Source organism: Kitasatospora sp. NPDC001119, assembly GCF_053598475.1.
This window is the reverse complement of the sequence record NZ_JBSFKI010000025.1, coordinates 1-115,343: the sequence shown is the minus strand read 5'-3', so window position 1 is coordinate 115,343 and position 115,343 is coordinate 1. Positions and strand designations below refer to the sequence as shown.

The 115,343-nt window shown below is 72.8% G+C and carries 99 protein-coding genes, 1 tRNA gene, 2 rRNA genes, 1 pseudogene and 1 CRISPR repeat array (1 of these 104 running past the window's edge); of the genes and pseudogenes, 50 read left to right on the top strand and 53 right to left on the bottom strand.

Annotation, left to right across the window (positions count from 1 at the left end):
• A protein-coding gene (locus ACWDD9_RS28525) for an MAB_1171c family putative transporter (RefSeq protein WP_449813121.1) crosses the window boundary here: on the top strand, positions 1 to 1,023 show its 3' portion. The gene continues 234 nt to the left of window position 1, outside the view; 1,023 of the gene's 1,257 nt are visible here — the last part of the coding sequence; its start codon lies beyond the left edge, outside the window; the stop codon is at positions 1,021 to 1,023.
• Between the two features lie 9 nt (positions 1,024 to 1,032).
• Positions 1,033 to 2,220: a cytochrome P450 family protein gene (locus ACWDD9_RS28520; protein WP_449813120.1), complete on the top strand. Its 1,188-nt coding sequence runs from the start codon at positions 1,033 to 1,035 to the stop codon at positions 2,218 to 2,220.
• 147 nt (positions 2,221 to 2,367) lie between these two features.
• Here ACWDD9_RS28520 and ACWDD9_RS28515 read toward each other — a convergent pair whose 3' ends face one another.
• From ACWDD9_RS28515 to ACWDD9_RS28470, 10 genes are all read right to left on the bottom strand, one after another.
• Entirely contained in the window at positions 2,368 to 3,267 is a 900-nt protein-coding gene (locus ACWDD9_RS28515) for a hypothetical protein (RefSeq protein WP_449813119.1), read from the bottom strand.
• Positions 3,268 to 3,458: 191 nt separating this feature from the next.
• Positions 3,459 to 4,010 carry an NUDIX domain-containing protein gene (locus ACWDD9_RS28510; protein WP_449813118.1) on the bottom strand — a complete coding sequence of 184 codons (552 nt, stop codon included), beginning with the start codon at positions 4,008 to 4,010 and terminating at the stop codon, positions 3,459 to 3,461.
• A complete protein-coding gene (locus tag ACWDD9_RS28505) occupies positions 4,007 to 4,954 on the bottom strand; it encodes a phosphotransferase family protein (protein ID WP_449813117.1) in 948 nt (315 codons plus the stop codon). The genes ACWDD9_RS28510 and ACWDD9_RS28505 overlap by 4 nt, the downstream gene beginning before the upstream one ends.
• Positions 4,951 to 5,709 carry a class I SAM-dependent methyltransferase gene (locus ACWDD9_RS28500; protein ID WP_449813116.1) on the bottom strand — a complete coding sequence of 253 codons (759 nt, stop codon included), beginning with the start codon at positions 5,707 to 5,709 and terminating at the stop codon, positions 4,951 to 4,953. Before ACWDD9_RS28500 ends, ACWDD9_RS28505 begins: the two co-directional genes overlap by 4 nt.
• A complete protein-coding gene (locus ACWDD9_RS28495) occupies positions 5,706 to 6,506 on the bottom strand; it encodes an inositol monophosphatase family protein (RefSeq protein ID WP_449813115.1) in 801 nt (266 codons plus the stop codon). Before ACWDD9_RS28495 ends, ACWDD9_RS28500 begins: the two co-directional genes overlap by 4 nt.
• Positions 6,503 to 7,600, bottom strand: coding sequence for a hypothetical protein (locus tag ACWDD9_RS28490; protein WP_449813114.1), 1,098 nt, complete (start codon positions 7,598 to 7,600; stop codon positions 6,503 to 6,505). The genes ACWDD9_RS28495 and ACWDD9_RS28490 overlap by 4 nt, the downstream gene beginning before the upstream one ends.
• Entirely contained in the window at positions 7,593 to 8,774 is a 1,182-nt protein-coding gene (locus ACWDD9_RS28485; RefSeq protein WP_449813113.1) for a glycosyltransferase family 4 protein, read from the bottom strand. The genes ACWDD9_RS28490 and ACWDD9_RS28485 overlap by 8 nt, the downstream gene beginning before the upstream one ends.
• A 25-nt stretch (positions 8,775 to 8,799) precedes the next feature.
• A complete protein-coding gene (locus ACWDD9_RS28480) occupies positions 8,800 to 9,474 on the bottom strand; it encodes an HAD family hydrolase (RefSeq protein WP_449813112.1) in 675 nt (224 codons plus the stop codon).
• Entirely contained in the window at positions 9,471 to 10,385 is a 915-nt protein-coding gene (locus ACWDD9_RS28475; RefSeq protein WP_449813111.1) for an aminotransferase class IV, read from the bottom strand. Before ACWDD9_RS28475 ends, ACWDD9_RS28480 begins: the two co-directional genes overlap by 4 nt.
• Positions 10,386 to 10,467: 82 nt before the next feature.
• A complete protein-coding gene (locus ACWDD9_RS28470; RefSeq protein ID WP_449813110.1) occupies positions 10,468 to 11,688 on the bottom strand; it encodes a hypothetical protein in 1,221 nt (406 codons plus the stop codon).
• 436 nt (positions 11,689 to 12,124) lie between these two features.
• Between ACWDD9_RS28470 and ACWDD9_RS28465 the strand changes: the two genes are divergently transcribed.
• Together ACWDD9_RS28465 and ACWDD9_RS28460 are read left to right on the top strand one after the other, a co-directional pair.
• Positions 12,125 to 12,982 (top strand): helix-turn-helix domain-containing protein, encoded by an 858-nt coding sequence (locus ACWDD9_RS28465; protein ID WP_449813109.1) that lies wholly within the window; start codon positions 12,125 to 12,127, stop codon positions 12,980 to 12,982.
• Entirely contained in the window at positions 12,979 to 13,488 is a 510-nt protein-coding gene (locus ACWDD9_RS28460) for a DUF397 domain-containing protein (protein ID WP_449813108.1), read from the top strand. Before ACWDD9_RS28465 ends, ACWDD9_RS28460 begins: the two co-directional genes overlap by 4 nt.
• Before the next feature lie 153 nt (positions 13,489 to 13,641).
• Here ACWDD9_RS28460 and ACWDD9_RS28455 read toward each other — a convergent pair whose 3' ends face one another.
• Positions 13,642 to 14,340 carry an HAD family hydrolase gene (locus tag ACWDD9_RS28455; RefSeq protein ID WP_449813107.1) on the bottom strand — a complete coding sequence of 233 codons (699 nt, stop codon included), beginning with the start codon at positions 14,338 to 14,340 and terminating at the stop codon, positions 13,642 to 13,644.
• 95 nt (positions 14,341 to 14,435) lie between these two features.
• On the opposite strand from ACWDD9_RS28455, the gene ACWDD9_RS28450 reads away from it, so the two are divergent.
• Positions 14,436 to 15,209 (top strand): helix-turn-helix domain-containing protein, encoded by a 774-nt coding sequence (locus ACWDD9_RS28450; protein WP_449813106.1) that lies wholly within the window; start codon positions 14,436 to 14,438, stop codon positions 15,207 to 15,209.
• On the top strand, positions 15,193 to 15,666 hold the full coding sequence (locus ACWDD9_RS28445) for an NUDIX hydrolase (protein ID WP_449813105.1): 474 nt from the start codon (positions 15,193 to 15,195) through the stop codon (positions 15,664 to 15,666). The genes ACWDD9_RS28450 and ACWDD9_RS28445 overlap by 17 nt, the downstream gene beginning before the upstream one ends.
• Here the strand turns inward: ACWDD9_RS28445 and ACWDD9_RS28440 are convergent.
• From ACWDD9_RS28440 to ACWDD9_RS28420, 5 genes are all read right to left on the bottom strand, one after another.
• Positions 15,654 to 16,223 (bottom strand): HD domain-containing protein, encoded by a 570-nt coding sequence (locus ACWDD9_RS28440; protein ID WP_449813104.1) that lies wholly within the window; start codon positions 16,221 to 16,223, stop codon positions 15,654 to 15,656. The two genes, ACWDD9_RS28445 and ACWDD9_RS28440, sit on opposite strands and share 13 nt — an antisense overlap.
• A gap of 126 nt (positions 16,224 to 16,349) precedes the next feature.
• Entirely contained in the window at positions 16,350 to 17,636 is a 1,287-nt protein-coding gene (serS, locus tag ACWDD9_RS28435; protein ID WP_449813103.1) for a serine--tRNA ligase, read from the bottom strand.
• Between the two features lie 495 nt (positions 17,637 to 18,131).
• On the bottom strand, positions 18,132 to 19,844 hold the full coding sequence (locus ACWDD9_RS28430; RefSeq protein WP_449813102.1) for a carbamoyltransferase family protein: 1,713 nt from the start codon (positions 19,842 to 19,844) through the stop codon (positions 18,132 to 18,134).
• Between the two features lie 79 nt (positions 19,845 to 19,923).
• Positions 19,924 to 20,739: a hypothetical protein gene (locus tag ACWDD9_RS28425; RefSeq protein WP_449813101.1), complete on the bottom strand. Its 816-nt coding sequence runs from the start codon at positions 20,737 to 20,739 to the stop codon at positions 19,924 to 19,926.
• Positions 20,736 to 21,806, bottom strand: a complete 1,071-nt coding sequence (locus ACWDD9_RS28420; RefSeq protein WP_449813100.1) for a radical SAM protein — start codon at positions 21,804 to 21,806, stop codon at positions 20,736 to 20,738. The genes ACWDD9_RS28425 and ACWDD9_RS28420 overlap by 4 nt, the downstream gene beginning before the upstream one ends.
• Before the next feature lie 578 nt (positions 21,807 to 22,384).
• Here ACWDD9_RS28420 and ACWDD9_RS28415 point away from each other — a divergent pair.
• The 3 genes from ACWDD9_RS28415 (at position 22,385) to ACWDD9_RS28405 (ending at position 24,612) form a co-directional block, all read left to right on the top strand.
• The gene (locus tag ACWDD9_RS28415) at positions 22,385 to 22,537 is read left to right on the top strand and encodes a hypothetical protein (RefSeq protein ID WP_359817051.1); all 153 of its coding nucleotides are present in this window, start codon (positions 22,385 to 22,387) and stop codon (positions 22,535 to 22,537) included.
• 81 nt (positions 22,538 to 22,618) lie between these two features.
• Positions 22,619 to 23,818 (top strand): JmjC domain-containing protein, encoded by a 1,200-nt coding sequence (locus tag ACWDD9_RS28410; protein WP_449813099.1) that lies wholly within the window; start codon positions 22,619 to 22,621, stop codon positions 23,816 to 23,818.
• Between the two features lie 20 nt (positions 23,819 to 23,838).
• Positions 23,839 to 24,612 (top strand): aldo/keto reductase, encoded by a 774-nt coding sequence (locus ACWDD9_RS28405; protein WP_449813098.1) that lies wholly within the window; start codon positions 23,839 to 23,841, stop codon positions 24,610 to 24,612.
• On the opposite strand, the gene ACWDD9_RS28400 is transcribed toward ACWDD9_RS28405, so the two are convergent.
• Genes ACWDD9_RS28400 through ACWDD9_RS28390 form a run of 3 tightly spaced genes read right to left on the bottom strand, consistent with a single transcriptional unit; the run spans position 24,600 to position 27,622 of the window.
• A complete protein-coding gene (locus ACWDD9_RS28400; protein ID WP_449813097.1) occupies positions 24,600 to 25,457 on the bottom strand; it encodes a hypothetical protein in 858 nt (285 codons plus the stop codon). The genes ACWDD9_RS28405 and ACWDD9_RS28400 overlap by 13 nt on opposite strands.
• 57 nt (positions 25,458 to 25,514) lie before the next feature.
• Entirely contained in the window at positions 25,515 to 26,237 is a 723-nt protein-coding gene (locus ACWDD9_RS28395) for an HAD family hydrolase (RefSeq protein WP_449813096.1), read from the bottom strand.
• Between the two features lie 2 nt (positions 26,238 to 26,239).
• Positions 26,240 to 27,622 carry a helix-turn-helix domain-containing protein gene (locus ACWDD9_RS28390; RefSeq protein ID WP_449813095.1) on the bottom strand — a complete coding sequence of 461 codons (1,383 nt, stop codon included), beginning with the start codon at positions 27,620 to 27,622 and terminating at the stop codon, positions 26,240 to 26,242.
• 528 nt (positions 27,623 to 28,150) lie between these two features.
• Here ACWDD9_RS28390 and ACWDD9_RS28385 point away from each other — a divergent pair.
• The 18 genes from ACWDD9_RS28385 to ACWDD9_RS28300 all read left to right on the top strand — a co-directional run bounded on the left by ACWDD9_RS28385 (position 28,151) and on the right by ACWDD9_RS28300 (position 47,162).
• Positions 28,151 to 29,125, top strand: coding sequence for a hypothetical protein (locus tag ACWDD9_RS28385; RefSeq protein WP_449813094.1), 975 nt, complete (start codon positions 28,151 to 28,153; stop codon positions 29,123 to 29,125).
• Between the two features lie 44 nt (positions 29,126 to 29,169).
• On the top strand, positions 29,170 to 30,669 hold the full coding sequence (locus tag ACWDD9_RS28380; RefSeq protein ID WP_449813093.1) for an amino acid permease: 1,500 nt from the start codon (positions 29,170 to 29,172) through the stop codon (positions 30,667 to 30,669).
• Between the two features lie 32 nt (positions 30,670 to 30,701).
• Entirely contained in the window at positions 30,702 to 32,102 is a 1,401-nt protein-coding gene (locus tag ACWDD9_RS28375; RefSeq protein ID WP_449813092.1) for a glutamine synthetase family protein, read from the top strand.
• An 85-nt stretch (positions 32,103 to 32,187) separates the two neighbouring features.
• On the top strand, positions 32,188 to 33,720 hold the full coding sequence (locus ACWDD9_RS28370; protein WP_449813091.1) for a Mur ligase domain-containing protein: 1,533 nt from the start codon (positions 32,188 to 32,190) through the stop codon (positions 33,718 to 33,720).
• A 29-nt stretch (positions 33,721 to 33,749) separates the two neighbouring features.
• Positions 33,750 to 34,271, top strand: a complete 522-nt coding sequence (locus ACWDD9_RS28365) for a hypothetical protein (protein WP_449813090.1) — start codon at positions 33,750 to 33,752, stop codon at positions 34,269 to 34,271.
• Entirely contained in the window at positions 34,268 to 34,519 is a 252-nt protein-coding gene (locus ACWDD9_RS28360) for a hypothetical protein (RefSeq protein WP_449813089.1), read from the top strand. The genes ACWDD9_RS28365 and ACWDD9_RS28360 overlap by 4 nt, the downstream gene beginning before the upstream one ends.
• Positions 34,520 to 34,582: 63 nt before the next feature.
• The gene (locus tag ACWDD9_RS28355; protein ID WP_449813088.1) at positions 34,583 to 34,918 is read left to right on the top strand and encodes a hypothetical protein; all 336 of its coding nucleotides are present in this window, start codon (positions 34,583 to 34,585) and stop codon (positions 34,916 to 34,918) included.
• On the top strand, positions 34,915 to 35,364 hold the full coding sequence (locus tag ACWDD9_RS28350) for a hypothetical protein (RefSeq protein ID WP_449813087.1): 450 nt from the start codon (positions 34,915 to 34,917) through the stop codon (positions 35,362 to 35,364). Before ACWDD9_RS28355 ends, ACWDD9_RS28350 begins: the two co-directional genes overlap by 4 nt.
• Positions 35,365 to 35,394: 30 nt before the next feature.
• Positions 35,395 to 37,344: a glycoside hydrolase family 15 protein gene (locus ACWDD9_RS28345; protein WP_449813086.1), complete on the top strand. Its 1,950-nt coding sequence runs from the start codon at positions 35,395 to 35,397 to the stop codon at positions 37,342 to 37,344.
• The gene (locus ACWDD9_RS28340) at positions 37,341 to 39,728 is read left to right on the top strand and encodes a Helicase associated domain protein (protein WP_449813085.1); all 2,388 of its coding nucleotides are present in this window, start codon (positions 37,341 to 37,343) and stop codon (positions 39,726 to 39,728) included. Before ACWDD9_RS28345 ends, ACWDD9_RS28340 begins: the two co-directional genes overlap by 4 nt.
• A 207-nt stretch (positions 39,729 to 39,935) precedes the next feature.
• Positions 39,936 to 40,205, top strand: a complete 270-nt coding sequence (locus ACWDD9_RS28335; protein WP_449813084.1) for a hypothetical protein — start codon at positions 39,936 to 39,938, stop codon at positions 40,203 to 40,205.
• A 349-nt stretch (positions 40,206 to 40,554) separates the two neighbouring features.
• A complete protein-coding gene (locus tag ACWDD9_RS28330) occupies positions 40,555 to 41,139 on the top strand; it encodes an AAA family ATPase (protein WP_449813083.1) in 585 nt (194 codons plus the stop codon).
• 52 nt (positions 41,140 to 41,191) lie between these two features.
• Positions 41,192 to 41,671, top strand: a complete 480-nt coding sequence (locus ACWDD9_RS28325) for an N-acetyltransferase family protein (protein WP_449813082.1) — start codon at positions 41,192 to 41,194, stop codon at positions 41,669 to 41,671.
• 44 nt (positions 41,672 to 41,715) lie between these two features.
• The gene (locus tag ACWDD9_RS28320) at positions 41,716 to 42,204 is read left to right on the top strand and encodes an NUDIX domain-containing protein (RefSeq protein ID WP_449813081.1); all 489 of its coding nucleotides are present in this window, start codon (positions 41,716 to 41,718) and stop codon (positions 42,202 to 42,204) included.
• A 119-nt stretch (positions 42,205 to 42,323) separates the two neighbouring features.
• Positions 42,324 to 44,315 (top strand): ABC transporter ATP-binding protein, encoded by a 1,992-nt coding sequence (locus ACWDD9_RS28315; RefSeq protein ID WP_449813080.1) that lies wholly within the window; start codon positions 42,324 to 42,326, stop codon positions 44,313 to 44,315.
• Between the two features lie 56 nt (positions 44,316 to 44,371).
• A complete protein-coding gene (locus ACWDD9_RS28310; RefSeq protein WP_449813079.1) occupies positions 44,372 to 45,295 on the top strand; it encodes a PP2C family serine/threonine-protein phosphatase in 924 nt (307 codons plus the stop codon).
• A 94-nt stretch (positions 45,296 to 45,389) separates the two neighbouring features.
• Complete coding sequence (locus tag ACWDD9_RS28305) at positions 45,390 to 46,148, top strand: hypothetical protein (RefSeq protein WP_449813078.1); 759 nt, start codon at positions 45,390 to 45,392, stop codon at positions 46,146 to 46,148.
• A 78-nt stretch (positions 46,149 to 46,226) separates the two neighbouring features.
• Positions 46,227 to 47,162, top strand: a complete 936-nt coding sequence (locus ACWDD9_RS28300) for an endonuclease/exonuclease/phosphatase family protein (protein ID WP_449813077.1) — start codon at positions 46,227 to 46,229, stop codon at positions 47,160 to 47,162.
• A 205-nt stretch (positions 47,163 to 47,367) separates the two neighbouring features.
• On the opposite strand, the gene ACWDD9_RS28295 is transcribed toward ACWDD9_RS28300, so the two are convergent.
• Positions 47,368 to 47,859 carry a hypothetical protein gene (locus tag ACWDD9_RS28295; RefSeq protein ID WP_449813076.1) on the bottom strand — a complete coding sequence of 164 codons (492 nt, stop codon included), beginning with the start codon at positions 47,857 to 47,859 and terminating at the stop codon, positions 47,368 to 47,370.
• 280 nt (positions 47,860 to 48,139) lie between these two features.
• On the opposite strand from ACWDD9_RS28295, the gene ACWDD9_RS28290 reads away from it, so the two are divergent.
• Both ACWDD9_RS28290 and ACWDD9_RS28285 read left to right on the top strand, forming a co-directional pair.
• Complete coding sequence (locus ACWDD9_RS28290) at positions 48,140 to 48,964, top strand: hypothetical protein (protein ID WP_449813075.1); 825 nt, start codon at positions 48,140 to 48,142, stop codon at positions 48,962 to 48,964.
• Positions 48,965 to 49,024: 60 nt separating this feature from the next.
• On the top strand, positions 49,025 to 49,789 hold the full coding sequence (locus ACWDD9_RS28285; protein WP_449813074.1) for a hypothetical protein: 765 nt from the start codon (positions 49,025 to 49,027) through the stop codon (positions 49,787 to 49,789).
• On the opposite strand, the gene ACWDD9_RS28280 is transcribed toward ACWDD9_RS28285, so the two are convergent.
• Complete coding sequence (locus ACWDD9_RS28280; protein ID WP_449813073.1) at positions 49,783 to 50,904, bottom strand: hypothetical protein; 1,122 nt, start codon at positions 50,902 to 50,904, stop codon at positions 49,783 to 49,785. The two genes, ACWDD9_RS28285 and ACWDD9_RS28280, sit on opposite strands and share 7 nt — an antisense overlap.
• Positions 50,905 to 51,060: 156 nt before the next feature.
• On the opposite strand from ACWDD9_RS28280, the gene ACWDD9_RS28275 reads away from it, so the two are divergent.
• From ACWDD9_RS28275 to ACWDD9_RS28220, 12 genes are all read left to right on the top strand, one after another.
• Positions 51,061 to 51,819 (top strand): phytanoyl-CoA dioxygenase family protein, encoded by a 759-nt coding sequence (locus tag ACWDD9_RS28275; protein WP_449813072.1) that lies wholly within the window; start codon positions 51,061 to 51,063, stop codon positions 51,817 to 51,819.
• A gap of 492 nt (positions 51,820 to 52,311) precedes the next feature.
• Positions 52,312 to 52,920: a helix-turn-helix transcriptional regulator gene (locus tag ACWDD9_RS28270; protein ID WP_449813071.1), complete on the top strand. Its 609-nt coding sequence runs from the start codon at positions 52,312 to 52,314 to the stop codon at positions 52,918 to 52,920.
• Between the two features lie 126 nt (positions 52,921 to 53,046).
• Entirely contained in the window at positions 53,047 to 53,346 is a 300-nt protein-coding gene (locus ACWDD9_RS28265) for a helix-turn-helix domain-containing protein (RefSeq protein WP_449813070.1), read from the top strand.
• Positions 53,346 to 54,590, top strand: a complete 1,245-nt coding sequence (locus ACWDD9_RS28260) for a tyrosine-type recombinase/integrase (RefSeq protein WP_449813069.1) — start codon at positions 53,346 to 53,348, stop codon at positions 54,588 to 54,590. Before ACWDD9_RS28265 ends, ACWDD9_RS28260 begins: the two co-directional genes overlap by 1 nt.
• Positions 54,591 to 55,050: 460 nt before the next feature.
• A complete protein-coding gene (locus ACWDD9_RS28255; RefSeq protein WP_449813068.1) occupies positions 55,051 to 56,121 on the top strand; it encodes a hypothetical protein in 1,071 nt (356 codons plus the stop codon).
• 233 nt (positions 56,122 to 56,354) lie between these two features.
• On the top strand, positions 56,355 to 57,215 hold the full coding sequence (locus ACWDD9_RS28250) for a CRISPR-associated endonuclease Cas3'' (RefSeq protein WP_449813067.1): 861 nt from the start codon (positions 56,355 to 56,357) through the stop codon (positions 57,213 to 57,215).
• Positions 57,212 to 59,110: a CRISPR-associated helicase Cas3' gene (cas3, locus tag ACWDD9_RS28245; RefSeq protein ID WP_449813066.1), complete on the top strand. Its 1,899-nt coding sequence runs from the start codon at positions 57,212 to 57,214 to the stop codon at positions 59,108 to 59,110. Before ACWDD9_RS28250 ends, cas3 begins: the two co-directional genes overlap by 4 nt.
• 3 nt (positions 59,111 to 59,113) lie before the next feature.
• Positions 59,114 to 60,682 (top strand): type I-E CRISPR-associated protein Cse1/CasA, encoded by a 1,569-nt coding sequence (casA, locus tag ACWDD9_RS28240; protein WP_449813065.1) that lies wholly within the window; start codon positions 59,114 to 59,116, stop codon positions 60,680 to 60,682.
• Positions 60,679 to 61,224 (top strand): type I-E CRISPR-associated protein Cse2/CasB, encoded by a 546-nt coding sequence (casB, locus tag ACWDD9_RS28235; RefSeq protein WP_449813064.1) that lies wholly within the window; start codon positions 60,679 to 60,681, stop codon positions 61,222 to 61,224. The genes casA and casB overlap by 4 nt, the downstream gene beginning before the upstream one ends.
• Positions 61,217 to 62,446 carry a type I-E CRISPR-associated protein Cas7/Cse4/CasC gene (gene cas7e / locus ACWDD9_RS28230; RefSeq protein ID WP_449813063.1) on the top strand — a complete coding sequence of 410 codons (1,230 nt, stop codon included), beginning with the start codon at positions 61,217 to 61,219 and terminating at the stop codon, positions 62,444 to 62,446. The genes casB and cas7e overlap by 8 nt, the downstream gene beginning before the upstream one ends.
• On the top strand, positions 62,443 to 63,207 hold the full coding sequence (cas5e, locus tag ACWDD9_RS28225; RefSeq protein WP_449813062.1) for a type I-E CRISPR-associated protein Cas5/CasD: 765 nt from the start codon (positions 62,443 to 62,445) through the stop codon (positions 63,205 to 63,207). Before cas7e ends, cas5e begins: the two co-directional genes overlap by 4 nt.
• Positions 63,204 to 63,869, top strand: coding sequence for a type I-E CRISPR-associated protein Cas6/Cse3/CasE (locus ACWDD9_RS28220; RefSeq protein WP_449813061.1), 666 nt, complete (start codon positions 63,204 to 63,206; stop codon positions 63,867 to 63,869). Before cas5e ends, ACWDD9_RS28220 begins: the two co-directional genes overlap by 4 nt.
• A gap of 72 nt (positions 63,870 to 63,941) precedes the next feature.
• Positions 63,942 to 64,761: a CRISPR direct-repeat array (repeat unit 28 nt; unit sequence ATCCGCCCCGCGCGGCCGGGGGTGTGCC).
• Positions 64,762 to 67,334: 2,573 nt separating this feature from the next.
• Here the strand turns inward: ACWDD9_RS28220 and ACWDD9_RS28215 are convergent.
• The 6 genes from ACWDD9_RS28215 to ACWDD9_RS28190 form a co-directional block, all read right to left on the bottom strand.
• Positions 67,335 to 67,408: transfer RNA gene (locus tag ACWDD9_RS28215), tRNA-Pro, on the bottom strand.
• Positions 67,409 to 67,545: 137 nt separating this feature from the next.
• Positions 67,546 to 68,907, bottom strand: coding sequence for an MFS transporter (locus ACWDD9_RS28210; protein ID WP_449813060.1), 1,362 nt, complete (start codon positions 68,905 to 68,907; stop codon positions 67,546 to 67,548).
• Between the two features lie 115 nt (positions 68,908 to 69,022).
• Entirely contained in the window at positions 69,023 to 69,814 is a 792-nt protein-coding gene (locus ACWDD9_RS28205; RefSeq protein WP_449813059.1) for a DUF1684 domain-containing protein, read from the bottom strand.
• 179 nt (positions 69,815 to 69,993) lie between these two features.
• Entirely contained in the window at positions 69,994 to 70,863 is an 870-nt protein-coding gene (locus tag ACWDD9_RS28200; protein ID WP_117490115.1) for an acyl-CoA thioesterase, read from the bottom strand.
• A gap of 187 nt (positions 70,864 to 71,050) precedes the next feature.
• On the bottom strand, positions 71,051 to 71,740 hold the full coding sequence (locus ACWDD9_RS28195; RefSeq protein WP_449813171.1) for an alpha-ketoglutarate-dependent dioxygenase AlkB family protein: 690 nt from the start codon (positions 71,738 to 71,740) through the stop codon (positions 71,051 to 71,053).
• A gap of 356 nt (positions 71,741 to 72,096) precedes the next feature.
• Positions 72,097 to 72,930 carry a transglycosylase family protein gene (locus ACWDD9_RS28190; protein WP_449813058.1) on the bottom strand — a complete coding sequence of 278 codons (834 nt, stop codon included), beginning with the start codon at positions 72,928 to 72,930 and terminating at the stop codon, positions 72,097 to 72,099.
• A gap of 591 nt (positions 72,931 to 73,521) precedes the next feature.
• Here ACWDD9_RS28190 and ACWDD9_RS28185 point away from each other — a divergent pair.
• A complete protein-coding gene (locus ACWDD9_RS28185) occupies positions 73,522 to 74,376 on the top strand; it encodes a hypothetical protein (RefSeq protein ID WP_449813057.1) in 855 nt (284 codons plus the stop codon).
• 280 nt (positions 74,377 to 74,656) lie between these two features.
• Positions 74,657 to 75,475 (top strand): hypothetical protein, encoded by an 819-nt coding sequence (locus ACWDD9_RS28180; RefSeq protein WP_449813056.1) that lies wholly within the window; start codon positions 74,657 to 74,659, stop codon positions 75,473 to 75,475.
• 138 nt (positions 75,476 to 75,613) lie between these two features.
• Here ACWDD9_RS28180 and der read toward each other — a convergent pair whose 3' ends face one another.
• The 3 genes from der to ACWDD9_RS28165 form a co-directional block, all read right to left on the bottom strand.
• Entirely contained in the window at positions 75,614 to 77,068 is a 1,455-nt protein-coding gene (der, locus tag ACWDD9_RS28175; protein WP_049658414.1) for a ribosome biogenesis GTPase Der, read from the bottom strand.
• Positions 77,069 to 77,299: 231 nt separating this feature from the next.
• A complete protein-coding gene (gene cmk, locus ACWDD9_RS28170) occupies positions 77,300 to 78,013 on the bottom strand; it encodes a (d)CMP kinase (RefSeq protein WP_049658412.1) in 714 nt (237 codons plus the stop codon).
• Positions 78,014 to 78,239: 226 nt separating this feature from the next.
• Positions 78,240 to 79,325, bottom strand: coding sequence for a prephenate dehydrogenase (locus tag ACWDD9_RS28165; protein ID WP_449813055.1), 1,086 nt, complete (start codon positions 79,323 to 79,325; stop codon positions 78,240 to 78,242).
• Between the two features lie 336 nt (positions 79,326 to 79,661).
• Here ACWDD9_RS28165 and ACWDD9_RS28160 point away from each other — a divergent pair, with 336 nt between their 5' ends.
• The 3 genes from ACWDD9_RS28160 to ACWDD9_RS28150 are packed head-to-tail and all read left to right on the top strand — an operon-like array spanning position 79,662 to position 83,898.
• Positions 79,662 to 81,911 (top strand): mucoidy inhibitor MuiA family protein, encoded by a 2,250-nt coding sequence (locus ACWDD9_RS28160; protein ID WP_449813054.1) that lies wholly within the window; start codon positions 79,662 to 79,664, stop codon positions 81,909 to 81,911.
• A 3-nt stretch (positions 81,912 to 81,914) separates the two neighbouring features.
• Positions 81,915 to 83,480 carry a mucoidy inhibitor MuiA family protein gene (locus ACWDD9_RS28155; RefSeq protein WP_449813053.1) on the top strand — a complete coding sequence of 522 codons (1,566 nt, stop codon included), beginning with the start codon at positions 81,915 to 81,917 and terminating at the stop codon, positions 83,478 to 83,480.
• A gap of 55 nt (positions 83,481 to 83,535) precedes the next feature.
• The gene (locus ACWDD9_RS28150; RefSeq protein ID WP_049659481.1) at positions 83,536 to 83,898 is read left to right on the top strand and encodes a DUF952 domain-containing protein; all 363 of its coding nucleotides are present in this window, start codon (positions 83,536 to 83,538) and stop codon (positions 83,896 to 83,898) included.
• 18 nt (positions 83,899 to 83,916) lie between these two features.
• Here the strand turns inward: ACWDD9_RS28150 and ACWDD9_RS28145 are convergent, their stop codons facing one another.
• From ACWDD9_RS28145 to ACWDD9_RS28100, 10 genes are all read right to left on the bottom strand, one after another.
• Positions 83,917 to 84,924, bottom strand: a complete 1,008-nt coding sequence (locus tag ACWDD9_RS28145; protein WP_049659479.1) for a helix-turn-helix domain-containing protein — start codon at positions 84,922 to 84,924, stop codon at positions 83,917 to 83,919.
• A gap of 335 nt (positions 84,925 to 85,259) precedes the next feature.
• Positions 85,260 to 86,537, bottom strand: a complete 1,278-nt coding sequence (locus tag ACWDD9_RS28140; RefSeq protein WP_449813052.1) for a pseudouridine synthase — start codon at positions 86,535 to 86,537, stop codon at positions 85,260 to 85,262.
• Between the two features lie 62 nt (positions 86,538 to 86,599).
• Positions 86,600 to 87,439, bottom strand: coding sequence for an SMC-Scp complex subunit ScpB (gene scpB / locus ACWDD9_RS28135; RefSeq protein ID WP_375875580.1), 840 nt, complete (start codon positions 87,437 to 87,439; stop codon positions 86,600 to 86,602).
• Entirely contained in the window at positions 87,436 to 88,353 is a 918-nt protein-coding gene (locus ACWDD9_RS28130; RefSeq protein ID WP_375875578.1) for a segregation and condensation protein A, read from the bottom strand. Before ACWDD9_RS28130 ends, scpB begins: the two co-directional genes overlap by 4 nt.
• Before the next feature lie 363 nt (positions 88,354 to 88,716).
• Complete coding sequence (locus ACWDD9_RS28125) at positions 88,717 to 89,280, bottom strand: hypothetical protein (RefSeq protein ID WP_074004691.1); 564 nt, start codon at positions 89,278 to 89,280, stop codon at positions 88,717 to 88,719.
• A gap of 41 nt (positions 89,281 to 89,321) precedes the next feature.
• Positions 89,322 to 90,389 carry a ParA family protein gene (locus ACWDD9_RS28120; RefSeq protein ID WP_369808367.1) on the bottom strand — a complete coding sequence of 356 codons (1,068 nt, stop codon included), beginning with the start codon at positions 90,387 to 90,389 and terminating at the stop codon, positions 89,322 to 89,324.
• Positions 90,390 to 90,814: 425 nt separating this feature from the next.
• A complete protein-coding gene (ald, locus tag ACWDD9_RS28115) occupies positions 90,815 to 91,930 on the bottom strand; it encodes an alanine dehydrogenase (protein WP_049659955.1) in 1,116 nt (371 codons plus the stop codon).
• Positions 91,931 to 92,191: 261 nt separating this feature from the next.
• Positions 92,192 to 94,387, bottom strand: coding sequence for a tetratricopeptide repeat protein (locus ACWDD9_RS28110; RefSeq protein ID WP_380781871.1), 2,196 nt, complete (start codon positions 94,385 to 94,387; stop codon positions 92,192 to 92,194).
• A 217-nt stretch (positions 94,388 to 94,604) separates the two neighbouring features.
• Complete coding sequence (locus ACWDD9_RS28105) at positions 94,605 to 95,252, bottom strand: NUDIX domain-containing protein (RefSeq protein WP_117490101.1); 648 nt, start codon at positions 95,250 to 95,252, stop codon at positions 94,605 to 94,607.
• Between the two features lie 95 nt (positions 95,253 to 95,347).
• Entirely contained in the window at positions 95,348 to 97,027 is a 1,680-nt protein-coding gene (locus tag ACWDD9_RS28100; protein WP_375875575.1) for a CTP synthase, read from the bottom strand.
• A gap of 716 nt (positions 97,028 to 97,743) precedes the next feature.
• Here ACWDD9_RS28100 and ACWDD9_RS28095 point away from each other — a divergent pair.
• Positions 97,744 to 99,741, top strand: a complete 1,998-nt coding sequence (locus ACWDD9_RS28095) for a glycoside hydrolase family 15 protein (RefSeq protein ID WP_449813051.1) — start codon at positions 97,744 to 97,746, stop codon at positions 99,739 to 99,741.
• A gap of 21 nt (positions 99,742 to 99,762) precedes the next feature.
• On the opposite strand, the gene ACWDD9_RS28090 is transcribed toward ACWDD9_RS28095, so the two are convergent.
• The 3 genes from ACWDD9_RS28090 to yczE form a co-directional block, all read right to left on the bottom strand.
• The gene (locus ACWDD9_RS28090) at positions 99,763 to 100,929 is read right to left on the bottom strand and encodes a glycosyltransferase family 4 protein (protein WP_449813050.1); all 1,167 of its coding nucleotides are present in this window, start codon (positions 100,927 to 100,929) and stop codon (positions 99,763 to 99,765) included.
• A 177-nt stretch (positions 100,930 to 101,106) separates the two neighbouring features.
• Positions 101,107 to 102,840, bottom strand: coding sequence for a DNA repair protein RecN (gene recN, locus ACWDD9_RS28085; protein WP_198959457.1), 1,734 nt, complete (start codon positions 102,838 to 102,840; stop codon positions 101,107 to 101,109).
• A gap of 88 nt (positions 102,841 to 102,928) precedes the next feature.
• Positions 102,929 to 103,627: a membrane protein YczE gene (gene yczE / locus ACWDD9_RS28080; protein ID WP_074004685.1), complete on the bottom strand. Its 699-nt coding sequence runs from the start codon at positions 103,625 to 103,627 to the stop codon at positions 102,929 to 102,931.
• Between the two features lie 131 nt (positions 103,628 to 103,758).
• Here yczE and yczR point away from each other — a divergent pair, with 131 nt between their 5' ends.
• Entirely contained in the window at positions 103,759 to 105,258 is a 1,500-nt protein-coding gene (gene yczR, locus ACWDD9_RS28075; protein WP_375875572.1) for a MocR-like transcription factor YczR, read from the top strand.
• 134 nt (positions 105,259 to 105,392) lie between these two features.
• Here the strand turns inward: yczR and ACWDD9_RS28070 are convergent, their stop codons facing one another.
• From ACWDD9_RS28070 to ACWDD9_RS28055, 4 genes are all read right to left on the bottom strand, one after another.
• Positions 105,393 to 106,298, bottom strand: a complete 906-nt coding sequence (locus ACWDD9_RS28070; protein WP_049654720.1) for an NAD kinase — start codon at positions 106,296 to 106,298, stop codon at positions 105,393 to 105,395.
• A 93-nt stretch (positions 106,299 to 106,391) separates the two neighbouring features.
• Positions 106,392 to 107,198 (bottom strand): TlyA family RNA methyltransferase, encoded by an 807-nt coding sequence (locus ACWDD9_RS28065; protein WP_074004683.1) that lies wholly within the window; start codon positions 107,196 to 107,198, stop codon positions 106,392 to 106,394.
• Between the two features lie 36 nt (positions 107,199 to 107,234).
• The gene (locus ACWDD9_RS28060; protein WP_074004682.1) at positions 107,235 to 107,477 is read right to left on the bottom strand and encodes a hypothetical protein; all 243 of its coding nucleotides are present in this window, start codon (positions 107,475 to 107,477) and stop codon (positions 107,235 to 107,237) included.
• Positions 107,461 to 108,342 (bottom strand): hypothetical protein, encoded by an 882-nt coding sequence (locus ACWDD9_RS28055; protein ID WP_449813049.1) that lies wholly within the window; start codon positions 108,340 to 108,342, stop codon positions 107,461 to 107,463. The genes ACWDD9_RS28060 and ACWDD9_RS28055 overlap by 17 nt, the downstream gene beginning before the upstream one ends.
• A gap of 179 nt (positions 108,343 to 108,521) precedes the next feature.
• On the opposite strand from ACWDD9_RS28055, the gene ACWDD9_RS28050 reads away from it, so the two are divergent.
• On the top strand, positions 108,522 to 108,869 hold the full coding sequence (locus ACWDD9_RS28050) for an SCP2 sterol-binding domain-containing protein (protein ID WP_049654726.1): 348 nt from the start codon (positions 108,522 to 108,524) through the stop codon (positions 108,867 to 108,869).
• Positions 108,870 to 108,905: 36 nt separating this feature from the next.
• On the opposite strand, the gene ACWDD9_RS28045 is transcribed toward ACWDD9_RS28050, so the two are convergent.
• Complete coding sequence (locus ACWDD9_RS28045; protein WP_449813048.1) at positions 108,906 to 109,943, bottom strand: HAD-IIA family hydrolase; 1,038 nt, start codon at positions 109,941 to 109,943, stop codon at positions 108,906 to 108,908.
• A gap of 143 nt (positions 109,944 to 110,086) precedes the next feature.
• On the bottom strand, positions 110,087 to 110,785 hold the full coding sequence (locus ACWDD9_RS28040) for a tetratricopeptide repeat protein (RefSeq protein ID WP_387831210.1): 699 nt from the start codon (positions 110,783 to 110,785) through the stop codon (positions 110,087 to 110,089).
• Positions 110,786 to 110,877: 92 nt separating this feature from the next.
• Between ACWDD9_RS28040 and ACWDD9_RS28035 the strand changes: the two genes are divergently transcribed.
• Entirely contained in the window at positions 110,878 to 112,248 is a 1,371-nt protein-coding gene (locus tag ACWDD9_RS28035) for a DUF1015 family protein (RefSeq protein ID WP_082345921.1), read from the top strand.
• A 119-nt stretch (positions 112,249 to 112,367) separates the two neighbouring features.
• Here ACWDD9_RS28035 and ACWDD9_RS28030 read toward each other — a convergent pair whose 3' ends face one another.
• The 4 genes and pseudogenes from ACWDD9_RS28030 to ACWDD9_RS28015 form a co-directional block, all read right to left on the bottom strand.
• Positions 112,368 to 113,252 carry a tetratricopeptide repeat protein gene (locus ACWDD9_RS28030; RefSeq protein ID WP_375877814.1) on the bottom strand — a complete coding sequence of 295 codons (885 nt, stop codon included), beginning with the start codon at positions 113,250 to 113,252 and terminating at the stop codon, positions 112,368 to 112,370.
• 396 nt (positions 113,253 to 113,648) lie between these two features.
• Positions 113,649 to 114,545: pseudogene (locus ACWDD9_RS28025) on the bottom strand (hypothetical protein); the annotation flags it as partial.
• Positions 114,546 to 115,025: 480 nt separating this feature from the next.
• A 5S ribosomal RNA gene (gene rrf, locus ACWDD9_RS28020) occupies positions 115,026 to 115,142 on the bottom strand.
• A gap of 108 nt (positions 115,143 to 115,250) precedes the next feature.
• Positions 115,251 to 115,343, bottom strand: a 23S ribosomal RNA gene (locus tag ACWDD9_RS28015); the annotation flags it as partial.

The window sequence follows — 115,343 nt, the reverse complement described above, 5'->3', positions numbered from 1 at the left end:
GCAGCGAGCGTCTCCGCGCTCCTCTGCTACCTCAACCACTCCGCCGCCGAGGCTCGTCGCCGAGTCCGCCTGCGGTTGTGGCTCCTGGCCGTGGCCGTCGGGATCATGGCCACCACCTTCGCGCTCACCCCTCCGAGTACGGTGTGGAGCGCCGTCGAGCACCAGGGCGGGCTCAGGACGCTGCCCACCTCTCTGCACCTCTACTCCATGGCGTACATCGCCTACCTCGGATACGCGGTGTACGACTGCCTCACCCAGACATGGACGCGCTCCAAGGCCTCGACCCGCACCAGCCAGCGGGTCGGCCTTCGCATGACGGCCCTGGGCTGCCTCTTCGCGCTGGCTTACACCGCTTACAAGACCGTCAACACCGTCGCGGCTCTGTTCGGCTGGAACGCCATCGCCGGCGGCGCCCGCTGCACGAGCCTGGTCACACCGGCCGACTGCGCCTTCAGCGTCACCGCGCCGGCCGTCAGCGTCCTGCTCATCACGATCGGCCTGACCCTCCCGGCCGTGCTGTGGCCGGTGACCCAGTTCCTTCGCCGCCGGTGGGAACGCCGGACGGCCGCCGACCTGCTGCCGCTGTGGCGCGACCTGACCGAGGTCTCCCCCAACATCGTCCTGAAGACGATCGGCGGGGCAGCCGAGTCCGAACCGGCCGCCCTCGTCCTGCACCGCAAGGTCGTCGAGGTCTGCGACGGCATCCTCGTTTTGGACGCCCACCGGTCCCGTGCGATCGAGCAGCTGGCCACCGACGCCGTCACCCGCCGAGGGCAGAGCGGCACCGAGACCGGTGCCGCCATCATCGAAGCCTCGATCCTCGCCGCGGCAATCGAGGCGGCCCGCGCCGACGCCCCGCCCCAGGACGACCCGGCTCCGCAGGCGACCGGCGAGTCCGTCCGTGCCGGCAGCCTTCGTGCCGAGGCGTTGTGGCTACGCTCGGTCTCCCAGCAGTACACCACCTCCGACATCGTCCGCACCGCCGTAGCCGCCCAGCGGCGGACGGCACTTGAAGCGGCATAGGGACCGGCCATGGCTTCCTCCCCCTTCACCGACCCGGCGTTCCTCGCTGACCGCTACCCCACCTACGCCGCCCTGCGCGCGACCTCCCCAGTAGTGCAGGTTCCACTGGACAGCGGCGCCACCACCGCGGCCGTCGTCACCGGCTACGACGCCGCGAAGCAGGCGTTCACCATCCCGGTGCTGTCGAAGGACACCGAGGCCTACTTTGCCGGCAGGCCGTCCGGCCGGTCCTTGCATCGGGCGGTCGCCCGCACCATGCTCAGCGTCGACCCGCCGGAGCACACCCGGCTCCGGCGGCTGGTGACCAGAGCGTTCACCCCGGCGAGAGCCACCGACCTACGCCCCTACATCCGCTCCCTCGCCGAGCAGCTCATCGGGCGGTGGCAACCCGGCAGCGAGGTCGACCTCGTCGAGGAGCTGGCCAGCCCATTGCCGGTCACCGTCATCTGCCAACTGCTCGGTGTGCCCCCGGCCAACCGGACCTCGGTACGCTCCTGGTCGACCGACCTGTTCGCCAGCGGCGACCGCCAGCGAATCGACGCCGCCTCCCACGCCCTGGCCGACTACATGACGGACCTGATCACCAGCAAGCGCACCCGCCCGGACCGCTCGCTGCTCTCCGACCTGATCGCGGTCCACGACGACGACACCGGCCGCCTCGACGAGGACGAGCTGCTCTCCCTCGCCGTGCTGCTGCTGGTCGCCGGCCACGAGACCACCACCGCGGCCATCGGCAACGCCGTGCTCGCGCTACTCCAGCACCCTGCCGAGCTGGAGCGCCTGCGCGCCAGCCCGCGCCGCATCCCGGGCGCCGTCGACGAGCTGCTCCGGTACGACTCCCCGGTCAGCATCGCGACGTGGCGGTGGGCGCCCGACGAGGTGGACCTCAACGGCACCGCCGTGCCCGCCGGCAGCCCGGTCTTCGTGTGTCCGGGGGCGGCCAACCGCGACCCTTCCCGATTCGCCGACCCCGACCGACTCGACCTCGACCGTGCGGATGCCTCCGCCCATCTCGCCTTCGGCCACGGGATCCATCGCTGCCTCGGCGCCCCGCTCGCCCGTACCGAGGTCGAGATCGTGCTCAGCGTCCTCCTGGAGCACGCCCCGAACCTTCAGCTGGCCATCCCCGCCGACCAACTCGTTTGGCAGCGGTCTCGGCTGGTCCGCGGCCTCGAAGCCCTGCCGGTGCAGCTGTAGGCACGGCCGGGTAAGTGCCCCGGCAACCGGCCGCACCCGGCTCCCGACAAGCCGCCCCTGCCCGACGACGGCCCATGTGCCCCGACAGCCGCCGAACACGCCCTGCCCTGTGTCTTGCCGACCGCGGCGGAGCGGCGCCGGCAGAGGTCAACGACCCATCGCTGCCCTGACCTTCGCCATCCCCCGAGCCGTCACCTCGGCACCACGAGTCGCGCTGTCCGGCCGAGGAGGCGCACCCCGGCACAGGCCGGGACGGGACACCAGGTCGCGGCACTCGTCGCACTCGTGCATCCGGCTAGCCGTTCTGGCGCGCTCTGCCGGCGCCGGACGCATCGGCAGCTTGCGCAGCAACCTGCTCCGGACTACACCGACCGGCGAGTGGATCGTCTCCGGCAGGCCGGACAGCAGCGCCGCTGCCAGCTCAGCCGGACCACTGCCTACCGCGAGCCACTCCGCCGCCAGCGGCGCCAGCTCCACCATCTCCGCCTCGCCCAGGCGCAGGCGCCGCTGGCCGTCCAGCGCCCGCTGCAGGGTGAACGCCGCCGCCCGCAGCGGGCCGTCCAGGTTCTCGACCGAGTTTCCCTCCTGCCCTCCCGCGGCCGCCGGCCGAGGCTCGGCCGACGTCTCCGGTGGGACTGCCACAGCGGGGAGGGAGGGTGCTTTGACCAGGTTCTTTACAAGATGGACGCCAGCATCACCGGAGCTCGAAGGACCGGACGCCGGATGGGGCACACTCGGCTCCACCTGCGCGTTTACCGCCTCCAGCAGCTCCCGGGCCTCCCGCAGGCCGGGTACCTGCGGGGTGTCGTAGACGTGGGCCTCGCTGCGGATCGTGCCGTCGGGCATCCGGTTCCTCTCGACCCGGTAGTACCCGGCCTCGATCAGCTCCCGGAGGGCCTTGCGCACCGCCGCACGGCTGTCGGTGCTGGAGTCTGCGATCTGCCGGGCGTCCTCGCGCCAACGCTCGGGACGGGACAGCAGATCGGCGAGAAGGCCGCGTGCGGCTAGGCTCAGCCGCCGGTCCTGCAGGACCGCGTTGGGCAGCACGGTGAAGTTTCGCGTGTGGGCGCTACGATGTACGAGCATCGGGAGTGATCGCTCCTGTTTGCCGGACCCCGGGGTGTTGGTAGCACCGCCGGGGTCACCTGTGTTCGATTGGACTACGGAACGTAGCACAGGGATTCGCTACTACCTACGGTCCGCTGCAAGCGATGTAGGTCACTCGAACCAGTCGCATTTCAGATGTAGTCGATGAAGTTGCTCCGGGTGTGCTCGATGTAGGTCGTCGTCCCGGAGCGGGCAGCGTCATCGACCTGGCGAAGGCGGTCCATGCTCCGCGGGTTGAGAACGTCGGTCCAGTCCTCGACTGGGCGGGCGGCCCATTCACTGTGTTCGGCGGGGTCGAGGTGGATCGCCGCGAGTTGCTCGAGGCTGAGCGTGTCGCCTTCGAAGATCAGGCCGAACTTGTTCGCGGGCCAGGTCGGTTCGGGCGGGAGGAAGTGGATGGCCAGCAGCCGGCCGCACGTCAACGTGAGGCCGATCTCCTGCCGGGTCTCGCGGACCGCAGCTTCGCGCGGGGTCTCGCCGGGGTCCATTTGGCCGCCGGGGAACTGCCAGATCTGGCCCTTGTCGGGCTTGTACACCGAGGAGTTGAGCAGCACCGGAAGCCCCTGCTGGTCGGTGATGTACAGCGAGGCGTACGCGGTCGCCCGGGGAAGGGTGGCGATGAACTCCGCAGGCGGGAGCCAGTTGCCGCGCTCCGGGTCGGGCTCGGGCAGGAAGCTGGTCATCGGCCCTTCCAGTCGGTCGAGGTGTTGAGGACGTCGGCGGCCCACTGGTAGTGGCCGGTATCGCGGATGTGCTTGTCCTGCTCGGGGTAGAGGTCGCAGCTGAGCAGCGCGATCGTGTGCAGGTGGGCGGCAAGGTCGTCGCGCCGGTCGGCGGGGAGGTCCTCGGCGGCGGCGGCCAGAAGGCGGTTGCGGACGTCGACGCGGTCTTCGTCGTACATCCGGTAGTAGGCACAGGCCCCGGCGAGGTCGTAGAGCGGGTCTCCGAGCAGCGTGAAGGTGCCGAGGTCGATGACGGCGGAGACCTTGCCGTCGGCGACGAGGATGTTGTCCGGGTAGAGGTCGCCGTGGATGACGCCTTCGGGCCCGGTGTAGGGGCGGGCGAGCCGCGCGGTGAGCTGGTCGGTGACGTGGTCGACGGCCGGGACGTCGCGGCGCAGGTCGGGGAGGACCTTCGGGAGCTTCTGCGCGAGGAGGCGGAGGAGGAAGGCGTGCCAGTCCTCGCCCTGGTGGGCCGGGTCGGGGTCGAGGAGCATCCTCCGGTCGAGCGGGGTGGTCAGGCGCAGGGCGGTGAAGTCGCGGACGGCGCCGAGGTAGGTGTGTTCGGTGGCCGGGTCGGTGAGGTCGAGGGCGTCGCCCATCGGGGTGCCGGGCAGGCGGGTCTCGGTGACGGCGAGCAGGGGGCCGTGCTGCTCGATGTTCTGGATCTCGGGCAGGGCGAAGGGGACGGTGCTGCGGTCGAAGCGCCGGTAGAGGTCGGCGATGGTCTCCAGTGCCTGGCGCTGGTCGGGGTCGGCGTAGACCTTGAGGACCTGGTCGTGGCCGAGGGCGTAGACGCGGGCCTCGGTGCCGGCGGCGATCAGGTCGGCGGGGGTGAGTCCGCGGGCGGCGATGAGCTGGTTCTCGGCTTCGGCGGTGATGCTGCTGGCGTCTCGGCGGGTGATCACGGCGTGCTCCGGGTGATGGCGGTGACGACGGTGCGGTTCTCGGGCCGGACGGGGCCGCCGGTGAAGTCCCCGGCGAAGGAGACGACGGCGAATCCGGCCTGGTGCAGGGCGTCTTCGAGTTCGGGTCGGGAGTACATGCGGGTGCGGCAGGTCGCGGACCAGCTGGGCCGGGTGTAGGTGACGTGGGCGTGCTTGGCCTCCCAGTCGTACCAGGCGCTCTCGGTGACCCCGTTGTTCGTGACGGTTTTGGTGCTGATGGGTTCCGTGCCGTGCCGGTTCTCGTGTTCGGCGCGCTCGCGGGTGGTCAGTTCCATGACGAGGTGGCCGCCGGGTTTGAGGGCGGTGGCCCAGGCGGTGAGGGCGGCGAGGTCGTCGGCGGGGGTGTTGAGGTAGCCGAAGCTGGTCCACAGGTTGAGGACGACGTCGAACTCCCCGGGCGGGGGGTTGCGCATGTCGGTCTGGTGGAAGTCGGCGCCGGGGTGGAGGGTGCGGGCGCGGGCGATCTGGTGGGGCGAGGCGTCGATGCCGGTGACGTGGAGTCCGCGGGCGGTGAGGGGGCCGGTGTGCCGGCCGAAGCCGCAGGGGACGTCGAGGACCCGGGTGCCAGGGGTCATGAAGTCCTTGGCACAGAGGGCGTTGAGGTCGGACTGGGTGCTGTCGTACTTGCCGAGGGCGCGGAAGGTCTCCTCGAAGCCGGGATCGAAGAAGCGGTCGGCCCAGTCGTCGGGGGCGGTCACGAGGGCGGTGTCGTTCACGGCGTGGGCTCCAGGGTGGTCAGCAGGAGGGAGTGCAGGTCGCGGGTGTCGGCGGCGACGAGGTAGCGGGCGGTGACGTCGGGGCCGTCGAAGCGGACCGGGTGGCCGTGCTCGTCGGTGATGCGGCGGCCGGTGGCGGTGAGGAGGTGGCACAGGGCGGCGATGTCCCAGGCCCGGTGACCGCACATTTCCGCGACGGCTCCGGCGGCGGTGCCCCGGGCCACTTCGATGAGCGCCCGGGTGGACTCGAAGGCGTCGACCCGCAGAGGTGTTCCGGCGGGCAGCCGCTCCCGCAGTCCGGCCGGCTCGAAGTAGCAGGCGTGGACGGGGCGCTGGTCGGGCGGTTGGGGGACGGGGCGAAACGTCGCCTGGTCGCGGTCGGCGACGGCGAGCACGCCCGCGGCGGGGAAGGAGGCGACGGAGAACTCGGGGGTGCTGCCGCGCCAGGCGCTGACGAGAACGGCGAAGTCCGTGGAGCCGTCGAGGTACTGGCGGGTTCCGTCGAGCGGGTCGATGTACCAGGTCAGCGCACGGCTGGTGGAGCGGGGGTGGTGGGTGTCGGGGTTTTCCTCGGTGACGATCAGGCCGGTGGGGTCGAAGCTGGTGATCGCCTTGACGAGGATCTGTTCGGCGTCGGTGTCGGCGGCGGAGACGAGCGTGCCGTCCGCCTTGTGGCGTACGTCCTCGGGGCCGGTCATGCCGGCGCCCGGCCAGGTGCTCAGCAGGCGGGTGGCGGCCTGGTCCACGGCGGCGACCAGGCTGCGCGACCAGTACGCGGGCTGGGTCAGGGTCGTCACCGCGGGCCCCCCGTCAGCGCGGCGACGATGTGCTCGCCCCACGCCTTCCAGGAGAACGCGGGGTCGTAGGCGGCCGGGTTGCGCGGCCGGTGGTACTGGGTGCGCATCGCGGCGATCAGGTCGGCGGTCTCGTGCTCGCCCTGGCCGACGAGGAGGTGGGTCTCCTCGGGGTGGCGGGGGTGCATGCCGGGGATGTCGCTGAGGATGGTCGGGCGCCGGTGGGCGATCAGGGCGCTGGCCGGTCCGGAGGTCTCGCCCAGCCAGGGGCCGCGCAGTTGGATGCCGCAGTCTACAGCGAGCAGCAGGGCGTTGAACTCGGCGTCGGGGAGGTAGCCGGTGTGGCGGATGGTGGGGTCGTCCGGGATGGTGAGGCCGTCGCGGGCCTCTCCGGCGAGCAGGAGCAGGGCGGCGGCGGGGCGGTCGATCCAGTTCCGCCAGGCGTCGAGCAGGGTGGGGATGCGCTTGTAGGCGCCGAGGAAGCCGAAGGTGGCGAAGATGAAGGACCGCTCGGGGAGGCCGTGGCGGGCCCGGGTGCCGACCGCGGGGGTGAGCGGTTCGACGGGGAAGGGCAGGTGCCGGATGTCGACCGACCTGTGGCGGTCGGCAAGGTGCTCGGCCAGTAGTGGGGAGTGGACGAGGACGCGGGTGGCCGCTTTGATCGCAAGGTCCTCGATGCGGGCGTTGAGGCTGTAGCGGTCGACGTGCGGGTGCTCGGCGAAGTACCGCTCCATGGTCGCCCGGGTGTCCAGGTGGGTGCCGACCGCGGCGGAGACGCGGGTCAGGACGGCTTGCTGCTCGGCGGGCGGGAGCTGGTCCCACGCCTCGTAGTAGTAGTCCAGGTTGTTGTACTCGTGGAGCAGGACCGTACCGGGCCGGGCGGCCAGCGCGCGGAACGCGCCGTGGTGGAGGGCATTGTTGCCCAGGTGGTAGAGGACGTGGTCGAAGGCGGCCGGGTCGATGCCGGGCCCGGCGATCCGGCGGGTGGTGAAGTGCTGGGCGAGGTGGGGCAGGGACTGGGTGATGTACGCGGCGACGCCGCTCTTGTCGCGCTCACCAGGGCCCCAGATGCCGAGGGTGGGCAGCTGCTCAGACACGGGCCGCTCCCACGGGGCGGGCGGCGTTGATCGCCTCGCTGTAGACGGAGGTGGTGTTGGCGACGCTGCGGGCCATGCCGAAGTACCGGGTGGCGCGGTCGGCGGCGGCCCGGCCCGCATGGGCCCGCAGGATGGCGGAGGCGGCGAGCTCGTCCAGCGCGGCGGCGTAGGCGGCGGGGTCGGCGGTGGCGACCAGGCGCCCGGTGTCGCGGGTGACCACCTCGTTGAGGCCGTCGGTGTCGCTGACGACGGCCGGGGCGCCGTGCTGCATGAATTCTATGCAGGCCAATCCGAGGCCCTCGGCGGTGCTGGGTTGGGTGACCAGGTCGGCGGCCTCGGCGAGCAGGTCACGCACCGCGTCCTCCTGGTCGGTCAGGAGCGTGACCCGGTCACCATGGCGAGCCGCCCGCTCAGCCACGTGGTGGAGGTAAGCGGTGTCGGAGCCGTTGGTGGAGCCGAGCAGGACGAGTCGGCTGTCGGTGCGGGTGGCCATCAGCTCGTAGGCGTCCAGCAGCCGGTGCTGGGCCTTGCGGGGGGTGTAGCGGCCGGTGAGGGCGATCAGCAGGCCGTCGCTGGGCACGCCCGTGGCCTGGGCGAGGAAGTGCCGGGCGGCACGGCGGTCGTGGACGCGCGGCCGGTGGGGTACGCCGAGGTGGACGGTGCGGATGCGCTCGGCCGGGTACCCGAAGCTCGCGGCCTGCCGGGCGAACGCCAGGCTGCCGGCCAGCACCAGCGTGGGCGGGCAGGTCCTGGCGACGAAGCGGGAACGCGGCCAGCCGCCGGGCTCAGTCTCCGGCCGTGTCTCGTGGAACGAGGCGACGACGGGCACCGTCTCGGCGAGCCCCGACATGTGCGTCAGCAGCAGCGCGGCCTGGGTGTGGGTGTGGATGACGTCCGGCTGCGCGTCGGCGAGCGGGGCGAAGTCGTCCAGAGCGGCGAACAGGCCACGCTCCCACGGCACCGCGTTGGGGTCCGGCGGCTGGAGCAGCGCGCCGCCGCGCAACACCCGCACCCCGCCCTCCCAGGTATCGGCGGGCTGGTCCGGGGAGTCGCGGTTGGTGAGGACGGTCACCTGGTGGCCGGCTCCGGCGAGGTGCTCGGCGAGGGTGGTGACGTGGGTCTCCAGGCCGCCACGGCGCGGGCGGTAGGTGGTGCTGACCAATCCGACGTGCATGCTGTTCCTCCGGTCTCGGAGTCGGTCAGGCGGTGGCGGGCAGGTGGTCCAGGAGCTGGGGCAGGGCGGTGATCACGGGCACCGGCAGTTCCCGGTAGACCCGGTGGCGGTCGTAGAGGACGGTGTCGGTGATGCCGGCGCGCAGCGCGCCGAAGATGTCGTTGATCAGGCCGTCCCCGACGAACAGCGCGTCCGCGGGCGCGCAGCCGAGCTGGCCGAGGGCGGAGGCGAAGATCTGTGGATCGGGCTTCTCGACTCCGGCGATGGTGGAGTCCACGACGACGTCGAAGAAGTCGGTCAGGCCGAAGCGGGACAGCTCCTCCACGAGGGTGCCGTCGGAGTTGGAGACCGCCGCCACCGCCAAGCCCCGGCTCCGGATCTCGCCGAGCACCGCGACGGCGTCCGGGTCGAGGTCGCGGTACAGGTCGGTGCGGTTGGTGCAGCGCTGCCAGGCGCGGCGGCCGGTCTCCGCTCCGACGCCCAGCAGTTGGCCCCACACTGCGCCGACCTTCTCGGGCCGGGTCAGGCCCTGGGGGAAGTCGAGGTGGTGGGCCTCGGCGGCGGTGGCGAGCGCGGCTTCGGCAGTCCTCGGGGCGACGCCGGTTGCGCCGACGGCGGCGAGTTCCTCGCCCATCACCTCCCCGCTGGGGTGGATGAAGGTCATCCCGATGTCGAACAGCACCGCCTTCCGGGGCCTCACGCGATCACCGCCAGGAAGGAGCTGTCGAGCGCGGGCCTGGTGCCGGCGCACATCGCCAGGTACTCCTCGCGCAGCGCGCTGCCGATCGGGTGGTCACCGTGGCGGGGGCGGTGGCCGTCGATGCGGCCGACGATGCGGACTTCGTCCAGCGTGCCGGTGACGAAGACCTCGTCGGCGCTGTGCAGGTCGCCGGGGGTCAGCGACTGCTCGGCGGCCGGGATGTTGAGGCGCTGCGCCAGGGCCAGCACGGTGGTGCGGGTGATGCTGGGCAGGATGCCGTCCGTGATCGGCGGCGTGGTGATCCGGCCGTGCCGCACGGTGAACACCGCGGCGCCGCCGGTCTCGGCGACGTTCCCGTGTTGGTTCAGCAGGATCGCCTCGTCCGCGCCGTTGTTCAGTGCCTCCAGGCGGGCCAGGCGGAACCCGGAGTACGCGGCGCCGGTCTTCGCGGCGGTCGGCAGTGCGTCGTCCGCGATCCGCCGCCGGCTGCTGACGATGCAGCGCATCGGCTCGACGGGCCGCACCGGCGCCGGGTAGCAGGTCACGATCGTGTCGGTGGTCATCTCCGTGCGCTCCGCGGTGTACCGGCCGGTGTCCACGTACACCGACGGGCGCACGTACACGTCGGTCTGCGGGTCGAGCGCGGTGAGCAACTGCTTGATGCCGTCGCGCAGTTCGACGGCGAGGCCGGGGTGGGGGATGTGCATCAGGGCGGCGGAGGACTCCAGGCGCTCCAGGTGGGCGTCCAGCCGCACGACGGCCAGGCGACCGTCCGGCTGCCGGTAGGCGCGCAGGCCCTCGAAGACGTTCACCGCCCGCATCGCGGTCTCACTGGTGACGTGGATCGTGGCTTCCGCCCACGGCCGCACCTTCCCGTTGTGCCAGATCAGTTCGGGGATGTTGGCGTTCATCGTCCTTCTCTCTTCCGGTCGGGGGCGGTGCCGGGTGGCCGACCGGCCTGGTCGGACACTCGGCACCGCGCGGGGAGCGCGGTCAGGCCGCGGCCGGCACCTTGACGTCGAGGTGGGCGGCGAGTTCGAGCAGCGCGGGGGTCGCCTCGCGGCGGCACATGAAGTCCTCGTCCCGCGCGCCCTCGACCAGGTACGGGCGGAACACCGAGCCCTCCTCGAAGCCCTCGCGGTCCAGGAAGAACACCTTCAGACCGCGCTCGCGGGCCCGCGCCTGCACCCGGCGGCGGTCGGCGTGGCTGCCGACCACCAGCAGCGACTTCGCCCCCGGAAGGAAGGGGACGTCCGGGATCTGCTCGTGGTAGCGGCGGACGTAGTGCTCGTCCAGGCCCGCCCGGGCCATCAGGCCGTCGAAGTTGTTGGTGATCACCGGCCCCACCAGGTGCCCGGCGTCCGCCAGACCGCGCAGGGTCCGGTGGCCGATGGTCGGCTCCGCCTGGAGGCACGCCCGGGTCATCTCGGTCAGTTCCGGCATCTTCGCCTCCGGTGCGCCGAGGATCTCCGGCAGGAACGTGTCCTCCCCGGGCGACAGCACGAACCGGTGGTCGGCCATGTCCGTCACCCGGTAGACCTCGTGCAACCGGTGCAGCGGCGGCACGCCCGCCTCCACCGACATGCCGCACCCGACCTCGACCTGGAACGGCAGGAAGTCCGCGATCATGGAAAGGTCCTGGATCAGCGTCGGGTTGCCTCGCTGTTCCTTGATCCGCATGCCGGCCGCCATCACCTTCCAGGGCATGTTCTGGTCGCGCAGCGCGGGCATGTGCCCCGCGGAGTTGATCGTCACGTCCAGGCTCTCGTACCCGGCCGGGAGCGTGCGCCCGGCGAGCTCGTCCTGCGGGTGCACGCGGTTCGGCACCACCGTGCACTCCAGGTCCCCGCGCCGCCACCGGCCTCGCTGTCCCGGCTGCCAGCCGCCGTCCGCGAGCGCCTTGCGGACCCGGTCGACGTGGTGGGCCAGCTCGGCCTCCGGGTAGGAGGCGCTGTGGAAGACGTACAGCTCGGGGACGGTGAGCACCGTCCCGCCGCCGACCTGCTTGGTGTCGTAGCGGTAGCGGTAGTGCAGGATGCGCCGGCGGCCGTCGTCGGGGCCGGTCCAGCCGGATTCCGCGGCGTTGCGGGGGTCCTGGGTGCGCCGCCACAGGCCCTCTTCCAGGTCGCGGGGCCGGTCGCGCCGGCTGACGTACTGCCCCCACCGCTTCGCCAGGGTCGGCGAGAGTTCTGCTGCCTCGTAGGGGAAGTGCATGGTGCTCTCCCTGCTGTAGATGTCCGCGCCGCGAGGGCGCCCAGCCGGTTCCGTGATCAAGTCCCCGCGCCGCGGCAGGAGCGTGCCGTAGCCGCTCGGGCGGGGGAATGCAGCAAGATCACGAGAATCGCGATCCGGAGGTGCGCCTCGGCGTGAAGGGAAGAGCGATACCTGACATTGAAGCCATCGCGGCCAACCAGCCTGTCGTTCGGGCGAGTTGCCGAGACTCGGCAGCCAGGGCGAGAGCATGCCGAAGAAGAGGCGCACTACCGGCCATTGCAGTCTGTGCCACACCGGACACTGACCGCACGCAAGATGATGACGCGCCGTCAGGGTGCTGGCAAGGGTTCGCGATAGGAAAAATTTTCCTGTAAGCCAAGCTGTATGGGCTCTGCTCGACCGACCCACTACGATCGATCTGACTTGGGAGGTGCCGATGCCTGGAGAACCCAACCCCCGACGCCGGAGGCTGGGCGCCGAGGTGCGCCACCGTCGCGTCGAACTCGGGTGGTCGCTGGAGGCATCGGCCAAGCAACTCGGGTACGGGTCGGCAAGCACCGCCCACAAGATCGAGTCCGGCCACCAGAAGATCACCCTCCAGCAGCTCCCCCACTTCCTCGGCGTCCTCGGAGTCACCGAGCCGGCCGCCCAGGAGTTCTGGCGGGAACTGGTGGTCAGCGCGAACAGCGACGACTGGACCGAACGCTTCCCCGGCGACGCGGACGACCCCTTCGGCAGCTACTACACCGACATCGAACTCGCCAGGTCGGCCTTCCTCTGGTCCCCGACCGCGCCGCACGGCCTCCTCCAGCACCCCCTCGTCGAACGAGAGATCATCGAGGCCGGGCGCGGCTGGAGCACCCCTGCCGACATCGACCGGTTCGTCACCATGCGCGCCGAACTCCGCGAACGCGTCCTCTCCCGGCAGCCACCGCCGACGATCACCTCCGTCCTCACCGAGGGCCAGCTCCGTCAGGAGATCGGAGGACCGACCGGAGCACGCCAGCAGGCCAGGCACCTCGCAGACCTGGCGAGGACCGTCCCCGGCATCAAGATCCTCGTGCTCCCCTTCGCCGCCGGCGCGCACGCGGGGATAGACGGGCCCTTCATGCTGATGGAGTTCCCTACGGGCCGCACGAGCGTCACCATCGAAGGCAGGCGGTCAGCTCTCCACATCCACGAGGCCGACGTCGTCGCCGAGTACAAGTCCGTCAGCGAGCACATGATGGACGACGCCCTCTCCCCCGAAGACTCCCTCACCTTCCTGGAACAACTCGCTGAGGAATACGCATGACCCTGCACCACGGCGCGCCCGTCCCCACCGTCCCGCGCACCGACGCCGACCCCGTCTGGCTGGCCCAGCAGCTTGCCCAGGCCCAGTGGCGGTCCGCCAGCACTGGCGGTACGAACTGTGCCGAGGTCGCCCTCCTGCCACGCGGGATCACCGCCGTACGCGACTCCCTCAACCCTGACCAGCAGCCCCTCGTTCTCTCCGACGCGGCCTTCGAGCAGTTCGCCGACGCGGTCATCGCCGACCTGTTCCGCAGGCCGCCCGGCCTCGACTCGAACCCCGTCACCGCGACCGGCAAGAACGACCTCGCCGCCGAGTGGCTGGCCACTCACCTCGACTCGGCCGCATGGCGGTTCGGGGGCAGCGGGAGCATCGGCGTAGCCTTCCTGCCCCGTGACGTCACCGCCTTCTGCAGCCCCCTCGGCCAGGACAGGCGCCTCCTCATCTTCGCGCAGCCCGAGATCACCGACTTCTTCGCAGGCATCAGAGCCGGGCTGTTCCGTCGGTGAGGTGGCAGTAGCTGTAGCGGCGAGCCTGAATTCGTGTCACGACGTTCCGTTGTGCAGCCTGCTGTCCAGGTACGCCCGCACCGGTCCGAGCAACCCGTGCGCCACGAACTCGGGGGCCGGGTGCCGGGTCGTGGGTGACCCACACTCCCCAGTTCAGTCCCGTTCGGCGGCAACTCGCGCAAGGTGCGCCAGCAAGGCAGCTGTGTCGGTCAGGTCCGACAACACCACCTCGGCGCCGGCCACACGAAGGTCAGAGGCGGAGTGGACCCCCGTGGCGACGGCCACGATATGAACCCCGTTGGTCAGCGCGGCCTCGACGTCCCGGGGAGTGTCACCGACCAGCACCACAGGAGCACCTGCGGGGAGAGCATGGGCGACGTGGACGCGGTCTCGGGCCACCGCGACGAGTGCCGCCCGATCCCGGTGGTCGGCACCATAGGCACCGACCTCCAGGTCCACCAGGCCGTCGAGCCCAAAGGCTGCCAGCTTCAACCGGGCGTTCGCCGCGATGTTCCCGGTCAGCACCGACGAGACGACCCCGGGCTCCTGCGCGACAGCGGTAAGGGCCTCCCGAGCACCGGGCAGCGCGCGGCCGCGCAGCCGCAGCTCCTCCGACCGCGCCCGGCCGGCCGCTTCGAGAGCGGCCTGGACGACGTTCCACCCCGGCTGGGCCAGACCGTCACGGTCGAACATCTCTCGCATGATCAGTCGATCGGTGCGCCCTTCTGTCACCGCAGGGCCAGACGGCCGACGCTGCGCCACGGCCTCGAAGGCCGCCGCATAGATTTCCTTGCTCACTCCCGCGTTGTCGATGAGCGTGTGGTCGATGTCCCACAGGACGAAGAGCGCCATCGGGCCAGCGTAGGCAACCCGTCTGGTGCGCGTCGGCCGCTACGCGTCCTAGGACGTCCTTGCGAGTCCTACCGTCGTCCGGTTGGATATCTGCTGTGAACGAGCGATTGCGCTCCGCACTCGCCCAGCGTGGCGTCTCCCCAGTGGAGCTCGCGGCGGCCTGCGAGGTGGACCCCAAAACGGTGACCCGCTGGTTAGGCGGTCGACTGCCGCATGCACGCCACCGGTGGAATGTTGCGCGCCACCTGAAGGTGGACGAGGACTTCCTCTGGCCCCAGGCCCGGCCCCAGACCGGACAGGCGTCCGGTCCCGGCACCGGCCTCGTGGCTACGTATCCCGACCGTGCCAGCGTCCCGCGGGAGATGTGGCTCTCTCTCCTGCTGGAAGCAGAGCAGGGCATCGACGTGCTGGTGTTCTCGGGGACGTTCTTCGCCCAGTCGAACCCGCGCATTGCCGCCATGCTGGCGCAGCGCGCGGCGGCTGGGGTGAAGGTCCGGCTGTGCTTCGGCGACCCGCAGGGCCGCGCGGTGGCGATCCGCGGACGCGAGGAGGGCATCGGCGACGCGCTCGCAGCGAAGATCGGCGCCTCGCTGACCTACTACCGGCCGCTGCTGGGCACGCCCGGATGCGAGATCCGTCTGCACGACACCACCCTCTACAACTCGGTGTTCCGTTACGACGACGACCTGCTGGTCAACCCGCACGTGTGGGGCCAGCCGGCGTCCGCCAACCCGGTGTTGCACCTCCAGAAGGGTGGCGGCCTCGGTTGGTTCGGCGGCTACGCTTCGAGCTTCGACGCGGTCTGGGACTTGGCCCGGCCGTGGACCGACAACGCGCAGGAAGGTCAGTCTCGTGGCCGGCAGGACTGAGTACTACGGCGATCCGGACGCACCGGCCGCGAACTCGCTGGTGCCCGCGAGCAACCTGCTCGTGCAGAACGAGGCCGGCGAGATCCTGTTGCAGCGCCGACGCGACACCGGGCAGTGGGCCCTGCCCGGCGGGAAGCAGGACATCGGCGAGTCCGCCGCCGACTGCGCGGTGCGCGAGTGCGAGGAGGAGACCGGGATCAAGGCGGAGATCACCGGACTCCTCGGCGTCTACTCCAACCCGGAGCACATCGTCGTGTACAGCAGCAACGGCGAAGCCCGCCAGCAGTTCGAGGTGGCGTACATCGGCCGCCCTATCGGCGGCACCCCGACGGTCAACGACGAGGCCGACGGTGTGCGCTGGGTGAAGCCGGGCGACCTGGACGAGTACGACATCCACCCGAGCATGCGCCAGCAGATCGGCCACTTCCTCAGTGGCAGGTACCCCTACCTCGGCTGAGCCGCGGCGGCGAGCCGGTGTTCGGTGCGGGCCACCGCTGCCTCGATCTCCGGCTGCGCGCGGTGGATGAACCGTCCCACCAGCGTGTCGGCTCCGTAGCGGGCGAGGATCTCCGCGACCCGCTGGCTGGCGCTGGTGGGCATGCCGTCGGGAGTGGTGGTCATGTCGCAGAAGATCAGGGCGTCCACCAGCACCTGGTCGTCGAGCAGCGGGAACTCCCGTTCCAGGGTCTCACGCAGCCCGCGTTCCTCAGCCTCCAGCAGGGCGAGCGAGTGGTTGGCCACCAGCCGCACGAGCCGCGTGTCCGCGCCCTGCTGGCCCTCCAGGAAGCGTGCGCCGTCCAGGGGGTGGAAACCGGTCGCGGCAAGCCGAGGTGCGTAGCCGACGTCATGGAGCACGGCGGCGGCTATCAGCAGGCCGCCGTCCGGCCCGGCGACCAGGGCCAGTTGCGCGGCCTGGCGTGCCACCCCCTGGGAGTGCGCCCACCGCCTCGGCAGGGTGGCCGACAGCTCTTCTTCGGCGATCCGCCACGCCCACTGGGGCAAAGTCTCCGTCATGCTGTCGGCCTTCCCGCCCGGCGGGCGCTCCATACGCTGTGTGCAAGGGCTGTCCGGGCCACCGCGGCCGTGGTGGCCCGGACAGGACGTCGCCGGACCGGACGTGGTGCGTCGGCGTCCGGTCGGCTATCCGGCTGTTGCCGGGGCCAAGGACTCGCGGCCGAGCCAGCGCCGCAGTACCTCCGGTACCGTGACGGTGCCGTCCGGTTTCTGGTGCTGCTCCAGCAGGGCCGGCACCAGGCGGCTGGTGGCCAGCCCGGAGCCGTTGAGGGTGTGCACGTAGGCGGCCTTGCCTGCTGCGGGGCGGTAGCGGATGTTGCCGCGCCGGGCCTGGTAGTCCCGGGCGTTGGACACCGAGCTCACTTCGACGTAGCCGTCGATGCTGGGCAGCCAGACCTCGACGTCGAAGGTCTTGGCCATCGAGGCGCTGGTGTCCTCGGCGGCGAGGCGGGTGATGCGGTGGTGCAGGCCGAGCGCCTCGACCAAGTCGGCTGCCTTGGCCAGGAGTTCCTGGTGGGCGGTGTCGGAGTGGTCGGGGTGTGCGAACTGGAACATCTCGACCTTGTTGAACTGGTGGCCGCGAAGGGTCCCGCGGTCGGCGGCGCGGTAGCTGCCGGCCTCGCGCCGGTAGCACGGCGAGTAGGCGACGTACTTGCGCGGCAGTTCGGACTCTGCCAGGACCTCGTCGCGGTGCAGGTTGACCAGGGCTGTCTCCGAGGTCGGCAGCAGGAACCGCTGCGGTCCGGCCGGACCCTGTTCGAGCGCGAAGACGTCCTCGGCGAACTTGGGGAACTGGCCCGCGGTGTAGCCGGCCTGGTAGGTCAGCAGGTGGGGCGGCAGGATCAGCTCGTAGCCGTCCTGAACGTGGGTCTCGATGAAGAAGTTGAGCAGCGCCCATTCGAGCAGGGCGCCGTTTCCGCGGTAGACCCAGTTGCCGGTGCCGCCGAGCTTGACGCCGCGCTCGTAGTCGATCAGGCCGAGTCGGCGAGCCAGGTCGACGTGGTTGTGCGGCTCGAAGTCGAAGGCGGGCCGGACGCCGTGCTCGCGGACGACCTGGTTCTGCTCCTTGCCTCCGGCCGGCACGTCCTCGTCTGGCAGGTTGGGCAGTTGGTCGAGGAATGCCTGACGCTCGCCGGCCAGGGCCGTGAGCTGCTCCTCCAGGGCGTCAAGACGGGTACCGAGTTCGGTTGCCTCGGTGCGCTTGGCGACGGCGGCCGGGTCCGCCCGGTTGAGCCGCGCGATCTCGCGAGAGAGCTGCTTGCGCTCGGCGCGCAGCGTCTCGACCTCTGTCATGCCGTGCCGGTACTTCTCGTCCAGGGCGAGGAAGTCGCCGAGGTCGATGTGAACGGCTCGCTTCGCCAGCGCGCGTTCGACGCGCCGGGGGTGCTCGCGGATGACGGTGATGTCCAACATTTCGGGTCCCATCGATCAGTCGGAGTCCGACGTGATCCCTTGGGAGCGTGGGCGAGAAGGGAACTCGCGGTGCCACCACGCCTTCGCCGCCCCAGGGGGACGGCCTCGACAGCTCGATAACGGGAGCGAACCGGCGGGGCATTGGGCCGAAGCCGACCGTTCCTCCCCGCACTCGGGAGGGGATTCGCCACAGGACGCGAGGCTGCCTTCCCAGCTGCCGGCAGCTCTCTCGGCTCGCGTGCCCTGCGGCTACTTGTCTCCGTCAGCGCGTTGCCCAGAGGATAGAACGCCCGGGCGCCGCGAGCAACGCCGAATCGCTGTCCAGATTCGGCCGATCACTCTGAGTGGCGGCCAGGTGATCGGCGCGGGCCGGTGCCGCGCCGGCTCCGCAGCCGCGTCGACGGGTCAGGGCGAGGGCGGCGCTGAGGCCGGGTGCACGGCCTTCCTGGGCGGGGCTCTCATTTCACCGCTCTGTACAAGGGAGGTCGGAGTGGTTCAACGGGTGCTCTCCTCGACGACGAACGGGCCGACCACGAGTGCGTCCAGGCCACACCTCAGGAAGGTCGCCACCGCATCGCTCGGGGTGCAGACGATCGGCTCGTCCGCGCCGTTGAACGAGGTGTTCAGCACGACGGGCAGGCCCGAGAGCTGGCTGTAGGCATCGATGACGTTCCACAGCAGAGGGTTTGTGTCCCGGTGCACCGTCTGAACGCGGGCAGAGCCGTCCACATGGACCACGGCTGGGAGGCGAGCTCGCTGGTGCCGGTGCACGGCGGCGGTCGCCAGCATGTACGGGTAGACGAGTGCGCCGGCCGACGGCAGGGCGAAGAAGTCGTCGGCGCGCTCCGCCAGTACGGCCGGCGCGAACGGGCGGAACGCCTCCCGCTGTTTGATCATGGAGTTGATCCGGGCGGCGGTCGTGGCGTGCTGGGGAGAGGCCAGGATGCTGCGGGCTCCCAGTGCCCGCGGTCCGAACTCCATGCGGCCCTGGAACCAGCCGATCACCTTCTCCGCTCTCAGCAGCCGCGCGGCGTCCCGGTGCGGCTCGGCCGTGCGCCGCACCCGGTACCGGCCGGCGGGAATGCCGCTCAGCGCCGAACGGATGGTCCCCTCGTCGTAGGACGGGCCGAGGAAGGCATGCCGAAGCGGGTGCCGGACCGGGCTGGCCGCTGCGGCCAGCGCCGCGCCGATGGAGGTGCCGGCGTCGCCTGCTGCGGGCTGGATGAAGATCCGGTCGAACCGGCCCGAGGCGATCACGGTGGCATTGGCGACGCAGTTGAGTGCGACGCCGCCGGCCAGGCAGAGCGATCGTTTCGGCACGAGGCATTGGGCGAAGGCGAGGTAGGAGCCGACCAACTGCTCCAGGAGGTGCTGGAGGGCGCGGGCGATGTCGCGGTGCCGATCGGTGATCTCGTCCTCGGCGCGCCGGGGCGGGCCGAGGAGTTCGACCAGGGCCGGGCCGAACAGGCTGCGGCGGGCGCTGGGCCGACGGTGGTGGTCGAAGTAGCGCAGGTCCAGGTGCAGTCGGCCGGTGCGCTGGTCGAACCGGGCAAGGCGCTGGATCCGGTCGAGGTACCGCGGGCCTCCGTAGGCCGCCAGGCCCATCACCTTGTACTCGTCACTCTGCGGCCGGAAGCCGAGATACCGGGTCAGGGCGCTGTACAGGTATCCGAACGAGTGCGGGTACAGGATGTGATGGCGCCGTGTCATCCGGCCGTTGCTGCCGTCGTAAATCGCAGCGGTCTCGTACTCGCCGCGGCCGTCGAGGGTGACGACCAGGGCGTCATCGAAGGGCGAGGGCAGGTAGGCGCTGGCGGCGTGCGCATGGTGGTGCGGCACGGGCATGAGCGGCAGACGATCCGGTAGCAGGCTGCTGCGGCGAACCGTGTCGTGCAGGCGGCGGCGCGTGCGGTACTTGTCCAGGTCCGACAGCAACGAACCGATCGACGCCGGTGTGCCGTAGCGCAGGTTCGACGGCGCCAGGAGAAGGTGGAGCTTCGGGTCGACGAACAACGCTGCCTGGTCGAGGTCCCGCGGGTGGGTGCCGGTCAGGCTCAGGCAGGCCCGGATCGCCTGCTCGGGGAACACCTTCGTGTTCTTGATCCGGTTCAGGCGTTCCTCTTCGACAGCGGCGACCACCGTCCCGTCGTGAACGATGGCCGCCGCCGCGTCGTGGGTCCCGAAGTTCAGCCCCAGGGTCAGAGTCAACAGCGCACGCCGATCCGTTCACGGCCTCCCGCGCACGGGCGCAGGCTCTCGGGGACCGTTCGTGGTAGGACGAGGTCGATCACGACGCGGCCTCCTTGAGCCCGGTGCCGGCGGTACGGGGACCCGGCAACCTTGATCGTGGCGAGTTCCGGAAGGTGTCGACCACCTCATGGACATGGTCCGGTGAGGACATGGTGATGGCGATGGTCTCCACCCGCGGCTCACGGAGCACCCAGGCAAGTGGGCGGAGCCTGCTACCGGCGCTGCCGGCACGCGGGTCGATCAGAGCCCCGCGGTTGAGAGGCGACATCCCGACGAAGCCTCGGCCGGCCTGCGAGATCTGAGCCAGATGGGAAATCGGCCAGGAGGACGCGAGGTGGTACTGGGCCGCGATGGCCGTGATCGGCCCCTCCCGCAGGGCGGCGCGGACGGAGGTGGGGCCGTGGCAGTAGGCGTAGACCGCGCCGACCCGACCTGAGGCGAACGCCACCTGAGCGCCGTACCGGTAGAACTCCCTCAACGCCCGCTGATCGTTCAGCAATTCAGGCTGCCCGGTGCGTTTGAGATCTACTTGGAGCACCACGGCATCGATCCGGCCGATACCCAGCTGGCCGGCGGACATCTCGATGGCCGTGTTGACGCGAGCCTCCAGATCACCCCGCAGCGGGCACTCCGCCTTGACCAGGTGACGGATCCCGACGACCGGGCCGACCTCGTCCAGTACCTCCCGCACCGCCCACTGCGTGCCGAGGTGCGGGTTGGAGTGGATCGTGCGCACCCCGGCGGCCAGCGCGGTGCGCAAAGCGTCCAGGCCGGGCTGCGAGTCCTTGCCAGGCCGCAGACGTCCGGCCACGAACGTCGAGGTGCCGAAGCACAGGCGTTCCAGGCCCGTCACATCTCACCCCGTGCTTCCAGCGTCTCGCGGGTCAAGATGGTGCGGAAGTGCGCGATCGACTTCTGCTTACCGACGACCTTGTCGAACCGCAGCTCGCCGAGCTGGTCGCGGTAGTGCTTGCGGTTCGGGTTGTCGATGTCGAACTGCTCGCTGTCGCGGTAGCCCGTCAGCCGCTTGAACGTCTCCCGCTTCTCATCCAGCGACATCCCCCACAGGACCGGCGGGTTCTTCTGGCTGATGCAGACCGTCGTCATCCCGTTCGGGCTGATCCGCAGCTTCCAGCAGCCGCCGCACGGGTAGTCCCAGGAGAACATCGCGAGCACCGCGACCTTCACGCCGGTGTCGCCGATCTCGTAGTAGTTGTAGCTCGGGTTGTCGCCCTCGATCGACTCGCGCCGCACCGGCCGCAGTTCACCCGCCCTTGCGAGCGCTTCGAGGATCGCCGACTCCTCCACGAACTGGTTCTTCCAGAACGCCTCGCCCTCGGCGCCGAGCTGGGCGGGGTTGGAGGGGAAGAACTGGTTCAGCTTGATCGCCAGTTGGCCCGCCCCTCCGCTGTTGTTCAGCTCACGGGCGTAGTCGATGAAGGCGGGCAGCTCGTGGAGGGTGTCGCGCATCGTCACGCACGAGATCTTCGTCAGGGTCGGCAGCAACTCGACCGACCGCTCGATGCTGCGCAGCGTGTCGCTGTGAAAGCCCCTCCGGGTGATCAGCAGGTTGCGCTGCTCGTCCAGGGTGTCGATGCTGACGATCGCCCGGGTCAGGCCGGCGTCGACCGCCTCCTCGATGAAGTGGTGCAGGCGGTAGCCGTTGGTCGTGACGATCTGCTGCTCGTAGCCGATCGCCTTGCCGGCGCGCAGCAGGTCCACGAAGTCCCTGCGTACCGTCGGCTCCCCGCCGGTGTAGTGGACCCTGCGGAAGCCGATGTCGTAGCCGGCCTGGAGGACCTCGATCGCCTCCTCCAGCGAAGGCTGGACGATGACCCCTTGCTTCCCCTCCGGCAGGCAGTACTGGCAGCGGATGTTGCAGCGGGACGTAATGCCGAACCGGAGGTTCCATTTGCGCATACCGGGCGAGTACCGGCTTCCCATGACCTTCAGGGAATTCTTCCTGATCTCGTTTTCCACGGGCATCTGCCTTTCAAGAGAAAGTGAAGTCCAGGAGGAGTGCTGCGCAGATTGAAATCAGCTCCAGAAGCTGGCGCCGTATCTCGGGTTTCGATTTCCTTACGCCATCAAAACCGAGAATCCCCCCGATTCTGGCGGGCCTTATGGGTGCCTTCCAACCACGTTCCGGGACGTTCCAGGGACGTCCCGAGACGTATCCGCTGGGGGCCGCCCCTGGCGTACCCACCTGTCCTATCCTTCGGAGGTGGCAGCGCAGGGCCGGGCCCTACTGCTGTGAGCAGCGGGGAGACTGGATCAAGGATCCTGGCGCGGAGATGCGTGCTGCCCAGCCTGACTAGCGGTTTGCGTAAGCAGGGCTCGATGACGCTATGCCTGGAGGTCGAAGTTCCGCATTCGCAGGGAAATATGACCCCAAGTAACGGCCGCTTGATGATGAGCAATCAGCGCGAGGCCGCCGGTAGGCGACGCCTTGTACGCCGTCCGCCTCCGCTAGCCCGGGGGCATGAGAGGAGCGAAAAATGGCAGGTCAACCGGATGAGGAACTGTTGCTCGCGGTCGATGAGCTGGGGGCGGTGCACGACCGGTACGACAGCCTCCGCTCGGACAACGCCGGCTCCGGCGGCGACGACCCGTGGCCCGGAGGCGACGGCAATCTGCACGACAGCGAGTGAGTGAGCCGGCTGGTGGGCGTACCGGTATCCGGACGCCCACCAGCCGGTACGGCCTGGTGATCGAGTTCAGGGGAGGTTCGCGTGGAACACAAGTTGATCAGGGCCGTGGAGTCGGCTCTGGGCTGGGCGGGACCGGAACGGGTCGGTGATCGGTTCGCGAGGGGACACACGGGGGTCGAAGACCTGTCGAGGCGGTTGCTCACCCCGCAACGGCTGCTCGACCTGGTGATGCGGCGCAGTCTCGCCCGCCCGCAGTTCCGGGTGTTCCAGGAAGGTGTGGAGGTCCATCCGGCGGTCTACTTCACGGACAGCGTCAGCCCCCGGGGCCAGAGCATCTCCTTGGTCAACATGAACGCCCTGGGGCGGCTGATCAGCGAGGGCGCGACGCTGATCCTCGACCAGGCGAACGTCGCCGATCCGACGCTGGAGGTAGCCTGCCGCGCGCTGCAGTGGTGGAGCCAGGAGCGGGTCCAGGTGAACGTCTACTGGACTACCGGCGAGGCGGAGGGGTTCCCGCTGCACTGGGATGACCACGACGTGATCGTCGTCCAACTGGCGGGCGAGAAGGGCTGGGAGGTCCGTGGTACTTCGCGAACCGCGCCGATGTACCGGGACGCCGACCCGAACTCCACGCCGAGCGAGGAGGTGATCTGGTCGGGACTGCTTCGCGCCGGCGAGGTGATGCACATCCCGCGGGGCCACTGGCACCGGGCCACTCGTGTCGGCCATGGGGACACCGGTCACTCGCTGCACGTCACCTTCGGCATCACCAGGCGGACCGGGGCCAGTTGGATGGCCTGGCTCGGCGACTGGTGCCGCGAGCACGAGGTCTTCCGGCACGATCTCGACCGCGCTCCGGGTGCCGACGCCAGCCAGTTGATCGCCGCCGCGCAGGAGCTGGTGGAGTCGCGGCCTCCGGCCGCGTTCCTCAGCGACTACCAGCGGACCGCCGCGCCGGCTCGGCAGGTGCCGCACCTGGACGTACTCGGCCCACTCACGGCGGCGGTCTGCACCACGAACTTCCGCCCGGAAATCCGTCCGGGTGACAGCGTGGTGGAGGTGACTGCGGCCGGTCGACGTCTCAGCTTTGCCGCGAAGGCGGAGCCCGCGCTGCGACTGCTGCTCAGCGGACACCCCGTGGTCCTGGCGGAGGCCGAGGCCGCTGTTGGCACCGAGGTACATGCGGTGGCTGGCCTGCTGGCGAAGGAGGGGTTGTGCGCGCCGCTGACCGACGAGTTGTTCTCGGGCTACACCGGTCTCGTCACGAACGCCACCTCCTGACGGAGGCGCTGGATCACGGGGTGACCGCGATCGACACCGCGTTCAACTACCTGGGCTTCACCTCGCACGCCACGCTCGCCGACGTGGGCGGGGACCTGCTGTCCGGCTTCACGGTCTCCACCAAGGTCGGCTACTTCCCGGCCGCCGGCGGCCGGGCGCGGCACAGCCTCGATCCGGTGGAGCTTCGCGCCGCGCTGGAGCAGACGATTCGGGACCTGGGGCGTGCACCGGACGTGGTGTTCCTGCACAACCCGGAAGCCTCGCTCACGGCCGGTGAACGAGGCGAGGAGCAGTTGGTCGCCGCCTGCGCTGTCCTGGCCGAAGCGGTGACGGCCGGGTCTTGTGGGGCGTGGGGGATCGCGACGTGGAATCCGCGCGCCGTCGCCACGCTCGGTGCCTCGCTTCCGGTCGCGCCGGACGTCCTGATGGTCCGATCCGGGCTGCTCGTCGGCCACGAGGTCCTGGCCACTGGTGAAGTCCTCGCCCGGGGATGGGGTATTCCGGCCGAACGCCGCTGGGGCATGAGCCCGTTCGGCGGGAACCTTGCCAGTCCGCCCTGGCGTCGGAGCGACCCGCGTCTCTTCCTGGCCGGTGCCGCGGGTGAGTCGACTCCGGTGCAGGCGGCCTTCCGGGTCGCCTTCGAGCTGCCGCTGGTGGGCGCGGTCGCGGTCGGCACCGACAGGCCGGATCATCTGCGCGAGCTGGTCGATGCCGCCGGGCTGGAGGTCAACGCCGGGTACATCGACGGGTACCGGCGTCTGCTGGCCGAGCGGGCCGCCCGTCAGAGTGGTTGAAGCGCGCGGATCAGCTGCTCGGCCTCCAATCGGGCCGGGGCTACCCGGGGGTCGTCCGGGCGGGCGTGAGGGCCGGCGATCTTCGCCAGCACGAAGAGGCGCATCACCATGCCGTCGCGACTCTCAAGGTCCGCCCGGCGCTCGCGGCGTACGCGGTCCGCGAGCGCCGGGACGGCGAGGGATGCAGCCAGCAGCGACGCGGAGTCCAGGCCGTGCGGCGCCATCCCCCAGTCCTCCCAGTCGAACAGGCAGAACTCGGGACCGGTGACGTTCGCCCAGTTCAGGTCGGCGTGCGCCGCAGACCACGAGAGCACCTGGGTGTTCACCGCCAGGGGGAAGGCGGTGCGGATTACCTGATCGACCAGCTGCTGGGTGATCGGCTCGGTGTCCGGCGTCGCCACCCTGGACGTGGGCTGGGCGGCGAGCGCGTCCAGGGAGGCGTTCAGGGCCTTCCACCAGCCGTCCGGAAGCTCGGGATCGGTGGCCAGGACGGCTGTGCCGACCGGACTGCCCGGAATGCGCGACGTCTCGTCCGCTCGCCAGATCGCCCCGTCACCTGCGTCGCGCCACGCCACCGAACTCACCCAGCGGGGCATCGCCACGCCGGTCAGCACGGCAGCGGTTTCGGTGCCGGCCCAGCCCTGCTCTCTGGCCCTCGTCCACGGACGACGCTCGATGCGGACCCAGGTGTCCCGATCGGTTCCCGCTCCGACCGACCGGCGCTTCCTGACGATGCTGGTCCGGTCGAGTGCTGTGCCGAGGCGCTGCTCGACCAGTTCGAGGATGCAGTCGACTGGTTCCTTCCGGAGGTCCAGCGCGCGGCCGTCTGCTACGGAGAGCGTCATGGTGGTGACGGTAGCAGGCCGACGAGGGGCGGCTGTGCGGGTGGCGCCGCTGCCGAACTACTGACGGCGGGCCGTGAGTTCTGCGATGGCGCGGAGTACGGCCTGTGGGTCGCGCAGGCTGTGGAGGACACGGTCCGCCCCGGCGCCTGTGAGCTGGCCGGCCGTGGTGGTGCCGGAGGCGACAGCGATCACGCCTGCTCCGCCTTCCGCTCCGGTCCGCACGTCTTCGAGCGAGTCCCCGATGATGACCGTGTTCGATCGGCCGAAGGTCTTCCCATGGCGGGCGGCGGCTCGGCGCTGGGCGACGCCGACCAAGGCCGGCCGGTGGGAGTCGTCGGAGGCGAAGCCGCCAACGGTGAGGTCGACGTACTGATCAAGGCCGAAGGCGCGGAGTTTGATCTCCGCGTTCTGCTGCAAGTTGCCGGTGACCACGGTGGGCACAAGGCCCGGGTGGGCATCGACTGCTGCGAGTGCGGCGGTGGCACCAGGCATGAGCTGGCCTCCCGCGCGCAGCTGCTCGGCTTTCGCGGCAAGGAGCCTGGGCAGGAGCTCGACGATCTGCTCTGCGAACAGCTCCAGGTCCCGGTGGTCGACGTCGTTGGCCGTGAGCAGTTCCCGTACCGCCAGCGGCATCGTGCGGCCGGTGCCGCGTTCGGGAAGCTTCGTCGCGTCGCGTCCGACGACCTGGCGGAACGCCTCGCGGTAAACGGCGCGGTCGGTCTCGCCGACGTACACCAGGGTGCGGTCGATGTCCCACAGAACGAGCACGGTGCTGGTCACGGTCACGACTCCTTCGTCGCCATCACTTGTCGTGACCGTTCTATCAGCTCGTTCGACCGCGGGCCGGGGATGGCCTGGAGGTGCTCCACGGTCTGCTCCAGGTGCTCGGTCAGCCTGGCCGACCGGACCTTCGACGCGAGGGTGAAAGCGGCGTCTGCGGCCATGAAGCCTCCGTCCCGATCGTCGGCGAGAAGGTGGGCGGAGGCAGCCCGCGATGCGAACAACGCCCGCGTCCGCAGGTCCGCGGGGTTCAGGGTGGAGGCGGCCTGCTCGAAGTGGTCTGCCGCGGTCTTGTGCTCGCCGAGTTGGAGGTAGCAGCTGCCGGTCTGGCCGAGGATCTCGCCCCAGTTCATCCAGTAGAGCCAGCCCGGGTCATGCTCGGCCGGGCCGAGCCGCTCCAGTTCGGCAGCCAGTCCGAGCGCCCGCAGACATGCCTGTCGCTCCCCGAGCTTGGCATGCCCCCGCGCCTGACGGGTCAGGAGCATGGCCTCAAGGTGCGAGGAGCCGAGGGTGCGGACCTTCTCTCTGGCGGCCTGCATCGCGGTCACGGCGTCGCGGGGGTCGCCGATCGAGTAGCTCTGGATGGCCAGGTAGGACAGAGCGCCGGCGCCGTACCGGGGATCCCCGGAGGCATGGGCAGGTCGGAGTGCTGCGAGGAGGGCTCGCTGGGCCAGTACGTGGTGTCCGGCGTCGAAGTGGAACCATCCGAGCTGGGTTGCGGTGTCGGCGGCGATGCCGGCTAGGCGCTGCCCGATCTCCTCGGTGTAGCTGGCCGACTTCAACGTCTCGTACAGGACGCTGAGATGGGCACGGGCAAGGCCCGCGACCAGGCCGCTGCCGGAGCTGGCGTCCATGGTGCGCAGGCTGTCGATCGTCCCCTGGAGGCTATCAACGAGCGCTTGGGTCACCTGCGCTCCACCGAGCGCGCGTTCAAGGGGCTCGGCGTCGGCGATTCCCCACTGGTGGATGTAGGCGGAGAGGGCGGTTTCGGCTAGGAGCAGGAAGTGGCGGCGATTCGGACGCATGGGCATGGCGGCAGGCTCCCCTCGCATCGCGTCGTGCAGTGCCGCCACCATACGGCGGGCCGTCCACGACCCGGCGGTGTCGCCATGAGCAGGGAGTGAACTGACGTTTCGTTCTGGGGCAGACGGGTCCGCAGTCGTGCGCAGCGGGAGCCTCACCAGATCGGCCGGAGCGCCAACCGCGTCGAGGAACTCGATGATCCGGTCGATGTGGGTCAACTGCACCCGTCCGGCCTCCAGCCGGGACAAGTAGCCCTGGGTCAGTCCGGTGATCCCCGCCAGATCGTCCTGGCGAAGCGGAACGATCTCCCGGATGCGCTTGCTCAGCTTGCCGAAGTCAAGTTCGGCGAGGCTGTCGCGCACCAGGGCGTCTCGCCACACCCACGCGGGAACGGGCTCGGCCGGTGTCTCGGCGGCCGTCCGCGCGCACGGGCCGCACGCACTGGCGCTGTCGTTGTACCGGCTGAGCGCGCACCCACAACGCTCGCATCGTCGCACCCCCATACCGCCCCTTCCGTCCGCAGGAGCCTTGGCCTCCCACAGGCGGCCCCGTGATCATATTTCAGCGCGAATATGACTACGCGAATGGTCGCCGTCGAACACTCTCAGGCACCTTACTGCGGCGAACAGTTGACCGTGGCGGAGTCTGCGTCCCAGGACGTCCCGCACGCGTCCCCCAGTGGGGTCGCGTCGTCCGGCGAACCGCCGCCACCATCTGACGCAGGGGAAACAGAAGACGCACCCGTCGCCACCAAGTAGGAGCCTCGCCAGTGGGGTTCTACGGCCAAGGCTCGTCGGGCCGATCGCGCTCTGCCCGCGGTGGGCGCGGCCGGGCACCGGTGCCCACGGCGGTCACGTCCACGCTCACGACATGTCTGGAAGGACGGTTCCATGAACGCCGTGCCGCCCACTCGGCCGGTGTACCACCCCGCCGGGCTCGATGCCGGACTTCGGACTGCGGTGGACGATTTGCGGCGCGGCCAGTGGCTGTCGACGCAGCGGCTGCTTGCCGACACCGAGCAGGCGGGTCTTCGGACGTCGCGTACGCAGGTCCTGGCGTTGGTCGCAGCCCGGTCGACGGTGCTCGCCGACTGGGGAGGCGAGGACCCGGTCAACCCGGGGCTGGCCATCCTGCGGACTCGGGTCGCGGTCGAGCACGCCCTGGCCGCGGCCGAGGCCGGTTCGTCGGATGCCGGGCGTCTGGAGCGGGCGGCGCGCGAGTCGTGCTGGGCCGCCGCCGAGGCAGTGCGCTCGGACCCCGTGCCGTGGGTGTGTCTCCTCGCCCTGGCCGTGCTGGACCGTTCCAGGGCGCGCCCCGAGCATCGACAGCGGTCGTCGGACCCGATGCTTCCGCAAGGGCCGTGGGGGCTGCTCGACGAAGCGCGGCGACGCGATCCCGGCAACCGGGAGGCCCACCATCGCATGCTCCGCTACTGGCACCAGGTCTACCGGCCAGCGGCGGCGGACTTCGTGAACGTCGTCATGCCGAGGGTGCCTGCCGGGTCGCCGCTCGCCGCCCTGCCGCTGTACTTGTCGGTCGAGCAGTACCGCGCCGAGCCCAGGCGGAACGCGGTGGTGCTCCGGCAGTGGCTACGGGAGCCGCACTTCTCCCGGGCTCTGCTCGCGTACGAGAGCTGGTCCGCGGCAGCTCCCGGGTCGTGGCCTGTCGCCGATCTCAGCTACCTCGCCCACGCGCTGTGGGCGTCGGCCCAGATGGACGCCGCCGCCGAGGTCTTCGCCGCGCTCGGACAGTTCGCTTCCGGGGCCCCGTGGAGCCTGGTCTCCGACTCGCCTGAGAAGGCGGAGGGCCTGCTGCTGATCGCGCGCCAGCAGGCCTTCGCCGGCCGGGCGACCGCCCTGGCCTGACTCCCCCGTCCTTGCCCACCTTCTCCCCACGGAGGTCGACTTCGATGTCTCCCGTCCACGCCGCTGAGCTGTCCGACGAGGATCGGCTGCGTCAGCTCGGCTACGAGCCCAGGCTGAGCAGGCGGATGGGCGAGTTCGGCAACTTCGCCAGCTCGTTCTCCGTCATCAGCATCCTGTCCGGGTGCATGACGATGTTCGCGTTCGGCCTGAACACCGGTGGTCCGGCGGTGATGTTCTGGGGCTGGATCGGCGTCGGCGCGATGGTCCTCTTCGTCGGCCTGGCGCTCGCCGAGGTGACCTCGGCCTACCCGACGAGCGGAGGCCTGTACTTCATGGCGCACCAGCTCGGCGGCCCGCGGTGGGGCTGGCTGGTCGGCTGGCTCAACCTGCTCGGTCTCCTGGGCGGGATCGCCGGCATCGACTACGGCGCCGCCAGTTTCATCGGAGCCTTCCTCAACCTCCAGTTCGGCTACGAGCCCACCCCGGCAGGCCTGTTCGGGATCTTCGCGGCCGTCCTGCTGCTCCACGCGTTGCTGAACGTGCCGAGCGTGCGCCGGGTCGCCTTCCTCAACAGCGTCTCGGTGTGGTGGCACATCGGCGGTGTCGTGCTGATCGTCGGCGCGCTCGCTATCGTGCCCAGCCACCACCAGGAGGCCGGCTGGGTCGTCGGGCACTTCGTCAACAACACCGGCTGGAGCAACCCGGTCTACGTGAGCGCGATCGGGCTGCTGTTGGCGCAGTACACCTTCTCGGGCTACGACGCGAGCGCGCACATGAGCGAGGAGACCACCAAGGCGGCGGTGTCGGCGCCGCGCGGGATCGTCCGTTCGATCTGGGTGAGCTGGATCGCCGGTGCTGTCCTCCTCGCCGGCATGCTCTTCGCCGTCCAGGACTACGCCGCGGTCCTCGGTACCGCCACCGGCGTGCCGCCGGCTCAGGTCTTCGCCGACGCGCTCGGGACGACCGGGGCGAAGACGCTCCTCGTGGTGGTGATCGTGGCGCAGTTGTTCTGTGGGAACGCGGAGACGGCGGCCAGCAGCCGGATGGTGTTCGCGTTCGCACGGGACGGTGCGCTGCCCGGTTCGGCGTTGTGGAGTCGGGTGTCGGAGCGTACTGGGTCGCCGGTGGCCGGGGTGTGGTTGTCGGTGGGGGCAGCCGCGGTGCTGGCGCTGCCGTCGCTGTACAGCGCGACGGCGTACGGGGCGGTGACCGCCGTGAACGTGGTGGGGATGACTCCGGCGTACGCGGTGCCGATCTACCTGCGGCTTCGCCGGGGCCGGAAGTTCCGGCCCGGGCCGTGGAACCTGGGCCGTCGCGGGCCGCTGATCGGGTGGATCGCGGTGGGCTGGGTGGCGGTGGTGAGCGTGCTGGTGTGCTTGCCGCAGTCGTTCCCGGTGACGGTGGACACGTTCAACTACGCCCCGGTCGCGCTCCTGGCGGTGATGGTGCTGGCGTGGGCGTGGTGGCTCAAGGCGGGGCGCTCGTACGCGCCGCCGGTGCAGCGGTCGGCCGAGCTGGTGGAGCTGACCGAGGAGGTCGTGTGACCAGCCGCCGCTCGGGTCGTCCGAAGGCGGCGATGCGGGCAACCCGTTACCGCGGGACCGGCAGCTCGCCGATCGCGGCTTCGCCCACCGGACTGCTGCACCGGCTGGTGGCCGACTTCGGGATTGAGACGGTGCTGCTGGCGGCCGTCGATGTGCAGGGCCGTCTCAAGGGCAAGGAGTACGACGCGGCCGCTCTGGTGGAGCGGCTGCGGTCGGGCCGGCTGGCTCCGGAGATGTGTGGGTACGTGATCGGCACCGACCTCGGGATGACCGCCCCGCGCACCGGGGCGTTCTCGTGGGAATCCGGCTTCGGCGACATCGCTCTGCTGCCCGACACCAGGGGTGCCCGCGTGCTGCCATGGCTGCCGTCCACGGCGGTGGTGCTCGCCGATCCGGTCAGCAAGGGGTGGCCGCACCCGCTGGCCCCGGTCACCGTGCTGGCCGAGCAGCAGGAGCGCCTGGCCGGTGTCGGCCTGACGGCGATGGTAGGGGTCGAGACGGAGTTCGTGCTCCACGAGGGGACCGCCCGGGATGCGGCGGCGGCTGGCTGGCGCGGGCTTCGCCCCGTCACCTGGGACAACCGCGACTATGCCCTCGACCAGCCGTCGGCGGTGCGGGAGTTCGGGCGCAGGCTCCGGCAGGTCCTGGCCGCCGCCGCCCTGCCGGTGGAGGCGGTCAAGGGCGAGGGCGCGTGTGGCCAGCTGGAGGTGACCTTCCCGTACGGCCCGGTCCGCGAGGCGTGCGAGCGGCACGTGCTGTTCAAGCACGCCGCGAAGACGGTCGCGGACGAGCAGGGCATGGTGGCGTCGTTCATGGCGGCTCCGGCCACCGGGGTCGGCAGCGGCCTGCACCTGCACGTCTCGCTGCACGATGTCGACGGCCGGCCGGTCCTGGCCGCCGACCCGCAGGACGGGACGGTGCTGTCGGAGCTGGGCGAGCAGGCGGTGGCAGGGCTGCTGACGGTGCTGCCGCAGACCGGCCCGCTGTGGGCGCCGTACGTGAACAGCTACAAGCGCCTCGGCGACCACTCCTTCGCGCCGGCCCGCTTCGCCTGGGGCCGGGACAACCGCTCGTGCGCGGTGCGGGTGGTCGGGCACGGCCCCAGCCTGCGGCTGGAGGTGCGGCTGCCTGGTGCGGACGCCAACCCGATGCTCGCGCTGGCGGCCGTCCTGGCCGGTGTACGGCACGGCGTCGAGGCTGACCTCAAACCCCCGCCCGCCACCCGCGGCGACGCCTACCTGAACCGTGAAGCGTCGCCCGTGCCGCAGTCCCTGGCCGAGGCGCTTGCTGTCTTCGAGGTCAGCGAGCCGGCCGGTGAGCTGCTCGGCGAGCCGGTGGTCGCGCACCTGGCCCGCGTCGCCCACCTGGAGCTGGAGTACCACGCCGCCCGCGTCACCGACGCGGAGCTGGAGCGCGGTCTCACCCAGGCCTGACGAGCCCCGGGCCGGTCACGGCGCCACACCCCCGGACCCGCGACCGGCCCGGTCCACCCCACCCCTCACCCTGCTGGAGGACTTCATGGAGAGCATGGACGCCGTTTCCGTCCGACCCCGCACGAAGCCCAGGGCGAAGCCCGCCCCCGACCTGCTGGCCAAGGCGCACCTGGTCGACATCGCCGCGCCCGGCATGGAGGGTCTGGCGGTGTGGCTGGCCTCCCGCGGCCTGGACGTCACCGGCAGCATCGGCCCCGCCGACCAGGACGGCCCGGCCGCCGCCCGGCTGCGCGAGGCCGGCGTGAGCGTGGCGGTCGGCCTCGACGCGGGCAACGTCCGGGAGGACCGGACCTGCGTGGTGTGGTCGGGGGTGGTGGCCGCCGCGCACCCCGAACTCGATCGCGCCCAGGAGCTGAAGCTGCCGGTGCTCGACCGCGTGCACGCGCTCGCCTCGCTGACGGCGGGCTTCGGCGGCCGGCTGGTGGCCGTCGGCGGCAGCCACGGCACCGCGACGGCGGCGGCGGTGCTCGCCGCCGCGCTGGACGACGGGCGCACCGGCTGGATCCTCAACGCCCCCGCCCAGGGCGGCCCGCCGGGGCACGGCGGCGACCGGCGGCTGGTGGTGGACCTGTGCCCGGACACCTCCACGCACGAGGCCGCTCCCCTTGGGCCCTGGAGCTACCACCCTGGCACCGCGCACCGGTACCGGCGGCCGCGACCCGCGGTCACGCTGATCACCAGCGCCACCCGGAACGCGCCGCACTTCGAGGACACCATCGAGGCGCTGAACGACGCCACCAGCCTCGCCCGTTCGTCGGGCACGGTGGTGCTGCCGCTGTGGGACAAGGGCGCCAAGATCGTGCACGAGAGACTCACGGACCGGCCCGACCCCAACGTGGCGGTGGTGACCGTCGGCCTCGCCGAGGACTGCGACGTGTGGGTCCTCACGCCCCGGTGGCTCGGCGGTGAACACCTCCTCACCCTCCACTGCCAGGGTACGAAGCACCAGTTCGTCGTGCCGGTCATCGGCCGCCACCATGCCCTGGCGGCCTGCGCCGCCATCGCCACCGCCCTCGTCGCCGGCGAGGACCCGCAGACGGTGGCGGAGCGCCTCGCCGTCTTCCGCGGCGTCGAGCGCTCGCTGGCCGTGCTCGGCACGCGGGACGGGATCACCGTCGTGGGCTCCCGCTCCCGGCACCCGCGCGAGGTCTCCCAGGACGTCACGGCCGCCCGGACGCTCGCCGAGGGGGACGTGCTCGTCGTCCTGGAGCCGGACGGCATCGCCCGCACCACCGTGCACGCGGACGAGCTCGGAGCCGCTCTCGGCGATGCCGATCGCGCGCTGCTCCTGCCGGTCAGCACTCCGCTGGCTGGACACGACGGGCCCGACCCGCTGGACGCCGTCGAGCGGGCCGCCGTCCGGGCCCTCGGCCCGGGCGCGGTCTACCGCGTCCGATCCGGCCCCTGCGAACCGGGCCCCGAGCACCGGGTCTTCGAGATGACCGCAGAGGGCGACGTCGTCCTGGTCGTCGGGACCGGCCCTCACGCCGAGCGGCTCGGCCCCCGCCTGCTGGACCGCCTCGCCCAGACCGATGCCCTGGGCGCCGACCGCCCGTGAACCCGCCGCCGACCACCGGAGACACCACCATGACCACCACCGCTCTTCCCGCCCACGCCCTGACCAGGCAGCAGGTGCGCCTGCTCGGGCACATCGCCGCCGAGTCCACCGTCCGCACGATCGCTGCCGACCCCGAACTCCCGTGGGGGCCCGGCGCGGTCGACGCCGCCGTCACGGAGCTGCTGACGGCCACCGGCACCCGCACCGCGCCCCACCTCGTCGCCTGGGGCACCGCGCACCGCCTGATCACCGACACCGCGCAGCCCTGTTCCGCCCTCTGCGCCGACATCCGGCTGCCCCGGCGCCTCGACCGTGTCCTGGTGGGCTGGGTCGGCGGGCGCACCACCCCGGAGCTCGAGGCCGACTTCGCCGTCACCGCCGCCACCGTGCGCGGCTACGGCAAGGACTTGCGTGCCTGGCTGGGCGTGGGCACCCAGATCCAGGCGAGCATCGCCGCCGTGCTGGCCGGCCTGGTCCTCTTGAGTGACATCGACCCCACGTGGCCCGCCGAGCCGCTGCACCACGCCGAGCCCCGCGGACAGGCCGCGTGAACTCCCGCCCCACCGGCGGCCGGGCCGCGGTCGGAGCCGTCTGCTTCCTCCTCGGCCTCCAGGTCGGCGCCGCCGTCCTCTACCTCGTCCAGCACCGCACCCGGCTCACCCAGCCGCTCTACCCGGCGATCTTCGCCCTCGCCGCCTTCGGCACCCTGGCCGTCACCGACCGCCTGATCGCCGCTCGTTCCACGCCGAAGCGCCGGACCAGTTCCTCCCAGCAGGACCCGCCTCGGCCAACCGGCTAAGCCGCACCACCCCATGGCGGCCGTTTCGGACCAGGGCCGCACCCCGACAACCCCAGACAGTAGATGAGCACCTTACGACCTGCCGACGGACTGGCGGCCCGCGATCTGGACCGCCGCCTGATCAACCGCACGGGCGTCCTCATCGACGCCAACGCCCTCGTCCAACTGCCCGCCGACCGCTTGTCCGGCGCCGACCCGTTCCTCCTGGCCACAGGCGCCCCCGTGTCGGCTACCACTCCCGCCCCGCTGCTGCGGCTGCTGATGCGCGCGGGCTCCATGGCCGTCCCCTGTGCCCTGGTCACCGAGACCCTCGGGACCAAGTCCCGCACTCACGCAGTCGTCATGGTCCTCCTGCATAACAGCCCCGGCCCGGCCACCGTCTCCGGCGGTGCCCGATGAGGCTGGTCGAGTACCCGGAGCCGTTCACCCCCGACGGTAGCCCGACGCTGTACCTGGCCCCTTCGGACGCTGGCCGTCCGGGCTGGCGGAGCGAGGCCATCGCCCTGCTGGAGGCGGCCGGTTTCACCGGCACCGTCCTCAACCCCCAGCCCGCCTCCACCGCGGAAGCGCCGTCCGGCTGGCAGGAGCACAACCTGCGGCGCTTCGGCGTCGTCCTCCTGTGGTGCCCGACCGGCGGGCAGCAGGTGCGCGACGTCCGGCAGCGGTTCCTGCGCCTCTCGCGCACCGCGCTGGTCGTCGGCTGCGACCACGCGGAGCGCGAGCAGCGGTTCGTCCACGCCGAACTCCAGGCCACGATGCCGCGGTTGGCCGTCCACGGCGACCTGGCCGCCACGGTGCGGGCGGCCCTCGACCACCTCAGCGCCCCGGCCGTCACCCAGATCTGAGCCTCACCAACCCACCCCGTCAGGAACACCATGTCCACCGCCGCCCTGCCCCGCCGTTCCCGGTTCCTCATCGAGGACCACGGCCTGATCGGCAGCACCGCCACCGGCGCCCTCGTCCGCCTCGACGGCACCGTCACCTGGGCGTGCCTGCCCCGGTTCGACTCCCCGGCCGTCTTCGCCGCCCTGCTCGGCACCGAGGAGCACGGCTTCTGGCGCCTCGCCCCCGGCGGCGAGCCCGCGGCGGCCGACCGGCGCCGCTACCGCGACGACACCATGTCCCTGGAACACGAATGGGACACCCCCACCGGAAGCGTCAGGGTCACCGACCTCATGCCCCTGGGCACCAGGACGCCCCGGATCATCCGCAGCGTCGAGGGCCTGAGCGGCACCGTGACGATGACCTCGAAGTTCCGGGCCCGCCCCGGCTACGGCGCCCACGCCCCCCTGTACACCCGCACCTCGCGAGGCGCCACCGCGCGCCTGTGCGCCACCGTCCACCCCGACTCCTACTGGCTCGACGGCTCCCACCACGTCCTCACCCGCGCCGGTGCGCGCTGCGACTTCACCATCACCGCCGGCGAGCGCATCGCCTTCACCCTCACCTGGTCCCCCTCCTCCCACCCGGCTCCCGACCTGCGCAGCCCCCGCTCGGCGCGCACCCTCACCGAGGTGTCCTGGCACGAGTGGGCGTCCCGCTGCGCCTACCAGGGCCCCTACCGGGAAGCGGTCGTACGCTCGGCCCTCGTCCTCAAGTCCCTGTGCCACCCGGGCGGCGGGATCGTCGCCGCCCCCACCACCTCCCTGCCCGAACAGATCGGCGGCGAACGCAACTGGGACTACCGGTACGTGTGGCTGCGCGACTCCGCCCTGACCATCACCACCCTCGCCCGCCTCGGCCACACCGAGGAAGCCGAAGCCTGGCGCGACTGGCTCCTCGCCGTCCTGGGCCCCGACGCCTCCACCTTCCAGATCCTGCACGGCCTCCACGGCGAACACCGCCTGACCGAGAACGAGTTGGACCACCTGCCCGGCTACGAGAACTCCCGGCCCGTACGCATCGGCAACGGCGCCGCCGACCAGCTCCAGCTCGACGTCCCCGGCGACGTCGCCGACGCACTCCTCACCGCCGAAGACGCCGGCCTTCCTCCCTCCCGCGACGCCGACGCGATGCTGCGCGCCCTCGCCCGCTGGACCGAAGACCGATGGGCCGAGCCGGACGAGGGCATCTGGGAGGTCCGCGGCCCCCGCCGGCACTTCGTCCACTCCAAGGTGATGGCCTGGGCCGCGATCGACCGCACCATCACCCTGCTGCGCCGACGCGCCTCCACCACCGCCGACGAACTCGCCCACTGGCAGCAGCTGCGCGACCGCATCCACGCCGACGTCTGCGAACGCGGCTACGACCCCGAACGCAACACCTTCACCCAGTACTACGGCAGCCGGGAGCTCGACGCCTCGCTGCTGCTGATCCCCCAGGTCGGCTTCCTGCCCCCGGACGACAAGCGCGTCATCGGCACCATCGAGGCCATCCAGCGCGAACTGTCCACCGAGGACGGCCTCGTACTGCGCTACCCCACCCACGACGAGTCCGGCAACAACGTCGACGGCCTCTCCGGCCACGAGGGCGCCTTCCTCGCCTGCTCGTTCTGGCTCGCCGACGACCTCGCCATGATCGGCCGCCTCCAGGAGGCCCGCGAACTGTTCGACCGGCTGCTCGCACTGCGCAACGACCTGGGCCTGCTCGCCGAGGAATGGGACCCCGGGCTCAAGCGCCAGGTCGGCAACTTCCCCCAGGCCTTCAGCCACCTCGCCCTGGTCGACACCGCCCTGCGGCTCACCGCCTGCGGCGCCGCATACTTCTCCGCCCAGCCGGACGGCCCGGCCGCGCTCACGATCCCGGACCAGCGGGCCACCGCCGGACCGGGCGTCGTACCCGCGCACCGTGTTGCCGTCGCCGACGGCATCGGAGACGCGCAGTGACTGGCCGCCACTTGTTCGCTCACCAAGTCGACGCGGTGGCAGCCGTACGCGGGGTGCTGTCGGGCGGTGCCCGGCGGGTCACCGCGGTGCTTGCGTGTGGCGGGGGCAAGACACGCATCGGCGCCGAGGTCGCCCACCAGGTGGCGAGCGCCGGCGGCGGTCGCAAGGCCGTGGTGGTTCCGACCCTGGAGCTGGTCACCCAGACCGTTGCCGAGTGGTCCCGGCACCTGGGCCCGCACGGACTCGGTCAGGTGATCGCCGTCTGCTCCGACAAGGAGGTACTCGCCTCCACCACCCTCCTGCCCGGGGACTGGACGGTGACCAGCTCCCCTGCCGACCTCGCCCGGTACACCTCCGTCCCCGGGCCGGTGACCATCGTCTGCACCTACCAGAGCCTGGGGGTGGTGAGCGCCGCCCAACTGGTCCACGACATGCCGGAGGTGGACATCGGTGTGATCGACGAAGCGCACCGTACGGCCGGTGCGGGAGGCAAGGCGTGGGCCGTCGTCCACGACCAGCACGCACTGCGCTTCACCCACCGGCTCTACCTGACCGCCACGCCCAAGATCGTCACCGGCGGGGACGACGTCGTGAGCATGTCGGACGAACGGGTATTCGGTCCGGTCGCGTACACGCTCAGTTTCGCGGACGCGATCCGCCTGGACATCCTGGCGCCCTACCGAGTCGTGGTCCCGGTCGTCGGCGACGACTCGATCGCCCAGCACCTGGAGGCCGAGGGCTCGGTGGTGCACCTGGGCGACGCGACCGTGCAGGCGCAGCAGGCCGCCCTGCAGCTCGCGGTCCTTCGCGCCGCCCGCGAGTTCCACATCAAACGGCTGATCACCTTCCACTCCCGGGTGGCAGCTGCCCGGTCCTTCGCCAACACCCTTGCCCGGGTGGGCGAGCTCCTGGGGCCGCACGAACGTCCCGCCGGGCTGTGGGCGCGGCATGTCGACGGCGCGCAGGACCCGGCGGTGCGCCGGCGCGTTCTGCAGGAGCTCGGGCGGGACGGTGATCTCCTGCGGGTGGTCGCCAACGCTCGGGTCCTGGGGGAGGGTGTGGACGTTCCGGCTGTGGACGCCGTGGCCATCCTTCACCCGATGGGGCCGATCGCGGCCGTGCAGGCGCTCGGCCGGGCCGGACGGCGGGGGGACCGCCGGATCGCCAAGGTCGCCACGTACATGATCCCGGCGTTGCTGAAGCCTGGCGAGGATCCGCACGAGGCACTGGCCGCCTCGAGCTTCGCCGGAGTCTGGCAGACGCTGCAGGCGCTCGCCGCGCTCGACGGCACCGTGGCCGACTCGATGGAGAGCGCCCGTCGCCGGCTGGGCCGAAGCGGCGGCCGGGACGCCGGGGAGGCCGTCCCCAGGGCCCTGATGCCGTGGCTGCACGTCACGGGGCTCCCGGCGCCGAAGCTGCCGGACTTCGCGCGGGCGATCACCCTGCAAGCGGTCCGGATGACCACCACGAGCTGGGAGGAGTACATCGGCGCGGCCGAGGCCTACCGCGCCGAGCACAAGGACCTCCTCGTCCAACTGGACCACCGCACCGACTCCGGTCTGCGCTTGGGACAGTGGATCGGGCACCAGCGCACCTTCTACGCGGCGGGCCAGCTCAGCCGCGACCGGATCGCGCAACTCGACGCGCTCGGGATGATCTGGAACGTCCCCGCCCATGAGCTGGAGGTCCTCCTCGCCCAGCTCCGGGCGCACCGGGAGAAGCACGGGCACCTGCGCATCGCCCGGGACTGCGTGCAGACCGGACCGCACGGACAGCCGTTCAAACTCGGCGAGATCGCCAAGACCCTGCGTGGCGCCTACGCCAAGGGAGCCGTGCCCGAGGCCAAGGTCAAGGCCCTCACCGCGGAGGGCTTCGTGTGGGATCCGGCCGCCGCCGAGTGGAAGCAGTTCCTCGCCGACCTCACCGCCTTCAAGCTGGCCAACAAGCACCTGGACGTACCGCAGAGGCACCAGGTGGACGGACGCAAGGTCGGGGGCAAGGTCTCCGAGTGCCGGAACCGCCCCGAGCGGCTGACGGCCGCGGAGGTGGCCGAGCTCGACCGCCTCGGCTTCATCTGGGACGCGCTCGAGTACCGCTGGAAGCAGATCATCAAGGCTCTTCGCCGCCTCAAGAGGGAGCACGGGGGGCTGCAGTTCCCCCGCGGTCTCTACATTGAGGACCCGGGATTTCGGCCCCAGGCGTGGCTGTACCAGCGCGGCAAGGAAGCGGCAGCCGGACAGCTCACCCCCAAGCGCCTGCAGGACCTGATCGACCTCGGCCTCGAGATCCCCGTCCAACGGCCGGCGCGCAGTCCAGAGCCTGTCGCAACCGGCCCCGGGCCCCGGCCGGCTAGTGCGGGGCCCAGCAGCAGCCCTCCTGTTTGACTCCCAGCCGCAGAGCCGCCCATGGCACGCACCGCCACCTGGCCCCGCTCGCGCCCGCCCGCTCGTCCACCACCCGGCCCTCGCCGCAACCGACTTGGAGAGCCCCGATGACCACCGCCCTCGCCGTCGCCTCACTGCCCGAGCCCGAGGCACGCGTGCTGCGGCTCGGTGCCCTGATTCCCGCCGCTGAACGCGGCCAGGGCGCGGGTGTTCCTGGGAGAAGCCCAGTCCCTCGCCGGCCGGCACGACCTCGCGAACTGGACGATCAGCGTCGCCGTGCAGGAATTCGCGCACCTCGGCAACCGCCACTGGTCGGCCCACGCCATCGAGTACCTCGGACAGGTCGCCGAACGCGCCGGGCAGACCGAAGCCGCCGCCAACTGGTACGCCGCCAGCCAGGACCAGTACCGGAACCTGGGGGCCACCCGCGACGTGGAACGTCTGAACGGCCGGCTCCTCGCCCTGCTGCACCAGTGACCAGCGCTCACCGACGCCACACCCCGCCGGGCCCGGGCACCGGTTGTCGCACTCCCCTGGCACAGTGTCCAAGACGGTCGACAACATCCCCATCAGTCATGTGAGTTGGGGTCGTTCACCGGATCGTGTGTCATCCGACGCGACACGCCGACACGGCCCCGCCCAGCCGCCTACGGTGGAACACCTGCCGACGCACTCACATACGACAAGCGATCACATGCCCGATCGCGGCTTCGCCGCGCCCTGCTTCGGCCGGGCGGCCCGCCACGTCCGATCTCCGCCGCTTCGAGAGGAGAAATCCGATGGTTCACAGGCTGGTTGCGGGAGTCCACCTGGTCGGATGGCCGGCATGAGCGCCCCGAGCCGCCCGGTACCTGCGGTCGGCCGCGTGATGGTGGGAAACGAGGAGACCCGCCTCGTTGTCGTGCGGGGGAACTCGGCCAGCGGCAAGTCGTCGGTGGCCTCCGGGATCCGGCAGCGGTTCGGTCGCGGCCTGGCCCTGGTCGCGCAGGACAACCTTCGCCGGATCGTACTGCGCGAGCGCGACCGGCCCGGCGGCGCGAACATCGGCCTGATCGACACCGTGGCACGCTACGCGCTCGATGCCGGCTACCACGTCGTCATCGAGGGCATCCTGTACGCCGATCACTACGGCGACATGCTCACCGGCCTGGTGGGCGACCACCGCGGTGTCTCCCGCTGCTACTACCTCGACGTCCCGTTCGGCGAGACCCTCGCGCGGCATGCCTCGAAGGCCGACGCCGAGTACCTCGCGCAGGTCACCGAGCGGGAGCTGCGGGACTGGTACCGCGAGCACGACCTCCTGCCCGGCGGCTTCGAGACCGTCATCGGCAGCGACAGCCGCCTCCACGACACGGTCGACCGCATGATGCGCGAGACCGGTCTCACCGGTCTGCCCGCGCTGGACGACTGAGGTCGCCGCGTTCGCGCCGCCGGCCTCCCACCCCCTGACAAGGAGCGCCCGAGTGCCCGCACCCGATCCGCGTGCCCGCGCCGCCACACCGCGCGACGCCGACGAGCTGCTGCGGCTGCGCGTCGCGGTCCTGACCGGCGAACCAGTCACCGACCAGTGGCGGGCGACGTTCCGCGACGACGTGCGCCGACGCCTGGGCACCGACCCGGACCTGTTCGCCTACGTCGCCGACGCACCCGGCGGCGGCCTCGCCGCCTGCGCCATCGGCATCGTCTACCGCGGCTACTGCGGCCCCACCTACCCGACCGGCCGGTGGGCCAGGATCCACACGGTGGTCACCGACCCCGCCCACCGCCGCCAGGGCCTGGCCCGCGCAGTCACCGGCTCCCTGGTCACCGCGATCACTCAGCACGGCTGCTCCATCGAACTGCGCGCCACCGAAGCCGGCGCCCCGCTCTACCGAAGCCTCGGGTTCAAGCCCGTCGACGGCTTCATGGCCTTGCTGCCCACCTCCCCGGGCCGGGCCGGGTAGTCCCGGCTCAGCCCGCCCTTTCCCTCGACGACTACGGAGTCCCGATGCACGAGACGAGCAGGCTGTCGGTCGGCGTCATCGCCCACGATCTGACCTCCGGCCGGATCGCCACCGTCCACTACGCCCGGCGCAGTTGGTCCCCGGGGCCCGCCTGGACGGTCCCCGGTGGGAAGGTCGATCCCGGGGAGGAGATCCCCGACGCCGCCGCCCGGGAACTGCGCGAGGAGTCCGGCCTCATCGCCCGCCCGTGCGATCTGCGCCTGGTCCACACGATCCAGGCCAAGGAGGGCTGGGACGGGCTCGGCGGGTTCCTGCTGTTCGTCTTCGCCACCAGCCAGTTCACGGGCGAGCTGGTCAACGTCGAACCGGACAAGCACCTGGAGGTGCGCTGGCACCCCACCACCACCGTCCTACCCAGCCCGATGTTCCCGACCTCCAAGGCGGCGGTGGAGGCGTACCTGGCCGGCGGGCCCGCGTTCTCCACCCACGGGTTCGACCCCGCCCCCGGACAGCGGCGCCTCACCGGGACATGACCGGCACCGGCCGGCACGGAAACCTTCGCCCGCCGACCACCCGCACCCACCGATCCCCAGCGCTTCCCGGCCCGCCGGCACCGAGCAGCGCGTCCCACCGCCTCGACGAAAGGGAGTATGTGACCAACGCACCCACGACCTCCACGGACCTCCCGGACAGCGAGCAGCTGCTGTTCGGCGGGCCGATGCGCTACGACTACGGCTGGGCCAAGCACGAGCTGGCCAGCGGCAAGATCACGTTCTGGGCGGTGGCGCGGCAGATGCCGCACTTCCTGCGCCTGGCCGGGCGGATGGCGTGGCACGCCGACCGCGCCGCCCTGGTGACCCTGGTCGGCGCCGAGGTACTGCGCGGCCTCGCCGCGGCCGTGGCGCTGCTCGCCACCAACCACGCACTGGCCGCGCTGCTCGCCCCCGGCGACGTTCCCGCCGTGCTGCGCGCGGCGCTGCCAGCGATCGTGACCGTCGGGGTGATCGCGGGCCTGTCCTCCGGGCTGTCCGCCGCCTCCGGGTGGGCCGGCGACCGGCTCAAGCCCGCGGTCTTCCGCCAGGCCACCCACGACTTCCTGGGCATCGTCAGCCGCTCCGAGCTGGAGGCCATCGAGGACCCGGCCTTCCTCGCCGAAGTGGACAGCGCCCGCTGGGGCGCCACATCCCTGCAGGGCATCATCGGCCAGGCCACCTCCGTCCTCGCCGCCGTCTTCGGCCTCGTCTCCGCCGCCGGGGTCCTGTCCGTCCTCCACCCCGCCCTGCTGCCCATGCTGCTGCTGATCGCCGCCCCGCAGGGCTGGGGCACCGTGCGCACCGCCCGCCGCCACTACGCCTCCACCCGGGCCTGGCTCCAGCACAACCGCGCCAGCACCCTGCTCGCGGACATGCTGATCCGCCCGTACTCCGCGGCCGAGCTGCGAGTGCACGCCGCCGGACCGTTCATCCTCCACCACTACGAGCAGATGGCCCGCGCCGCCGAGAAGGAACAGGCCCGCCTCGCCGGGGCGAAGGCGCGTACCGACCTGCTCTCCGCGGCCCTGGCCGGCACCGCCACCGTCGGCGCGTTCGCCCTCCTGGGCTCGCTCGTCATGAACGGTACGATCCCGCTCGCTGCCGCCGGAACCGCCGTGGTGGCCATCCGCACCGGCTCGGCGAGCATCGGCGGCCTCGTCTCCCAGATCAACGGCCTGTACGAGGAGTCGCTCTTCGTCCGCGACCTCGACCGGCTGCGCCGCGAGGGGCACCGCCGCGCGATCCCCACCGGCGGCACCCCGCTGCCCGAACGCCCCGAGACGATCACCGTCGAGGACGTCTCCTACACCTACGACGGCCGCGACACCCCCGCCCTCGACAAGGTCACCCTCACCGTCCCCCGGGGCAAGGTCATCGCCCTGGTCGGCGCGAACGGCTCCGGCAAGTCGACCCTGGCCAACATCCTGTGCGGCGTCTACCAGCCGCACCAGGGCCGTGTCCGGTGGGACGGCGTCGACACCGCGACGGCCGACCGCGACCAGCTCTTCAGCAGCGTCGCCCTGCTCGCCCAGACTTTCCAGCGCTGGAGCTTCACCCTGCGCGCCAACCTGCTCCTGGGCCGTCCAGAAGTCGCCTGCAGCCAGCAGCAGTTGGAGGCCGCCGCCGAGTACGCCGGCCTCAACCCAGTCATCGAGGAACTGCCCCGCGGCTTGGACACCCTCATCGCCAAGGGGCTCGAAGGCGGGGTGGGGATGTCCGGCGGCCAGTGGCAGAAGGCAGCCCTCGGCCGAACCTACCTGCGCCTGACCACGCCCGACGCCCACGGCCGGCTTCCCTCCCTCGTGGTCGTCGACGAACCGACCTCCGCCATGGACCCCGAAACCGAAGTCGAGACGTTCGAACAGATCCGCCAGCTCACCGACCTCGGCGTCACCGTCGTCCTCATCACCCACCGCCTCGGCGCCACCGCCAAGGCCGACCACATCTTCGTCCTCGACCACGGCCGCCTCGTCGAACAGGGCACCCACACCGAACTGATGGCCCAGGAACCCGCCACCCGCTACCGCGAGTCCTACCTCCTCCAGGCCGCCCAGTACGACGTCGGCGAGCGCCTACCCCGCCAGACGAACCACGCCCCCACCACTGCCTGACCACGCACCGCAGGACCAGGACCGTCCAACCCGTCCCAACCAGAACGGAGTTCACCGTGCAGACCGATCCGTCCAGCACCCCGCGCACAGCCCTGGTGAGCGGCTCCACCGTCCGGATCAGCGAACTCGCCGGCCACGGCCGCCCCAGCGAGGACCGGGTGTTCACCACGGCCGACGCCCTGATCGTCCTGGACGGCGTCTCCACCGTCACCGACGAACAGCCCCGCGGCGCCTGGTACGCCGACACCCTCGGCGCATCCATCGCCGAACTCCTGTCCCGGGAGCCGGGCATGGACCTGCGCCAGGTGCTCGCCGAGGCCATCCGGACGATAGCCCGCGACCAGGGCCTCGTCGCGGGTTCCTCACCGGCGTCCACCGCGGCGGTCGTGCGGCGAAGGGCGGATCGGATCGAGGCGGCTGTCCTGGGAGACAGCCCCGTCGTCGCCATCGGCCGCGACGGCACGGTGCACGCGGTGCGCGACGACCGCCTCGCCCGGCTGGTCGACGCCCGGCCCGAGGCACGGGAGTACCGCGATCTCCTGCGCGCCGGGCACGGCTTCGGCGACCGGCACCGCGTGATCCTCCAGGAGCTGCGCGACTTCCAGGGCAAGGTGGCCAACCGCCCGGACGGGTACTGGATCGCCGAGGCCGTGCCCGAGGCGGGCCTCCACGCGGTCACCGCCTCGTGGCCGGCCGACGACCTGGCCGAGGTCGTGATCGCCACCGACGGCATCACCGCCGGCGTCGAGGAGTACGGGCTGTACTCGTGGCAGGAACTCGCCCGCGCGTGCCGGCAGGACGGGCCGCAGGCGGTCGCCGACGCCATCGCGCGCGCCGAGCGCGAAGACCCCGACGGGCAGCTCTGGCCCCGCTACAAGCTCTCGGACGACAAGGCCCTCGCCTTCTGGCCGCTGCGGGAGCCCGACGGTCCGGGCCTGACGGAGACGGCGGGTCCGAACGACGACGAGGCCGACCAGTGAGGCGGTTCATGGCACCGGGGCGCCGCTGGGGCCGCGAAGGCGGCAGCGTGGCGGCGATCCTCCCGGCCGACCGGCTGCTCCGCACGGAGGCCCGGTGACCGCGCCCACTGCGCAGGGGCTGCCGCCGGTCGGCTGGCAGCACGACGCCCTACCGCTGCTTCGAGCGTGGGCCGCCGCCGAGCCGCGCATTCGCGACCTGCGGGTGCACGGCTCGGCGGCCGAGGGCGCCAAGGGGCTGGACCGCTGGTCCGACCTCGACCTCGTCGTGACCAGCAACAGCGACCCGCAGGCGCTCGCCGACGACTTCGCCGGCCTGGCCGGCGGCTCACTCGGCCCGATCTACACCAGCAGCCACAACGACGATGAGCACAGCGTCGGGATCCGCCTGGTCCTGCGCGACCTACGCCGCATCGATCTGACCGTCCGCTCGGCCACCGTACGGGAGCCGGCCCCGGCGGTGCCGCCGCGCGAAACACGGGAAGTACTAGCCGAGTTGGTGAACGCCTACCGGTTCGATGCCGTCCTGGCGGCGGTCAAGACCGCCCGCGGCGACGTGCTGATCGGCTCCCACCTGGCCCTCCAGCTACCCCGGCACCTCCTGGTCGCGGCGATGATCCTGCGCGACCGCGACACCGGCACCAACCACCACCGCCACGGCCACACCGCCTGGGACTCCTGGGCCCACCGGCTCGCCGCCGCACCCCAGCCCTACAGCCCACCGGCCATCACCGCCGCCATCCGCTTCCACACCCACGTCCTGCACCACCTGCTGGCCGAACAGGCACCGGAAACGGTCGGCAACGAGCAGCCGCTGCTGGCCCTGCTCGACGCCGTGGACAGCGCCGCCGCCTGACCCCGCCGGCCCCGACCCGCGAACATCCGGCCAGGCCGCTACCCGAACGCGCCCGGCCGACAACGAAGGACCAAACACATGCTGCGCTTCGCGACGTACAACCTCTTCAACCTCGGATCGGTGAAGAGCCGCCAAGAACAGGACCGCTACGACCTGCTCGTCCAGGTGATCCGCGACCTGGACCCCGACGTCCTCGCCGTTCAGGAGATCATCGGCCGGACACCCGAAGCCGCCGCAACCGTGCTGCGCCGGCTCGCGGACGACACCGGCCTGGACTGCCGGGTGGTCCGGCCCCGCGACGACAGCGCCCCCACTCTCGCCCTGGCATCCAGCACCCACGACTTCCACACGGCGGTGCTGTGGCGGCCGGGCACCGAACCCGTGCGGGGCGGCTGGCGCGGGTACGACGGCGGGGTGGACTTCTGGCACTCGATGGCCACCGTCGTGCTGGACGTCGGCGGCCCGGAGCCGGTCAAGTTCGCCTCCTACCACGGCGACCCGTTCCGAGGAGACTTCCGGTTCAACGAGGCCCGGCGCGTCCACTCGGCGTTCCGCAGCGGCGTCCTGGGCGCGATCGGGTCGGACTCCAACTCGATCTCCGCAGACCGCCGCCCGGACGGCGCCTACTACGACCACGACCCGTACACCGAGCAGGACCACGAGTGGCTGGAGTACCAGGTGCTGTGGCGGGAGAACCCCGCCGACCCTCCGGTCGCCGACCGCCGCGCCGGCGAAGTACTGCGGCGCGGCGGCCTGCTGGACGCCGCCACCGTCCTGGACGCGCCGTGGCAGCCCTCGGCCGGCCACTGGAGCGACGAGAACGGCGACCCGGACATCTGGGGGGAGCGCCGAATCGACCACGCACGCGTCACCCGACGCCTCGCTCCGGCTCTCCGCACACACCGGATCGTGCGCACCGAGCAGTCGCTCGCCGCCTCCGACCACTGCCCCGTGGTCGCGGAACTTGACCTTCGCGCTCTGACGCAGGCCTCCCCCTTCGAGGGCCGGCAGTGATCATCCCGGACGCCCACGCGGGACGCCGTGCCCGCCGCCGATGAAGTGCGCTACGGCCTGCGGGCGGCAGCCGGCGTTCTGGTTCAATAGACGCAATACGGCCGGTCGCCGCGAGGCGACCGTCTTCCGCCTGGTCATCACCGGAGCACCGGCGAGCGCGTCACCCGCCCCCAGGTCCGGAGCGCGGCCGACCGGGGTCGGCCGCTTACGGCAAGGGCTGCTCCAGGGGCCAGCCGTCGCGCAGCAGCGGGAAGGCGGTCTCGGGATCCTCCAGGACGCCTCCGCCGTCGAGACAGGGGCGAAGTGCGGAGTCGGTGAACAGGACGCCGAAGTAGGCGCTGCCTCCGGCGCCGGACCAGGACCAGGTCGGGTCCACGGCCACTCCCTCGGCGGTCGTGCACCACCCGTGCGCGAACGGGGTTCCGGCGCGCACGGAGACCGCCCAGCCCTCCGTATAAACCAGGGACGGGTACGCCAGTTCGGTACGCCGCGCGTTGGCATAGCAGTGCCGTTCCGGCATGGGGCCGACTCCGGACGGCAGCGCCGCCGGAGTGCACCACTGGCCGTGGGCGAGAAGGAAGTCGTACACCGACCGGTACGTCCAGTCGACGGTGCCCCAGCGGTCGAAGGACCGCTCCAGTTCGGCCTGCTGCCGTATGAAGCCGATCAGCATCCGTTCGGCCGGGGTGAGCGTCATGACGGGCAGGCTAGCGCTCACCTTGCCCTCGGGGCCCGCCGCCGGCGCGGACCGAGCCGAGACTCCCAGCTGCCGTCCTGCGGTGCCGCGCGGTGTCCCGCCTCCCGAACGACGCGGTGACGGTGTCGCGCCCGCCGGTCACGTGCACGCGGGCCACACTGCTGAACCCCGAACACGCCCTCGGCGCCCTGGCCGTCGTGCCGGCAGCCAGGCGACGCCGGTCGCCCGACCACGGGCGAAGTCCGTGACGGCCGTGCCCTGACCGCCCTAGGCTGGGCAGGTGACCTGGACGTTCCCCACGAGCCGCATCAGCCACGACGGCGCCGGCACCGTAATGTTGGAGACCTGCCACCGCGTCAGCGACTACACCACCGTCGCCAGGAGACGCGGCCAGGTGTTCTGGACCACCAGCAGCCCACTGCCCGACGGCGCAACCGAGCTGGTCATCCACTGCCCCGTGTGCATGGCGGACCGTGGCCTGACCGCCTCCGGTGCCTGGGGCGACCCGGCCCAGCTGACCTGCCTGTGCGGGCACTCCTGGACACCCCTGCTGCCCGGCCTGCCGCCCGAGCAGCTCCTGCGGAAGCTGATCCGCCTGGCAGTCGGAGAACCGTTCGACGGGATCCGCTACCGGCTGATCAAGGTCGGTGCGGCCGACGCCAACCCGACCCCGCTCCACGATGCCGTCGGCCCCGTCGTCGTCGAGGCCGGGCGTGATCTCAACCGCGGGAAGTGGGTCTTCAGCGACTACGAGGGCCGTGTCGCCTCCGACCTGCTGACGCGGGCCGGCCTGCGGGTGTACTGGAGCCCTGAGGACCTGGCCGCCCTGTCCCAGCGGAGGCGCACGGAGGAGGAGCAGCTCGCCAGGATCGTCGACAACTACCGGGCGCTGGCAAAGCGCAGCAGGTGGACACGAAAGCGCCTGGGACGCTTCCTGAGGCAGGCCGTGGAAGTGATGCGGCCGATCGATGTGCTGACCATGGACGACCTGGAGCCCGGTTCTACACAGCTTGGTGTGTCGCCGGTGCTCGAAGACGCCCGCGAGGCGCTGGCGGCGGTCCACGGGGTCCTCGGCGCGGGCGCCACCGGCGATGTCGACTACTGACCGCCCAGTCCCCGGCTGGGACGGGCCCGCCACCGAAGCCGTACGGCTAGGGTGGCGACGGTGACGTGGAGAATCCAGACCAGGCGCCTCGGACACGACGGCGCCGGCAACCTGCACGTGGTCATTCGCCACCACCCGCCGCACGGTACACCCTTCGAACTTCCGCGACTGTCCCCGCAGGCAGCCGAGCACCACCCGGCCGTTCAGTGCCCGACCTGCCGCCGCGACCGCGATCTCACCATGACCGGGCACTGGGGCGAGCCCGCGCTGCTGACCTGCCCGTGCGGGCGCTCCTGGACGCCGTACCTGCCGCCGCTGTCCCCGCAGGCGCTGCTGCGCGAAGTCGTACGGCAAGCTCTGGATGCCGGTGAACTCACCTACTGGGAAGCCCGCTCCGATCCCGACGCCCTCGCGACAACCCCGCGCCAGGACTCCGTCCGCGTCCCTCTCACCACGGCCTCGCGGTCCCTCAACCGCCGGACGTGGGTCTTCGACGACTACGAGATCGCCGTCGCTACCGACCTACTCGCCAGACTCCGCCTCGATGACACGGAGTCGGAAGCGGCGAGCAGCGCCGACCGGCTTCGCGCGCTCCACCGCTACCTCGACGCCCTCGCCGAGTACGCCGCCATGGCCAACGGCCCCCTCGGCGAACTGCTGGACGCCTGCGGCACCGCCCTGCGCCCGGCTCGCGGGCTGACGGCCGACAACCTCGAACCCGGCCCCGTCCCGGGCAACCCGCCGGTGCTGCTGGACGCCGAACTCGCCCTCGGCACCCTGGTCACGGTGCTTCGCGTCGGATCCACGGGCGAAGTCGACTACTGACCGTCCGCTTCCCCGGGCCCGAGGTCCCAGGACTTGCGGCGCCACGACGGGGCCTGCCAGTCGATCAGCCTGGCGGAGACGATCCGAGCGGTGCTGCCCGTGCCGTCCGGCGCGACCACCTGTACGGCACCGGCGTGCGGCAGCACCGCATCCGGCCTGTAACGCCCACGCGCCCGGCCGGGAGCGGGCTCGGTAAGGTCGAACCGGCGCAGCGCCGCCCACACTGTCCACTCCCGCAGGGCAATCCCCGCCCAGACGGCCTGGCCCTCCTCCGTATCCAGATCGACCAACAGCGGCGACCAGGACCGGTCCGGCCGGCGGAATCCGCGCTCCAGCAGCACCACGCACCGGCGCGGCGAGACGATGCCGACGACGTCCTCGATCAGCAGGTCATGGAGAAGCCGCCCGAGGACAAGCTCTACCGCATCGCCCTCCAGCCCCGGCAGGGACGCCAGGAGCAGACCGTAGGCCGTACCTTCGTGGAGAAGGTCGCAGGCCCCAGGGCCGGTCGCATACACACCGATGTTGAGGACGTTGTCGTCACGACTGTATGGCGGATCGTTGTGATCGCGGTACAGCGACAGGCTGACGCGCGGGGGTGCGGAGGGCCCCCGGTCGTCCACCACGGACCTGGCCCACGCTCCGGCACTGTCACCGAGCACGGCGCTCCCCGCCAGCGCCGCCCCCAGTCCACGGTCGGGGCGTTCCCGCAGCATCTCCGCCAGCGCATGCCGGCGCGCACCGACCGCCGACGATCCGGAGGTCACGGCCTCACGGTGGCAGGCCAGCACGCGCCCCACCTGCCGGGCCGCCTCGGTCTCGTCTCCGACGGACACCGACACCTCCTCCAGCGACGCCGTCACCAATGGCGCGCCGAACCCGAGCGGCGTTCGCGGGAGACGATGCAAGGCCTCCGCGAGCAGCCGCACGGCCTCCTCACGCCCCTGGACGCCACCGATCCGCGGCTCCGCCCAGGCCGTCAGGCACTCCGCCCACTCCCGACACTGGCCGAACCCGTCATCGGCGGCCAGCTGCCCGAACAACGCGTCCGGTTGCACGTCGGTCCTGTTCCTCTCCAGCCGGTCCGGCCTCATAATGCTCAGCCCGAACTGCACGCCCGGAGCACCGTTCCCTCGGACGGGACGTCCGGCGCCCGTTCACGCAGGCTACCGCGCGGCCGGCTCCGCTGCTGCGGCCCGATTCCCGTGATCGCCGATCGTGGGTCCGGAATTGCGTTGCGCCGACTACCCCTCCCTCGCTTCCATGATGCAATGGAGAAACCAACTCCCTCCACCTTCAGCGCATTTCGCCGCAACGGCTACTGCGTTCTGCCCGGCGCCCTGACCGCCGCGCTGGTCCGGCGTTGGCGCTCACTGCTCCGCAGGCACGTCGCCCTCTCCCCGCCCGCACCTGACCACACCGGCCCCTACTTCCTGTGGCCGCCGCTGGGCCAGGACGCCGAGCTGCGCGACCTCTACGAGATCAGCGGGATCGCCGACGCCGTCCAGCCGTTCCTTCGTGCCGGGCTCGGCCTCCCTGCGCCGGAAGTCGCGCAACTGGCCCTCACCCTGCCGCCGCACCCCCACCACCCTGGCGCCCCGCACATCGACGGCCTCACCCCCACCGAGGACGACGGCCGCCCTGGGACGTTCACCCTTCTCGCCGGCCTGCTGCTCACCGACCAGCAGCAACCCGACCGCGGCAACCTGTGGGTCTGGCCCGGCAGCCACCTTCGCACCGCCGCCTGGCTCCGCGAGCACGGGGCCGACGCGCTACGCGACAGCGCCCCGTACCCGCCCGTGGAGCTGCCAGCCCCACTTCAGGTGATCGGCCCGGCCGGAAGCCTGGTCCTCGCGCACTACCTGCTCGCTCACAACATCGGTGGCCACTTCGGCACGGCCGACGACGAGCGCCGCGAGACCGTGTACTTCCGCCTGCTCGCCGACGGCCACCGCCAGCGTTGGCGCGAGGCGGTCAGCAACCCCCTCCTGGAGTTCACCATGAAGGGTCCCGAACCCGGCAGTCGGTGATATGCCGCCCGTGCTCGCCCCGCAGAAGCAGGGCAAGACCGAGCGACTGAACCTGGCGATCCAAGCGGACCCTCATCCCCCAGCCGCCCTGCTTCACCGGCAAGCCGACATCCGACTCCGCAGCCAGGCCCACTTCACCCTCGCCGAGCCGCGCGACTGCCGCCATCCGTTCGAAGGATTCTCGGCCGAATACCTTTACGCAGCGGCCGAGCGCCCTCTGCTGCCAGCAACAACGACGCCAAGCTCCAACGCGAGCAGCGCGCTGGGCACGCGGTACGAGCGGCCGTCGCGCAGAAGCGGCACGGGATAGTCGCCCTGCCGCGCGAGCTGGTACCCGTGGCTGCGGCCGAGGCCGAGAGCGCGGCGACATAGAACGCTCCCGTTGAACAAAAACATGTTCCCTTTCGGAGAACAGCCTGCCATATGATCTGATCTGGATCGATATCCATGGGGTACTGTTCTCATATGGATCAGAAAGTATGGTCGGCCGCCGTGGACGCGGCCATCGCTCGCGAGATCAAACGCCGGCGCACAGAGCTGGGGCTGTCCGCTGAAGCCCTGGGGGCCCGATGTGCCGACCTCGGCTATCCGCTGACCCGGCAGGTGATCGCCAAGCTGGAGCAAGGTGCCCGGAACGGGCCGACTCCGGCAGAACTCCTCATCCTGGCGCGCGCGTTGGAGATGCCTGCTGTCAGCCTGATCCTGCCGCTCGGCCAGGGGGCGACCGCCCGGCCGACGCCTCTTTCGGAGTCCACTCCGTGGGAAGCGGTCGCCTGGTTCACCGGCGAAGACCGTGCGACCCTCCCGGGGGTTCCGGAGGCCGGTTCACCCCAGGCCATCCTTGACGCCTTCCGTCGCCATGACCGGCTCGTCCGCACAGCGCTGCTGTCCACCAGGATGGCCGCCGAACGCCGCCGGGACGCCCAGCTCGCGCCGCCGGACGAGTACGAGCAGACCGACACCGCTGCCGCCCAGCTGGAGCAGGTCGCCCAGACGGACCGCAGCGATCTCCTCGCTGCCCGCCGGGCGCTGCGCGATCAGGGCCTCTTCCCGCCCCCGCTGCCCGCCGACCTCGCCCACATCGATCGTGGGGAAGCCTGACCAACAAACCATTCGCCGGGCCGACCCCGGCCATCACGGTCTCCGAGACGGCATCCGCCTGCCAGCTTCCGCCCGCCCCGGAGACCCGACCTCCCCAGCCTTCGACCGGAGTAGGCCGACACCATCATGCCGCACGCCTCACCCCTGCCCGACCGCGCTACCAAAAAGTCCGTCCGCACCTCGCGCACGCCCGCCACCGCGCCCATATGCATCTGCGCGGACGCAGGCTCACCCAGCCTCCTCTACACCCCCGCGGAAGCCGCGAAGATCCTCAAGATCAGTCCCCAGACGCTGCGCCGCTGGCGCACCCAGCAGCCGTCGCAGGGTCCCGCCTACGTGCGCATCGGCGCCCGGATCTCCTATCGGCACCAGGACCTGGCCGACTACCTGACCAACCGCCGCGTCGTGCCGGGGGTGGCAGCGTGATGAACGCGCCCGAGCGGATCGACGCACCGGTCGGCGTGAAGCTCTACACCGACATCGAGCACCGGCCGGACCGCCGGGCGCCCTTCCGCGCACGCGTGCGCTGGACCGACCCGACCGACCCGACCAGGCGCCCCTCGCGTTCCAGCGGGTTCTCCACCGGGCCCGAGGCCCAGGAGTGGCTCGACCGCATCATCAAGGCGAATAGCCGCGGCGTCAGCGTCGCGCTGGCGACCACCGAACTCGGCGACTACGGCGATTCCGTCATGGACCTCGCCATGCGCGGCCTCGAACTCAAGACCCACGACCCCTACCTGGCCGGCTGGCGCCTACGCGTGAAGCCCACCGTCGGCCACCTGCAGATCGCCAGCATCTCGGCCGGCATCGCCGACCGGGCCCTCAACTCCTGGATCGCCGACGGCGCCGGCATCTCCACCCTCAAGAACACCATCGCGGTGTGGGTCCGGGTCATGGAGCAGGCGATCCGCGACGGCATCATCGAGATCAACCCCGCCCGCCTCCACGGCTGGCAGAAGCTGATCAAAAAGGCCGAGGACGAGGAGTTCGAACCGCGCGGCCTGGCCCTGCGCGACTGGGACATACTCGACCGCCTCGCCGAGGCTCTCGTCGAGGCATCCTTCGGCAAGTACGAGGGCTGGGGCGACATCGTCCGCTTCGCCGGCGGCACCGGTGCCCGCATCGGCGAGGTCTCCGGCGTCCGCGCGGGCGACATCGACACGGACAAGTGGATCTGGAGGGTCTGCCGGCAGACCACGCCGGGCCCCGGCGGCCTCCTCGACAAGGGCACCAAGGGCAAACGCGCCCGCCTCGCCCCCATCATCCCCGAGCTTCGCCCGAACATCGCGTGGCGCATATCCCGCGTCGGAAACCGGCCCGATGCCCGCCTGTTCACCGGCCCGCGCGGCGGCCGGGTCACCACCGCGATCCTGCGCGACGCCACCCACTGGGACGACGTCGTCCTCCGCCTCGGCCTTGAGTACCTGCGCCGACACGACCTGCGCCACACCGCCCTGACGTGGTTCGCCGACGCAGGCGTCCCGCCCCACGTCCTCATGCGCATCGCCGGTCACGGCCAGCTCACCACCACCCAGCGCTACCTCCACCCCGACCTGCGCTCCATCGAGCGCGCCGGAACCCAGCTCACCACGTACATCAACGCCACCCGCGGCCTGCCCGGCCCCAAGGTCGAGGTCGAACAGATCCGCCAGCTCGCCCTGGCCTCCTGACCTACCCTCACTGCCGCGCTCCGGACCTCGCCGACCCAGGCAGAAGGGATTCCCGGAGACGGTGTGTGGTGCCGCCGAGCGCATCGGCGGCACCACACGCCATCCACGGCCGAGTACCGTCCTCCCGTGGACCACCACGTAGAGCGTCCGGCCTCCTGACCGGAGAGTTCATGTCCTCCTCCCCCGCCAAGTCCGCAATCCAAGACTTCGTCTGCGAGCACCAGGAACACCAGAGCCGCCTGCTCGTCGTCTCTTCCCTGCCGGGCACCCCTCCGGCCGCTCAGCACGTCCTGTCCTTCAACGAGGCGGGGCAGGCCGAACACGCAGCCGAGCTCCTACGCACCGCCGTCCACGGCACCGAGCCGACAACCGATTCCCAGCTCGCCACAGCGACTGCCGCACTGTCCGACGCCGAGGCCGAGGCCCTGCACCTCGCCTTCCAGCAGGCCACGCAGGGCTGGTGGCCAAGCGGCCCCCACACGCTCACGAGCAGCTCGCCGCAGCCCCTCCCGGAGGAACCCGAGGGGAAGCTCTCGCCGGCGACCGTCGACTCGCCGACCTGCCCGGCCGCGTCGTTCGGGTCATTCACCTCAAGGAGTTCCACATCACCGACCCGGACGCCGTCCTGTCCGAAGCCGAGAACGACGGCTGGGAGCCCCTGCCCGACGACGAGTTGCCCGACGACGATCCCCGCGACCTCACCGGCGCGCTGATGCACCTCGCCACCAGCACCACCTTCATCCCCGGGACGGACGAGCTGGCCGACAACGCCATCGGCAGCATGCTCGACCCGGCCGCCGGCGACGAGGTCGCCGACTGGACAACCACCCCCGTAACCGCCGACTTCGGCACCGGCTACCGTGCGGGAACTCCCGCTCCCCGCCCCGAACTGGCCCCTACCGCGGAGAAACTGCCCGACTACGCTGATCTCTTCCCGCTTACCTCTGCTGGCGACGACGAGGAGAACCACTGGCAGCTCACCCCTCGCACTGCGGCAGTTCTCCACTCGGCGCTGTCGGTCCTCGCCGACCAGGCGTACGACGATGCCGACGAACTCGGCGACGACGCCGTCCAGACTGACGAGGACGGAACCTGGGGAGTCTTCGGTCGGCTTCCCCGCCTGACCTGGAAGCAGGACTACCAGTGGCGGCGTGCGTTCGCGCGTTCCTGCGACGACCTCGCCACCGATCTCGAAGCCGGCCAGTGGCCCGAACCCGCCTGCCCCGCCGAGGAGATGGCACTCCACCTCGCCCTCGCTGATGCCCCCTTCACTCGGGAACTCATCGAAGATCTCCCCAAGCACCAGGCGCTGCCCAGCCACGACGATGACTACGACTGGGATGCCTGCGTCGACCTCCTCTTCCAGGACACCGACATCCTGATGCTCTTCAGCGCGCACCTGGACGGGATCGAAGACCCCGACGACACGGCCAACCAGGCCATGGGCATCGGCGACATGTGCCCCGCCGCCTGGTTCACGCCGTTCGACAACGTCCAAGCCCGCGACCCGAAGCGCGGTTTCCGCCGCTGACCTGGCGGTTGATCCAGGTTGTCTTCCCTGGGACGACAAAGGTCGACCGACGTCCGCCCCGCGGCGGGGAGAACCGCGTGGAAGTCGGCCCGGCATGCGCGATACCTCAGCCTCTGGCGTGTGCCGTCGACTCCGACGGCACACGCCGCGCGGAAGACGCCGGGTCCGCACGGCGGGCTCGCCCGCTCCAAGGACACGCGCCGGACGCCGACACAGGCTCCTATCATCGAAATATGAGCATAGATACGGAACTCACTTCAAAGTGGGTGATAGACGGCGTACTGTGGTCAAAAGAGGACGGACTACCGGATGGCCTGACCTATCCGGTCTTCGCTCACCTGCTGGACACCGCCGCCGTCTGTCTGGCCCTGTGGGACCTGCACATGTCCGAGGGCCAACAGCGGACGTTCACCGCCGGACTGGGCCTGGATCCCGACTCCGGGACCGACCGAGAGCGAGCCAGATCACTCCTCGCCTGCTGGGCAGGCTGGCACGACATCGGGAAGATCGGCGCCTACTTCCAGGCCAAGGTACATGCGGCATTTGCCCAACTGAAAGGCTACCCGCCCCTGCGTTCGGGTACGCGAGGCCTGTCCCACGGCGAGGCCACCCAGCTCTACCTGGCCGTGCAACTCCCCTCGTACCGCTACGACGGCACCGGCGACGGTCTGCCCGTGACCTCGCCCACGCACCGACTCGCCCAGCTGCTGGGCGGTCACCACGGACGGATCTTTCCGCAGCCGCATCGCAACCTCCTACGCCACCCGGTCCTCGCCTCAAGGCTGTTGGGAGGAGGACGGTGGGAGGAGCAGCGACTTGCCCACCTGGTCGCGGTCGCGGAGACCATGGGTGCTCCGGATCCGCCGCCGGTGCTTTCGGTGGAGGCTGCGGTGCTGGCTGGGGAGGCTGTGGTGCTCGCGGACTGGCTGGCCTCTCAACGCTCCTTCGTCGTCGATCAGTTGGAGCACCTGTCCGAGGCGGGCGATCCGTCGCGGTTGGTCCGGCACTGGGAGCGGGCTGTGGTGGCCGGTCCGCGATTGGTGGAGGACGCAGGCCTTGGTCTGCCGGTGTGGAAGGAGACTCCGGTGTCATGAGGTTCGCCGACTGGTTCCGGTTCGAGCCGAACGCGTTGCAGAAGTCGCTGTTGGATCTGCTGCGCGGGTGCGCGGTGCCGGGCAAGGCAGGACTGCTGGTGCTGATGTGGCCGACCGGGAGCGGGAAGACCGAGGGCGGTCTCTGGTCGGCGCGGTGGATGGGCGGGCCCCGTATGGGGGTTCACCTGGCCCTACCGTCGGTGGCCACCACCGACTCGGCGTTCTGGCGGGTCTGGCGGTGGGCACGGCGGGCGCTGGCCGCGTCGTCTCCGGTGACACTGGCGCACAGCCGGGCCGGCCGAGGCCCGCAGGGCCCGGTGCTCAGCCACGACGACAGCGATGGGCTGATGCTGGCGCCCGCCCCGGAGTTCCTCCAGGGCCGCGGCCGGCCGGCGCTGGCGGGGGTGACGGTCTCCACCATCGACCAGGTGCTCCTGGCGGTGCTGCGGGTCCGGCACAACGTCCTGAGGATGGGCGGCCTGACCCGCAAAGTACTCGTGGTGGACGAGTGCCACGCCTACGACCCCTACATGCAGAGCCTGCTGCGCACCGTGCTGGCCTGGTGGGGTGCGCTCGGTGTGCCGGTCGTGCTGATGTCCGCCACGCTGCCGCGTTCGCTGGCCCGCTCGCTGGCCGCGGCCTACCTGTCAGGGTCTGCCCCGGGTCTGCGGTTGCCGGAGTTCCGTCCCGCCTACCCGGGGTGGTTCCACGTCGACGGCGCTACGGGTCACCCGACGGTGGAGGCGGTGGACGCCGGCCGGGCGAGGATCCTGGCCGTGCGGTTGGTCGGCCTGCCGGGATCGCACCGGGCGACGCGCCGGGATGCGGTTCCGGCGTGCGACAGGGCCCGGGCCCAGGTCGTGGCGAAGCTGTTCGACCTGGGCCGGCAGCGGCTGTGCGTGCTGGCGGTCTGCAACACGGTGGCCTCTGCTCAGAACACCGTACTGGCGCTGAAGGCGCTCCTCTCCCCGGACGTCGAGGTCTTCCTCGTCCACGCGCACTACCGCGAACTGGACCGCGCCGACCTCACCACGGCGGTGGAGCGGGCCTTCGGCAAGGACCGAACCCACCGCCCCCGGCGCGCCGTGCTCGTGACGACCCAGGTCTGCGAGCAGTCACTGGACCTGAATCTGAGTCATGTGGTCACCGATCTGGCGCCGCTTCCGACGATCATCCAGCGGGCCGGCCGAGGCCGGCGCCACACCAAACGGTCCCGCGTCCGGGTGCCGGTCACCGTGCTGGTGCCGCTGACCGCCGAGGGCCTGCCCGACGACGGCCGCTGGGAGGCGATCTACAGCACCGCCGTGGTGCGGGCCAGCCGCGAACTGATGGAAGGCCACGGGACGATCGCGGAACCCGAGGACATTCAGTCCCTGCTGGAAGCGCTCGAAGACCGCCTGGGCAGCGACAGCCCGGACGTGGACGTGCGCTCCCATCTGGAGGGCGAGCAGGCGATGGCGGACGCGGCCCGCCCGGTGGTCATCCCGCATCCGCGGGAGCTGGTCGACCTGTTCGACCTCACGGACCTGTCCGGTACGGACGAGGAGGCCGCCACCCGTTACCGGCTCGACAGCATCCAGATCCTCCCGCTGTGGCGCCGGCCCGACGGGCACCTCTCCCTGGAGCCCGACACCGACCTCCCGCTCCCCTCACGGCTGCCGCACGATCTGGAGCCGATCCGCGAGCGCCTGGTCTCCACCCGGCACGCCACCTGGCAGAAGCACCTCGGCATCGACGCCCAGCCCCCGTTCGGCTGGGCGGGCGACAAGCGCCTTGGGCCACTCGTCCTGCTCGTGCACCCCGCCCCGGGGAAGCCCGTGCACGCCGCCGGGTGGACCGTGTTCTACGACCGCTACCTGGGCCTGGTGGCCCGACCTCCGACACCGAAGGAGTGAGCGATGAACGCCCCGGCCGACGACTTCGACCTGGCACACGGGGCCTGGATCGACTGCCGGTACCGCGACGGCACCACCCGCCGCACCGGCCTGTACGAGATGCTCTCCGACGCGTCCGCGATCGCGGACCTCACCCTGCCCTATCCGATCGCCTACGGCGCCCTCTACCGGGTCGCGACGGCCATCACCTACCGCGTCACCGGCCTGGACCACCTGCGCACCGGCGAAACCGCCGCCGGCTGGTACCGGCGCCGCAACGCCTGCTTCTCCACCGGCTTCGACCAGCGCGCCGTCGACCGGTACTTCCACAAGCACGCCGCCCACCTGCGCCTCTACCACCGGCGCCGCCCGTTCCTCCAGGACCCGCGGCTGGCCGAGGAGTGCCCCCACACTTCAGGCATCGGCAAGCTGGTGATCGGACGCCCCGCCGGCAACGCCAGACCATGGTTCTCCGACACCGCGAGCCAGCGCCACGCAGCCCCGGTGCCCTCCGGCGAAGCGGCGCTGCAGACCTTGATGTGGGCCTACTACGGAAGCGGCGGGGCCCTGAGCACCCGGTCCCACGGCGAAGTGAGCGCGCACGCCGGCTGCATGGCCGCCGTGCTGCGCGGCACCGTCGGCTACCACCCGATCGGCCCTGACCTGCACACCACGCTCCTGGCCCACCTGACCCCGCCCGGCATCGACGGCGACCAGAGCGACCTCGCGCCCTGGGAGAACCCGTCGCCCGCCGACCCGACCCGGCCTCCCCCCTCCCCCACGGGCCCGGTCTCCCTGCTCACCGCCCGCACCCGGCACGCGATCCTTCTCGTGCCGAGCGCCGACGGCCGGTCCGCCGTCGACTGGTACCTGACCTGGGGAGCGCGCAACCCGCCGCACAAGCCCGGCAGGGAGGCGAGCGGGCACACCGAGCCGTTCCCCGACCCCTTCCTGTCCTACCAGCGCTCCCGCGAGAGCGGCGCCCCCTCCTCCGCGGTGAGGGGAAACGGCGGCCGCCAGCTGTTCCGTGACCTGGAGGTCCTGCTCCACGACCCTGCCACCGAGGCGCAACGGGCACCGCGCGCACCGACCCGCCCCCTGGTCCTGGCCTCCTGCGACCAGATCCCCGACGAGGTCGTGGACACCCTGCGGCTGCGCGTGGTCGGCGCCGAGCAGGATCGCGAGAAGAGCAACGACCACCAGTGGTGGACTACCACCACGCCACCGCTGCTCACCCACACCGCCGCGCGCGACCCGGAAGGCGCCCAGCGCATCAGCGACGCCGTCCACGAAGCCGACCTCGCCGAATGGCACCTCGACAACGCCCTGGCCGCGGCCTTCGACGACCGCCCCGCCGACGCGCGGGCCCGCAGGGCACGCATCGCCCAGCGGTTCTGGCCCCGCGCCGACACCATCTTCTGGAATCTCTATGACACCGGCCGGCTCGACGACGCCACGCGCCGCATGCGCGTGGCCGCGCTGGACGCCTTCGACCAGCTCACCGCCGACCTCGCCCGCAACCCTTCGGCCGGCGAGCGCATCGCCCGAGCCCGCGCCCGCCTCCCCCTTCCCCCGAGGAAGGCCACGCCATGACCACCACCACGCCCACAGCGCGCCGCACCCGCGCCGCAAAGTTCGTCGACCACATCGCACACGCCATCGTCACCGACCCCGCCGCCCACCGGGCACTGGCCAGCGGGCTCGGCCCCTGGCCCAACCAGCAGCCCCCAGGCCCAATGCACCAGTACGTCGCTCCCTGGCTGCCCCCGAACCTGCATCCGCGCCGCCAGCGCGCCTACTACACCGTCGCTGCCCTGATGAGCAGTGCGAACCGCTCCGGCACCGGCTCGCGGACCAGCATCGGCACAGCCCTGGGGCACGCCTCGACCCACATGTCCCCCGCCACCACGAGGCACCAGCTGAACCGGCTCGTCCGGCCGAACCCCGACGGCCCGTACGAGGACCTGCGCGGCGCTGTGCGCCTCACCGACAACGCGGGTGTCCCGCTCGACTGGGCCCGCCTGCTCGCCGAGCTGGACAGCTGGTACTTCGACGGCCCCCGCACCTGCACCACCTGGCAACAGGACTACTTCCGCACACTCGCGCGCCACGAGAGAAGTGACGATCATGACTGACACTCCTGTGCCCGCAACCTTCCTCGACATCCACGTCCTGCAGACCATCCCACTGTCCGGGCTGAACCTGGACGGCGACGGCTGCCCGAAGTCCGTCGTCCTCGGCGGAGCGACCCGCGGCCGCATCAGCGCCTATTCCAAGAAGCGCCCCGTACGACTGCACATCGAGGAAGTTCTCCCCGACCAGGCGTCCGCACGCACCCGCCGCCTCGTCCACGAAGTCCGTGACCTGCTGATCGGCGAAGAAGGCTGGAGCGAGGAACTCGCGACGTTCACCGCACTCGACGTCTTCACCGCCGCGAGCGGCGGCCAGATGTCCCTGGGCAGCTCCGCCGACGACATCCAGGCGAAGGACCCTCTGGCCACCGCCGCACTCATCTACACCCCCACCACCACGGCCCACCGCATGGCGGCCACCGCCGCCCGCCGCAAGCACGACTACGAGATCGCTCTCAAGGAAGCCGAAGCCGGCACCGCGAAGCCCCGGAGCGGCCGAGCCTCGAAGAAGAAGGACACGGAACAGGAGGAAGGCGGTACCGTCACCGCCCCGGCCGACCTCGAAGGACTGCTCGCCGGCACCAACGCCTCGATCGCCCTGCTCGGCCGGACCCTCATGGAGATCGACGGCGCCGAACGCGACGCCTGCGTCCAGGTCGCCTCCGCCTTCACCACCCACGAAGCCAACATCGAGATCGACTTCTTCGTCGCGGTCGACGACTACGCCGCCAGGACCCAGGGCGTGCCCAGCGTCGGCCTGATCGGCGACCAGCGCCTCGTCGCCGGCACGTTCTACATGTTCTCCACCATCGCCGTGCGGTCCTTCGCCGACGCCATCGACAACGACCTCGCCCTCGCACGCGCGGTCTGCCACGCCTACATCGACGGGTTCATCCACACCCTGCCGAAGACCGGCCAGACCAGTTCAGCCGCCTGGACCCTGCCCGACCTCGTCCACCTCGCCGTACGCACCGACCGGCCCGTCAACCTCTCCACCGCCTTCGACACCCCCGTCACCGGCCGCCAAGGCCACGCCGCACCCTCCATCGCGCGCCTGTCCGACTACGCGAACACCATCCAGCGCCTGACCGCCGGCCGCGGCCTGCTCCACTCCGTCCACGCCTACACCGGCACCACCCAACTCCCCGGACTCGGCACCCGCGTCGACACCTTCGACCAGGCCATCGAGTCCGCCCTCGACGCCGCCTTCAAGAACACGCCATGAGCACCCGTCAGGCCCTCGTCCTGCGCCTCACCGCACCCATGCAGTCCTGGGGGGTCCGCGGAGGCTTCACCGACTACCGCGACACCGCCTCCCACCCCACCCGCTCCGGCGTGCTCGGCTTCCTGGGCGCCGCCCTGGGCCAACCCCGCGACGAAGCCCCCGGGCCGCTCGCCGACCTCGACGTCGCCGTCCGCGTCGACCGACCCGGCAACCCCATGGAGGACTACCACACCATCGGCGGCCAGAGCCCCACCGAGGTCGTCCCCTGCGCGGACGGCGGACGACGCGCCGGAGCCGTCATCACCCACCGCGCCTACCTCGCCGACGCCGCCTTCACCGTCGTCCTCACCGGCCCGGCCTCCCTCCTACGCAAGGCCTCCGACGCCCTCGACCACCCAGTCCACCCGCCGTATCTCGGACGCCGCGCCTGCCCCCCGGCCGCGCCCTACAACCTCGGCATCCAGCACGGCAGCGTCACCCACATCCTCAAAACCGTCCCCCTCGATCAAGAACCCCCACGCGCCGGCGAGCCCGTGACCGTCGACGTCATCACCACCATCGCCCCCGGCGACCCACGCGCCACCCACACCCTCAACGACGACCCCCAAGGCGCCCGCCACTTCGCCGAACGAACCGTCGCACGCTCCACCCTCACCCTGCCCGCCGCACTCTGCACCGGCCGCGACGCCACCACCCGCTACACCCGGCTCCACGAATACCGCTACGGCCCCCAACCCAACCAGCGAGAGGCACGATCATGACCACCGCCCACCTCACCGAGATCCACCTCAACACCGCCTCCCGCGACGTCCAAGCCGACCTACGCCACGGCGGACTCGGATTCCACCGCCGCACCGAACGCCTCTTCCTGCCCGACGGCTACGTCGCCCCCAGAACCAGCAGCACCGGCCCCCGCCCCAGCCTCGGACTCCTCTGGCGCCTCGACACCACCCGCACCGGCCTGCGCCTCCTCATCCAGTCCACCGACCCACCCGACCTCACCACCCTCCCCGACCACTACGGCACCGCCCGCACCACCGAGCTCGGCCCCTACCTCGACCACCTCACCACCGGCCAACACGTCCACTACCGCCTCACCGCCAGCCCGGTCCACTGGGCCCGCGACAAGACCACCGGCAAACCCCTACGCAACCGCATCCCCTGCACCGGCCCCGACATCACCCACTGGTGGACCCGCCGCGCCCCCGACCTCGGCCTCGACCCCTACACCACCACCACGTTCCAACTCACCCCCGTCACCGGCGTCGCCGACCACAACCCCCACATGCGCCTACCCCTCACCCGCTACGACGGCCTCGCCACCATCACCGACCCCACCCACCTCCGCGCCGCCATCCTCCACGGCATCGGACGCTCCAAAGCCTTCGGCGCCGGCCTCCTCACCCTCGCCCCACCCAACTGACCAAGACACCCAGCTCCTTGACAACTGAACAAAAAGACGCCAGGCCGCCCGCAACACCGCAGCTCACGAAGGGTCCGCCCCGCGCGGCCGGGGGTGTGCCTGCGCCTCACGACTTTGGAAAGTTTGTCGCATTGTCCGCCCCGCGCGGCCGGGGGTGTGCCCCCGTCCCAGTCCCGGATCGACCCGTCCGCCGTGTCCGCCCCGCGCGGCCGGGGGTGTGCCCCGTCGGTGCCGACCTCGGCCACGAGACCATGAGTCCGCCCCGCGCGGCCGGGGGTGTGCCTTTGAGGTCGATGATGTCGACCAGCCAGCCGTTATCCGCCCCGCGCGGCCGGGGGTGTGCCGCCCGACTCGACGGCGACGGCAAGGTCGCAGGAATCCGCCCCGCGCGGCCGGGGGTGTGCCCCTCCGCCGGGGCCTGTTTCCGTCTCCGGCCTGATCCGCCCCGCGCGGCCGGGGGTGTGCCCCGGCGGACGGTGCAGGCGGACCGGGCTCATCGATCCGCCCCGCGCGGCCGGGGGTGTGCCCGTGGTTTCTCCTTCTCCTCAGGTGAGTTGGGATCCGCCCCGCGCGGCCGGGGGTGTGCCCGCGCGGAGGGGGCCCCGCAGCGACGCGCGGAGATCCGCCCCGCGCGGCCGGGGGTGTGCCCCGCCCGCTGAAGCAGCACGCGGACACCGCGGCATCCGCCCCGCGCGGCCGGGGGTGTGCCCTCCCTGCTCCCGACCTGCGCCGATGCGCCGACATCCGCCCCGCGCGGCCGGGGGTGTGCCCCGTGATCACCGGGTCCAAGACCGTCGCCCTGGATCCGCCCCGCGCGGCCGGGGGTGTGCCGGGGAGTTGCGCGGATGGCAGGCAAGCAGATAGATCCGCCCCGCGCGGCCGGGGGTGTGCCCGCGTCGTAGACGGACCCCCGGCCCACCAGGACATCCGCCCCGCGCGGCCGGGGTGTGCCTTCCCCTTGAGGTCCGTCGCATTCGGCTGCGTCATCCGCCCCGCGCGGCCGGGGGTGTGCCCTGGACATGGTGCTGCCCGCCTTGTCCTTGGCGATCCGCCCCGCGCGGCCGGGGGTGTGCCGGCGGCCCAGCCGGCCCAGCCGCTGACGCCGTTATCCGCCCTGCGCGGCCGGGGGTGTGCCCTCGGCGACCACGCGGAGATCGGCCTTGACGAGATCCGCCCCGCGCGGCCGGGGGTGTGCCTGTGCCGGGAACAGCCTTCCGTGGCCACTCGGAATCCGCCCCGCGCGGCCGGGGGTGTGCCTGAGGCCGGTCAGTCGGCGAAGTGCCCGCGCCCATCCGCCCCGCGCGGCCGGGGGTGTGCCGGCCGCCGAATTCCTGGAAGCCCACCCGGCCCAGTCCGCCCCGCGCGGCCGGGGGTGTGCCGATGGCCCAGTTCGTCACGCTCAGGGAGCGCAAGTCCGCCCCGCGCGGCCGGGGGTGTGCCGATGGCCCAGTTCGTCACGCTCAGGGAGCGCAAGTCCGCCCCGCGCGGCCGGGGGTGTGCCCTGCCCGAGCGGAGCGAGCACCCCGCCCCAGTGGTCCGCCCCGCGCGGCCGGGGGTGTGCCCCGCACCACCCACGCCCTGCGCCCCACCTCCTGATCCGCCCCGCGCGGCCGGGGGTGTGCCCCGCACCACCACCACATCCCCCGACGGGGTATCCGCGCCGCGCGGCGGGGAGTGTGCCCCCATGTGCAGTCAACGTGAACTTCGAGGCACTATCCGCCCCGCGCGGCCGGGGGTGTGCCCTCCACAGAGAGTCAATCGAGATAGACCCCGAGGTTCGCCCCGCGCGGCCGGGGGTGTGCCGACGTCGAGACCCGTGGTTTCCGTGTCCAGGGCATCCGCCCCGCGCGGCCGGGGGTGTGCCGACGTCGAGACCCGTGGTTTCCGTGTCCAGGGCATCCGCCCCGCGCGGCCGGGGGTGTGCCCGCCTTGTAGCCAGTGGGTATGGTCTTGCCCTCGCCCGCCCCGCCCGGCCGGGGGTGTGCCCGACTCTGGCCGGAATGGGGCACCGACCACACTGTCCGCCCCGTTCGGCCGAGGGCGTGCCGTGGACGAAGCCGTAGACCAGCAGCGCGGCGAAGTCCGCCCTGCGGCCGGGGGTGTGCCGGCGCTGCGCGAGCTCCTCAAGGTCCAGGACTTGGCCCGCCCCGCACGGCCGGGGGTGTGCCCTTGGACGGCTCGATCTACCGAGGTTCGCGGGTGTCCGCCCCGCGCGGCCGGGGGTGTACCGCCGGTCGCCCCGCAGCGGCGCTTCCTCCGCTGGTCCGCCCCGCGCGGCCGGGGTGTGCCCGACATCCAGGCGTACTCGTGCGCCTTCGGCTGGTCCGCCCCGCGCGGCCGGGGGTGTGCCCTGAGTTCCGTACCCGTTTATGGTGTCCAAAAGGTCTGCCCCGCCCGGCCGGGGGTGTGTCGTGGTTCCCGGGGAAGGTCATGAGCCTGATCCAGTCCGCCCCGCAGCCGGGAATGTGCCCGCCAAGCGCTACCAGGACGACATGCCGGCGGAGTCCGTCCCGCGCGCTCGGGGTGTGCCGGCGCCGGATGTGGAGTGCATGCCGCAGGCCCGGCCAGCCCGCGCGGCCGGGGGTGTACCAGCGATGTGCCGGGTGATGGCTGCGATCAGGTAACCGCCCCACGCCTCCGGGACGTGCCGAGTCGGAAGGAGCCACACGGTGACCACGACCAGTTCGCCCCGATCAACCGGGGGTGCACCCCAACCCACGCCGTCCCGCTAGCACGGGACTTCGTCCGCCCCGCGCGGCCGGGGGTGTGTCCATCGAGCTCGACATGGTCGTCCTCATGATCCGGTCCGCCCCGCTCGGCCGGGGGTGTGCCCTTGTTCTCCATCAGCGACGCGTGGTCGTAGATAGTCGCCCCGCGCGGCCGGGGGTGTGCTCAGAGCCTAGGCCACGGCAAGCAGCAGCTCGCAGTCCTCATGCAGCCAGGAATGTGCCTAGCCGACAGCCGGTGAGCGCATCGCCTACCTGTCCGCCCCGCGCGGCGACGGTGTGTCTCCTCCTGGTCGTCGGCTGCTTCTCCCACCCGCACCGCCTCGGCGACAATCACTGTGCGTAGATGATCACGGGTAGCAGGAAGAGCCCGGGCTGGCGCGCGGACGCGTCCAGGAGGAGCCGCGAGACGCCTCCGACGCAAGGTCACGAAATCGTCTGACGTCTTGACAGATTCAAAGGCGGTCGCTCAACTGCCCGAAAATATGGCTGGATTGCGCCATGAGGTATCGAAAAGCCATTGGTAACGATTCGGCATCTGTCACCGTAGGTAGTCAATTTCGGGGCCGGAAACGCCCCCTAGGGGGGCTCACCCCCCAGATTCGACCACTTTGGGGCCGCCTGGTCCCCACCCGGTCCCCAAGCGTATACGAACGAATGCTCGCCGAATCTGATGCCACGTCACGCAAAAGGCCGTTGACCTGGGCATTAGCCCGGCCAACGGCCTTTCCGACTCACGTCGGGACGACAGGATTTGAACCTGCGACCCCTTGACCCCCAGTCAAGTGCGCTACCAAGCTGCGCCACGTCCCGTGGTCTCGGTGCCTGCAGCGGGGCCTGGGGGGCTCTGCTGTGGGCTTCTCGACCTTGTCTCCGGTTGTCCCGGCGACGTGGAAAACAATACAGCACGTCGGGGGGTGCTCGCTGCCAGGTTCGGGGGGTGGGGTGGGTCAGGGGGTGGGGTGGCGGGCGTCGTAGGTGAGGAAGGCGGGGCGGCGGGCGGCGAGGAGGAGGACGGCGGCGACGCAGGCGAGGCCGCCGGTGATCACGGAGGTGGCGGGGTTGGTGAGGGCGGCGACGGTGCCGGACTCGAAGTCGCCGAGGCGGGGGCCGCCGGCGACGACCACGATGAAGATGCCCTGGAGGCGGCCGCGCATCTCGTCCGGGGCCGCGACCTGCATCATCGTGTTGCGGAAGATCATGCTGACGGTGTCGGCGCAGCCCGCGACCGCGAGCAGCAGGAGGCCGAGCCAGAGGTTGTGGAGGGCGCCGAAGGCCGCGATGGCCAGGCCCCAGGCGGCGACGGCGGCGAGGACGGCGACGCCCTGGCGGTGGACGCGGCCGACCCAGCCGGAGAAGAGCGCGCCGATCAGGGCGCCGACGGCCGGGGCGGAGACCAGCAGGCCGACGGTGCCGGCGTCGCCGCCGTAGAAGGTGACCGCGATGGCCGGGAAGAGGGCGCGCGGCATGCCGAAGACCATCGCGGCCAGGTCGGCGAGGAAGCTGGTGCGCAGGTTGGGCTGCTCGCGCAGGAAGCGGAGGCCGTCGAGGACGGAGGCGCGGCCCTTGCGCTCGCCGAGCGGCCGCATGGCGGGCAGGCGCCACATCGCGTAGAGGGTGCCGGTGAAGGCGACGGTGTCGACCAGGTAGGCGGCCTGGGATCCGTAGGCGCCGATGAGGACGCCGCCGAGCATCGGGCCGACGGTGAGGCCGAGGTTCATGCTGACGGTGTTCAGGGCGTTCGCCGCCGGGAGCTGGTGGCTGGGCACCAGGCGGGGGATCATCGCGGAGCGGGCGGGCGAGCTGATCGCGAAGAAGCCGGCCTGGACGGCGACGGCGGCGTACAGGACGGCGACCAGGCCGAGGCCGGCCAGCGCCTGCGCGGCCAGGGCGGCGGAGACGACCGCCAGACCGGCCGAGCCGAGCAGGCCCAGCCGGCGCCGGTCGACGGTGTCGGCGATCGCGCCGCCGTAGAGGCCGAAGGCGACCAGCGGGACGAGGGAGAAGATGCCGACCAGGCCGGTCGCGAAGGCGGAGCCGGTCAGGTCGTAGACCTGGACGGAGACGGCGACGGCCGTCATCTGCTGGCCTATGGAGGAGACGGCCTGCCCGGCCCAGACCCGGCGGTAGTCGGGGTGGTCGCGCAGCGGGCTGAGGTCGGCGAAGGCCCGCCGGTACCAGGGGGAGCCGGCGGCTGCCTCCGGCCCGGGTCCGTCCCCTACCCCGGGTCCGTCCCCCGGTCCGGGTTCCGGTTCGGGTTCGGGATCAGCGGCGGAGGGCACGGAGGACGGGCCGGGCGCGGGGGACGGCATGGAATGTTGATTGTTCGACATAGTCCCTCATGCTCCGCTCCGCCCCCGGACGTCCCCGCACCGGGGCCGCCCCAGCGAAGCCCGCGACGCCCCGCCCCCGCCCGCGAGGCCCCCGCTACCGGCTCAGCACCTGCCTCTCCCCCGCCTCCACCGCGAAGTCCAGCCGGTTGCCCGGCGGCGGGAACGGGCAGATGAAGTGGTCCGAGAAGGCGCACGGCGGCAGGTAGGCCCGGTTGAGGTCGAGGACCGTACGACCCTCGGCGTCGGGCGCGGGCAGGGTGATGAAGCGGAAGCGGTAGGTGTCGATGCCGCTGGTCGTGTCCGCGATCACGCCGCTGAGCCGATCGCCCGACCGGCTGACGGTCAGGGTGCGGTGCTCGCCCGCCACCGTGAAGGCGATCTGCCCGGAGACGGCCAGCGGCCGCTCCCGGCCGTCGGCGTTCGGGACGACGACCGACCGGGCGCCGTCGTCCTCGAACGGGGTGAAGACGGCGGGCACGGCCCACTCGGGCGCGTACGGGAAGGCGGAGATGCCCGCGAACGCCGTCCGACGGGGTGCGGCCGGGTCGAAGACCCGCAGGGCCAGCTCGCCCTCGCGCTCGATCGGGACGAGCAGCAGGCCTCCCAGGACGGCGGTGTCGGCGGCCGGGTCGCTGTCCGGGCGCAGCAGCGCCTCGCCGTCCACCGGTGCGTCGGCGCCGTCGACCGTGATGCCGTCGGACGCCGCCGCCCGGACCCGGACACCCTCGGCGTCGGCCCACCAGCGCCCGGGCAGGCCGGGGATCTCGGCGGGCTCGGGCTCCAGCCAGTGCGTGCCGGTGAGTGCGAGCTGGCCGTGCTGCGCGCTCACCGACGCCGCCCGGCCGTCACTCCAGTGCTTCCAGTCCTCCGCGGCCGTCTCCGTCATCGGTCCACCCTCCCGGTCGGTCCGTGGACGGCCCGCTGTTCGGGCCGCCCGTCCTCCGTCATCCACAACACCGTCCGCGCGGACGGATCATTCCCGTCGGCCCGATGTCGCCGAAACCGCAACACGGCGGCAACGCGCCGACACCGGGCACAACATGGGGCACCACTCCGGCCACACACCTACCCCTCGCGGCGCTTCAGCGGACGGAACAGCCCCTCCTGCACCACGGACACCACCAGCCGGCCGTGCCGGTCGAAGATCTGCCCGCGGGCCAGGCCGCGCGCGCCGTGCGCGATCGGGGACTCCTGCTGGTACAGCAGCCAGTCGTCCGCCCGGAACGGCTGGTGGAACCACATCGCGTGGTCGAGCGAGGCCATGTCGAAGCTCCGCTCGCCCCACAGCGGCTCGACCGGGGCGCGGACGGCGTCCAGCAGCGTCATGTCGCTGGCGTAGGTGAGGGCGCAGACGTGGATCAGCGGGTCGTCCGGCAGCGGGCCGTTGGTGCGCAGCCAGACGCCGCTGCGCGCCTCGACGCCCTCCAGCTCCTCCTTCGTCCAGCGCAGCCGGTCGACGTAGCGGATGTCGAAGGGCTGGCGGCGGCTGATGAACGGGGGCAGCTCGCCGAGCCGGGAGCCGACCTCGTCCAGGGCGCTGGGCAGGTCCTCGGGGGCGGCGACGGGCGGCATCGGGTACTGGTGCTCGATGCCGGCCTCCTCGGGTCTGTGGAAGTCGGCGGTGAGGGCGAAGATCGACCGGCCGCCCTGGATGCCGAGCACCCGACGGGTGGTGAAGGACCGGCCGTCACGGATCCGGTCGACCTGGTAGACGATCGGCACGCCGGGGACCCCGGGGCGCAGGAAGTAGGCGTGCAGCGAGTGGACCGGGCGCTCGTCGTCCACCGTGCGCCCCGCCGCGACCAGCGCCTGCCCGGCGACCTGGCCGCCGAACGTCCGTTGCAGCGCCTCCTCGGGGCTGCGCCCACGGAAGATGTTGAGTTCGATCTGCTCAAGGTCGAGCAGATCGACAAGGTCGTCGACGGGGGTACCCATGGGCACGTTTCCTCTCCGGACTCCGAACAATTCTCCAGCTCAATCGAATCCTTTGGCGACCCGGGTCATTCCCGCGCAGCGGTCCGGAACGCCCAGTTCACTCGAACGAGTAGGCGAGCCGACGAGCAGGTGACGGACGGGACGGCCCGGTCGGCCAGGAGGCCCCCACCGGCCGCACGACCTCCGGTTACGCCCCCAGCCCCGACTCCCGCACCGTGATGTTGAGCCGCCCGAGCAGCCCCAGCGCCGGATCGGCCGTCCCCGGCAGCGTCCGCACCACCCCGTGGTACGCGAACCGGGCCGGGCCGCCGAACACCAGCAGGTCGCCGCTGCGCAGCTCCAGGTCCGTCCACGGCCGGGTCCTGGTCTCGGTGTTCCCCAGCCGGAAGACGCAGCCGTCGCCCAGCGAGAGCGAGACCACCGGCGCGTCCGCCCGCTCGTCGCGGTCCTGGTGGAGGCCCATCTTCGCGCCGTGCGCGTAGTGGTTGACGATCGCGATGTCCGGCGCGTACGACGCCGCCCCCGCGACCTCCCCCAGCGCGGCCCCGTACGCCTCGGCGACGGCCCTGCGCGCCAGGTCCCCGAGCAGCCGCGGGAACGGCTTGACGGGCGCGCCGTCCTCGGCGACCTCCCGGTAGCCGTACGGGTACCAGTGCAGGCCGAGGCTCACCATCCGGACGGACATCATCCCGCCGGTGGGCATCCGCACGGCGTGCAGACCGGCCGTCGGGCGGGCCCACTCCCGACAGGCGGCGACCAGGCGCCGCTGCGCGTCGAGGTCCAGCCAGCCGGGCAGCAGGACGGCGCCGGGGGCCGGCTCGGAGCGCTCGCGCGCGCCCGGGGACCCGCCCGGATCACCGAACAGCTCGCCCTGGATCACCCCACCATCCTCCCGCACCGCGCCCACCCGGGCCCAGCCCCGCGCCCAGCCCGGCCGCCGCCGACGGCGGGCACACTCCCGCGCGCCCCCGACTCCCGCCCGCGGGAACGCCGACGGCCGCTCCCCCGGCCGGCGGAGGAACCCGCGCGGCGGAGAAGCGGCCGTGAAAGCCGTGCACATCGGTACGCACATCCGTACGTCGACACACCGACAGCCGACGCACCGACAGATCGGCGCATGAACAGATCAGCACATCGGCACCCGGTCGGGCACCGGCACGGTGAGCCCCGGGCAGCCGACGCCGACCGCGCACGGGGCCTCACGTGCTCGAGGAGGCCTCAGCTGGGCAGACCTCAGATGCTGAGGGTCTGGCCCGGGAAGATCAGGTCCGGGTTGCCACCGATGACCTTGGCGTTGTTCTGGTACAGGTCGTGCCAGTCCAGGCCCTGCGCGGCGGCGATGGAGCTCAGGGTGTCACCGGCCTTGACGGTGTAGTCGCCCTTGTTGGCCGGCTTGGCGTCGTTCGAGCGGTTCCAGGACTTGGCGCCCTGGTCGGCCTTCGGCGCGGACTTCTGGGCGTCGGCCTTCGGGGCGGCAGCCTTCGGCGCGGCAGCCTTCGGCGCGGCGGCGTCGTTCTTCGGCGCGGCCTGAGCCTTCGGCGCGGCCTGGGCCTTGGGCGCGGCCTTCGGGGCCTCGGCCGGCTTGGCGGCGGGCTTCGGGGTCTGCGCCGACTTGGCGGCGGTCGAGCCGGCGGCGGAGCCCGCCGAGGTGTCGACGGCGGCCGGGGCGCCGCCCTTGGTCAGGCCGGCCTTGACGGAGCAGACGGGCCAGGCGCCCGGGCCCTGCGAGGCGAGGACCTTCTCCGCGACGGCGATCTGCTGCGCCTTGGTGGCCTGGTTGGCCTGCGACGCGTAGGCGGTGCCACCGAACGCGGCCCAGGTGCTGGAGGTGAACTGCAGACCGCCGTAGAAACCGTTGCCGGTGTTGATGGCCCAGTTGCCGCCGCTCTCGCACTGGGCGACGGCGTCCCAGGTGGAGACGGAGGCGGCGGAGGCCGAGGTGGCCGTGACGAGGCCGGCCACCGGCAGGGCCGCGACAGCGGCGCCCGCCACGACAGCCATCCGAACGCGGTTGCGCTTGGTGGCGGTGGAGGTGGTGGCAGCGGCGGTCTCGTTACGGAAGGTCATGAGGTTCCTCTCGACAGCCCCGGGCGGGCATGCGGAACCAGACCCCGGGAAGGGCCGTGATCACTCGCTGCGTCCGTCGGGCGGCCGGGCACGTGTCGGACGTGCCGCTTGCCGCCCCGGCCACCCAGCCGCTCGCCGACGACGTGTTCGAGCGATCGCGTCGGCGGGCACCTGCCACGCCCGGCGGACCGGGGGGCTGTGCGTCGGGGGTGAACCCGGGTGGCGCTCGTTGCGCCGTCCAAGAAGCTACGAGCCGGTCGACGGGGAATCCAAAACTTCGACGGTCTGCCCAGCTCAGCCAAGGGTTACCGGCGGTAACGACCATGCAATCATGCCCGAATTGTCCGCTTTAACCGTCGATTCCTAGATCAAACATCCGGACTCCGTGACTCACCTCACTGTTTGATTCCGGCAGTCCCGGCACCGACATCGACAGATTGCGACCACGAGAACACGCGGTGCGGTCGGATCCGAGGCAATTCACGTCAGCCTCCAGGGGCACCCGTGACGCCTGACACAAGGGCCCGTTGGGCATGGCGACCTCTCCGTGTCCGCCCCAGCACCCCATCCACACCCATCCGAGGAGACCCTGTGCCGCGCATGCTCGACGTCAGCGACGAGGTCCGGTCCGAGATCGGCGACGACGAAGCCGACCGCCTGCTAGGTGGTGACCGCGCCCCCGACGGCTACGAGTGCACCTCCTGCCGGACCCCCGGCGACACGCACGTGGAGCCCACCAGCACCGTGCTGTTCGTCGGCGACGAGACCGCCGTCCTCGCCTTCGCACACGCCCGCTGCATCCCCTCCCAGGTCGTCCCGGTCTCCGAGGAGCAGCTGGCGGGCGCCGTCCGCAGCATCAGCCAGACCCAACCCGGCGGCCCGGACCTCGCCGTCCCCGCCGCCGCGCCGAGCGCCCCCGCGCCGGCCCCGGCCGCGCCCGTCGGCCCGGCCCCGACCCAGCCGGCCGCCCCCGGCCAGGCCGCCATCCTCGGCATCACCTGCGGGCTGGTCCTGCACGGCAAGGTCGGGCACGCCTCGCTGGTGGTCGAGCCGACCGGACCAGTCGGCCGCCCCGGCAGCACCTCGGGCGAGGACGAGTTCCTCGACCTGCTCCAGGACGCCGGCTTCCAGCCCGTCACCGACCTCGACGAGACCCCGGACCAGCTGCCCGGCTGGTCCGTCCTGGTCGCGATGGGCAAGCTGCACGCGATCCTCCAGCCCGCCGCGGCCGGCGGCAGCACCGGCTGGTGGCAGGCGCACCAGCCGCTCCAGGTCACCGACGCCTGGCGGATGGCCGCGAGCCAGCTCTCCGAGGTGACGATGTACGCCGTGCCGGCCGGCATGGTCGGCCGGCAGCCCCGCGAGGACCTGCTGCGCCAGGCGCTGGAACGGGCGGTGGCGCTGGGCCAGGTGGTCGCCGCCTCCCTCCCGCTCGCCGGCACCTGATCCGGCTCCGCGCCCCGACCCGCCGGACGGCCGCCTCCCACCCCACGGCAGCCGTCCGGCGGGCGCACGCCCGCGACACCCAGCCGCGCGCCATGCCCGGGAACACCCCGCCACACCCCGCCCGCGCCCTGCGCTCCCCGCTTCACTCCGCCGTGCCCGCGCCCGCCCTGGCGTGCCCACACCCCGCCCGGCGCGCGCACCCGTTGCGCACTCCGGCGTGTAGGCGCACCCCCGCCCCCAGGGCCCGCATCCCCCGCCCCTCTCGCTCGTTGGCCCCTACGTGTACAGCTACGACGTCTCCGCGTCCCCCGGCCGGTCCGCCAGCGCCTCGCGCTCGATCCCGGGCATGCGCCCCTCGTACGACGCCGAGCACCCGCACTCCGCGACGCCGATCTACGACGAGCTGTACTCCGAGTTCCGGCGCCTCTTCCGCGCCCTGCCCGGTGACCGCTCGAACGAGGAGGACCTGAAGTTCACCGGCTTCGCGGTCCGCGACAGCTACCCGCTGCACGGCGAGCAGCGCCCGTACCCGCCCCAGCAGCAGACCTTCCACACCCTCCCGGGCCAGACGCCGGGCCTCCCCCAGTTCATGCCGGGCTCCCAGCACCACGGCTCCGGCCCCACCGGCGGCCAGCAGCACAGCCACAGCGGGGGCCACACCGGCGGCCACGCCACTCCCCACAGCAACTCCCACACCGGCAACCACACCGGCGGAGGCCACCCCGGCACGCACGCCGGAAGCCACACCGGCCGTCACACCAGCAGCGCCCACCCCGGCACCCACAGCACTGGCCACCACCACGGCCACCACCCCGAGTCCCCCACCGGCGACAACCTCGGCCCCGCCGCCCCGGCCCCCGTCCAGGACCAACCCGCCATCCCCACCGCCCAGTTCACCGACGGTCAGGGCTGGGTCGCGGCCGGCTACCTGGGCGCGGCTCCGCACCCGATGCCGGTGCCCGCGCCCGCACCGCCGGCGCCGCCCGCGCCCTCCCCGGTGATGGGTACGGCCACCGGTCTGGCCCCCGCGCCGTCCAGCGGCGGCCGCCACCGCCAGATGCTCTCCCTCCCCCCGGGCCCCACCATCGACCACCGCTGACACCCGGCCCGCACCCCGGACCGGCCCCGACCGGGAAACCCACCCCGGACACGCCGGAGGGCCCCGCCACCACCGTGGCGAGGCCCTCCGGCCGTCGGTCGGCGGACCGACCGGTCCTACCGACTGCTGCTGCTCCTACTACTTCTTCTTGCGCTTCTCCCGGACCCGCACCGAGATCGAGATCGGCGTCCCGACGAACCCGAACTCCTCGCGCAGCCGGCGCTCGATGAAGCGCCGGTAGCCGGCCTCCAGGAAGCCCGAGGCGAACAGCACGAAGCGCGGCGGACGGGTGCCCGCCTGGGTGCCGAACAGGACACGCGGCTGCTTGCCGCCGCGGATCGGGTGCGGGTGGGCGGCGACCAGCTCGCCGAGGAAGGCGTTCAGGCGCGCGGTCGGGATGCGGGTCTCCCAGCCCTCCAGCGCGGTCTCGATCGCCGGGACGAGCTTCTCCATGTGCCGGCCGGTCTTGGCCGAGACGTTGACCCGCGGGGCCCACTGCACCTGGACGAGGTCGCGCTCGATCTCGCGCTCCAGGTAGTAGCGGCGCTCCTCGTCGAGCTGGTCCCACTTGTTGTAGGCGACGACGACGGCGCGCCCGGCCTCGACTGCCATCGAGATGATCCGGGTGTCCTGCTCGGCGAGGGTCTCGCTGGCGTCGATCAGGACGACCGCGACCTCGGCCTTCTCCAGCGCGGAGGAGGTGCGCAGCGAGGCGTAGAAGTCGGCGCCGGCGGTCAGGTGGACCCGGCGGCGGATACCGGCGGTGTCCACGAACTTCCAGGTCTTGCCGCCGAGGTCGATCATCTCGTCGACCGGGTCGCGGGTGGTGCCGGCCAGCTCGTTGACGACGACCCGCTCCTCGCCGGCGACCTTGTTCAGCAGGCTGGACTTGCCGACGTTGGGCCGGCCGATCAGCGCGATGCGGCGCGGGCCGCCGGGGGCGGCGTCGCCGAAGGTCTGCGGCGGGGCCTCGGGCAGCGCGTCCATGACGGCGTCCAGCAGGTCGCCGGAGCCGCGGCCGTGCAGGGCGGAGACCGGGTACGGCTCGCCCAGGCCCAGCGACCACAGGTAGGCGGCCTCGGCCTCGGTGGAGGGGCCGTCGACCTTGTTGGCGCACAGGACGGTCGGCTTGCCGGCCCGGCGGATGATCTTGATCAGGGCCTCGTCGGTGTCGGTGGCGCCGACCTTGGCGTCCACCACGAACAGCACCGCGTCGGCCTGCTCGATGCCGAGCTCGGCCTGGGCGGCCACCATGGCGTCGATGCCGAGGACGTCGATCTCCCAGCCGCCGGTGTCGACCACCTTGAAGCGGCGGCCGTTCCAGCTGGCCTCGTACGTGACCCGGTCGCGGGTGACGCCCGGCTTGTCCTCGACGACGGCCTCGCGGCGGCCGATGATGCGGTTCACCAGGGTCGACTTGCCGACGTTCGGGCGGCCGACCACGGCCAGCACCGGCAGCCGGACGTGCGCGCCGCCGTCCTCGGCGTCGAAGCCGTCGAGGTCGATGCCCTCCTCGGCCGCGAGGGCCATGAACTCGGCGTAGTCGGCGGCGTCCAGCCCGCCGTGATCGGCGGTGTCGTGCTCTGCGGTCATGTTCGTCTGTTCCGTTTCCCGGCCCGGCCCTTCCCAGGGGCGTGCCGTGCGTACCTGCCCCGCTCGGGGCAGCGCGATGGTTTCCGCCGCGGCGCCTCGACGGCCCGCGGTTCGTTCAGTGGGTCGGACCGGCCTCCACGGCCGCTCCGGTACCCGGTCGATCAGCGCCGGTCCGATGTCCGGTCGGCCGATCAGCCGATCAGTCGGTCGGACCATCGGCCGATCGGTCGGTCAGACCGACGACAGCCCGGCCCGCTCCTCCACCAGCCCGGCGATCCGGTCGATCACCTGCTCCAGGGTGAGCTCGCTGGTGTCCACCAGCACCGCGTCCGCGGCCTGGGCCAGCGGGGCCGTCTCCCGCGAGGAGTCGGCGGCGTCGCGGCGCGCGAGGTCGGCGGCCATCGCGGTGATGGTCGCCTCGTCCACGCCCTTGGCCCGCAGCTCGGCCGCCCGGCGCGCGGCCCGGGCCTCCACGGAGGCGGTCAGGAAGACCTTGACGGTGGCCTGCGGGAACACCACGGTCCCCATGTCCCGGCCCTCGGCGACGATGCCGCGCTCGGCGACCTCGGCGCAGCCGCGCTGCAAGTCCACCAGTCGGGACCGTACGGCCGGCACCGCGGACACGGCGCTGACCTTGGCGGTCACCTCGGGGCCGCGGATCGGGCCGGACACGTCCTGGCCGTCCACCGTGATGGTGGGGCCGTCGGCATCCGTCCCCGACACGATGACGGGCTTGCCGCACGCGACGGCCACCGCCTCCGGGTCCTCGACGTCGACCTCGTTGACCAGCATCCACCAGGTCATCGCCCGGTACATGGCGCCGGTGTCCAGGAAGCTCAGGCCCAGCCGGGCGGCGACCGCCCGCGAGACGGTCGACTTGCCGGAGCCGGAAGGTCCGTCGATGGCGACGACGACCGGGGCGTGCGCTCGGTCGGCAGTGTCCACGGGCGAACCTCTCTCTGAGCATGGGAGCCGGAGCCTGGGCAGGCGGACGGCCGGGGATGTCTCCCTCAAGGTTAATGGACCGCCGCCGTGACCCGCTCCGCCGCCGGTCGGCCGACCTCCGGGCCCGGGACCAGGCCCGAGACCAAGCCCGAAACCAGGCCCGACCGCCAGGCCCCTCCGGCCCGCCCCGACCGGCCCCGCACCTCAGCCCCGCACGCCCCGCACCTCAGTCCCGTACGCTCCAGCCGCTCGCCCGCAGCGCCTTGGTCAGCCGCTTCACCGCCGTCGGCGCCACCGACAGCTGGACGAAGCCGACCTGCTGCCCGGTCGAGTGCTCGATGACGACGTCCTCGATGTTGACCCCGGCCTCGCCGACCTCCCCGAACAGCCGGCCCAGCTCGCCCGGCTGGTCGCCCAGCACGACCGCCAGGGTCTCGTAGCGGGTGGGCGGCGCGCCGTGCTTGCCGGGAATGCGGGCCTGGCCGGTGTTGCCGCGCCGCATGACCGCCTCGATCCCGGCCGCGCCCACCCGCCGCTCGCCCTCCTCGGCGGCCTGCATGGCGCGCAGCGCGGTGACGGTCTCGCCGAGGTCGCGGGCGACCCCCTCCAGCACGTCGGCGACGGCGCCGGCGTTGGCGGAGAGGATGTCGACCCACATGCCGGGGTTGGAGGCGGCGATCCTGGTGACGTCGCGCACGCCCTGGCCGGAGAGCCTTATGGCGGTCTCGTCGGCGTTCTCCAGGCGGGCCGCGACCAGCGAGGAGACCAGCTGCGGGGCGTGCGAGACCAGGGCGACCGCCCGGTCGTGCTCGGCGGCGTCCATCACGATCGGCACCGCGCCGCAGAGCGCGACCAGCTCCAGCGCGGCGTTGAGCGTCTCGGTGTCGGTGTCCGCGGTCGGGGTGAGCACCCAGGGGCGGCCCTCGAAGATGTCGGCGCGGGCGGCCAGCGGGCCGGAGCGCTCGCGGCCGGCCATCGGGTGACTACCGATGTAGTGGACGGTGTCGCAGCCGAGCTCGGCGACCTCGCTGCCCGGGCCGGCCTTCACGCTGGCGACGTCGGTGTACCAGTGGGCCAGGTTGCGGCGCTGGCAGTCGGCGAGCACCTTGCCGACCAGCGCGGGCGGCACGGCGATGATCGCCAGGTCCACCGGGCCGTCGACCGGGTCGGTGATGCCCGCGCCGAGCGACTCGGCGGTGCGGGCCGCGTCCGGGTCGGCGTCCTCCAGGTGGACGGTCAGCCCGCGAGCGGTCAGGGCGAGCGCGGCGGAGGTGCCGATCAGTCCGGTGCCGACGACGACGGCAGTGCGCATGGCGGGTCGCTCTCCTCATCACGATTCTCGACAGGTGCCGGAACCGTCCGGGAGCACCCGCGCCCCATCCTCCCTCATCCGCCCCGCCCAAGTCCCCACCCGCCACCCGGCAACCACGGGGGCGGCCCCGGCAGCTTCCGGCACCGGCAACCGCGACGCGCCCGCCCCCGTCCCACACAGTGCACGCGCCGCACCCGGAAATCCTGCGACGTCCGCCCCGAAGCCGGGCAGACTGGCCGCCCGGGAAAGGGGAAGGCACGGGCGAGCACCGCGGGAACAGCAGGACAGCACGACGAGCGCCACGCGGCGGGCGACACGCGAACGAAGGGGTTGCGCATGGACGATCAGCACAGCGGCCGGAGCGGGCAGTCGAAACCGCCGGCCGTACCGGCCCACCCGTCGGTCCTGGACTCCGTCGTCGTGTACGCCGAGGGCGCGGTGTGCCGCCGGCGGGCGACCGTCCCGGTCCCGCCCGGCGGACGGCTGCGGCTGACCGGCCTGCCCGCCGCCCTGGACGGCCGCTCGCTGCGCGCCCGGGTGCTCGCCGGACCGGCCGGCGCCGCCGTCACCGAGGCCCGGCTGGAGCTGCTCGCCGAACTCCGTGAACCGGACGAACTCCCGGAACTGAAGCGGGACTTGGACGAGGCCAACGAGCGCCGTAGCGCGCTCGGCGAACGCCTGCGACTGGTCCAGGCCTCGATCGCCGAGACCGCCGCGCTGCGCGCCGTCCCCCCGCAGCGCCGACGCGACGAACCGCTGCGCCGCACGCCCGCCGACGCCTGGCTGGAGCTCGCCGACTTCGTCGAGGAGCGGCTGGCCCGGCTCCAGGAGCGCGCCGAGGAGCTCACCCGGCAGCTGGAACTCGCCGACCACGAGCGCGACCTGGCCGCCGACCGGCTGGAGCGGGCATCCACCGCCGACCGGACCGAACCGGTCGGCACCAGCACCACCGTCCTGCTCACCCTCACCACCGCGAGCACCCACCCCGACCAGGACCAGGGCCACGACCACGACCAGGCCATGGAGCTGGAACTGGAGTACGGCGTCCCCGCCGCCCGCTGGGTCCCGGCCTACCGGCTGTCCTACCGGACCGGCGCCGACACGGCCCACCTGGTCCTGCGCGCCGCCGTCGCCCAGCGCACCGGCGAGGACTGGACGGGCGTGCGCCTCGCCCTGTCCACCGCCGACCTCGACCGCCGCACCGACCTGCCCCGGCTCGCCTCGCTGCGGATCGGCCGCAGCCAGCCCGCCCCGCCGCCCTCCGGCTGGCGCGAGCCCCCGGCCGGCCTGGCCGACCTCTTCACCGGCTACGACGCGGCCGGCGCCGACCGCCCCGCCCCGCGACGCGAGACCCCGATCGCGGTGTCGGCCGCCGTGGCGCCCCGCTCCGCCCGCCTCGGCGGCGTCCGTCCGGGCGGCTCCCGGGCCGAGGCCTTCGCGGCCGAGGAGCAGTTCGCCCCCACCGTCCCGTACGGCGGAGGCGGCCTGCTGAACGCCGACCAGCCGATGCCCGCGCCACCCGGTGCCCCGATCGAGCCGGGCTCCCCGATCGCCCCCGGTGGCTTCGCCGGCTACGGCGCCCCGCCGCCCACCCCTTACCCGGTCGCCGCCGCCGCGCCGCCGCCGCAGGGCCCGGGCGGCTTCCCGCCCGGGGAGGCCCGCCGCCGCGTCGGCCACGCCGCCCCGCCCCCGCCGCCACCCGGCCTCGCCCCGGACGCCACCCTGCTCGACTACCCCGACCTCGTCCTGGCCGGCCCCGAGGAGCCCGCCGCCCGGCGCGGCACCCTGCACCCCCGCCCCGAACGAACCGAACGAACCGCACAGACCGCACGGTTCGAGCGATTCGAGTACGAGGAACCCGCCTGGACAGCACCCGGCGGCAGCGGCACCACACAGCTCCGCACCCTCGCCCTCCCCCGGCACGCCGTCCCGCCCCGCGAGTCGGCCGGCTCCTTCGACCACCGCTTCGACGCCGCCGCCCCCGCCGACATCCCGTCCGACGGCACCTGGCACACCGTCACCGTCGGTGAGATCCCGCTCGCCGTCCGCCCCGAGTACGTCACCGTCCCCGCCGTCGAGGAGAAGGTGTACGCGACCCTGGTGCTCGCCAACCGCACCGACCAGGCCGTCCTGGCGGGCCCGACCGAGGTCACCGTGGACGACGAGTTCCTGCTCACCGCCGCCCTGCCCACGCTGGCCCCCGGCGGCACCCGTCGGCTGGGCATCGGTGTCGCCGAGAGCATCGAGGTGGCGCGCCGCACCGAGCTGCACGAGTCCACCACCGGCATGCTGAAGGGCAACAGCACCGTCCTCGACCACCGGGTGCACGTCCAGCTGGCCAACCGGCTCGGACGCGCTGTCACGGTGGAGGTCCGCGAGCGGGTGCCGGTCGGCTCCGACGCCGAGATCCGGATCGAGGAGCGGGCCGACTGGCACGCCCCGACCGTCTCCACGCCGAACTGCCCGCCCAGCACCCGGCTCTGGCGGGTCGACCTGCCGCCGGGCGGACGCACCGAGCTGGACGGCGGCTACCTGATCAAGATCCCGGCCGGAAAGGCCATCGTCGGCGGAAACCGGAGGAACTGAGCGATGACCGTCGAGACCCGTCCCCTCCCCGTCACCCTTCCCCTCCCCGTCACCGCCGTGACCTGCCTGGAGGACCGCGGCCAGGTCGAGCGCGGCACCACGGTCGCGCTCGCCGCGGGCGTGCAGCGGCTGCGCCTCGGCCCGCTCACCGCCCTCGCCGTCGACCGCACCCTGCGCGTCGAGTCCGGCACCGACGGCGTCCGGGTGCTGGAGTCCCGGCTGGTGCGCGGCTGGGCCCCGCGCGCCCCGCTGCCGCCCGGCCCGGAGGACTCCGACCTGCGCCACCGGCTGCACCGGCTGGACGCCGAGAGCCGGCTGGCCGACCAGGCCCGGGCCCGGCTGGAGGCCCGGCTGGCCCTGCTCGCCCAGCTCTCCGCGGACCTGCTGCGCGAGATCGGCGAGGCGGCGGGCCTCGGCGAGCTCGAACCCAACCGCTGGGCCCGGGAGCTCGACCGGGTGGACGCCGAGCGCGAGCGCTACGGCGAGGAGCTGCGCGCCACCCACTCCCGGCTGCGCCGCCTGGAGGAGGAGCGCTCGCAGGCCCTGACCGCCCTGGACGAGGCCGAGGAGGACCCGGTCGAGCTGACCGCCCACCTGGAGCTCACGGTCGAGGCGGCCCGGCCCGGCCCCGCCGAGCTGACCGTCTCCCACCTGGTGCCCTGCGCGCTGTGGCGGCCCTCCTACCGGGCGACCCTGGACGGCGGCGAGCTGCGCCTGGAGTCGGAGGCGGTGGTCTGGCAGCGCACCGGCGAGGACTGGACGAACGCCCGGCTCACCTTCTCCACCGCCCGCTCCGCCCTCGCCACCGCCCCGCCCGCGGTGGCCGAGGACGTCCTAGTGCTGCGCGAGCGCACCGACGAGGAGCGCCGCACGGTCGAGGTCGAGCTGCGCGAGGAGGCGGTCGCCGTCCTGGGCCCGGCCTCCCGGGTGCCGGGCGTGGACGACGGCGGCGAGGTCCGGGTGCTGCCCGCCCCCGCCCCCGCGACCGTGCCCTCCGACGGCCGCGCGCACCGGGTGCCGCTGGGCGCCTTCACCGGCCCGGCGGGCAGCGAGTACGCCTGCGCCCCGGAGCTGTCCCCGCTGGTCACCCAGGTGGTCCGGTTCCGCAACGCGGCCGGGCACCCGCTGCTGTCCGGCCCGGTCGAGCTGGTCCGCGGCAGCGGCTTCACCGGCCGCGGCGAGCTGCGCTTCACCGCCGCCGGCGCCGAGGCCGAGCTGTCCTTCAGCAGTTCGGACGGCTACCGGGTGGTGCGGGAGAGCGAGGAGCGCCAGGCCACCGCCGGCCTCACCGGCCGCCAGACCACCACCCGGACGGTCCGGCTGCACCTGTCCCGCTTCTCCGGCCCGGAGGAGCGCGACGAGCGGGTCGTCACGGTGCGCGAGCGGGTTCCGGTCTCCGAGGTGTCGGCGGTCGAGGTGCGGCTGCGCAAGGAGGAGTGCTCCCCGGCGCCGGACTCCTTCGACGCCGAGGGCATCGTCCGCTGGGACGTCCCGCTCGCCCCCGGCGCCCGGCGCACCCTCACCCTGGTGTACGAGGTGTCCGCCTCCGCCAAGGTGGCCGGGCTCTGACCGCCGCGGGCGGCACCCCAGGACCAATCCGGAGACAACGGGTAGAAAAGGAACCATGATCCTCCACCTCGCCCCCCTGGACGACTGGCTGTCCGACCCCGGCCGCCCGTACGCCACCGCGTCGCTGCTCACCGACGGGTTCATCCACTGCTCGGCGGACGAGCGGACGGCGCTCGCGGTGGCCAACGCCTTCTTCTCCGACACCCCCGACCCGCTGATGGCGCTGCTGATCGAGGAGTCGCTGGTGGAGCCGATGGTGAAGTGGGAGGCCCCGCACGGCGCCCCGCCGCCGGGTGCCACTCCGGGCGTGCTGTTCCCGCACATCTACGGGCGGCTGAACCGCACCGCCGTGGTCGGCCTGGAGAAGGTCGAGCGCGGCCCGGACGGCCGCTGGGCCTCGCTCAGCCCCTGGAGCTGACGGAGCCTCCCGTCCCCGCTACAGCCACCCCCGCTCCCGGGCCGCCATCCCGGCCTGGAAGCGGGTGGTGGCGCCCAGCGAGCGCATCAGGCTCTGGAGGCGGCGCTGGGTGGTCCGGGCGCTCCAGCCGAGCGACCGGGCGATCGACTCGTCGGTGAGACCGGCCGCCAGCAGGCCCAGCAGCTTGCGGTGGTCGGTCTCCGGCTCCGACCCGGCGTCCTCGGTGCCGACCGCCGCCTGCAGGCGGACGGCCCGCTCCCACTCCGCCTCGAACAGCGTGTCCAGCGCCTGGAGCAGCGCCGAGGGGTGGATCACGTACGCGGCGTCCAGCACGCTGTCGCCGACGCTGATCGGGATGATCGCCATCCGGTCGTCCGAGATGATCATCTTCATCGGCAGCGTCGGCCGGACCCGCGCCTCCTCGCCGTCCTCGACGCCGACCAGGATGTTCTTCTCCAGCCGCCCCGGCCAGGCCACCGCCTCCCGGTCGTAGACCGTCCGGAACTTCACGCCCTCGCGCAGCCGCCGCCGCTGCAGGGTCAACGGCGCCACCGGGTCCTGGATGTACGGCGGGCGGTCGAAGCCGCGCACCTGGTACTGGCTGGTCTCGGTGATGTGCTCCAGCCGCTGGGCGATCGCCTCACCGCCGGTCAGCACCTCCACCGAGTGCGCCGGGTCGGTGTACCGCGAGGCCTCCCGGAAGGCGTCCATCAGCCGGTGCATCTCGGCCCGGGCGTAGCGCAGCTCCGACTCCCGGTGGCCGATCAGGGTGCCGATCGCGACGTCCGGGGGGACGGGCAGGTAGCGGTGCCGGTCCACCGGCGCCCGGGTGGCCATGCCCTGCTGCGCCAACCGGTCCAGGGCCCGCACGCTCTGCTGGAACGTCAGCCCGCAGCTCTCCGCCAGCTCCTCCGCCGTGGACTGCGGGCTGGCCACCAGGGCCGCGTAGACCTGCCCGTCCGGCTCCGCCAGTCCCAGCGCGCCGAGGGCCTGTCCGCCGGCCCGCCCCAGTGCTGCATCGGACACGACGCCCTCTCCCCCTGCTCGCCCGTTTCCGTCGGCCGCTCCCGCCCCGACCCGCGCACCCCGTGCTGGCGCAGTCCCGCCACCGGGCGGGGCGGCGCTCCGGTGGCCATCCTCGGCCACGGATCATGGCGCTGACAAGGCCGTGACCAGCGGTTGCGTCCCGGCTCACACGACCCGTCCGAAACGTGGACATCCGCCCCCGGACATCCCCACAGCACATCCGCACCGGGCGTCCGCGCACGGACGCCCGCACGCCGACCCGACCCCGCCGCGGGAACGCCGGAGCCCCCGGCCGCAGCACGTGCGACCGGGGGCTCCGGTGGAGCGGACGGGGCCTACAGGCCGACCTCGCGCATCAGCTGGCCGACCTCCGGGTTGGTCAGGCGGCGCAGCCAGCCCGACTTCTGGTCGCCCAGGGCGATCGGGCCGAAGTGGGTGCGCACCAGCTTCTCGACCGGGAAGCCGGCCTCGGCCAGCATCCGGCGGACGATGTGCTTGCGGCCCTCGTGCAGGGTCACCTCGACCATGTAGTTCTTGCCGATGTTGGAGATGACCTTGAAGCTGTCGGCGCGCGCGTAACCGTCCTCCAGCTCCACGCCCTGGGCCAGCCGCTTGCCGAGGTCGCGCGGGATCGGGCCCTGGATCGCGGCCAGGTAGGTCTTGGTCACGCCGTAGCGCGGGTGGGTGAGGCGGTGGGCCAGCTCACCGTGGTTGGTGAGCAGGATGATGCCCTCGGTCTCGGTGTCCAGGCGGCCGACGTGGAACAGCCGGGTCTCCCGGTTGGTCACGTAGTCGCCCAGGCACTGGCGGCCGTCCGGGTCCTCCATGGTGGAGACCACGCCGGCCGGCTTGTTCAGCGCGAAGAACAGGTACGACTGGGTGGCGACGGTCAGGCCGTCCACCTTGATCTCGTCGTTCTGCGGGTCGACCCGCTTGCCCTGCTCGGTGACGCGCTTGCCGTTGACCTCGACCCGGCCCTGCTCGATCAGCTCCTCGCAGGCGCGGCGGCTGCCGATGCCGGCCCGGGCCAGCACCTTCTGGAGGCGCTCGCCCTCGGGCTCGCCGAAGGTCTTGGGCAGCTTGACGGCCGGCTTGTCGTGCCGGGCGAGGACGGCGTCCTCGATCTTGGCCTGCAGCTCACGCGAGCGCTGCGGCTGACGGCGCGGGTCGCCCGGGGCGCCCTGGCCCTCACGGCGCGGGCGCGGGGCCGGGCTGGGGCGCCGGCCGGCGTAGCCGCCGCGGGCCGGGGTGGCGTTGGGGCCGCCGCCGTACTCGGGGCGGTCGTACCGGCGCTCCTCGGGCCGCAGCGGGCGGTCCGGGTAGCGGCGGTCGTCCCGACGGTCGTCCCGACGGCGGTCGTCGCGCCGGTCGTCACGGCCGAACGAGCCGCCGCGCGAACCCGCGCTCGAACCCGAACCCGAACCGCCACGGCCGCCGCCGTAGGAGGAGCCGCCGCCACTGCCGCCGCCGTACGAACCCCCGCGCGAGCCCGAGCCGCCGCGGCTACCGCCGCCGCCGCTGCCGTAGGAGGAGCCGCCGCCCCGGCCCCCGCCCTGTCCGCCGCGACCGCTACCGCCGCCGCTGCTGTTCCTGCCGTTGCCACTGCTACGCATCAAAGTGTCCGTACGTCGTTCCGTCTGGGATGTGCGGTCGTTTCGGCCGACCTCACCGCCCCCTACCGATCGGGCCCGGCCCGACCGGCCTCGCCACTGCCGTCCGCGGCCTGCGCGGCAGCGGCGGCGACCGCCTCCGCGATCATCGTGCCCTCCAGGGACTCCGCTTCCACGTCGTCGACCTCGGGCAGGAAGGGAGCGAGCTCCGGCAGCTCGTCCAGGCCGCGGAGCCCCATCCGTTCCAGGAAGTAGTTCGTCGTCCGATACAGGATCGCACCTGTTTCGGGCTCGGATCCGGCCTCTTCCACCAGTCCTCGCTGTACCAGGGTACGCATCACGCCGTCACAGTTCACACCACGGACGGCGGAAACCCGGGATCTGGACACCGGCTGCCGGTAGGCGATCACCGCCAGGGTCTCCAGTGCGGCCTGGCTGAGCCGGGCCTGCCGGCCGTCCAGGAGGAAGCGGTCGACGGCCGCGGAACAGGTGTCCCGGCTGTAGAACCGCCAGCCGCCCGCGACCAGCCGCAGGTCGAAACCGCGGCCCTGGGCCGTGTACTCGGCGGACAGCTCGCGCAGCGCGGCCGCCACCTCGGCCCGGGGCCGCTCCAGCACCCCGGCCAGCCGCTCCTCCGCCACCGGCTCGTCGACGACCATCAGCACGGCCTCCAGGTCGGCCCGCAGCCCGGCGTCGTCGGGCCCCTCGGCACCGGAGGCCGGCGGGGCCGACTTCTGGTGCACGACGACCGCCCCGGCCGGCTCCACCGGCCCGACCGGCCCCGCGGGCTCCACCGGGTCCGGCAGCAGCGCGAAGGCCGGCTCCAGCCACTCCTCGGCCCTCGGCCGCCCCGGCATTCCCAGCGGGCGCCGCACCGGCCGCCCGCCCTCGTCCCGTCCGCTCATCGCCGCCGACCCTCCTCGACCCCGCCGTCTCCGCCGACCCCGCCATCTCCACCGGCCTCACCGGCCGGCCGGTCGAACTCGTCCGTCACCTCGACCGCGCTCCGCCCCTCCTCGGCCACCCAGCGCACCAGCAGCTCGCCGAGCGCCTCCGGCTGCTCGAAGGCGAGCACCCGCTCCCGGTACAGCTCCAGCAGCGCCAGGAAGCGGGCGACCACCACCAGGTCGTCCGGCGCGTCCTCCACCAGCCGCCGGAACGAGGCCTCGCCCAGCTCGGTGAGCAGTCCCACCACCAGGGAGGCCTGCTCCCGCACGCTCACCGGCGGGGTGTGGATGTGGTCCACGTACACGACCGGCGCGGGCCTGGGCTCCATCGCCTTGGCCGCCAGCTCGGCCAGCCGCCGCGGCCCGATGCCGAGGACGACCTCCGGCAGCAGCTCCGCGTGCCGGGGCTCCAGGGCGGCGGTCCGGGGCCGGCGCAGCAGCTCGGCCGCCCAGCGTTCGCCGAACAGCGCCGCCGCCCGCTTGTACGCCCGGTACTGGAGCAGCCGCGCGAACAGCAGGTCACGGGCCTCCAGCAGGGCCAGGTCGGCCTCGTCCTCGACCTCCGCCACCGGCAGCAGCCGGGCGGCCTTGAGGTCGAGCAGGGTGGCGGCCACCACCAGGAACTCGGTCGCCGCGTCCAGGTCCCAGTCGGGGCCCATCGCCCGGATGTGCGCCATGAACTCGTCGGTCACGGTGGCCAGCGCCACCTCGGTGACGTCCATCCGGTGCTTGGCGATCAGGCTGAGCAGCAGGTCGAAGGGGCCTTCGAAGTTGTCCAGCCGTACCCGGAAGCCGCCCCGCGACTCGTTCTCGGTCGCGCTCGCGGCTGTGGTGGCGGTGACGGTGGCGGCTGGTCCGGCGGTTCTGGGCATGACGGTCCATCTTCACCCGTCGCCGCCTCCGGCCCCGCCCGGGGGCCGACCGACACGCCGTGCCACCCGCGCCCCGGACCGGCGCCCGCCCGGCGCTCACCGGCCCGTACGAGCCCGTCCGCACGCACTCGTCCCGTCGAACAGGCCACGGTGGGTCCCCCGGGCCCCGGGAACGCCCCTGCGGCGCCCGACACGGCCCTCCGGCACCCGGGACGTCACCGGCCCTCCGGCCCGCGTCCCGCGGGCCTCCTGCCGCCCTTGCGGCGCCCTGCGGCGCCCGACACGGCTCCGGCGGCCTCCCCACGCCGGGCCCGCGGCCCCCCTCGACGCCCGGCGCAACCGCCGGCCGCCCTTCCGCGCCGCCTACCGGCCGCGCAGCCGCCGCACCAGGATCGAGGCCTCGCCCCGCTGCTCCAGGTCCGCCAGGACGACCGCGATGGCCTCCCGGACGATCCGCCCGCGGTCCACGGCCAGGCCGTGCTCGCCGCGCAGCACCAGCCGGGCGTGCTCCAGGTCCATGAGCTCCTCGGCGGACACGTACACCGTGATCTTCTCGTCGTGCCGCTCGCGCCCGCTGGGCCGGCGCGGCGCGCGGCCGCGCGGCCGGGCACGGCCGGCGGCACCGGACGGCTCCTCGGCGGCGCCCTGGTGGGTGCGGGCCGCCGGGGCGGCACTCCGGCCGCCCTGGACGGCCTGCCCGGCCGCGGCGACGCCTGCGGCGGGCCCGACGCCCGCTCCGGACCGCTGCGCGGGCGCCGGCACCGAGGCGCCCGCCTGCTGCTCCGGCGTCACCTGCCGGTCGTCCTGGGCGCCCTGGGCGGCCTCGGTGCCCTCGGCGCCGTCCGGTCGGCCGTTGACGGTCCGCGCGGTCTCCGGTCTGGATGCCTCGGCGGCCGGACGCGGCGCGAGGGAAGGCGACAGCGCCATCCCTCCCGTGGTCCGGAACAGCTCGTCGGCACCCGGGAGACTCACTCGGCGGGGCGGCACCGGTCGAGCACCTCCCTGGCGAGCTGGCGGTAGGCGGCGGCACCGACCGAGTTGGTCGCGTACGTCGTGATGGGCTCGCCGGCGACGGTGGTCTCCGGGAAGCGCACGGTCCGCCCGATGACGGTGTGGAAGACGTGCTCGCCGAACGCCTCGACGACGCGTGCCAGCACCTCGCGGCTGTGCACGGTGCGCGAGTCGTACATGGTGGCCAGGATGCCGTCCAGGCGCAGGTCGGGGTTGAGCCGCTCGCAGACCTTCTCGATGGTCTCGGTCAGCAGCGCGACACCGCGCAGCGCGAAGAACTCGCACTCCAGCGGGACGATCACGCTGTGAGCGGCCGTCAGCGCATTGACCGTCAGCAGGCCCAGCGAGGGCTGGCAGTCGATGATGACGTAGTCGTAGTCGGGCAGCAGCGGCTTCAGGGCGCGCGCCAGCGCGGACTCCCGGGCCACCTCGCTGACCAGCTGCACCTCGGCGGCGGAGAGGTCGATGTTGGACGGCAGCAGGTCCATCCCCGGGACCGCCGTCTTCAGCAGCACCTCGTCGGCCGTCAGGCCCCGCTCCATGAGCAGGTTGTAGACGGTGACGTCGAGCTCCATCGGGTTGACGCCGAGGCCGACCGAGAGCGCGCCCTGCGGGTCGAAGTCGACGAGCAGCACCCGGCGGCCGTACTCGGCCAGCGCCGCGCCCAGGTTGATGGTCGACGTGGTCTTGCCGACGCCGCCCTTCTGGTTGCACATGGCGATGATCTGGGCGGGGCCGTGCTCGGCGACCGGCGCGGGGATCGGGAAGTACGGCAGCGGACGGCCGGTCGGGCCGACCCGCTCGCGGCGCTGGCGCGCGGCGTCGGGGGCCAGCGTGGCGGCGTACTCCGGGTCCGGCTCGTACTCGGCGTCCGGGTCGTCGTAGGCGCCGTAGGCGAACTCGCCGTAGGCCAGGCCGTAGGCCGCCAAGTCGGCGTCGTGATCGGTCACCGTGGTCACCTGTGCTGTGTTCTGGCGTGCTTCGAAAGTACGGAGTGCGACCGAGCCGACCTCGGCCGAGCCCACGGAGGGCTGCCGGGCCCCGGGCTCCTCACTCGGCTGGCCGGCGGTGAGCGCCGCCAGTCCTGGCTGACCACCCCCGGGAGCAATTGTCGACTCATTCACAAGTCGTCTTACCTCCTTGGGCATCCAGGACTCTATGTCGATTCGTCAGCGTGGCAGCATGCCGACGGTTTGCGACTCTAGGCCGTTCAAGGCGTTCGCAGCAACACAATCCACGGTAGTGGGCAGGATGTGTCGACTATCGAGCGGGCTGCTGTCAAGGGATGAGCGGGTCACCGGCCCCAACGTTTCTGCGGGCGGGTGACGTGACCGACAGACATTGACGACAGAGCGACCTACCCGATCCACCCGCCGTTCACGGGCACGGCGAAGCCCCCGGCCCGAAGGGATCGGGTCGGGGGCGAACGACCGCCGGGCGGTCAGGGGGTTCAGGCGAGCACGCTCTCCAGGGAGACCGACTCCAGGCCGAAGGCCTCGGCCACGGCCGGGAAGGTGATCTGGCCCTCGTGCACGTTCAGGCCCTTGGCGAGCGCGGCGTCGCGGCGCAGCGCGTCCTTCCAGCCGCGGTTGGCCAGCTCCAGCACGTACGGCATGGTGGCGTTGGTCAGCGCGTAGGTGGAGGTGTTCGGGACGGCGCCCGGCATGTTGGCCACGCAGTAGAAGACCGAGTTGTGGACCTTGAAGGTCGGGTCGTCGTGCGTGGTGGCGTGCGAGTCCTCGAAGCAGCCGCCCTGGTCGATGGCGATGTCGACGAGCACGGAGCCCGGCTTCATGCGGGAGACCAGCTCGTTGGTGACCAGCTTCGGGGCCTTGGCGCCCGGGATCAGCACGGCGCCGACCACCAGGTCGGCCTCCAGGACGGCCTTCTCCAGCTCGAAGGAGTTCGAGACGATGGTCTTGACCTTGGTGCCGAAGATGCGGTCGGCCTCGCGCAGCTTGTTGATGTCGCGGTCCAGCAGGGTCACCTCGTAACCCATGCCGACGGCGATGGTGGCCGCGTGCCAGCCGGAGACGCCGCCACCGATGACGACGGCCTTGGCCGGGTGGGTGCCGGGCACGCCGCCCGGCAGGGTGCCGCGGCCGCCGGCCGGACGCATCAGGTGGTACGAGCCGACCTGCGGGGCCAGACGGCCCGCGACCTCGGACATCGGGGCGAGCAGCGGCAGCGCGCCGTTCGACAGCTGCACGGTCTCGTACGCGATGGCGGTGGTGCCCGAGGCGATCAGCGCGTCGGTGCCGGCCCGGTCGGCCGCCAGGTGGAGGTACGTGAAGAGGGTCTGGCCCTTGCGCAGCCGGTGGTACTCGGAGGCGATGGGCTCCTTGACCTTCAGCAGCAGGTCGGCGGTGGCCCACACCTCGTCGGCGGTGGGGAGGATGGTGGCGCCGGCGGCCACGTACTCCTCGTTCGGGATCGAGGAGCCGACTCCGGCGTTGTCCTCGATGTAGACCTCGTGTCCGTTGCGGACCAGCTCATGCACGCCGGCGGGCGTGATGGCCACGCGGTACTCGTGGTTCTTGACCTCGCGGGGGATGCCGACCTTCACGGCTAAACACGTCCTCTTGCCATGGGGGTCCCGACCGGAGAAGACCGGTGGGCGACGCGCACGTGGGGAAGCCTCCGGGACAGCCCGGGGCCGGGATCGCTGCGCGACTGAGTTCGAGTGTAATGAAGCCCAGGCGGCGTGTCAGCCTTCCAAAGTGAATAAATTTTCCGAACACATTGGCAGATTCGTAGGCTTCCCCTGCGACTTACCCACCAAAGACGTCGTAACCGGGCACTTCCGACAATACCTCCGAAAGGCCCATCACCACCCGGCGTCGACGCGTTCCCGCAGGTCCGCGAGGGCTCCCCCGACGGCCTCCAGGCCCCGCTCGTCGCCCAGCCGGCGCAGCACCGCGAGCGCGGCCCGGTACTCCCGGTCGGCCTCGTCGAAGCGGCGCTGCGCGGTGTGCGCCTCGGCCACCCGGGCGAGCAGCCGGGCCTCGGCCGCGTGGTCCCCGAGCGCCTGCCGCAGGCCGAGCGCCCGGCCGTACCAGTCGGCGGCCCGCACCGCGTCGCCCAGCGCCCGGTGGCAGTTGGCGGCGCTCTCCAGGGCCCGGGCGCAGAGCGGTTCGTCGTCGGCCCTCCGGGCGTGCTCCAGGGCGGCCCGGTAGTGGGCGGCGGCCTGCTCCCAGCGGCCCGCCGAGGCCTGGAGGTCGCCCAGGTTGAGCAGCGCGGCCGAGGCCCGGCGGGGCCGGCCGTTGCGCTCGGCGACGGTCAGCACCAGCTCGTGCAGCCGGTAGAGGTCGGTGGGGGCGGCGGCTCCGGTCAGCGGCAGGGCCCGCAGCAACGCGGTGACCAGCCGCCCGGCCGATCCGTCCAGGTCGCCCTGGCCGATCGCGTCGGCCACCGCGCCGAGCAGCAGCTCCCGCTCGCCGAGCAGCCACTCGCGGGCGTGCGCGGCCGAGCGCAGCCGCAGCGGGGCGGGCAGCGGGTCCTGGCCGGAGCCGGGGCCGGCCGCCGGGTCGAGCAGCGCGCGGGCCGACTCGGTGAGCCGGACCAGCCGCTCCAGCAGCCGGGCCCGGGCCAGCTCGGTCTCGGTGGGCCGGTCCTCCTGCTCGCGCAGCCGGACCAGTCGGGGGTAGAGCCGCCCGGGCACCCGGTAGCGCGGGGTGCCGTCGGCGGTCGGCGCCTCCTCGCCGAGCAGCTCCCGCTCGGCCAGCGCGGCCAGCGTCGCGGCCGCGTCCGGCACCGGGCAGCCGACCAGGGCGGAGGCGGTGCGCGGGTCGGCGGTCTGCGCCGGGGCCAGGGTGAGGGTGCGCAGCATCCGCGCCTGGGCGGCCGGCAGCCCGCGGTACAGCAGGCTGAACGCGCCGAGCAGCGGATCGTTGTCGGGGACGGGCACCGGCTCGGCCGGCTCCGGGCCGGGCTTCACCCAGGCCGCCGGGTCACCGGCCGACTCGGTCACCGCGGCGGCGGCCGCGGCGGGCTCACCGGCCCGGCCCTCCGCCGGCTTCCCCGGGGCCGCCTTCCCCGAGGGGCCCCGAGCGGCCCCGCCCGGCCCGGCGGCTCCGGCCGCTCCGGCGGGCCCGGCCGAAGGGGCACCGGAGGCCTTGGCCGCCCGCTCCCCCTCCTTCTTCTTCGGCGCCCTCCCCTTCTCCTTCTCCTTCTCCTTCGACGAAGCAACCGCGGCGGCCTCGCCGCCCGCGGCCGGCTCCGCGACGGCCCCCGTGACCGCCGTCTCCTCCCCCACCACCCGGTTGAGCTCGCGCGCCGCCTCCGTGACCGCGATCTTCGGGTTCCCGCGCAGCCACCCCGCCATCAGCCGCAGCGCGGCCGGCCGGGAGGCGCAGGCCTCGGCGAGGTCCGCCCCGCCGACCGGGTCGCAGGAGATCCGGGTGCCGCCGACCAGGTCGGCCAGCAGCTCGCCGGAGGCCTGCCGGTCCAGCCCGCCGAGGATCACCGGGTCGATGTCCTCGATCCCGGTGAGCGGCCCGGCCGTGGTGGCGAGCACCAGGCAGCCCGGTTCGTCGGCGAGCAGCGGCCACACCTGCCCGGCGTCCCGGACGTCGTCCAGGACGAGCAGCACCCGCAGCCCGGCGAGCGCCTCGCGCAGCGCCACGCAGCCCGGCTCGTCCCGCCCGTCCTCGCCCGTCCCGGGCAGCGGCACGGCGGTCTGCGGGTCGAGCTGCTCCAGCAGCAGCCGGGCGGCCCGGGCGGGCGGCACCCGGCCGCCGTCCGGGGCGGACAGCCGGACGAACAGCACGCCGTCCGGGTAGTCGGCGGCGACGGTACGGGCGAAGCGGGCGGCCAGTACGGTCCGTCCGGAGCCGGGGCGCCCGGCCAGCACCAGCACCGGGCAGCGCCCGCTCGCCGGGCGGGCGGCGGCCGCCCGCAGCGCGGCCAGTTCGGCGCGCCGCCCGACGAACAGCGTGGGTGCGGCCGGCAGCCGCTCCAGGCCCGGGACGGCCCCGGCGGGCGCGCCGGGGCCGGGGTCCATCGTCGCCGTCTTCCTCGCCACCCGTGCCACTCCCGACGTCATCCCGCGCTCGGCATCCGACACCCGGCTTCCGGTGCCCGGCCTCCGGAGTTCAGCGGAGGCGGCCCGGGACGGGCGCCCTGTCTGCGAAGCGTAGTTCGACCGTCCGGCTCAGCCGAGGTGACATCCGGTCGTACGAATCCGCAAATCACCCCAACGACTCAACGACCGGCGGCCGGCCGTCCCCCGACCGGCCGACTCAGGCCTCGAAGGGGCGGGCCGGCCAGGGCGAGTCCGCCGGGCGCAGCGCGTCCAGCCCGTCCGGGCCGGTGAGCGCGGCGTGCACGGCGAGGGTGCCGGTGACCAGGGTCGGGTTGTGCAGCTTCCCGGCCTGGATCAGCCGGATCAGCTCCGGCACCGGCACCCAGGCGACCTCGATCTCCTGCTCCTCGCCCTGGGCCGCGTAGCGCTCGCCCTCGGCCGGCGCCAGGTCGGTGGCGAGGAACATCCGCAGCGCCTCGTCGGTGCCGCCCGGGGAGGTGTAGTAGTCGGCGAGGATCCGCCAGGTGCCGGCCTTGCAGTACGCCTCCTCGTACAGCTCGCGCTGCGCGGCGTGCCACGGGTTCTCGCCGGGCACGTCGAGCAGGCCGGCGGGCAGCTCCCACAGCCGCTGGCGCACCGGGTGGCGGTACTGGCGCAGCACCAGCACCCGCTGCTCGTCGTCCAGGGCGAGCACCGAGACCGAGCCGGGGTGGGTCTGGTAGTCGCGGCGGGCCCAGCTGCCGTCGGGCATCCGGACCTCCTCGCTGCGGACCCCGGTGACCTTGCCCTGGAAGGGCGTCCCGCCGGCCCGGACCTCCCACTCCTCGGCCACGTCGGCGATCCCCTGGCGGCTCTGCTCGTCCATCGCTCTCCCCTTTTCGTCAGTACGACACAATCTAACGCCGAACGGCGGCCCCGCGGGAATCGCGGGGCCGCCGTTCGGTGAACGACCGGGGAGGACTACTCGGAGACCGCGGTCTTGATCTCGATGGCCGCCTTGACCAGGCCCGCGAACAGCGGGTGCGGGCGGGTCGGGCGGGACTTCAGCTCCGGGTGGGCCTGGGTGGCCACCAGGTAGGGGTGCACCTCGCGCGGGTACTCGACGTACTCGACCAGGTCGCCCTTGGGAGAGAGGCCGGAGAACTCCAGGCCGGTCTTCTCCAGGTCCGCGCGGTAGGCGTTGTTGACCTCGTAGCGGTGGCGGTGGCGCTCCTCGACGTACTGCTCGCCGCCGTAGACCTCACGGACGATCGAGCCCTCGGCGAGCTTGGCCGGGTACAGGCCCAGGCGCATGGTGCCGCCCAGGTCGCCCTTGCCGTCGACGATGGCCAGCTGCTCGGCCATCGTGGAGACGACCGGGTGCTTGGCGGCGGCGTCGAACTCGGTGGAGTTGGCCTCGGGCAGGCCGGCCAGGTTTCGGGCCGCCTCGATGACCACGCACTGCAGGCCCAGGCACAGGCCCAGCAGCGGCACCTTGTTCTCGCGGGCGAAGGTGATCGCGCCGACCTTGCCGTTGACGCCGCGGTCGCCGAAGCCGCCGGGGATGCAGATCGCGTCGACGTCGCCGAGCTGCGCCCGGGCGCCCTCGGGGGTCTCGCAGTCGTCCGAGGTGACCCACTTGATCTCGACCCGGGCGTTGTTGGCGAAGCCGCCGGCGCGCAGCGCCTCGGTCACCGACAGGTACGCGTCCGGCAGGTCGATGTACTTGCCGACCAGGGCGACCTTGACGATGTGCTGCGGCTCGTGGACGCGGCGCAGCAGGTCGTCCCAGGTGGTCCAGTCGACGTCGCGGAACGGCAGGTCCAGACGGCGCACCACGTACGCGTCCAGGCCCTCGCCGTGCAGCACCTTGGGGATGTCGTAGATCGACTTGGCGTCGATGGCCGCGACCACGGCCTCCTCGTCCACGTCGCACATCAGCGAGATCTTGCGCTTGATCGCCTGCGGGACCTCGCGGTCGGCGCGCAGCACGATCGCGTCGGGCTGGATGCCGATGTTGCGCAGCGCGGCGACGGAGTGCTGGGTGGGCTTGGTCTTCAGCTCGCCCGAGGGGCCGATGTACGGCAGCAGGGAGACGTGCACGAAGAACACGTTGTCCCGGCCGACCTCGTGGCGGACCTGGCGGACGGCCTCCAGGAACGGCAGCGACTCGATGTCGCCGACGGTGCCGCCGACCTCGGTGATCACGACGTCGACGTCCTCGGTCGCCATCCGGCGGATCCGGGACTTGATCTCGTTGGTGATGTGCGGGATGACCTGGACGGTGTCGCCCAGGTACTCGCCGCGGCGCTCCTTGGCGATGACCGTCGAGTACACCTGGCCGGTGGTGACGTTCGCCGAGCCGTGCAGGTTGGTGTCCAGGAACCGCTCGTAGTGACCGATGTCCAGGTCGGTCTCGGCGCCGTCGTCGGTGACGAACACCTCACCGTGCTGGAACGGGTTCATGGTGCCCGGGTCCACGTTGAGGTAGGGGTCGAGCTTCTGCATCGTCACGCGCAGGCCGCGGGCCTTGAGCAGCGCGCCGAGGCTGGAGGCGGTCAGCCCCTTTCCGAGCGAAGAGGCGACACCCCCGGTGACGAAGAGGTGCTTGGTCGTCACGGCGCGGCCGTTCGCTGCCTTGCCGGAATGGGGCTGTGCCAAGAGGGGGCTCCCGTGGGTCGCGTGTCGAAGCAGACGTGGGCGGGAGGCTCGGGGTTCGCCGTGACGGGAGGCCGGCTCGGTGCGCGGCGCTCACTGGGTCGTCGGTTCGGCTGGTCCGGGGCGTTTGATCCCGCCGGTCCACGGGATACCAGGGTATCAGTGACGCGACCCGGACGCCGATCGAGGCACGCGCACCGCGCCGGGAGCGCGCGCGGGGCGCACGACCGGCGCATCACACGCCACAGGTTTCACACCGGTCGCACAACCCGCCGGACCGGGCCAGAGCGCGGTGTCCGTCCGGACCATCCCGGCTCCCCCTGCCGGGCCAGGCGGAGGTGATCCTTCCGGACCATCCTGCGCCGCGCCCTCGCGATGCACGGCATTTCCGCCGAATTGCGGCGCCACACCGGGCTGCGTCCGCGTGCTTCGCCCCTTTCGTCCGTCGTAAGCTGCTCGGACGCATCGCCGACAGCACGAGCACGCGGAGGGCGTGGGAGGGTCAGGACACTCCCGGTCCCCGATGCGCGACCGGACCTCCCCGTATTCCCGCTCATCCCCACCCACTCCAGGGGCTCGACCGAGCCCCGCGGACACTCCAGCAAGGCCCGCCACCACCCCCGGCAGGCCGGACGTCCCGGGGTGGACCTCCGGCCCCGCAGACCGCTCGCTCCCTCCGCTCGCCGATGCCCTGACCACATTGCGAACTGGAGATCCACGTGGCCGGCCGTATCGAGGACTACGCACTCATCGGGGACATGCAGACCGCTGCCCTGGTCAGCAGGGACGGGGCGGTGGACTGGCTCTGCCTTCCCCGCTTCGACTCGCCGGCCGTGTTCGCCGGCCTGCTCGGCACCGATGAACACGGCTTCTGGCGGATCGGCCCGGCCGAGGCCGTCGTCACCTCGGTCCCCCTCCCCGCGACGGCCCCGGCCCCCTCGCCCGCACGGGTCCGCATCGCCGAGACCGCCGACCTGCGGGTGCCCCCGCCCACCGCCGCCGCCCCGGCCGTGCCCGCCGACCGCCGCCGCTACCGGGGCGACTCGCTGATCCTGGAGCAGGAGTGGGACGCCCAGGGCGGCACCGTCCGGGTGATCGACTTCATGCCGCCGCGCCCGCTGGCCGGCAAGGACGCCGTCCCCCAGGTGATCCGGATCGTCGAGGGCGTCTCCGGCACCGTGCGGATGCGCTCCGCACTGCGGATGCGCTTCTCCTACGGCCGGGTGGTCCCCTGGGTGCACCGCGTCGAGCAGGCCGACGGCGGCCACCGCACCGTCGCCGTGGCCGGCCCCGACTCGGTCTGGCTGGACGGCAGGGCCGAGACCTACGGCCGCGACCTCACCACCTACGCCGACTTCACCGTCACCGCCGGGGAGCGGATCGCCTTCGCCCTCACCTGGCAGGCCTCCCACCTCGACGCGCCCAAGCCCCCGGACGCCGAGGGCATGCTCGACGCCACCGCCGACTTCTGGCACGACTGGGCCGACCAGTGCACCTACCAGGGCCCCTACCGCGAAGCCGTGATCCGCTCCCTGATCACCCTCAAGGGCCTCACCTACGCCCCCACCGGCGGCATCGTCGCCGCCCCCACCACCTCCCTCCCCGAGGACATCGGCGGCGAACGCAACTGGGACTACCGCTACACCTGGCTGCGCGACGCCGCCATCACCCTCTCCTCCCTGCTGCGCACCGGCTACCGCGACGAGGCCAAGGCCTGGCGCGAATGGCTCCTGCGCGCCGTCGCCGGCGACCCCGAGAACCTCCAGATCATGTACGGCATCGCCGGCGAGCGCGAGCTCACCGAGTCCTCCCTCGACTGGCTGCCCGGCTACGAGGGCTCCCAGCCCGTCCGCATCGGCAACGGCGCCGCCGGACAACTCCAACTCGACGTCTACGGCGAGGTCGTCGAAGCCCTCCACCTCGCCCACATGACCGGCCTCGTCCGCAACGACCACGCCCACCAGCTCCAACTGCGCCTCATCGACTACCTCGAGGACCACTGGCAGAACCCCGACGAGGGCATCTGGGAGGTCCGCGGCCCCCGCCGCCACTTCGTCCACTCCAAGGTGATGGCCTGGGTCGCCGTCGACCGCACCATCAAGCTCCTGGAGCAGACCCCCGAGGACGAGCCCACCGGCGGCCACCTGGAGCGCTGGCGCGCGCTGCGCGACACCATCCACGCCGACGTCTGCGAGAAGGGCTACGACCCGGAGCGCAACACCTTCACCCAGTACTACGGCGGCAAGGAACTGGACGCCTCGCTGCTGCTGATCCCCCAGGTCGGCTTCCTGCCCGCCGACGACAAGCGCGTCATCGGCACCATCGAGGCGATCCAGCGCGAACTGTCCACCGAGGACGGCTTCGTGCTGCGCTACCCGACCCACGACGAGTCGGGCAACAACGTGGACGGCCTCTCCGGCCACGAGGGCGCCTTCCTGGCCTGCTCGTTCTGGCTGGCCGACGACCTCGCCATGATCGGCCGGGTCCAGGAGGCCCGCGAGCTGTTCGACCGGCTGCTCGCGCTGCGCAACGACGTCGGCCTGCTCGCCGAGGAGTGGGACCCGCGCCTCAAGCGCCAGGTCGGCAACTTCCCCCAGGCCTTCAGCCACGTCCCGCTGATCGACACCGCCCTGCGGCTGACCGCCTGCGGCGCGGCGTACCTGTCCGCCCAGCCGGACGGGCCGGCCACCGACCGGGCCGAGCGGGCCACGGTCTAGGTCCGCCGCCCGGGAGACGGTCTAGCCGCGCTGCACCAGCTCGTCGTAGGTGCTGAGCACCTGGGCGACGGTGGCGGCCTCGTCCGGCCAGGTGTCGGCCTGCTGCCGGCCGGCCGCCACCTGCCGCTCGCGGCGGGCCGGGTCGACCAGCAGGGCGCGCACCGCGCGGCCGAGCGCCGCCGGGTCGCCGGGGGGCACCAGCTCGGCGGCGTCCCCGACCAGTTCGGGGATGCCGCCGACAGCGGTGGCGACCACCGGCACGCCGGCCCGCATCGCCTCCTGCACCACCAGCGAGCGGGCCTCCCAGCGGCTGGAGACCACCACCACGTCGGCGGCGGCCAGCAGGTCGGGCACGTCCGTCCGATAGCCGAGCAGCCGCACCGGCAGCTTCTCCGCGGCCGCCCGCTCGCGCAGCGCGCCCGCCTCCGGGCCGTCCCCGGCGAGCAGCACGAGCGGCTCCGGGTCCAGCGCGGACAGTTCCCGGGTGGCGTCCAGCAGCAGCCCGAAGGCCTTCTGCGGGACGAGCCGGCCGACCGCCAGCACCAGCGGACGGTCCGGGCCGTCGCCGAGCAGCGCGGCGCGCGCCTCGGCGCGGCCGAGCAGGCCCTCGGGCATCGGCGGCGCCGCGACCGGGCCCAGTCGGGCGTCGGTGGCTCCCAGTTCGCGGGCCCGGGCGACCAGGTCGGAGGAGGCGCCGAGGACCAGGTCGGCGGCGCGCGCCACCCGGCGCTCCATCAGCCGCTGCAGCCGGCGCTCCATGCCGGTGGCCAGCAGCGCGTGGTGCGAGGTGACCACCAGCGGGGTCTCGGGCCGCAGGCCCGGGAAGCGGCCCGCGGTGCGCAGCGCCAGGTCGGACAGCAGCCCGGCGCGCAGCCCGTGGGCGTGCACCACGTCGGCGCCGGTGAAGGCCCGGCGCAGCTCGCCGATCGCGGTGGCGTCGCTGCGGGCTCCCGCGGTGGGGGTGATGTCGACGGTGTGGAACCTGGCGCCCGTACGGGAGAAGCCGAACAGCGCGTCCGTGCCGGCCGGCGCGCAGACCGTGACGTTCACCCCGTGTGCGACCAGGCCCTGGGCCAGGGAGCGCACGTGCGCACCGATGCCGCCGGTGCTGGCGGCCAGGACGAGTACCACGTGCAGCTGCCCCGGTTCGGGGACGGCCGCGGTGGCCCGGGCGGCGGAATGGTCCACGTCGTCTCGCATCCGACTCGATCAGGTTCGCGCGCCGCTTCGCGAGGATTGCCCGCCCGGCGGCGCTCGGGGCTGGGAAGCCAGTGTCCAGCCGCCACGATGCCAGGTCGGCGGCCCTCTTGGACAGTCGGCGCCACGGGGGCGCGTCGCCGACGTCCGGGGGGCCGCCGGCCCCGGCTAGCGGCGGCGCGGGGCCCGGGCCGCGGCCAGCAGTTCCTCGGCGTGGGCGCGGCCCAGTTCCGAGTCCTCCAGGCCGGCCAGCATCCGGGAGAGTTCGCGCACCCGCTCCTCGTCGTTCAGCACCTTGACACCGCTGCGGGTCACGGTGCCGTCGTTGGTCTTCTCCACCACCAGGTGCCGGTCGGCGAACGCGGCGACCTGCGGGAGGTGGGTGACGACCACGACCTGGGCGGACTCGGCGAGCTTGGCCAGCCGGCGGCCGATCTCGACCGCGGCCTTGCCGCCGACGCCCGCGTCCACCTCGTCGAACAGGTAGGTGGGGACGGGGTCGGCGCCCGCGAAGACCACCTCGACGGCGAGCATCACGCGCGACAGCTCACCGCCGGAGGCGCCCTTGGCGATCGGGCGCGGCTGGGCGCCGGGGTGCGGGGCGAGCAGCACCTCGACCTCGTCCACGCCGTGCGGCCCGTACGCGACGGTGCGCCCGCCGACCTCGATCCCGGCCAGGTCGTCGACCTGGCCGATCGCGAAGGTCACCCGGGCGTGCGGCATGGCCAGTTCGGCGAGTTCGGCGGAGACCGCGTCGGCGAACCGCCCGGCCGCGGCGTACCGGGCCTGCGACACCTCGGCGGCCAGCTCGGCCAGCTCGGCCCGCAGCTCGCTCTCCCGGGCGCCGAGCTCGTCGATCCGGTCGTCGTCGCCGTCGAGCTCGGCGAGCCGCACCGCACTGGCCTCGGCCCAGGCGATCACCTCGGCGAGCGAGTTCTCCTCACCGCCGTACTTGCGCAGCAGCTGGGCCAGGACGGCCCGGCGGTCCTCGACGGCGGCCAGGCGCACCGGGTCGGCGTCCAGGTCGTCCGCGTAGCCGGCCAGGTCGCCGGCCACGTCGGCGAGCAGGTAGCCGACCTCGTTGAGGCGGTCGGCCAGGGCGGCCAGCCGCTCGTCGTGGTGGCGCACCGCGTCCAGGGCCCGGCGGGACTGGGCGAGCAGGGTGCCCGCGTCCAGCGCCTCCGGGTCGACCGGGTCGCCGGCCAGCGCCGCGTGGGCGAGGGTCGCGGCGGAGGACAGCGCGTCGGCGTGGCCGAGCCGCTCGGCCTCGGCGGCCAGCTCGGCGTCCTCGCCGGCCACCGGCTCGGCGGCGGCGATCTCGTCCAGGCCGAAGCGCAGCAGGTCGGCCTCCTGGGCGCGCTCGCGGGCCCGGGTGGTCAGCTCCTCCAGGGTCGCGGAGACCTCGCGCAGGACGCGGTAGGTCTCCCGGTAGCGGGCCAGCGGTCCGGCCACCGAGGCGCCCGCGTACCGGTCCAGCGCGCCGCGCTGGCGGGCCGGGCGCAGCAGGCGCTGCTGGTCGGTCTGGCCGTGCACGGCGATCAGGTCCTCGCCGAGTTCGGCGAGCAGCCCGACCGGGACGGACCGGCCGCCGACGTGCGCCCGGGAGCGGCCCTCGGCGGAGACGGTCCGGCTGATCAGCAGCGCGCCGTCGTCCAGTTCGGCCCCGGCCTCGAGCGCGCGGACCGCCGCCGGGGAGCCGGGGGGCAGCTCCAGGCGGCCCTCCACGACGGCGCGTCCGGTGCCGTTGCGCACCAGGCCCGGGTCGGCGCGTCCCCCCAGCAGCAGGCCGAGGCTGGTCACGACCATGGTCTTCCCGGCGCCGGTCTCACCGGTCACGGCGGTGAAGCCGGGGGCGAGTTCGACCACCGCGTCGTCGATGACCCCAAGATCCCGTATCCGCATCTCGTCCAACACGGAGACGACCTTACGAGGTTCCGCCCCCGGCGCGCGACGAGCGACAACGGCGCGCGGCAACTCCGTGCCCGGAAGTTCATCCCTTCCGGGCGTCCTCGGCGGGCACCGGGACGGTGCACCAGGGCAGCAGGAGCTGCACCAGCGGGCCGATGGCCAGCGCGTACGCGACGGTGCCGGCCCCGGCGGTGCCGCCGAGCAGCAGCCCGGCGGTGAGGACCGTCACCTCGATGCCGGTGCGGATCAGCCGCAGCGAGCGGCCGGTGCGCCGGTGCAGGCCGGTCATCAGGCCGTCGCGCGGGCCGGGGCCGAGCCGGGCGCCGATGTAGAGGCCGCTGGCCAGGCCGTTGAGGGCGATCGCCGCGGCCGTCAGCGCGATCCTGGCGGGCAGGGCGCCGGGGCCGTCGACGACCCGCAGGGTGAGGTCCATGGCCGCGCCGATCACCAGCACGTTGGCGACGGTGCCCAGGCCCGGGCGCTGGCGCAGCGGGATCCACAGCAGCAGGACGAGGGCGCCGCAGATCGTCACCCAGGTGCCGACGGAGAGGCCGATGGTGCGCTGCAGGCCCTGGTGCAGGACGTCCCAGGGGTCGAGGCCGAGGCCGGCGCGGAGCATCAGCGCCATGCTCACGCCGTACAGGGCGAGGCCGACGAACAGCTGCGGTATCCGGCGGCCGAGGGCGTGGGTGTCGCCGAACACCCGGACGGCGAGCGTCCGCCCGGCGGCCGGTCCGGGTCTGGTGGGGGTGGCTGATCCTGGTGTGGTCGTGGTGGCCAAGGCCTGCTCCTGCGGTGGTGCTGCACCACCGGGGCGCCCGGTGGTGGCGGCCGGCATGGCCGCCCTGCCATGATGGCCAGTCCAAAGCTGCCCGCTCCAGGGCCAATCCCGAGCAAGTGGACTTTTCAGCCATGGTCGACTGGCACACCACCGTCACCCCGCCCGCACTCGCGCGGCTGCTCACCACCGCCCGGCTCCCCGAGCCGGCCGCCGCCCGCCGCCCCGCCTACCGCACCCTGGCCGGACAGATCCGGCTGCTGGTCACCGAGGGCCGGCTGCCGGTCGGCGCCCGGCTGCCCGCCGAACGCGAGCTGGCCACCGCACTGGCGATGAGCCGCACCACCGTCGCCACCGCGTACGAGACCCTGCGCGGCGACGGCTACCTGCGCAGCCGGCGCGGCGCGGGCAGCTGGACCGCCCTGCCCGAGGGCGCCCCGCCGCCCGGTGAGGCCCTGCACCCCGTCCCGCCGGACGAGCAGGGCCGCATCCTCGACCTCGGCGTCGCCGCCCCGCCCGCCCCCCAGCCCTGGGTCGGCCAGGCCGCCGCCCGGGCCGTCGAACAGCTGCCGTACTACGCCGCCGGGCACGGCCACTACCCCACCGGCGTCCCGGTGCTGCGCGAGGCCGTCGCCCGCCGCTTCACCGAGCGCGGACTGCCCACCACCCCCGACCAGATCCTGATCACCACCGGCGCGATGGGCGGCCTGCACCTGCTCCAGCGGGCGCTGGTCGGCCGCGGCGACCGGGTCGCCGTCGAGGCGCCCAGCTACGCCCACACCCTCCAGGCGCTGCGGCTGGCCGGCGCGCGCCTGGTCCCGGTGCCGTACACCTGGACGCCGCGGCCCACCTGGGACCTCGACGAGTGGCGGCGGGTGCTGCGCGGGGCCGGCCCCCGGGTCGCGTACGTGATCCCGGACTTCCACAACCCGACCGGCGCGCTGATCGACGAGGAGCAGCGCCGGGAACTGCTGGCCGCCGCCAGGGCCGCCGGGAGCATCGTGCTGGCCGACGAGACCACCGCCGAACTCGGCTGGGGCGTACCGCCGTCCACGCCGCTGCCGCGCCCGACGGCGGCCCTGGACCGCGCCGCCCAAGTGGTCACCGTCGGCTCGGCGGGCAAGCTGCTCTGGGGCGGCCTGCGGATCGGCTGGGTCCGGGCCGCGCCCGCGCTGGTACGCCGGCTGGCCACCGAACGGGTCTACAGCGACGTCGGCACCCCGGTGCTGGACCAGCTGATCGCCGCCGAGCTGCTGGGCGATCCGCTGCCCGACGTGCGGGAGCACCAGCTGACCCGGCTACGGGCCACCGCGCGGGCCTTCGCCGCCGCCCTGCCCGAACGGCTGCCCGGGTGGAGCTTCACCATGCCGTCGGGCGGGCTCTCACTGTGGGTCTCCACCGACGGGCTGTCCGGCGCGGCGCTGGCCCGGGCCGGGGAGCGCAGCGGGGTCCGGATCGCCTCCGGCAACCGCTTCGGTTCGGACGGCGCCTTCGAGCACCACATCCGCCTCCCGGTCACCGTGCCCGCCGCGACCGTCCCCGCCGCCGTCGAACGCCTCGCCGACCTGGCCGCCCAGGCGGCGGCCGGCGGACGCCTCGAACCGGCGGACGAGTCCCAGCCGCTGGCGGTCTGACGGCCGCGCGGCGCGGCAAGTCCCTTGGCGCGCGGGAACTTTGGCGCGTTCGCGCGGGCCGCGGCCGGCCGTTCCGCAGTCGGACGAACCGCGTCCGTACGGGCCGCGGTCGGCCGTGCCGCGGCCCGCCGCGGCTACTGGTGGTCGGCCCGGCCGCGCCAACCCGTCACCGGCAGCGCGAACTTGGCCACCAGCCGGTCGGTGAACGGCGCCCGGTGCAGTCTGGCCAGCCGCACCGGCGTCCGGCCCCGGCGGACCTCCACCCGCGCCCCGGCGGGCAGTTCGACCGAACGCCGCCCGTCGCACCAGAGCACCCCGTGCGGGGTCTTGGGCTGCACCTCGACCGCCAGCACCGACTCCGGCGAGGTCACCAGCGGGCGGGCGAACAGCGCGTGCGCGGAGATCGGCACCATCAGCAGCGCCTCCACCTCCGGCCACACCACCGGCCCGCCGCCGGAGAACGCGTACGCGGTGGACCCGGTCGGCGTCGCGCACACCACGCCGTCGCAGCCGAAGTTGGAGACCGGACGGCCGTCCACCTCGGTCACCACCTCCAGCATCCGCTCCCGGGACGCCTTCTCGATCGAGGCCTCGTTCAGCGCCCAGTCCTCGTGCACCACGTCGCCGTTGGTGCGGACGATGACGTCGATCGTCATCCGCTCCTCGACCTCGTAGTCGGCGTCGACCACCCGCTCGACGACCACGGCCAGGTCGTCCCGCTCGGCCTCGGCGAGGAAGCCCACCCGGCCCAGGTTGATCCCGAGCATCGGCAGCCCGTGGGAGCGCGCCAGCTCCGCCCCGCGCAGCAGCGTCCCGTCCCCGCCGGCCACCAGGATCAGCTCGCAGCCGTCCGCCGCCCCGGGGCCCTCGGTGACCTTCTCGACGCCCTCCGGCAGGTCCAGGTCCACCGCCTCGGCTTCCAGCAGTCTGATCCGGAGCCCCACCTTCAGCAGCCCGTGCACCAGGGCCTCGACGCTGCGCAGCGCCGTCTCCCGGCCGGTGTGCGCGATCAGGAAGACCGTACGTTCTTCATCGCTCATGCCGCTGCCCTCTCCCTAACGCCTGCCGGGTCGCCCTTGGTCCCGGGGCGGCCGCGCCATACGACATGACGGGCCGGACGCTCGCAAGGCACCCTACCGGGGCCCCTCCGCCACGGCCCGGTCCGCGTCCGCGGGGTCCAGCCGCGGAGCGTCACGGCGCAGCCAGAGGAAGTACTCGACGTTGCCGGACGGCCCCGGCAGGGGGCTCGCGGTGACCGCGCGCACGCCCAGCCCGAGCTCCCACGCCTGCCCCGCGACCTGGCGCACCATCTCGGCGCGCAGCTGCGGGCTGCGCACCACCCCGCCGCTGCCCAGCCGCTCCTTGCCGATCTCGAACTGGGGCTTGACCATCAGCACCAGGTCCGCGTCCTCGGCCGCGCAGGAGGCGAGGGCCGGGAGCACCAGGCCGAGCGAGATGAACGACAGGTCGCCCACCACCAGGTCGACCCGGGTGCCGCCGATCAGCTCCGGCGTCAGCTCGCGCACGTTGGTGCGGTCCATCACGGTGACCCGCTCGTCGCTCTGCAGCGACCAGGCGAGCTGCCCGTAGCCGACGTCCACCGCCAGCACGTGCGCGGCCCCGGCCCGCAGCAGCACATCGGTGAACCCGCCGGTGGACGCGCCCGCGTCCAGCGCCCGGCGGCCCTCGACGACCAGGCCCTGCGGCACGAAGGCCGCGAACGCGCCGGCGAGCTTGTGGCCGCCGCGCGAGACGTAGTCGGGGTCGTTCTCGTCCTTCGCCACCACGACCGCCGCCGAGGTCTCCACCTGGGTGGCCGGCTTGGTCGCGGTGGCGCCGCCGACCGTCACCCGGCCGGCGGCGATCAGCTCGGACGCGTGCTCACGCGATCGGGCCAGCTTGCGGCGGACCAATTCCGCGTCGAGTCGACGTCGTGCCACTGCCACTGGTGTTTCAGCTCCTACGGATCCTGCGGGTCATTCCTGGTCGAGCGCGGCCAGTGTGTCGACGAGCCGCTGGTGAACATCTTCGTACACCGCGACGTGTGCCTCGGCGGGGACCCCGTCCAGGGCCTCCAACCGGGCCAGTCCGGCGTCCACCCCGGGGTGGCCGGTGGGGAGCAGCTCGACGCCGAGCGGCTCGGCGGGGAGCACCGCGTCGAGCGGTGCCGGCGGCCCGGCGTGCCGGACGGACCGGGGCGGTTCACTCGTCTCGGGCATCGGGCTTCTTCTCGTCGTCGGACTTCTTCGGGTCGCCGGGCTTCTTCGTGCTGGTGGCCTTGCGGACGGTGGTCTTCCTGGTCGCCGCACGCTTCGCGGGCGTCCCGGGCTCGGTTCCGGCCTCGGCCTGCCGGGGGGTGGCGGACTTCTTGACGGTCGTCGTCCGCTTCGCGGCGGCCTTCCCGGCCTGCGTCGTCTTGGCCGGCGTCTTCTTCGCCGGGGTGGCCTTCTTCGCCGTGCTCTTCTCGGCGGCGGCCTTCCCGGCGGCGCTCTTCCCGACGGCGCTCTCCTCCGCCGCGGGCTCCTCCCGCGGGGCCGGGGCGACCGCGGACACCCGCGGGACGGACGAGACGGGCGGGACCGGCGGGTCGACCTCGACCGGCTCGTCCACCTCCACCCGCTCGGCGACTATCGGCTCACCCACCGTCCGGGCGGCCGACCGCTCCTCCTCGGCCTCCCACCCGCGCCCGAAGAGGTCGCCGGCCCGCGGCGCCGGCACCGGCTCCTCGGCCCCGTACGCCCCCGGCCCGGCCGCGGCCGCCGGGGCCTCCTCCTCGACCTCGCGCAGCTTGGTCTCCAGGTACGCCAGCACCACGCCGACCTTGGTCACCTGGTCGCCGACCTTCTCGAAGACCTTCTCCGCCTCGTTGCGCGCCACGCCGACGGCCAGGTCCACCCCGGCCCGCCCGGCGGTGACCGCCTCCCCGGCGAGGGTCTGCAGGGTCTCCACCGACGGCGGGAACTGGCCGCCCAGCCTGCGCTCGACCCCGGCGACGTCGACCCCGGCCTTCTCCAGGATCGAGCTCGCCGTCCCGACGACCAGCTTGCCGACCTCCTCGACCACGCCGGCGGCGGTCTCCACCACTCCCCGAACCGTCCTCGGCAGCATCCGGGTGCCTCCCAATCGCCTCTGGGCGTCGCTCCGTCGCCCTCAGTACCCGGGCGCCGTTCCGGGCACCCCACCGACGACGCTACCGCCAAAACCCGCCTGAGGTACCGTGGCCCGCAGTCAGCACCGTAGTGACCGGGGGAGGGAGCCGGCCCGTGGCGAACGCCGAGGAGTGCCGGGAGGCGCTGGAGCAGCTCAGCCGGAACATGACGAAGTCCACCGGCGACGTCCGCAAGGCCGCGGCCCTCGACCGCTCGCTCAGCTGCCGGATCACCGACCTCGACCTGACCTTCACCGGGCGGCTGCGCGACGGCCGGATCCAGGACGTGGTGGTGGCCCCCGGCGCCCCGGCCGGGAAGGCGGAGATCCGGCTCACCATGAGCAGCGACGACCTGGTCGCGCTGGTCGGCGGGCGGCTCAACTTCGCCTCCGCGTGGGCGAGCGGCCGGGTCAGGCTGGAGGCGGGCTTCCGCGACCTGCTGCGGCTGCGCACCCTGCTCTGACCCCGGCCGCCGTACCCGCCGACCGCCGGACCGTCCTCAGAACCCCAGGTCGGCCAGCGCCTTCCGGCCGTCCACCGGCGCGCCGCCCGCGTCCAGCACCGTCCACGCGGCCGCGCACAGCGCCCGCAGGCCGTCCCAGCGGTCCCCGGCCCCGGACAGCCGCAGCACCCCGGCCTCGACGCCCGCGACCCAGCCGCCGCACCCGAAGCCGCCGTCCACCGGCGTCACCGCCGGGTGCGGGACGAGCAGTCCGCGCAGGTCCGCCGCCAGGTAGGTCGGCCGGTGCTCGACCGGGGCCGCCAGCAGCAGCTCCGGGGTGGTCACGCCGGTGAACACCAGCAGGCTGTCCACCCCGCCGTTGAACGCGCCCTCGATGTCGGTGTCCAGCCGGTCCCCGACCACCAGCGGCCGCTCCGCGCCGGTGCGCAGCACGGTCTCCCGGTGCATCGGCGGGAGCGGCTTGCCCGCCACCTCCGGCTCCACCCCGGTCGCCGCCCGCACGGCCGCCACCAGGGTGCCGTTGCCGGGCGCGATGCCGCGGGCCCTCGGCACCGTCAGGTCCAGGTTGGACGCCACCCAGGGCAGGCCGCTCTGCACCGCGTACGCGGCCTCCGCGAGGTCCGTCCACCCCACCGAGGGGTCGAAGCCCTGGACCACCGCGAGCGGCCCGTCGGCCAGCGAGCGGACCGCGACCAGCCCCAGCTCGGCCAGCGCCTCCTCCAGCCCGAGACCGCCCACCACCAGCACCTTCGAGCCGGCCGGCACCTTCTCGGCGACCAGCCGGGCGGCGGCCTGGGCCGAGTTGATCACGTCGGTCGGCTCGGCCGGGACGCCCAGCTCGGTCAGGTGCTCGGCGACCACCCGCGGCGGGCGGGAGGCGTTGTTGGTCACGTACGCGAGCCGCATCCCGGCCGTCCGGGCCGCGTCCAGGGCGTCCACCGCGTGCTCGATCGCGTGCGCGCCGGCGTAGACCACGCCGTCCAGGTCGAGCAGCGCGGTGTCGTACGCGTCGGTCAGCGGCCGCTCGCTGCCTCCGGGGGCGGTCCGTCGCACGGGGGTGGCCGTCTCGGTCATGGCTGCGCTACCTCATTCACTGCGTCGTCGTTCACTGCGTCGTCCGTGTCGCACGTCCTCGTGCGTCAGGGTGTCAGGGCGTCCGGTACGGCCTCCGGCCCGGCGCCTCGTACCGCGTCCGGCCGGGTCGCGGCGCCCACCGGTCAGGCGCCGCCGTCGGCACCGGCGGTGCCCGCCGTTCCGCCGGCCGGGCCCTCGGCGCCCGCCGGGGGCTCCACGTACCCGGGGGCTCCCGGCAGCAGCGGGCCGTACGCCCCGGCGCGGGCCGCCAGGGTCGCCCTGGTCTGCCGCAACGCCTGCCGGTAGTGGTCGGACTCCGGCCGCATCGCCACGGCCAGCGCCAGGTGCTCGGCGGAGGTCTCGAAGTCGCCCAGCCGGGCCGCCGAGACGCCCCATCCGAACTGAGCGTAGTCGTCCGCCGGATCGGCGAGCGCCACGGCACGGAAGTTCGCCAGCGCCGCCGCGTACGAGCCCGCGTCGAACTGGGCCCGCGCCAGCGCCTCCCGGATGCTGCGCGAGTGCGGCTCGGCCGCCACCGCCCGGGCGAGCAGCTGCTCGGCGGCCGCCGGATGCCCCTGCGCCAGCAGCTGGGCGCCCCGGCGGAACCAGTCGTAGACGTCCCCGGTGGGTTCCCCGGAGCGGCTCTGCCGCGGCACCCCGCCGGTCTCCGTACCCGCCTCCGAGCCTCCCTCCGAACCGACCGGCACCGCACCGGCCGTCGAACCGTCGCCCGGCACGCGGCCCGGCACGCCGTCGGCCGGAGCGTCCCCGCGGGTGGCACCGACCGGCCCGCCCGACTCGGCCGGGCCGCCGCCGTCCACCCGTTCCTGCCCGTCGTCCATGCCGTACCTCGCCCTCGGTCGCACACCCGCCCCACAGATCGGCACGGGTATTCCGATCTCTCAACAACGCGTACCCGGTTACGATGCCCAGAATGAGCACACCCAGTGCAGAAGACGGAGTCGAGACTCCCGAGGGCGGCCCCGGCGATCCCGGGCACGTCGCCACCGCCGGCCTGTCCCTGTCCCCCTTCCGCGGCCTGCGCTACGTCCCCGACCGGGTCGGCACCCTGGCCGCCGTGACGTCCCCGCCGTACGACGTCGTGGACCCGGGCCGCCGGCTCGACCTGGAGACCGCCGACCCGCACAATGTGGTCCGGCTGATCCTGCCCAGGCCCGAGCCCGAGGACGCCGGCGACCGCCCCGACCGCGACACCCGCTACCGGCACGCCGCCCGGCTGCTGGCCGCCTGGCAGCGCGAGGGCGTCCTGGCCGCCGACCCCGAGCCCGCGATCTACGTCTACGAGCAGCGGCTCCCGGCCACCGCCGACTCCCCCGAGCTGCTCCAGCGCGGCCTGATCGGCGCCCTCGCGGTGAGCGGCCGCGAGGGCGGCGTGGTGCTCCCGCACGAGGACGTGATGCCCCGGCCGGTCGCCGACCGGGTCGGCCTGATGCGCACCACCCGGGCCAACCTGGAACCGCTGCTGCTCACCTACCGGGGCGGCGGCGGCGCCTCCGGCGTGATCGAGCGGACGGTCGAACGCGAGCCGCTGCTCTCCACCGCCACCAGCGACGGCACCCACCACCGCCTGTGGGCGGTCACCGCCCCGGCCGAGATCGCCGAGATCAGCCGCGACCTGGCCACCTGCCGGGCGCTGATCGCCGACGGCCACCACCGCTGGGAGATGTACCTCCGCCTCCAGCGCGAGCACCGCCACCTGCCGCGCAGCCCCTGGGACCGCGGCATGGTGCTCCTGGTGGACACCGCCCGCTACCCGCTGCGGGTCCGTGCCATCCATCGCGTGCTGTACCGGCTGCCGGTGGCCGAGGCGCTGGAGCGGCTCGGCGACCAGTGGAAGGTCAAGGAGGTCCCCGGGCCGCTGTCCGCCGCGCTCCAGGCCCTCGCCGAGCAGAAGCGGCACGGCGGCAACGGCTTCGTCCTGACCGGCGGCGACGGCGTCTACTGGCTGCTCGGCGAGCCCGAGGAGTCCCTGCTCGACGCCACCGTGCCGCACGGCCGGCCCGAGGAGTGGCGCCACCTGGACGCCACCGTCCTGCACGCCACCCTGCTGGACCGCACCTGGCACGTTCCCGACGGCCCGGACGACATCGGCTACCTGCACACCGCCGTGGCCGCCGAACAGGAGGCCGCGCGCACCGGCGGCACCGCCGTCCTGCTGCACCCGGTCCGGGAGTCCGTGGTGCGACGGCTGGCCGAGCAGGGCGTCACCATGCCGCGCAAGTCCACCTCCTTCGGGCCGAAGCCGGCCACCGGGCTGGTGCTGCGCAACCTCGCGCTGGGCTGACACCGCGCGGGGCCGACACCTCGGCCGGCCCGGACACGGGCCGGAACGCCGTGAGGCCCTGCCGTTCCCGGAGTTTCCCGGGGAACGGCAGGGCCTCACGGCGTTTGCCTGGGAGCTGCTCAGCTCTTGTCGGCGTCGGCGTCGGCCTTGGCGGCCTTCGACTCCTCGGCCTCGGCGGCCTCGGCCTGCTGGGCGCGCTCGGGGACGACGCCGTCGAAGTCGTCGTCGATCTCGAGGTCGTCCTCGTCGTAGAACTCCTCGACGTCCTCCTCGTCCTCGAAGATCACGCGGTCCTCGGAGTGGTCGCCGCCACCGCGCTTCTTCTGCACCGGGGCGTCCGTCGACTCGGCCTCGTCCTCGGCCAGCTCCGGGTCGAGCGTGTCGGTGAACTCCACGCCGTCGATCTCGGCCAGCCGCTCCGAGGCGTTGGTGGTGCCGTCGGTGTCGGCCTCGGCGGCCTTGGCGAACCAGTCACGGGCCTCGTCGGCCCGGCCGGCCGCGATCAGGGCCTCGGCGTAGGCGTACCGCAGACGCGCGGTCCACGGCTGCACGGAGTTGGAGGCCAGCTCCGGGCTCTGCAGCGTCACCACGGCGGCGTCGAACTGCTCCATGTCGGCGCGGGCACCGGCCGCCACCAGGCGCATCTCGACCTGGCCGGCCTTGTCCAGCTGCTTCACCTCGGGCTCGCCGGCCATCGCCAGCGCCCGCTCCGGACGGCCCAGACCGCGCTCGCAGTCGGCCATCACGGGCCACAGGTCCGCCCGGCCGGTCATCCGACGGGCGGCGCGGAACTCGGTCAGCGCCTCGGAGTAGCGCTGCGTCATGTACGAGGCGAAGCCAGCCGCCTCACGGACGGCCGCCACGCGGGAGGCCAGACGGAGCGCGATGCGCGAGTACTGGTAGGCCTCCTCCGCCTCGCCGTCGAGCAGGCGGGCCACCATCACCAGGTTGCGGGCGACGTCGTCCGCGAGGGTCTTGGGCAGGCTCTTGAGCTCCTGGCGCACGTCCGCGTCCAGCTCGTAGCCGGTGACGTCCTCCGGGATCGGCAGACGCTTGACGGGCTCGTAGTTGCCCCGGCGGTCGTCGTACTCCCGGCGGTCGCCGCCGCGCTCGTCCCGGTCACGGCGGTAGCCGCCACCCGACGGGCGGTCGTCACGGCGGAAGCCGCCGCGGTCGCCACCACGGTCGTCGCGGCGGAAGCCGCCACGGTCGCCACCGCGGTCATCGCGGTTGAAACCGCCCGAGGGGCGGTCGTCACGACGGAAGCCACCGCCGGCCGGACGGTCACCACGGTCGCGGTTGAAACCGCCACCCGACGGACGGTCGTCACGACGCGGACGGTCGTCACGGTCGTCACGACGGAAACCGCTCGGGCGGTCGTCACGGCGGAAGCCACCGCGGTCGCCGCCACGGTCATCGCGGTTGAAACCGCCGGAGGGGCGGTCGTCGCGGCGGAAGCCGCCACGGTCGCCACCGCGGTCATCGCGGTTGAAGCCACCCGAGGGGCGGTCGTCACGGCGGAAGCCACCGCCGGCCGGACGGTCACCACGGTCGCGGTTGAAACCGCCACCCGACGGACGGTCGTCACGACGGAAGCCGCCACGGTCGCCGCCACGGTCATCGCGGTTGAAACCGCCGGAGGGGCGGTCGTCGCGACGGAAGCCGCCACGGTCGCCACCGCGGTCGTCACGGTTGAAACCGCCGGAGGGGCGGTCGTCACGGCGGAAGCCACCGCCGGCCGGACGGTCACCACGGTCGCGGTTGAAACCGCCACCCGACGGACGGTCATCGCGGCGGAAACCACCACGGTCGCCGCCACGGTCATCGCGGTTGAAACCGCCGGAGGGGCGGTCGTCACGACGCGGACGGTCGTCACGGTCGTCGCGACGGAAACCACCGGACGGGCGGTCATCGCGGCGGAAGCCGCCACCGGAGGGACGGTCGTCGCGACGGAAACCGCCACCGGAGGGGCGGTCGTCACGGCGGAAGCCACCGCCGGCCGGACGGTCACCACGGTCGCGGTTGAAACCGCCACCCGACGGACGGTCATCGCGGCGGAAACCACCACGGTCGCCACCGCGGTCGTCACGGTTGAAGCCACCCGAGGGGCGGTCGTCACGGCGGAAGCCACCGCCGGCCGGACGGTCACCACGGTCGCGGTTGAAACCGCCACCCGACGGACGGTCATCGCGGCGGAAACCACCACGCTCGCCGCCACGGTCGTCACGGTTGAAACCGCCCGACGGACGGTCGCCGCGGTCGCGGTTGTACCCGCCGGTGGGGCGGTCGTCACGGCGGAAGCCGCCACGGTCGCCACCGCGGTCGTCGCGGTCGCGGCCGTACCCGCCGCCCGACGGACGGTCGTCACGACGCGGACGGTCGTCACGGTCGTCGCGACGGTAGCCGCCGGAGGGGCGGTCATCGCGGCGGAAGCCACCGCGGTCGCCGCCACGGTCGTTGGACCAGCCCCCGCGGGACCGGGGCTCGTAGCCTCGGCCGTCGTCCGATCGACGCTCGGGACGGTCCTGGGGCTGGTTCGACATCGTGGTGACTCCTTCTGCTGCTTCAGCTACACCGCGGGCGGAGCATGCGACTCCACCACCGCCACGCGGCTTCGACGCCGGCCTGCTGGCCCGCGTACCTTCTCCATTGTCCGACATGCCGGGACCCTCCGCGTCTGGGCGGAAGTCCCGCTTTTGCCGATCTTCTTCACGTTCGCCAAAACACAAAAAGGCCGCGGCCCCAGCGAGTCGCTGGGGCCGCGGCCTTGAATAATTGTTCGGCGGCGTCCTACTCTCCCACAGGGTCCCCCCTGCAGTACCATCGGCGCTGTGAGGCTTAGCTTCCGGGTTCGGAATGTAACCGGGCGTTTCCCTCACGCTATGACCACCGAAACCCTATCGGGTATTCAGCGAAACACACTTTTCAGTTGATAAGTGTTTCTTTGTTCGCCGGTGATAACTGTTCGTTACCCGGGAACCACACAGTGAACGCGAGCGTCTGAGGACAAGCCCTCGGCCTATTAGTACCGGTCAACTCCACCCCTCACAGGGCTTCCATATCCGGCCTATCAACCCAGTCGTCTACTGGGAGCC

Excerpts from the sequence above, each read along its gene's own strand:
- ACWDD9_RS28520 (WP_449813120.1), top strand. The coding sequence starts at position 1,033 with ATGGCTTCCTCCCCCTTCACCGACCCGGCGTTCCTCGCTGACCGCTAC.
- ACWDD9_RS28510 (WP_449813118.1), bottom strand. The coding sequence starts at position 4,010 with ATGACCAGCTTCCTGCCCGAGCCCGACCCGGAGCGCGGCAACTGGCTC.
- ACWDD9_RS28485 (WP_449813113.1), bottom strand. The coding sequence starts at position 8,774 with ATGCACGTCGGATTGGTCAGCACCACCTACCGCCCGCGCCGTGGCGGC.
- ACWDD9_RS28475 (WP_449813111.1), bottom strand. The coding sequence starts at position 10,385 with ATGAACGCCAACATCCCCGAACTGATCTGGCACAACGGGAAGGTGCGG.
- ACWDD9_RS28470 (WP_449813110.1), bottom strand. The coding sequence starts at position 11,688 with ATGCACTTCCCCTACGAGGCAGCAGAACTCTCGCCGACCCTGGCGAAG.
- ACWDD9_RS28465 (WP_449813109.1), top strand. The coding sequence starts at position 12,125 with ATGCCTGGAGAACCCAACCCCCGACGCCGGAGGCTGGGCGCCGAGGTG.
- ACWDD9_RS28460 (WP_449813108.1), top strand. The coding sequence starts at position 12,979 with ATGACCCTGCACCACGGCGCGCCCGTCCCCACCGTCCCGCGCACCGAC.
- ACWDD9_RS28455 (WP_449813107.1), bottom strand. The coding sequence starts at position 14,340 with ATGGCGCTCTTCGTCCTGTGGGACATCGACCACACGCTCATCGACAAC.
- ACWDD9_RS28440 (WP_449813104.1), bottom strand. The coding sequence starts at position 16,223 with ATGACGGAGACTTTGCCCCAGTGGGCGTGGCGGATCGCCGAAGAAGAG.
- serS (WP_449813103.1), bottom strand. The coding sequence starts at position 17,636 with ATGTTGGACATCACCGTCATCCGCGAGCACCCCCGGCGCGTCGAACGC.
- ACWDD9_RS28420 (WP_449813100.1), bottom strand. The coding sequence starts at position 21,806 with ATGCGCAAATGGAACCTCCGGTTCGGCATTACGTCCCGCTGCAACATC.
- ACWDD9_RS28415 (WP_359817051.1), top strand. The coding sequence starts at position 22,385 with ATGGCAGGTCAACCGGATGAGGAACTGTTGCTCGCGGTCGATGAGCTG.
- ACWDD9_RS28400 (WP_449813097.1), bottom strand. The coding sequence starts at position 25,457 with ATGACGCTCTCCGTAGCAGACGGCCGCGCGCTGGACCTCCGGAAGGAA.
- ACWDD9_RS28385 (WP_449813094.1), top strand. The coding sequence starts at position 28,151 with ATGAACGCCGTGCCGCCCACTCGGCCGGTGTACCACCCCGCCGGGCTC.
- ACWDD9_RS28380 (WP_449813093.1), top strand. The coding sequence starts at position 29,170 with ATGTCTCCCGTCCACGCCGCTGAGCTGTCCGACGAGGATCGGCTGCGT.
- ACWDD9_RS28375 (WP_449813092.1), top strand. The coding sequence starts at position 30,702 with ATGCGGGCAACCCGTTACCGCGGGACCGGCAGCTCGCCGATCGCGGCT.
- ACWDD9_RS28370 (WP_449813091.1), top strand. The coding sequence starts at position 32,188 with ATGGAGAGCATGGACGCCGTTTCCGTCCGACCCCGCACGAAGCCCAGG.
- ACWDD9_RS28365 (WP_449813090.1), top strand. The coding sequence starts at position 33,750 with ATGACCACCACCGCTCTTCCCGCCCACGCCCTGACCAGGCAGCAGGTG.
- ACWDD9_RS28355 (WP_449813088.1), top strand. The coding sequence starts at position 34,583 with ATGAGCACCTTACGACCTGCCGACGGACTGGCGGCCCGCGATCTGGAC.
- ACWDD9_RS28350 (WP_449813087.1), top strand. The coding sequence starts at position 34,915 with ATGAGGCTGGTCGAGTACCCGGAGCCGTTCACCCCCGACGGTAGCCCG.
- ACWDD9_RS28345 (WP_449813086.1), top strand. The coding sequence starts at position 35,395 with ATGTCCACCGCCGCCCTGCCCCGCCGTTCCCGGTTCCTCATCGAGGAC.
- ACWDD9_RS28330 (WP_449813083.1), top strand. The coding sequence starts at position 40,555 with ATGAGCGCCCCGAGCCGCCCGGTACCTGCGGTCGGCCGCGTGATGGTG.
- ACWDD9_RS28320 (WP_449813081.1), top strand. The coding sequence starts at position 41,716 with ATGCACGAGACGAGCAGGCTGTCGGTCGGCGTCATCGCCCACGATCTG.
- ACWDD9_RS28300 (WP_449813077.1), top strand. The coding sequence starts at position 46,227 with ATGCTGCGCTTCGCGACGTACAACCTCTTCAACCTCGGATCGGTGAAG.
- ACWDD9_RS28295 (WP_449813076.1), bottom strand. The coding sequence starts at position 47,859 with ATGACGCTCACCCCGGCCGAACGGATGCTGATCGGCTTCATACGGCAG.
- ACWDD9_RS28275 (WP_449813072.1), top strand. The coding sequence starts at position 51,061 with ATGGAGAAACCAACTCCCTCCACCTTCAGCGCATTTCGCCGCAACGGC.
- ACWDD9_RS28265 (WP_449813070.1), top strand. The coding sequence starts at position 53,047 with ATGCCGCACGCCTCACCCCTGCCCGACCGCGCTACCAAAAAGTCCGTC.
- ACWDD9_RS28260 (WP_449813069.1), top strand. The coding sequence starts at position 53,346 with ATGAACGCGCCCGAGCGGATCGACGCACCGGTCGGCGTGAAGCTCTAC.
- ACWDD9_RS28250 (WP_449813067.1), top strand. The coding sequence starts at position 56,355 with ATGAGCATAGATACGGAACTCACTTCAAAGTGGGTGATAGACGGCGTA.
- cas3 (WP_449813066.1), top strand. The coding sequence starts at position 57,212 with ATGAGGTTCGCCGACTGGTTCCGGTTCGAGCCGAACGCGTTGCAGAAG.
- casA (WP_449813065.1), top strand. The coding sequence starts at position 59,114 with ATGAACGCCCCGGCCGACGACTTCGACCTGGCACACGGGGCCTGGATC.
- casB (WP_449813064.1), top strand. The coding sequence starts at position 60,679 with ATGACCACCACCACGCCCACAGCGCGCCGCACCCGCGCCGCAAAGTTC.
- cas7e (WP_449813063.1), top strand. The coding sequence starts at position 61,217 with ATGACTGACACTCCTGTGCCCGCAACCTTCCTCGACATCCACGTCCTG.
- cas5e (WP_449813062.1), top strand. The coding sequence starts at position 62,443 with ATGAGCACCCGTCAGGCCCTCGTCCTGCGCCTCACCGCACCCATGCAG.
- ACWDD9_RS28220 (WP_449813061.1), top strand. The coding sequence starts at position 63,204 with ATGACCACCGCCCACCTCACCGAGATCCACCTCAACACCGCCTCCCGC.
- ACWDD9_RS28210 (WP_449813060.1), bottom strand. The coding sequence starts at position 68,907 with ATGCCGTCCCCCGCGCCCGGCCCGTCCTCCGTGCCCTCCGCCGCTGAT.
- ACWDD9_RS28205 (WP_449813059.1), bottom strand. The coding sequence starts at position 69,814 with ATGACGGAGACGGCCGCGGAGGACTGGAAGCACTGGAGTGACGGCCGG.
- ACWDD9_RS28200 (WP_117490115.1), bottom strand. The coding sequence starts at position 70,863 with ATGGGTACCCCCGTCGACGACCTTGTCGATCTGCTCGACCTTGAGCAG.
- ACWDD9_RS28190 (WP_449813058.1), bottom strand. The coding sequence starts at position 72,930 with ATGACCTTCCGTAACGAGACCGCCGCTGCCACCACCTCCACCGCCACC.
- der (WP_049658414.1), bottom strand. The coding sequence starts at position 77,068 with ATGACCGCAGAGCACGACACCGCCGATCACGGCGGGCTGGACGCCGCC.
- ACWDD9_RS28165 (WP_449813055.1), bottom strand. The coding sequence starts at position 79,325 with ATGCGCACTGCCGTCGTCGTCGGCACCGGACTGATCGGCACCTCCGCC.
- ACWDD9_RS28160 (WP_449813054.1), top strand. The coding sequence starts at position 79,662 with ATGGACGATCAGCACAGCGGCCGGAGCGGGCAGTCGAAACCGCCGGCC.
- ACWDD9_RS28155 (WP_449813053.1), top strand. The coding sequence starts at position 81,915 with ATGACCGTCGAGACCCGTCCCCTCCCCGTCACCCTTCCCCTCCCCGTC.
- ACWDD9_RS28150 (WP_049659481.1), top strand. The coding sequence starts at position 83,536 with ATGATCCTCCACCTCGCCCCCCTGGACGACTGGCTGTCCGACCCCGGC.
- ACWDD9_RS28140 (WP_449813052.1), bottom strand. The coding sequence starts at position 86,537 with ATGCGTAGCAGTGGCAACGGCAGGAACAGCAGCGGCGGCGGTAGCGGT.
- scpB (WP_375875580.1), bottom strand. The coding sequence starts at position 87,439 with ATGAGCGGACGGGACGAGGGCGGGCGGCCGGTGCGGCGCCCGCTGGGA.
- ACWDD9_RS28130 (WP_375875578.1), bottom strand. The coding sequence starts at position 88,353 with ATGCCCAGAACCGCCGGACCAGCCGCCACCGTCACCGCCACCACAGCC.
- ACWDD9_RS28125 (WP_074004691.1), bottom strand. The coding sequence starts at position 89,280 with ATGGCGCTGTCGCCTTCCCTCGCGCCGCGTCCGGCCGCCGAGGCATCC.
- ACWDD9_RS28105 (WP_117490101.1), bottom strand. The coding sequence starts at position 95,252 with ATGGACGAGCAGAGCCGCCAGGGGATCGCCGACGTGGCCGAGGAGTGG.
- recN (WP_198959457.1), bottom strand. The coding sequence starts at position 102,840 with ATGCGGATACGGGATCTTGGGGTCATCGACGACGCGGTGGTCGAACTC.
- yczR (WP_375875572.1), top strand. The coding sequence starts at position 103,759 with ATGGTCGACTGGCACACCACCGTCACCCCGCCCGCACTCGCGCGGCTG.
- ACWDD9_RS28070 (WP_049654720.1), bottom strand. The coding sequence starts at position 106,298 with ATGAGCGATGAAGAACGTACGGTCTTCCTGATCGCGCACACCGGCCGG.
- ACWDD9_RS28060 (WP_074004682.1), bottom strand. The coding sequence starts at position 107,477 with ATGCCCGAGACGAGTGAACCGCCCCGGTCCGTCCGGCACGCCGGGCCG.
- ACWDD9_RS28045 (WP_449813048.1), bottom strand. The coding sequence starts at position 109,943 with ATGACCGAGACGGCCACCCCCGTGCGACGGACCGCCCCCGGAGGCAGC.
- ACWDD9_RS28040 (WP_387831210.1), bottom strand. The coding sequence starts at position 110,785 with ATGGACGACGGGCAGGAACGGGTGGACGGCGGCGGCCCGGCCGAGTCG.
- ACWDD9_RS28035 (WP_082345921.1), top strand. The coding sequence starts at position 110,878 with ATGAGCACACCCAGTGCAGAAGACGGAGTCGAGACTCCCGAGGGCGGC.